At 70.7% G+C, this 114323-nt stretch carries 104 protein-coding genes, 4 tRNA genes and 1 other RNA gene (2 of these 109 cut by a window edge); 39 read left to right on the top strand and 70 right to left on the bottom strand.

Features of this window, described 5'->3' with window-relative positions:
* A protein-coding gene (locus QRO03_RS08900) for a glutamate--cysteine ligase (protein ID WP_285137155.1) crosses the window boundary here: on the top strand, positions 1–920 show its 3' portion. It extends 244 nt beyond the left edge of the window; 920 of the gene's 1164 nt are visible here — the last part of the coding sequence; the start codon falls outside the window, past its left edge; the stop codon is at positions 918–920.
* Positions 921–968: 48 nt separating this feature from the next.
* Positions 969–1715 carry an SGNH/GDSL hydrolase family protein gene (locus QRO03_RS08895; protein ID WP_285137154.1) on the top strand — a complete coding sequence of 249 codons (747 nt, stop codon included), beginning with the start codon at positions 969–971 and terminating at the stop codon, positions 1713–1715.
* A gap of 22 nt (positions 1716–1737) precedes the next feature.
* Here the strand turns inward: QRO03_RS08895 and ffh are convergent, their stop codons facing one another.
* Together ffh and QRO03_RS08885 are read right to left on the bottom strand one after the other, a co-directional pair.
* On the bottom strand, positions 1738–3282 hold the full coding sequence (gene ffh / locus QRO03_RS08890; RefSeq protein ID WP_285137153.1) for a signal recognition particle protein: 1545 nt from the start codon (positions 3280–3282) through the stop codon (positions 1738–1740).
* A gap of 145 nt (positions 3283–3427) precedes the next feature.
* Positions 3428–3982 (bottom strand): TetR/AcrR family transcriptional regulator, encoded by a 555-nt coding sequence (locus QRO03_RS08885; RefSeq protein ID WP_285137152.1) that lies wholly within the window; start codon positions 3980–3982, stop codon positions 3428–3430.
* Positions 3983–4047: 65 nt separating this feature from the next.
* Between QRO03_RS08885 and lipB the strand changes: the two genes are divergently transcribed.
* Complete coding sequence (gene lipB, locus QRO03_RS08880) at positions 4048–4686, top strand: lipoyl(octanoyl) transferase LipB (protein ID WP_285137151.1); 639 nt, start codon at positions 4048–4050, stop codon at positions 4684–4686.
* On the top strand, positions 4683–5717 hold the full coding sequence (gene lipA / locus QRO03_RS08875) for a lipoyl synthase (protein WP_285137150.1): 1035 nt from the start codon (positions 4683–4685) through the stop codon (positions 5715–5717). The genes lipB and lipA overlap by 4 nt, the downstream gene beginning before the upstream one ends.
* 16 nt (positions 5718–5733) lie before the next feature.
* On the opposite strand, the gene QRO03_RS08870 is transcribed toward lipA, so the two are convergent.
* From QRO03_RS08870 to smc, 4 genes are all read right to left on the bottom strand, one after another.
* Entirely contained in the window at positions 5734–6162 is a 429-nt protein-coding gene (locus tag QRO03_RS08870; RefSeq protein ID WP_285137149.1) for an MSMEG_6728 family protein, read from the bottom strand.
* A 4-nt stretch (positions 6163–6166) separates the two neighbouring features.
* Positions 6167–6667 carry a DUF2004 domain-containing protein gene (locus QRO03_RS08865; protein ID WP_285137148.1) on the bottom strand — a complete coding sequence of 167 codons (501 nt, stop codon included), beginning with the start codon at positions 6665–6667 and terminating at the stop codon, positions 6167–6169.
* Positions 6668–6781: 114 nt separating this feature from the next.
* Positions 6782–7654, bottom strand: a complete 873-nt coding sequence (gene ftsY, locus QRO03_RS08860; protein WP_055954091.1) for a signal recognition particle-docking protein FtsY — start codon at positions 7652–7654, stop codon at positions 6782–6784.
* A 4-nt stretch (positions 7655–7658) separates the two neighbouring features.
* A complete protein-coding gene (gene smc / locus QRO03_RS08855; protein ID WP_285137147.1) occupies positions 7659–11219 on the bottom strand; it encodes a chromosome segregation protein SMC in 3561 nt (1186 codons plus the stop codon).
* A 436-nt stretch (positions 11220–11655) separates the two neighbouring features.
* Between smc and QRO03_RS08850 the strand changes: the two genes are divergently transcribed.
* Together QRO03_RS08850 and QRO03_RS08845 are read left to right on the top strand one after the other, a co-directional pair.
* On the top strand, positions 11656–11937 hold the full coding sequence (locus QRO03_RS08850; RefSeq protein WP_285137146.1) for a hypothetical protein: 282 nt from the start codon (positions 11656–11658) through the stop codon (positions 11935–11937).
* Between the two features lie 68 nt (positions 11938–12005).
* The gene (locus QRO03_RS08845; protein WP_285137145.1) at positions 12006–13088 is read left to right on the top strand and encodes a GNAT family N-acetyltransferase; all 1083 of its coding nucleotides are present in this window, start codon (positions 12006–12008) and stop codon (positions 13086–13088) included.
* A gap of 94 nt (positions 13089–13182) precedes the next feature.
* Here the strand turns inward: QRO03_RS08845 and mutM are convergent, their stop codons facing one another.
* The 6 genes from mutM to QRO03_RS08815 form a co-directional block, all read right to left on the bottom strand.
* Entirely contained in the window at positions 13183–14073 is an 891-nt protein-coding gene (gene mutM, locus QRO03_RS08840) for a bifunctional DNA-formamidopyrimidine glycosylase/DNA-(apurinic or apyrimidinic site) lyase (RefSeq protein ID WP_285137144.1), read from the bottom strand.
* Entirely contained in the window at positions 14066–14758 is a 693-nt protein-coding gene (gene rnc, locus QRO03_RS08835) for a ribonuclease III (RefSeq protein ID WP_285137143.1), read from the bottom strand. The genes mutM and rnc overlap by 8 nt, the downstream gene beginning before the upstream one ends.
* Before the next feature lie 10 nt (positions 14759–14768).
* Positions 14769–14978, bottom strand: coding sequence for a 50S ribosomal protein L32 (gene rpmF, locus QRO03_RS08830; RefSeq protein ID WP_019179169.1), 210 nt, complete (start codon positions 14976–14978; stop codon positions 14769–14771).
* A gap of 2 nt (positions 14979–14980) precedes the next feature.
* On the bottom strand, positions 14981–15475 hold the full coding sequence (locus QRO03_RS08825) for a YceD family protein (protein WP_285137324.1): 495 nt from the start codon (positions 15473–15475) through the stop codon (positions 14981–14983).
* 375 nt (positions 15476–15850) lie between these two features.
* Positions 15851–16348, bottom strand: a complete 498-nt coding sequence (coaD, locus tag QRO03_RS08820; RefSeq protein WP_285137142.1) for a pantetheine-phosphate adenylyltransferase — start codon at positions 16346–16348, stop codon at positions 15851–15853.
* A gap of 40 nt (positions 16349–16388) precedes the next feature.
* The gene (locus QRO03_RS08815) at positions 16389–18575 is read right to left on the bottom strand and encodes an ATP-dependent DNA helicase RecG (RefSeq protein WP_285137141.1); all 2187 of its coding nucleotides are present in this window, start codon (positions 18573–18575) and stop codon (positions 16389–16391) included.
* 262 nt (positions 18576–18837) lie between these two features.
* Here QRO03_RS08815 and rsmD point away from each other — a divergent pair, with 262 nt between their 5' ends.
* Positions 18838–19401 carry a 16S rRNA (guanine(966)-N(2))-methyltransferase RsmD gene (gene rsmD, locus QRO03_RS08810; protein WP_285137140.1) on the top strand — a complete coding sequence of 188 codons (564 nt, stop codon included), beginning with the start codon at positions 18838–18840 and terminating at the stop codon, positions 19399–19401.
* A 22-nt stretch (positions 19402–19423) separates the two neighbouring features.
* Here rsmD and thiL read toward each other — a convergent pair whose 3' ends face one another.
* A complete protein-coding gene (thiL, locus tag QRO03_RS08805; protein ID WP_285137139.1) occupies positions 19424–20428 on the bottom strand; it encodes a thiamine-phosphate kinase in 1005 nt (334 codons plus the stop codon).
* Between the two features lie 25 nt (positions 20429–20453).
* On the opposite strand from thiL, the gene QRO03_RS08800 reads away from it, so the two are divergent.
* Positions 20454–20963: a DUF3515 family protein gene (locus QRO03_RS08800; protein ID WP_285137138.1), complete on the top strand. Its 510-nt coding sequence runs from the start codon at positions 20454–20456 to the stop codon at positions 20961–20963.
* Between the two features lie 10 nt (positions 20964–20973).
* Here the strand turns inward: QRO03_RS08800 and QRO03_RS08795 are convergent, their stop codons facing one another.
* The 6 genes from QRO03_RS08795 to leuC all read right to left on the bottom strand — a co-directional run bounded on the left by QRO03_RS08795 (position 20974) and on the right by leuC (position 27389).
* A complete protein-coding gene (locus QRO03_RS08795; protein ID WP_285137137.1) occupies positions 20974–22059 on the bottom strand; it encodes a D-alanine--D-alanine ligase family protein in 1086 nt (361 codons plus the stop codon).
* Positions 21959–23101, bottom strand: coding sequence for an NAD(P)H-dependent glycerol-3-phosphate dehydrogenase (locus QRO03_RS08790; RefSeq protein ID WP_285137136.1), 1143 nt, complete (start codon positions 23099–23101; stop codon positions 21959–21961). The genes QRO03_RS08795 and QRO03_RS08790 overlap by 101 nt, the downstream gene beginning before the upstream one ends.
* Positions 23091–23840, bottom strand: a complete 750-nt coding sequence (locus tag QRO03_RS08785; RefSeq protein WP_285137135.1) for a lysophospholipid acyltransferase family protein — start codon at positions 23838–23840, stop codon at positions 23091–23093. The genes QRO03_RS08790 and QRO03_RS08785 overlap by 11 nt, the downstream gene beginning before the upstream one ends.
* Positions 23837–25210: a UDP-N-acetylglucosamine 1-carboxyvinyltransferase gene (gene murA / locus QRO03_RS08780; RefSeq protein WP_285137134.1), complete on the bottom strand. Its 1374-nt coding sequence runs from the start codon at positions 25208–25210 to the stop codon at positions 23837–23839. Before murA ends, QRO03_RS08785 begins: the two co-directional genes overlap by 4 nt.
* Before the next feature lie 63 nt (positions 25211–25273).
* Positions 25274–25870, bottom strand: coding sequence for a 3-isopropylmalate dehydratase small subunit (gene leuD, locus QRO03_RS08775; RefSeq protein WP_285137133.1), 597 nt, complete (start codon positions 25868–25870; stop codon positions 25274–25276).
* A 1-nt stretch (position 25871) separates the two neighbouring features.
* Complete coding sequence (leuC, locus tag QRO03_RS08770; protein ID WP_285137132.1) at positions 25872–27389, bottom strand: 3-isopropylmalate dehydratase large subunit; 1518 nt, start codon at positions 27387–27389, stop codon at positions 25872–25874.
* 228 nt (positions 27390–27617) lie between these two features.
* On the opposite strand from leuC, the gene QRO03_RS08765 reads away from it, so the two are divergent.
* Positions 27618–28928, top strand: coding sequence for an O-acetylhomoserine aminocarboxypropyltransferase/cysteine synthase family protein (locus QRO03_RS08765; protein ID WP_285137131.1), 1311 nt, complete (start codon positions 27618–27620; stop codon positions 28926–28928).
* A complete protein-coding gene (locus QRO03_RS08760; RefSeq protein WP_285137130.1) occupies positions 28925–30238 on the top strand; it encodes an LLM class flavin-dependent oxidoreductase in 1314 nt (437 codons plus the stop codon). The genes QRO03_RS08765 and QRO03_RS08760 overlap by 4 nt, the downstream gene beginning before the upstream one ends.
* A gap of 478 nt (positions 30239–30716) precedes the next feature.
* On the opposite strand, the gene QRO03_RS08755 is transcribed toward QRO03_RS08760, so the two are convergent.
* Positions 30717–31781, bottom strand: a complete 1065-nt coding sequence (locus QRO03_RS08755; protein WP_285137129.1) for a TerC family protein — start codon at positions 31779–31781, stop codon at positions 30717–30719.
* Between the two features lie 239 nt (positions 31782–32020).
* Here QRO03_RS08755 and QRO03_RS08750 point away from each other — a divergent pair, with 239 nt between their 5' ends.
* On the top strand, positions 32021–32575 hold the full coding sequence (locus QRO03_RS08750; protein ID WP_285137128.1) for an RNA polymerase sigma factor: 555 nt from the start codon (positions 32021–32023) through the stop codon (positions 32573–32575).
* On the top strand, positions 32572–33627 hold the full coding sequence (locus tag QRO03_RS08745) for a DUF4349 domain-containing protein (protein WP_285137127.1): 1056 nt from the start codon (positions 32572–32574) through the stop codon (positions 33625–33627). The genes QRO03_RS08750 and QRO03_RS08745 overlap by 4 nt, the downstream gene beginning before the upstream one ends.
* A gap of 349 nt (positions 33628–33976) precedes the next feature.
* On the opposite strand, the gene QRO03_RS08740 is transcribed toward QRO03_RS08745, so the two are convergent.
* Positions 33977–34052 (bottom strand) — tRNA-Glu (locus QRO03_RS08740).
* Positions 34053–34238: 186 nt separating this feature from the next.
* Between QRO03_RS08740 and QRO03_RS08735 the strand changes: the two genes are divergently transcribed.
* Positions 34239–34877 carry an MBL fold metallo-hydrolase gene (locus QRO03_RS08735; RefSeq protein ID WP_285137126.1) on the top strand — a complete coding sequence of 213 codons (639 nt, stop codon included), beginning with the start codon at positions 34239–34241 and terminating at the stop codon, positions 34875–34877.
* 93 nt (positions 34878–34970) lie between these two features.
* On the opposite strand, the gene QRO03_RS08730 is transcribed toward QRO03_RS08735, so the two are convergent.
* The 9 genes from QRO03_RS08730 to QRO03_RS08690 form a co-directional block, all read right to left on the bottom strand.
* Entirely contained in the window at positions 34971–35240 is a 270-nt protein-coding gene (locus QRO03_RS08730; RefSeq protein WP_055954014.1) for an HPr family phosphocarrier protein, read from the bottom strand.
* 28 nt (positions 35241–35268) lie between these two features.
* Positions 35269–37326 (bottom strand): PTS fructose transporter subunit IIABC, encoded by a 2058-nt coding sequence (locus QRO03_RS08725; protein ID WP_285137125.1) that lies wholly within the window; start codon positions 37324–37326, stop codon positions 35269–35271.
* A gap of 19 nt (positions 37327–37345) precedes the next feature.
* The gene (locus QRO03_RS08720; RefSeq protein WP_285137124.1) at positions 37346–38311 is read right to left on the bottom strand and encodes a 1-phosphofructokinase family hexose kinase; all 966 of its coding nucleotides are present in this window, start codon (positions 38309–38311) and stop codon (positions 37346–37348) included.
* A complete protein-coding gene (locus QRO03_RS08715) occupies positions 38308–39090 on the bottom strand; it encodes a DeoR/GlpR family DNA-binding transcription regulator (RefSeq protein ID WP_285137123.1) in 783 nt (260 codons plus the stop codon). The genes QRO03_RS08720 and QRO03_RS08715 overlap by 4 nt, the downstream gene beginning before the upstream one ends.
* Before the next feature lie 332 nt (positions 39091–39422).
* Positions 39423–39842: a hypothetical protein gene (locus tag QRO03_RS08710; protein ID WP_285137122.1), complete on the bottom strand. Its 420-nt coding sequence runs from the start codon at positions 39840–39842 to the stop codon at positions 39423–39425.
* 78 nt (positions 39843–39920) lie between these two features.
* Positions 39921–40130: a hypothetical protein gene (locus QRO03_RS08705; protein ID WP_285137121.1), complete on the bottom strand. Its 210-nt coding sequence runs from the start codon at positions 40128–40130 to the stop codon at positions 39921–39923.
* A 73-nt stretch (positions 40131–40203) separates the two neighbouring features.
* A complete protein-coding gene (locus QRO03_RS08700; protein ID WP_285137120.1) occupies positions 40204–41169 on the bottom strand; it encodes an ABC transporter ATP-binding protein in 966 nt (321 codons plus the stop codon).
* Entirely contained in the window at positions 41166–42671 is a 1506-nt protein-coding gene (locus QRO03_RS08695) for an ABC transporter permease (protein ID WP_285137119.1), read from the bottom strand. Before QRO03_RS08695 ends, QRO03_RS08700 begins: the two co-directional genes overlap by 4 nt.
* A gap of 56 nt (positions 42672–42727) precedes the next feature.
* Positions 42728–43768, bottom strand: coding sequence for an iron ABC transporter substrate-binding protein (locus tag QRO03_RS08690; protein ID WP_285137118.1), 1041 nt, complete (start codon positions 43766–43768; stop codon positions 42728–42730).
* A 91-nt stretch (positions 43769–43859) separates the two neighbouring features.
* Between QRO03_RS08690 and QRO03_RS08685 the strand changes: the two genes are divergently transcribed.
* The 4 genes from QRO03_RS08685 to QRO03_RS08670 all read left to right on the top strand — a co-directional run bounded on the left by QRO03_RS08685 (position 43860) and on the right by QRO03_RS08670 (position 49326).
* Positions 43860–44495 (top strand): response regulator, encoded by a 636-nt coding sequence (locus QRO03_RS08685; protein ID WP_285137117.1) that lies wholly within the window; start codon positions 43860–43862, stop codon positions 44493–44495.
* Positions 44492–45796, top strand: coding sequence for a sensor histidine kinase (locus QRO03_RS08680; protein ID WP_285137116.1), 1305 nt, complete (start codon positions 44492–44494; stop codon positions 45794–45796). The genes QRO03_RS08685 and QRO03_RS08680 overlap by 4 nt, the downstream gene beginning before the upstream one ends.
* Positions 45797–45976: 180 nt before the next feature.
* Positions 45977–47821, top strand: coding sequence for a hypothetical protein (locus QRO03_RS08675; protein WP_285137115.1), 1845 nt, complete (start codon positions 45977–45979; stop codon positions 47819–47821).
* A gap of 161 nt (positions 47822–47982) precedes the next feature.
* The gene (locus QRO03_RS08670) at positions 47983–49326 is read left to right on the top strand and encodes an APC family permease (protein ID WP_285137114.1); all 1344 of its coding nucleotides are present in this window, start codon (positions 47983–47985) and stop codon (positions 49324–49326) included.
* 291 nt (positions 49327–49617) lie between these two features.
* Here the strand turns inward: QRO03_RS08670 and QRO03_RS08665 are convergent, their stop codons facing one another.
* The 4 genes from QRO03_RS08665 to QRO03_RS08650 all read right to left on the bottom strand — a co-directional run bounded on the left by QRO03_RS08665 (position 49618) and on the right by QRO03_RS08650 (position 53536).
* Positions 49618–50304: a hypothetical protein gene (locus QRO03_RS08665; RefSeq protein WP_285137113.1), complete on the bottom strand. Its 687-nt coding sequence runs from the start codon at positions 50302–50304 to the stop codon at positions 49618–49620.
* A gap of 200 nt (positions 50305–50504) precedes the next feature.
* Positions 50505–50579, bottom strand: a tRNA-Gln gene (locus QRO03_RS08660).
* A gap of 481 nt (positions 50580–51060) precedes the next feature.
* Positions 51061–52569 carry a glutamate--tRNA ligase gene (gltX, locus tag QRO03_RS08655; protein ID WP_285137112.1) on the bottom strand — a complete coding sequence of 503 codons (1509 nt, stop codon included), beginning with the start codon at positions 52567–52569 and terminating at the stop codon, positions 51061–51063.
* A 10-nt stretch (positions 52570–52579) separates the two neighbouring features.
* On the bottom strand, positions 52580–53536 hold the full coding sequence (locus QRO03_RS08650) for a LysR family transcriptional regulator (RefSeq protein WP_285137323.1): 957 nt from the start codon (positions 53534–53536) through the stop codon (positions 52580–52582).
* Between the two features lie 80 nt (positions 53537–53616).
* On the opposite strand from QRO03_RS08650, the gene QRO03_RS08645 reads away from it, so the two are divergent.
* Positions 53617–54708, top strand: a complete 1092-nt coding sequence (locus QRO03_RS08645; protein ID WP_285137111.1) for an aminotransferase class V-fold PLP-dependent enzyme — start codon at positions 53617–53619, stop codon at positions 54706–54708.
* Positions 54709–54908: 200 nt separating this feature from the next.
* On the opposite strand, the gene QRO03_RS08640 is transcribed toward QRO03_RS08645, so the two are convergent.
* The 5 genes from QRO03_RS08640 to QRO03_RS08620 form a co-directional block, all read right to left on the bottom strand.
* Positions 54909–56156, bottom strand: coding sequence for an MFS transporter (locus QRO03_RS08640; RefSeq protein WP_285137110.1), 1248 nt, complete (start codon positions 56154–56156; stop codon positions 54909–54911).
* Positions 56149–56916: a fumarylacetoacetate hydrolase family protein gene (locus QRO03_RS08635; RefSeq protein ID WP_285137109.1), complete on the bottom strand. Its 768-nt coding sequence runs from the start codon at positions 56914–56916 to the stop codon at positions 56149–56151. The genes QRO03_RS08640 and QRO03_RS08635 overlap by 8 nt, the downstream gene beginning before the upstream one ends.
* Positions 56917–57567: 651 nt before the next feature.
* Positions 57568–58674 carry a branched-chain amino acid aminotransferase gene (locus tag QRO03_RS08630; RefSeq protein WP_285137108.1) on the bottom strand — a complete coding sequence of 369 codons (1107 nt, stop codon included), beginning with the start codon at positions 58672–58674 and terminating at the stop codon, positions 57568–57570.
* Positions 58675–58729: 55 nt separating this feature from the next.
* On the bottom strand, positions 58730–59779 hold the full coding sequence (locus QRO03_RS08625) for a 3-isopropylmalate dehydrogenase (protein ID WP_285137107.1): 1050 nt from the start codon (positions 59777–59779) through the stop codon (positions 58730–58732).
* A gap of 24 nt (positions 59780–59803) precedes the next feature.
* Entirely contained in the window at positions 59804–61342 is a 1539-nt protein-coding gene (locus QRO03_RS08620) for an MFS transporter (protein ID WP_285137106.1), read from the bottom strand.
* Positions 61343–61421: 79 nt separating this feature from the next.
* Here QRO03_RS08620 and QRO03_RS08615 point away from each other — a divergent pair, with 79 nt between their 5' ends.
* On the top strand, positions 61422–61964 hold the full coding sequence (locus tag QRO03_RS08615) for a TetR/AcrR family transcriptional regulator (RefSeq protein WP_285137105.1): 543 nt from the start codon (positions 61422–61424) through the stop codon (positions 61962–61964).
* A gap of 315 nt (positions 61965–62279) precedes the next feature.
* On the opposite strand, the gene serA is transcribed toward QRO03_RS08615, so the two are convergent.
* The 9 genes from serA to QRO03_RS08570 form a co-directional block, all read right to left on the bottom strand.
* A complete protein-coding gene (gene serA, locus QRO03_RS08610) occupies positions 62280–63884 on the bottom strand; it encodes a phosphoglycerate dehydrogenase (protein ID WP_285137104.1) in 1605 nt (534 codons plus the stop codon).
* A 239-nt stretch (positions 63885–64123) separates the two neighbouring features.
* A complete protein-coding gene (locus QRO03_RS08605) occupies positions 64124–64462 on the bottom strand; it encodes a bacitracin resistance protein (protein ID WP_285137103.1) in 339 nt (112 codons plus the stop codon).
* Positions 64459–65019 carry an ABC-2 family transporter permease gene (locus QRO03_RS08600; RefSeq protein ID WP_285137102.1) on the bottom strand — a complete coding sequence of 187 codons (561 nt, stop codon included), beginning with the start codon at positions 65017–65019 and terminating at the stop codon, positions 64459–64461. The genes QRO03_RS08605 and QRO03_RS08600 overlap by 4 nt, the downstream gene beginning before the upstream one ends.
* A 145-nt stretch (positions 65020–65164) precedes the next feature.
* A complete protein-coding gene (gene ilvC / locus QRO03_RS08595) occupies positions 65165–66190 on the bottom strand; it encodes a ketol-acid reductoisomerase (RefSeq protein WP_285137101.1) in 1026 nt (341 codons plus the stop codon).
* 171 nt (positions 66191–66361) lie between these two features.
* Positions 66362–66871: an acetolactate synthase small subunit gene (gene ilvN, locus QRO03_RS08590; protein WP_055953948.1), complete on the bottom strand. Its 510-nt coding sequence runs from the start codon at positions 66869–66871 to the stop codon at positions 66362–66364.
* Between the two features lies 1 nt (position 66872).
* A complete protein-coding gene (locus tag QRO03_RS08585) occupies positions 66873–68681 on the bottom strand; it encodes an acetolactate synthase large subunit (RefSeq protein ID WP_285137100.1) in 1809 nt (602 codons plus the stop codon).
* 44 nt (positions 68682–68725) lie between these two features.
* On the bottom strand, positions 68726–70444 hold the full coding sequence (ilvD, locus tag QRO03_RS08580; protein WP_285137099.1) for a dihydroxy-acid dehydratase: 1719 nt from the start codon (positions 70442–70444) through the stop codon (positions 68726–68728).
* A 111-nt stretch (positions 70445–70555) separates the two neighbouring features.
* A complete protein-coding gene (gene otsB / locus QRO03_RS08575) occupies positions 70556–71335 on the bottom strand; it encodes a trehalose-phosphatase (RefSeq protein WP_285137098.1) in 780 nt (259 codons plus the stop codon).
* Entirely contained in the window at positions 71332–72795 is a 1464-nt protein-coding gene (locus QRO03_RS08570; protein ID WP_285137097.1) for an alpha,alpha-trehalose-phosphate synthase (UDP-forming), read from the bottom strand. Before QRO03_RS08570 ends, otsB begins: the two co-directional genes overlap by 4 nt.
* A 201-nt stretch (positions 72796–72996) precedes the next feature.
* Between QRO03_RS08570 and QRO03_RS08565 the strand changes: the two genes are divergently transcribed.
* On the top strand, positions 72997–73251 hold the full coding sequence (locus QRO03_RS08565) for a hypothetical protein (RefSeq protein WP_285137096.1): 255 nt from the start codon (positions 72997–72999) through the stop codon (positions 73249–73251).
* A gap of 72 nt (positions 73252–73323) precedes the next feature.
* Here QRO03_RS08565 and QRO03_RS08560 read toward each other — a convergent pair whose 3' ends face one another.
* The 3 genes from QRO03_RS08560 to QRO03_RS08550 are packed head-to-tail and all read right to left on the bottom strand — an operon-like array spanning position 73324 to position 75937.
* Positions 73324–74511, bottom strand: a complete 1188-nt coding sequence (locus QRO03_RS08560) for an acetyl-CoA C-acetyltransferase (RefSeq protein ID WP_285137095.1) — start codon at positions 74509–74511, stop codon at positions 73324–73326.
* Positions 74508–75164, bottom strand: a complete 657-nt coding sequence (locus QRO03_RS08555; RefSeq protein WP_285137094.1) for a 3-oxoacid CoA-transferase subunit B — start codon at positions 75162–75164, stop codon at positions 74508–74510. Before QRO03_RS08555 ends, QRO03_RS08560 begins: the two co-directional genes overlap by 4 nt.
* Positions 75164–75937 (bottom strand): CoA transferase subunit A, encoded by a 774-nt coding sequence (locus QRO03_RS08550; protein WP_285137093.1) that lies wholly within the window; start codon positions 75935–75937, stop codon positions 75164–75166. Before QRO03_RS08550 ends, QRO03_RS08555 begins: the two co-directional genes overlap by 1 nt.
* Before the next feature lie 103 nt (positions 75938–76040).
* On the opposite strand from QRO03_RS08550, the gene QRO03_RS08545 reads away from it, so the two are divergent.
* The 3 genes from QRO03_RS08545 to QRO03_RS08535 are packed head-to-tail and all read left to right on the top strand — an operon-like array spanning position 76041 to position 78593.
* Positions 76041–76841, top strand: a complete 801-nt coding sequence (locus QRO03_RS08545; protein ID WP_285137092.1) for an IclR family transcriptional regulator — start codon at positions 76041–76043, stop codon at positions 76839–76841.
* A gap of 49 nt (positions 76842–76890) precedes the next feature.
* Complete coding sequence (locus tag QRO03_RS08540) at positions 76891–77367, top strand: MarR family winged helix-turn-helix transcriptional regulator (RefSeq protein ID WP_285137091.1); 477 nt, start codon at positions 76891–76893, stop codon at positions 77365–77367.
* Positions 77364–78593 carry an MFS transporter gene (locus QRO03_RS08535; protein WP_285137090.1) on the top strand — a complete coding sequence of 410 codons (1230 nt, stop codon included), beginning with the start codon at positions 77364–77366 and terminating at the stop codon, positions 78591–78593. The genes QRO03_RS08540 and QRO03_RS08535 overlap by 4 nt, the downstream gene beginning before the upstream one ends.
* A gap of 94 nt (positions 78594–78687) precedes the next feature.
* Here the strand turns inward: QRO03_RS08535 and QRO03_RS08530 are convergent, their stop codons facing one another.
* Together QRO03_RS08530 and QRO03_RS08525 are read right to left on the bottom strand one after the other, a co-directional pair.
* Positions 78688–80433, bottom strand: coding sequence for a DUF4082 domain-containing protein (locus QRO03_RS08530; protein WP_285137089.1), 1746 nt, complete (start codon positions 80431–80433; stop codon positions 78688–78690).
* A 1188-nt stretch (positions 80434–81621) separates the two neighbouring features.
* A tRNA-Lys gene (locus tag QRO03_RS08525) sits at positions 81622–81697 on the bottom strand.
* 112 nt (positions 81698–81809) lie between these two features.
* Between QRO03_RS08525 and QRO03_RS08520 the strand changes: the two genes are divergently transcribed.
* Complete coding sequence (locus QRO03_RS08520) at positions 81810–82616, top strand: inositol monophosphatase family protein (protein ID WP_502883023.1); 807 nt, start codon at positions 81810–81812, stop codon at positions 82614–82616.
* Positions 82613–83185, top strand: a complete 573-nt coding sequence (locus tag QRO03_RS08515; RefSeq protein WP_285137087.1) for a hypothetical protein — start codon at positions 82613–82615, stop codon at positions 83183–83185. Before QRO03_RS08520 ends, QRO03_RS08515 begins: the two co-directional genes overlap by 4 nt.
* A gap of 38 nt (positions 83186–83223) precedes the next feature.
* Here QRO03_RS08515 and QRO03_RS08510 read toward each other — a convergent pair whose 3' ends face one another.
* Entirely contained in the window at positions 83224–83490 is a 267-nt protein-coding gene (locus QRO03_RS08510; protein WP_285137086.1) for a hypothetical protein, read from the bottom strand.
* An 85-nt stretch (positions 83491–83575) separates the two neighbouring features.
* Between QRO03_RS08510 and QRO03_RS08505 the strand changes: the two genes are divergently transcribed.
* Positions 83576–84115 (top strand): YaeQ family protein, encoded by a 540-nt coding sequence (locus QRO03_RS08505; RefSeq protein WP_285137085.1) that lies wholly within the window; start codon positions 83576–83578, stop codon positions 84113–84115.
* Positions 84116–84292: 177 nt separating this feature from the next.
* Here QRO03_RS08505 and ssrA read toward each other — a convergent pair.
* Positions 84293–84662: a transfer-messenger RNA gene (ssrA, locus tag QRO03_RS08500) on the bottom strand.
* A gap of 149 nt (positions 84663–84811) precedes the next feature.
* On the opposite strand from ssrA, the gene QRO03_RS08495 reads away from it, so the two are divergent.
* Entirely contained in the window at positions 84812–85468 is a 657-nt protein-coding gene (locus QRO03_RS08495) for an SIMPL domain-containing protein (RefSeq protein WP_285137084.1), read from the top strand.
* A 42-nt stretch (positions 85469–85510) separates the two neighbouring features.
* On the opposite strand, the gene smpB is transcribed toward QRO03_RS08495, so the two are convergent.
* The 4 genes from smpB to prfB all read right to left on the bottom strand — a co-directional run bounded on the left by smpB (position 85511) and on the right by prfB (position 89269).
* Complete coding sequence (smpB, locus tag QRO03_RS08490) at positions 85511–85987, bottom strand: SsrA-binding protein SmpB (RefSeq protein WP_055953901.1); 477 nt, start codon at positions 85985–85987, stop codon at positions 85511–85513.
* 54 nt (positions 85988–86041) lie between these two features.
* Positions 86042–86959: a permease-like cell division protein FtsX gene (ftsX, locus tag QRO03_RS08485; RefSeq protein WP_285137083.1), complete on the bottom strand. Its 918-nt coding sequence runs from the start codon at positions 86957–86959 to the stop codon at positions 86042–86044.
* A complete protein-coding gene (gene ftsE / locus QRO03_RS08480; RefSeq protein ID WP_285137082.1) occupies positions 86956–88038 on the bottom strand; it encodes a cell division ATP-binding protein FtsE in 1083 nt (360 codons plus the stop codon). The genes ftsX and ftsE overlap by 4 nt, the downstream gene beginning before the upstream one ends.
* A 121-nt stretch (positions 88039–88159) precedes the next feature.
* The gene (gene prfB / locus QRO03_RS08475) at positions 88160–89269 is read right to left on the bottom strand and encodes a peptide chain release factor 2 (RefSeq protein WP_285137081.1); all 1110 of its coding nucleotides are present in this window, start codon (positions 89267–89269) and stop codon (positions 88160–88162) included.
* A gap of 71 nt (positions 89270–89340) precedes the next feature.
* Here prfB and QRO03_RS08470 point away from each other — a divergent pair, with 71 nt between their 5' ends.
* Both QRO03_RS08470 and QRO03_RS08465 read left to right on the top strand, forming a co-directional pair.
* A complete protein-coding gene (locus QRO03_RS08470) occupies positions 89341–90576 on the top strand; it encodes an MFS transporter (protein ID WP_285137322.1) in 1236 nt (411 codons plus the stop codon).
* 203 nt (positions 90577–90779) lie between these two features.
* Positions 90780–92558 carry a M20/M25/M40 family metallo-hydrolase gene (locus QRO03_RS08465; protein ID WP_285137080.1) on the top strand — a complete coding sequence of 593 codons (1779 nt, stop codon included), beginning with the start codon at positions 90780–90782 and terminating at the stop codon, positions 92556–92558.
* An 80-nt stretch (positions 92559–92638) separates the two neighbouring features.
* On the opposite strand, the gene QRO03_RS08460 is transcribed toward QRO03_RS08465, so the two are convergent.
* On the bottom strand, positions 92639–93661 hold the full coding sequence (locus tag QRO03_RS08460) for an NADPH:quinone reductase (RefSeq protein WP_285137079.1): 1023 nt from the start codon (positions 93659–93661) through the stop codon (positions 92639–92641).
* A gap of 73 nt (positions 93662–93734) precedes the next feature.
* Here QRO03_RS08460 and QRO03_RS08455 point away from each other — a divergent pair, with 73 nt between their 5' ends.
* The 3 genes from QRO03_RS08455 to QRO03_RS08445 all read left to right on the top strand — a co-directional run bounded on the left by QRO03_RS08455 (position 93735) and on the right by QRO03_RS08445 (position 96334).
* Positions 93735–95345: an amidohydrolase gene (locus QRO03_RS08455; protein WP_285137078.1), complete on the top strand. Its 1611-nt coding sequence runs from the start codon at positions 93735–93737 to the stop codon at positions 95343–95345.
* 51 nt (positions 95346–95396) lie between these two features.
* A tRNA-Leu gene (locus tag QRO03_RS08450) sits at positions 95397–95478 on the top strand.
* Positions 95479–95569: 91 nt separating this feature from the next.
* Positions 95570–96334 (top strand): DedA family protein, encoded by a 765-nt coding sequence (locus QRO03_RS08445; RefSeq protein ID WP_285137077.1) that lies wholly within the window; start codon positions 95570–95572, stop codon positions 96332–96334.
* Positions 96335–96353: 19 nt separating this feature from the next.
* Here QRO03_RS08445 and ku read toward each other — a convergent pair whose 3' ends face one another.
* On the bottom strand, positions 96354–97205 hold the full coding sequence (ku, locus tag QRO03_RS08440) for a non-homologous end joining protein Ku (RefSeq protein WP_285137076.1): 852 nt from the start codon (positions 97203–97205) through the stop codon (positions 96354–96356).
* A gap of 246 nt (positions 97206–97451) precedes the next feature.
* Positions 97452–97925, bottom strand: coding sequence for a nucleoside deaminase (locus QRO03_RS08435; protein WP_285137075.1), 474 nt, complete (start codon positions 97923–97925; stop codon positions 97452–97454).
* A 210-nt stretch (positions 97926–98135) separates the two neighbouring features.
* Here QRO03_RS08435 and QRO03_RS08430 point away from each other — a divergent pair, with 210 nt between their 5' ends.
* Positions 98136–98621 (top strand): deaminase, encoded by a 486-nt coding sequence (locus QRO03_RS08430; RefSeq protein ID WP_285137074.1) that lies wholly within the window; start codon positions 98136–98138, stop codon positions 98619–98621.
* Between the two features lie 103 nt (positions 98622–98724).
* Positions 98725–101133: an ATP-dependent DNA ligase gene (locus tag QRO03_RS08425; protein ID WP_285137073.1), complete on the top strand. Its 2409-nt coding sequence runs from the start codon at positions 98725–98727 to the stop codon at positions 101131–101133.
* Between the two features lie 90 nt (positions 101134–101223).
* On the opposite strand, the gene QRO03_RS08420 is transcribed toward QRO03_RS08425, so the two are convergent.
* Complete coding sequence (locus QRO03_RS08420; RefSeq protein ID WP_285137072.1) at positions 101224–102141, bottom strand: cation diffusion facilitator family transporter; 918 nt, start codon at positions 102139–102141, stop codon at positions 101224–101226.
* Between the two features lie 196 nt (positions 102142–102337).
* On the opposite strand from QRO03_RS08420, the gene QRO03_RS08415 reads away from it, so the two are divergent.
* Positions 102338–103777 carry an APC family permease gene (locus tag QRO03_RS08415; protein ID WP_285137071.1) on the top strand — a complete coding sequence of 480 codons (1440 nt, stop codon included), beginning with the start codon at positions 102338–102340 and terminating at the stop codon, positions 103775–103777.
* An 84-nt stretch (positions 103778–103861) separates the two neighbouring features.
* Here the strand turns inward: QRO03_RS08415 and QRO03_RS08410 are convergent, their stop codons facing one another.
* From QRO03_RS08410 to murI, 4 genes are read right to left on the bottom strand one after another with little or no spacing between them, the layout of a single operon-like run.
* A complete protein-coding gene (locus tag QRO03_RS08410; RefSeq protein WP_285137321.1) occupies positions 103862–104671 on the bottom strand; it encodes a glycosyltransferase family 2 protein in 810 nt (269 codons plus the stop codon).
* A gap of 26 nt (positions 104672–104697) precedes the next feature.
* Positions 104698–105294, bottom strand: a complete 597-nt coding sequence (rdgB, locus tag QRO03_RS08405) for an RdgB/HAM1 family non-canonical purine NTP pyrophosphatase (protein WP_285137070.1) — start codon at positions 105292–105294, stop codon at positions 104698–104700.
* A gap of 1 nt (position 105295) precedes the next feature.
* The gene (rph, locus tag QRO03_RS08400) at positions 105296–106021 is read right to left on the bottom strand and encodes a ribonuclease PH (RefSeq protein ID WP_285137069.1); all 726 of its coding nucleotides are present in this window, start codon (positions 106019–106021) and stop codon (positions 105296–105298) included.
* Between the two features lie 36 nt (positions 106022–106057).
* Positions 106058–106876, bottom strand: a complete 819-nt coding sequence (gene murI / locus QRO03_RS08395; protein ID WP_285137068.1) for a glutamate racemase — start codon at positions 106874–106876, stop codon at positions 106058–106060.
* A 134-nt stretch (positions 106877–107010) separates the two neighbouring features.
* Here murI and QRO03_RS08390 point away from each other — a divergent pair, with 134 nt between their 5' ends.
* Entirely contained in the window at positions 107011–108336 is a 1326-nt protein-coding gene (locus QRO03_RS08390) for a nicotinate phosphoribosyltransferase (protein WP_285137067.1), read from the top strand.
* 30 nt (positions 108337–108366) lie between these two features.
* Here QRO03_RS08390 and QRO03_RS08385 read toward each other — a convergent pair whose 3' ends face one another.
* The 3 genes from QRO03_RS08385 to QRO03_RS08375 are packed head-to-tail and all read right to left on the bottom strand — an operon-like array spanning position 108367 to position 112120.
* The gene (locus QRO03_RS08385; protein ID WP_055953839.1) at positions 108367–108633 is read right to left on the bottom strand and encodes a DUF3039 domain-containing protein; all 267 of its coding nucleotides are present in this window, start codon (positions 108631–108633) and stop codon (positions 108367–108369) included.
* A 50-nt stretch (positions 108634–108683) separates the two neighbouring features.
* Positions 108684–110246, bottom strand: a complete 1563-nt coding sequence (locus QRO03_RS08380; protein WP_285137066.1) for a hypothetical protein — start codon at positions 110244–110246, stop codon at positions 108684–108686.
* Positions 110222–112120, bottom strand: a complete 1899-nt coding sequence (locus QRO03_RS08375; protein WP_285137065.1) for an ABC transporter ATP-binding protein — start codon at positions 112118–112120, stop codon at positions 110222–110224. Before QRO03_RS08375 ends, QRO03_RS08380 begins: the two co-directional genes overlap by 25 nt.
* Between QRO03_RS08375 and QRO03_RS08370 the strand changes: the two genes are divergently transcribed.
* The 3 genes from QRO03_RS08370 to QRO03_RS08360 form a co-directional block, all read left to right on the top strand.
* Entirely contained in the window at positions 112107–112457 is a 351-nt protein-coding gene (locus tag QRO03_RS08370) for a hypothetical protein (RefSeq protein WP_285137064.1), read from the top strand. The genes QRO03_RS08375 and QRO03_RS08370 overlap by 14 nt on opposite strands.
* A gap of 278 nt (positions 112458–112735) precedes the next feature.
* Entirely contained in the window at positions 112736–113656 is a 921-nt protein-coding gene (locus QRO03_RS08365) for a hypothetical protein (RefSeq protein WP_285137063.1), read from the top strand.
* A 71-nt stretch (positions 113657–113727) separates the two neighbouring features.
* Positions 113728–114323, top strand: the 5' portion of a protein-coding gene (locus QRO03_RS08360; RefSeq protein ID WP_285137062.1) for a maltokinase N-terminal cap-like domain-containing protein. It continues 745 nt past the right edge of the window; only the first 596 of its 1341 coding nucleotides appear in the window; the start codon lies at positions 113728–113730; its stop codon lies off the right edge, out of view.

Raw genomic sequence — 114323 nt, 5'->3', positions numbered from 1 at the left:
GCGCCCTGCGCGAGCAGACCGAGCCGCGCGGGGTCGAGATCCTCTGCGCCGGCAGCCACCCGTTCGCGCAGTGGTTCGATCAGCAGGTCACCGACAAGACGCGCTATCACACGCTCATCGAGCGCACCCAGTGGTGGGGGCGCAACATGATGATCTGGGGCATCCACGTGCACATCGGCGTCGACGACGTCGAGAAGGTGATGCCCATCGTCAACGCCCTGAACGTGTTCCTCCCGCACCTGCAGGCGCTCTCGGCCTCGAGCCCCTTCTGGGCCGGCGAACGCACGGGTTACGCGTCGAACCGCGCGCTCGTGTTCCAGCAGCTCCCCACCGCGGGCCTGCCCTGGCAGCTCGCGACGTGGGGTGAGTTCGAGGACTACCTCGACGACATGGTGCGAACGGGCGTGATGGCGGATGCCAGCGAGGTGCGCTGGGACATCCGTCCGGCACCGAAGTGGGGCACGGTCGAGATCCGGGCCTGCGACGGCATGTCGACGCTTCCGGAGCTCGCGGCCGTCGCCGCTCTCGCGCAGACACTCGTCGAGCACTTCTCACGCCTCCTCGACGAGGGGCGCGAGCTTCCCGGCATCCCCCCGTGGTACGCCCGCGAGAACAAGTGGCGGGCCGCCCGGTACGGCCTGGACGCCCGCGTGATCGTCGATCGTGCCGGAACGCAGCGCCCCGTCGTGGAGCACCTCCGCGAGACGATGGAGGAACTCGCCGACATCGCCCTCGAGCTGAAGTGCGCCAAGGAGTTCGCCAGCCTCGAGACCATCCTCGCCACCGGCGGGAGCTCGGCGCGTCAGATCGCGGTGGCCGAGGCAGCCGACGGCGACCTGCGCGAGGTCGTGCAGCACCTGATCCGCGAGTTCCGCGGCGGCCCGACCCTGCGCGAGCACCTGGCCGCTCTGCGGGTCTGAGACGGCATTCAACGCTCGCTCATAGGCGCCCGCTCCTAGGATCGCGTCATGATCTCCGGACGCGGCGCTCCGGCTGTCCTGCTGACGGCCCTCTCCGCTGCAGCCATCGTCCTGCTCGCGGGATGCGCGGCCGAGCCCGTCACCGCCGAGCCCGCCACCGCCACCGCCACGCCGCAGTTCGCTCCGGCGCAGCTCGCGGCATCCCCCTCCCCCGCACCGTCGTCGAGCGCCACCCCGTCGGAGAGAGTGGTCACCCTCGGTGACTCGGTGATGTCGGGCTTCGGGCTCACCGCGCGCGAAGCGTGGCCGCGACTGCTCGCTCAGCGGACGCACGATTCGCTCGTCAACCTCGCGTGCCCCGGTATGGGCTTCGTCGTGGAGGGCGATTGCGGCACGCCGTACGCCGGACTCGTGCCCGCGGTGGCCGCGCTGCAGCCCGACCTGGTGATCGTGGAGTCGTCCAGCAACGATTTCTGGCAGGACGGCGACGAGATCCGTTTCGAGACCGCCGACACCGTCGAGCGCCTGCACGAGGCGGCGCCGGATGCGCTCATCGTCGGCCTGAGCACCATCTGGAACGACGATCCCGACGTGCCCGACGACACCACGGTCACCTCGGAAGCGCTGCGCGACGCCGTTCAGGCGGTCGGTGGCACCTACATCGACATCGGCCAGCCGCTCGTCGGCCACCCCGAATGGTTGCAGAGCGACGACGTGCACCCGACCGCCGGTGGGCAGCGGGCCATCGAGGAGGCCGTGGCGTCGGCTCTGCAGGGCGCCGCGGTGCTGCCGTGAATCCGGACGCCGAGGGGCGGACTCAGCCCTTGCCGAGCATCTTCTGCAGCTCGGCGAGGTCGGCCTCGCTCGGCGCCGCCTGACCGCCCAGGCCGAAGCCGGAACCCGTCGCGGGTGCCGCCGCAGCAATACCGGCGTTCTCGGCGGCGCGCTTGGCCGGGTTACCGGACCGAGAGCCCTTCGCCTTCTGCTGCTTGCCGCGCTTGGACGACGCGCCGGGCTTGCCGCCGACCGGACCCATGCCCGGGATGTTGGGCACCCCGCCGCGCGCGACGGTCTTCATCATCTTGGAGGCCTGGTCGAAGCGCTGGACGAGCTGGTTGACGTCGGTGACGGTCATCCCGGAACCGCGTGCGATGCGCAGGCGCCGCGAGCCGTTGAGGATCTTGGGGTTGCGTCGCTCGACGAGGGTCATCGAACGGATGATGGCCTCGGTGCGATCGATCTCGCGCTCGTCGAAGTCTTCGAGCTGCTGCTTCATGTTGCCCATGCCCGGGAGCATCCCGAGCATCTTCTTCATGGAGCCCATCTTCTTCATCTGCTGCATCTGCTGCAGGAAGTCCTCGAGCGTGAACGTCTCGGTGGCGAGCTTCTCGGCGACGGCCATCGCCTCGGCCTCGTCGAACGCCGACTGCGCCTGCTCGATCAGGGTGAGGATGTCACCGAGATCCAGGATGCGGGATGCCATGCGGTCGGGGTGGAACGGCTCGACGTCGTCGAGACCCTCACCGGTCGAGGCGAAGATGATCGGGCGCCCCGTGACCGAGGCGACCGAGAGCGCCGCACCACCGCGGGCATCGCCGTCGAGCTTCGACAGCACGACACCGGTGAAATCGACGCCGTCCTGGAAGGCCTTGGCCGTGTTCACCGCGTCCTGACCGATCATCGCGTCGATGACGAACAGCACCTCGTCGGGCTGCGTCGCCTTGCGGATGTCGGAGGCCTGCTTCATCAGCTCGGCATCGACGCCGAGGCGGCCGGCGGTGTCGATGATGACGATGTCGTGCTGCTGGCGCGTGGCGTGGGCGACGCCGTCGCGCGCGACCTTGACCGGGTCGCCGACGCCGTTGCCGGGCTCGGGGGCGTAGATCGCCGCTCCCGCACGCTCGGCGACGACCTGCAGCTGGTTCACGGCGTTGGGACGCTGGAGGTCGCACGCGACGAGAAGGGGCGTGTGCCCGTCCTTCTCGAGCATCTTCGCGAGCTTGCCGGCGAACGTCGTCTTACCCGATCCCTGGAGACCGGCGAGCATGATGACCGTCGGGGGGTTCTTCGCGAACTGCAGGCGTCGCTGTTGACCACCCAGGATGCCGATGAGCTCGTCGTTGACGATCTGCACGACCTGCTGCGCCGGGTTCAGGGCGCGGTTGACCTCGTCGCCGAGCGCGCGCTCGCGGATCGCGGCGGTGAACTCCTTGACGACGGGCAGCGCGACGTCGGCGTCGAGGAGGGCCCGGCGGATCTCGCGCACCGTCCCGTCGACGTCGGCGGGCGTGAGCTGGCCCTTCTTCCGGAGGTTGCGGAAGGTCTCTGTGAGCCGGTCGGAGAGGGTGCCGAAAGTCGCCATGATGTGATGAGTTTACGCGGGGGACGCCGAACGTGCCGCCGACCGCCCGCGTCGCGCGCACATCCTCCGCGATGCGCACGGCGCCAGCGGTTCGCGCACGGATGCCCCTGGCTTCCCGCACCTCACCGAGGTCGTGCCGCAGCTCTCAGCCCCCGGCGAGGGCGATCGTCGCCGCCAGCACCTCGGCGAGGGGACGACCCGCCGCCGTGCGGTCCGCCCACGCCCAGACGGCCGCCAGCACGGCCGCCGACAGGGCGCCCGCGCGCACCTCCGCCGGAAGCGTCGGCATCCCGTCGCGCACGAATCGCGCCGCCAGCTCCCGCTGCAGACGGAACTGGCGGATGGCCCGGTCGCGATCCAGCTCGCCCGCGATCCCCATCGCGTCGGCGTTGGTGATCGCCAGGGCGAGCGCGTCGGGTGCGAGTCCGTCTCCGATGCCCGTCAGCGCCCCCTCGACCGCCTCGCCTGCGCGAAGGCGTCGCCCCGCGGCATCCACCTGTTCGTCGAAGCCCGACCAGAGCACGTCGCTCTTCGCCGCGAAATAGTTGAAGAAGCTCGAGCGGCTCACCCCTGCGCGGCGCGTGATGTCGGAGACGCTGGTCGCGTCGTAACCCTGCTCGAGGAACAGCTCGCACGCCGCCTCGGAGAGCACCTCGCGCGAGGAGGCGCGCGGGCGGCCGCTGCGCGGTTCGGGGGTCACCGATACAGACTAGACGGGTCACCTCGCGTGTATTGTTGGACGCAATCCAACATCGGAGGCGGTCGATGATCGACATCCACCTGGCGGGCCTCGCTCCGCTGTACGTCCCCTACCTCGATGGGTGGGCCCACCAGCGCCGCATCCACGCCGACGTCGTCGCCGACGAGCGCCCGGACACCCTGCTCCTGCTCGAACACGAGGCCGTCTACACCGCGGGCAAGCGCACCGAGGCGCACGAGCGACCCGACGACGGCACCCCCGTCATCGACGTGGACCGCGGCGGGAAGATCACGTGGCACGGCCCGGGCCAGCTCGTCGGCTACCCCATCGTGAGACTGCCCGAACCGATCGACGTCGTCGCCCACGTGCGCCGGCTCGAGGCGCTGCTCATCGACGCGCTGCGCGAGCACGGCGTCGACGGCTTCCGCGTCGAGGGTCGCAGCGGCGTCTGGGTGAAGCGTCCCCTGAGTGTCGACAAGGTCGCGGCCATCGGCGTCCGCGTCGAGAAGGGCGTCACGATGCACGGCTTCGCGGTCAACTGCGACAACTCGCTCGGCGGCTTCCGGCACATCGTCCCCTGCGGTATCACGGATGCCGGGGTCACGACCGTCAGCGAGGTGGTCGGCGCCGACGTCTGCCCCGCCGACCTCGTCCCCTCGATCGAGCGCGTGTTCCGCGCCGAGTACGCGGCGGTGGCCGCGTGAGCGCCTGCGGGACCGGGAACGCCCAGGCGGCGGCATCCACTGCTCCGAACGGGCGGAAGCTGCTGCGCCTCGAGGTGCGCAACGCCGAGACGCCCATCGAGCGAAAGCCCGAGTGGATCAAGACCAAGGCCAGGATGGGCCCCGAGTACACGGCCTTGCAGAACCTCGTGAAGACCGAGGAGTTGCACACGGTCTGCCAGGAGGCGGGCTGCCCGAACATCTTCGAATGCTGGGAGGACCGCGAGGCGACCTTCCTCATCGGCGGCTCCCAGTGCACGCGCCGTTGCGACTTCTGCCAGATCGACACCGGTAAGCCGGCGGACTACGACCGCGACGAACCGCGCCGCGTCGCCGAGAGCGTGACCCGGATGCAGTTGCGCTACGCGACCGTCACCGGCGTCGCCCGCGACGACCTGCCCGACGAGGGTGCGTGGCTGCACGCCGAGACGGTGCGCCGCATCCACGCCGAGAACCCCGGGACGGGCGTGGAGATCCTGGCGACCGACTTCTCGGGCAACCCGGCCCACCTCGAGGAAGTGTTCTCGTCGCGGCCCGAGGTGTTCGCGCACAACGTCGAGACGGTGCCGCGCATCTTCAAGCGCATCCGTCCGGCCTTCCGATACGACCGCTCCCTCGGCGTGCTGAGCGCCGCCCGCGACGCCGGCCTGATCACCAAGTCGAACCTCATCCTCGGTATGGGCGAGGAGCCCGAAGAGGTCGTCCAGGCCCTCGAAGACCTGCGCTCCGCGGGCACCGACATCATCACGATCACGCAGTACCTGCGTCCGACGCCCCGTCACCTGCCCGTGCAGCGCTGGGTGAAGCCGGCGGAGTTCGTCGAGTTCAAAGAGGAGGCGGAGCGCATCGGTTTCCTCGGCGTGCTCGCCGGTCCCCTCGTGCGCTCGTCGTACCGCGCGGGGCGCCTGTGGGCGCAGTCGATGGTGTCGAAGGGGCAGCCGATCCCGCCTCACCTCGCACACCTCGCGAAGGACATCGTGGACGCCGACGCGGGCTTCGCCCAGGCGGTGTGAGGGGCGCGGCCGCCGGTTAAACCGGCCAGATGTACGGCAGGTCGTCGGGCACGTCGCCGAACCGCGGGACGTAGAACTCGGCATCCTTGCGGATGAGATTCGACCGGTGGGCGCGATGGAAGGCCTCGTCGCCGATCCACGCGGGAAGCTCCAGGTCATCCTGGGCGACCCCGTCGACCTCGGGCGCGAAGACGAGGATCTTCTCTCGCACGGTGTCGTTGCGCCCCTGGCCGATCCACTCGTCGGTGATCACGAGTCCGTACGAGACGAGCGCGGGAAGGTGTCCGTCCCACATCTTCGCCGCCGGATGGTTCCGCCACCCGTGACCGGGCACCGTCAGCGCCCGGAGGAGCTGGAAGGTCTCGACACGCTGCTTGCCGAGCCGCTTCCCATCGAGAGCGCGGGCGGAGTCGACGAAAGAGGGATACGGCAGAAAGGTCTGCACGCGCTCAGTCGGCGCTCGTGACCGACTGCACGTGACCGTCGGAGGCGAGGTTGACCAGCAGCACGTCGTCGGTGGCATCGGGATCGAGGGCGTACTCGAGCACCGCGAACGGGTCGGCGCCGCCGTGCTCGTCGGCGAGGATCGTCATGCTCATCAACTGCAGCGCCTTGATGACGTCGATGTGGGTGTCGCCGCTCACGTCGGTGAGCAGGTCGTCGAGCTCCTCACCGAGCGTCGCCTGCTGCTGCAGGATGTACTCGGTCACCTCGCTGGTGCGGGAGTCCAGCTCGTTCACCATCGCGTTGCGGGCGGCCAGGTCGATCGACTCGAGCGACGAGACCATGGATGCCGCGACGTCGAGCGCCTCCACCGACACGTCGTCCTGGTCGGGGGCCGTCAGATCGACGGTGACGCTCTGGTCGCCGAACTCCACGTTCTCACTCCAGAAGATCGACCCGTCGGGGCCGGATTCGAGGAGTCCGAAGAAGTCGTGCTCGATGGCCATATGTCCATGTAAGCAGTCCGTCCGGCCTTCGGGAAGACGACCCGCCCGCAGCTCGCGGTGCGGTATGGGCACCGATTCGCGGGGCGGCGCGAGCGGCCCGACGTCGAGCGGAACTCAGTCGACCAGCGAGGCCGCGAACACGTGCGGGGTGAATCCCGTCAGGTCGCCGATGCCCTCGCCCTGCCCGAGGAGTTTGACCGGGATGCCGGTGAGCTCCTGCACGGCGAGCACGAAACCGCCCTTGGCCGACCCGTCGAGCTTGGTGAGGACGAGACCCGTGACCCCCGCGCTGTCGAGGAAGGCCTGCGCCTGCATGAGACCGTTCTGGCCGGTCGTCGCATCGAGCACGAGCAGCACCTCGCTGATGGGCGCCTGCTTCTCGATCACGCGCTTGATCTTGCCGAGCTCGTCCATCAGACCGCCCTTGGTGTGCAGACGCCCGGCGGTGTCGATCAGCACGATCTCGGTCGCGGTCTCTTTGGCGTGGGCGACGGTCTGGAAGGCGACGGATGCCGGGTCCTGACCCTCGTGCTGCGGACGCACGATTGTCGCTCCCCCGCGCTCGGCCCACGTCGCGAGCTGGTCGACGGCCGCGGCGCGGAAGGTGTCGGCCGCGCCGACGACGACCGTGCGGCCGTAGCGCTGGAGGAACTTGGCGAACTTGCCGATCGTCGTCGTCTTCCCCACACCGTTCACGCCGACGACGAGCACGACCGCGGGACGCTCGGTGAGACGCAGCGTGGTGTCGAACTTCGCGAAGTGCTCCTCGAGCGTCTCGCGGAGCATCCGCTGCAGGTCGCGCGGATCGGTGGTGCGGAAGCGCTCCACCTTCTCGCGCAGCTCGTCGATCAGGCGCTCGGTGACGTCGGGACCGAAGTCGGCGGTGAGCAGCGCCGTCTCGAGGTCGTCCCACGTCGTCTCGTCGATCGTGGGCTTGACGAACAACCCGCGCAGCGCGCGGCCCAGCGACCAGGAGTTCTCAGCCATTGCTTCAGCTTACGGGCGCGGCTTCGTCGGCGGCGGCGGCCGGGGCGGCGGCGCGGACGGCCGCGCGATCGCCCACGCGCTGCCCGACCACGGCTGACACGCCGTCCTGACGCATCGAGACGCCGTACAGCGCGTCGGCGATCTCCATCGTGCGCTTCTGGTGGGTGATCACGATGAGTTGACTGCTTGCACGCAGCTTCTCGAACACGCCCAGCAGCCGCCCGAGGTTGGCGTCGTCGAGGGCGGCTTCGACCTCGTCGAGGATGTAGAACGGGCTCGGCCGCGCGGTGAAGATCGACGTGAGGAAAGCCACCGCCGCGAGGGAGCGCTCACCGCCGGAGAGGAGTGACAATCGCTCGATCTTCTTCCCCACGGGGCGTACCGCGACCTCGATGCCGGTGGTCAACGGCGACTCGGGGTCGGTGAGCGAGATGCTGCCCGAGCCCCCGGGGAAGAGGATCGGGAAGATCTCGGTGAAGGCGACGCGCGTGTCCTCGAACGCGGCGACGAAGATCGTCTGCATCCGTTCGTCGAGGTCGGCGATGATCGTCTGCAGGTCGGCGCGGGTCTGCTGCAGGTCGGCGAGCTGTTCGGTGAGGAAGGCGTGCCGCTGCTCGAGGGCCGCGAACTCCTCCAGCGCGAGCGGGTTGACCCGCCCGAGCTGCGACAGCTTACGCTCGGCGTCCTGGAGTCGGCGCTTCTGAGCCGCGCGATCGAACGGGGCGCCCTCGCCCTCCCGGTCGACCGGAACGAGCTGATCGGGGCCGTATTCCGCGACGAGGACGTCCTCGTCGAGCGCGAGCTCGGACTGCACGCGCTCGAGCAGGCTCGTGGCGTGGAGCTTCTTCTCGTGCATCTGCAGCTCGAGGCCGTGGACGCTCTCGGTGAGGCGCGCCAGACGTTCCCGGACGGCGGCTTCGTCGGCGCGTGCGCGAGCCAGTTCCTCGGCGATCGCCGTGCGCGCGGACTCCGCCGCCGCCAGCTCGACCCGTGCCTGACTCACCGAACGATCGACGGAGTCCAGCAGCGCGGGGAGGTGACCGGCGACCTCGGCGGCGACCTCGCGCTGCGCGCGCCGGACCACCGCCCGACGCGCGGCCTCCGCCGCGGCCGCGCGTTCGCGCTCGCGCTGCTGCTCGAGCTGGACGATGCGGGCCTCCCCCGCCCGCACGCGCTCCTTCAGCGACTCGATGTCCAGACGCGCCCGCATCTCCCTCTCGCGCGCGACGTCGACCTCGGCCGCCACGCCCTCGCGCGCCGAGGCGTCGAGCAGAGGGCGCGGCGCTTCCTGCGCGCGCTCGAGCGCGTCGTCGGCGCGACGGGCGGCATCCTCGGCCTCGGCGACCGCCGTCTCGGTCTGCGCGAGACCTGCGGCGAGACGATCGCATTCCGCCACCGCCGCCTCGTGCCGCACCGTGACCCGATTCACCCTCTCGGCGTGGGCGGCCAGCGCGGCATCGTGGGCGCGCAGGGTCGACAGCGATTCTTTCGTGCGGTGCCGCGCGGCGGTGAGCGCACGCTGCTCCTCGGCGAGGGCCTCGCGCAGCGAATCGGCGATGACGATGATCTCGTCGAGCCGCTCGGCGGCCGCATCGCGCTCGGCGGCGAGCTCCAGCCGCGACCGTCCCGACCCCGAGCCCGCCCGGAGCGTCCGGGACGTCGCGACCTCCCCGGCCCGGGTGACGACGGTGACCTCGGGAGGCAACGACTCCTGCACCTCGCGCAGAACGGCGAGGTCGTCGACGATCACCGTGCGCGCCAGGATGCCGAGCACCCCCGGTGACCCGATGACCACCGCGGTCGCGGGAACGGCGCCCGCCACCGGGGTCGCCGCGTCCTCCGGGGCGGCGCCGTCGGGCGCGGCGGTGCCGGCGATGACGATCTCGACCACGCCGAGGTCTCCTTCACGCGCCTCGCGCGCCGCGGTGAAGGCGGCCGCGGCGTCGTCGACGAGCAATCCCTCCGCCAACGAGCCCAGTGCGGCGGCGATCGCGGCTTCGTACCCCGCGGTGACCTTGACGTGGTCGCCCACGAGGCCGCGCACGCCCCGCCCGCCGGCGGCGAGCAGGTCGGCCGCGGCGTTGCGCAGGTCGAGGGCGCGGCCGAGCGCTGTCGTCTGCGCGCCGAGGGCGTCGCGCTCCCGCTCGGCGGCATGGAGGCGTTCGCGCAGGCCGGCGACCGTGGACTCGACGTCGTTCGCCTCGCGCTGTGCCCGGTCGTAGGCCGCGGCGTGCTCGGCGGTGGATGCCTCGGGCACCACGTCGGGGTCGAGTTCGGCGCGCGCCCTCTCGGCTTCCGCCCGACGCGCGAGGGCGGCGTCCAGCGCCCGCTGCTGCCGGTCCACACCGGCCCGCACCGCCGCGAGGGCGGAGTTCGCGGCGTTCGCCGTGCCGCGGAGCGCCTGGATCTTCAGGTCGTGTTCGGAGACGAGCGCGCTCTGCGCGGCGATGTCGACGTCGAGGGCGTCGAGGTCGGCGCGGGCGCGCGTGACCTCCCGGGCGGCCTCGGCCGCGGCATCCTGCGCATCACCCAGACCGGCGGCGATGTCGTCTATCTCGGCTCGGACGTCGTCGATCGTGCTCTGCGACACGGTCGGAGCGAAGGTCGCGGCGTCGGAGCCGTCGTCCGCCAGCAGGGTGAGGCGCTGACCGGCGAGGGAGTAAAGGCCCCGCAGGCGCTCCTGCACCTGTTCGAGACCGAACGAGACGCTGCGCGCGCGGTCGACGGCCTCTGAACGCTGATCGTTCTCGAGCCGTTCGACGCGCCGGCGCAGACCGTCGGCCTGTTCCTGCAGCCCGAGACGCTCGGTGTGCCGCTCACTCTCGGCGCGGGCGGCGTCGGCGAGCTGCGTGCGCAACCGCACGAGGTCGTCGGCGTACAGCCGCGCCTTCGCATCGCGGACCACGGCGGCGATGGTCGCGGCCTCCCGCGCGATCTCGGCCTGCTTGCCGAGGGGCTTGAGCTGGCGACGCAGCTCGCCCGCGAGATCGCTGAGGCGGGTGAGGTTGGTCTCCATCGCCTCGAGCTTGCGCACGGTCTTCTCTTTGCGGCGCCGATGCTTCAGGATGCCGGCGGCTTCTTCGATGAAGCCGCGGCGGTCTTCCGCGGTCGCCTGCAGCACCGTGTCGAGCCGGCCCTGCCCGATGATGACGTGCATCTCGCGACCGAGTCCGGAGTCGCTCAGCAGCTCCTGCACGTCGAGCAGGCGGCACGTCTGACCGTTGATGGCGTACTCGCTGGCGCCCGTGCGGAACAGCGTCCGACTGATGGTGACTTCGCTGTAGTCGATCGGCAGGGCACCGTCGCCGTTGTCGATCGTGAGCTGAACCTCGGCACGCCCGAGCGGACCGCGGGTCGACGTCCCGGCGAAGATGACGTCCTCCATCTTCCCGCCGCGCAGGGTCTTGGCGCCCTGCTCCCCCATGACCCACGCGAGAGCGTCGACGACGTTCGACTTGCCCGATCCGTTCGGTCCGACGATGCAGGTCACACCGGGTTCGAGGGCGAAGGTCGTCGATTGGGCGAAGGACTTGAAGCCTTTGAGCGTCACGCTTTTCAGATGCATGCCACCCGCCTTCCCGCCCTGTCGAACCTTCGCCTCACGCTAGCCGAGGATCCGCGGAAAACCGCGGCGGCGAGCCGCGTCCGCGCTCACGACGCGCCCGGATGTCAGCCGATTCTGGGAAATCGCTTGACCTCCGGCGACCACCTCCGCTAGCGTCGGGGGTCGCAACCGACGTCGAAAGGAGGTCACCCCATGATTCGCACCACGACCGGCTTCACCGCCACCGGCTTCGTCGCCGCCCCCGTGCTGTCCGCACCCGTCACCGGAGTGACCACCGCCGTCGGCATGCCCGTCTTCCAGGGCTGACCCCGTCGCGTCGAGACGCCCCGCGTCTCCGCTTCTCGCGAGTTCCGTTTCGCTGCTCGCCCGGATCTCTCCGATCCCGCCACGCGCACGTCGCGTCCCTCTCTCGTTCTCTCTCCCACGGAGCCTCCGCATGAACGCCCTGTTCGCGCGCGCGCCGCAGCATGCCTCGGCCGCGCTCTCCTCCACCTCGTCCACCATCACGATCGACACCGCCACCGACCGGCCGTTGGGTCTGCTCGACCGGCTGTCGTTGCGCCTCGGTCTGTGGCTGCTGACGCGTCACGCCTCCCGCGGCCGTTCGCTCGAACATCGGGCCGACCGCGCGCACCGTCGTCGCGCCGCCGACGCCGAGCGCACTGCGCGCGAACGCGCCTGGCACCGCACGGCCGCACTCACGCGGCCGCCGCTGTGATCCCGTGGGGCCGGCCTCGTCCGGCCGGCCCCACCCCGCGACATCTCCTCCGAACCGAAAGCACTCTCATGACCTCCCTTCCCGTCGGCCTCGAGCTGCGGCCCCTGCACATCCCGGCATCCATCGACGACGACGATGCCGCCGACTTCCGCGAGATGGTGCGCCTGCGCAACCTCGTCTACAAGGAGGGCTCCGGCCACGACGACGAGTCGATGCCCGCCGACGAACTGCTCCCCCTGTTCCAGCCCCGGCCGGAGGTGAAGCGGTTCTCGTGGATCGCCGTGTTCCACGGCGAGGTCGTCGGTCGCGCGGGCCTCGACCTCCCCCAGGAGGAGGGCGCCCGCACGGGCTCGTTCCTCATCGAACTGCGCCGGTCCGCGTGGGGACACGGCATCGGTCGCGCCGCCTTCGCCATGATCGAGACCCTCGCCCGCGCCCACGGACGCACGGTCCTGCAGTCGTGGGCCGCGCACCCCGCCGCCGAGGGACCGCAGCTGGCGGCGCCCACGGGTTTCGGCGCGGTGCCGAAGGACCACGCCGCGCGGTTCCTCCTGGCATCCGGGTGCACGCTCGAGCAGATCGTGCGCGTGAGCACGCTCGATCTCGCCGATGCCCGCCCTCACCTCGGTGCCCTCCTCGCCGAGGCCGAGGCCGCCTCGGCGGGCTATCGCGTGGTGCAGTGGACGCTGCCCACGCCCGACGAGTTCGTCGACTCCTTCGCCTGGATGAAGTCCCGCATGGCGACCGACGCGCCGTCCGCCGATCTCGACGTCGACGAAGAGGTGTGGGATGCCGCGCGGCTCCGCCGACACGAGGCCACGTACCTCGACGCGGGTCGCCACATGCTGGTGACCGCGGCGCAGCACGTGGACTCGGGCGAGCTCGCCGCCTTCAACGAGCTCGTCATCGGCAAGGACCGCACGGCGGTGACGGGACAGGAGGACACCCTCGTCGTCGCCTCCCATCGCGGGCATCGGCTGGGCCTGCTGGTCAAGTGCGCCGGCCTCCTCGCGTGGCGGGACGTGGCCCCCGACTCACCCCGCGTGATCACCTACAACGCGGAGGAGAACCGCCCGATGCTCTCGATCAACGAGCGGATCGGCTTCGCCCCGATCTCCTACGAAGGCGTGTGGCAGAAGGTGCTCGCCTGACACCGACGGCGCGAGTCGCCGGGAACCGTCGCCCGGGAGCGCTGTGGCCACGCTTTTCGGCGCCTCGTGCGGTCGGTCCGGGCGCGGCCGAGGATCAGCGCCGCTTCTGGCAGTGCGGGCAGTAATGGCTCGAGCGGTTCATGAACGACACGCGCACGATGGGGCGGTCGCACCGGGGGCATGGCTGACCGGTGCGGCCATAGGCGTTGAGCGAGTGTGCGAAGTAGCCCGCCTGGCCGTTGACGTTCACGTACTGCGCGTCGAAGCTCGTCCCGCCCTCGGCCAGCGCCTTCTCGAGCACCGCACGCACCTCGCCGAGCAGGCGGTTCACCGAACGGGTCGGCAGATCGGAGCCGGCAGTCTCGGGGTGGATCCGCGACGCCCACAGCGACTCGTCGGCGTAGATGTTGCCGATGCCGCTGGCGACCGTCTGATCGAGGAGCACGCGCTTGATCCCCGACGCCGTGCGGCCCAGCCTCGCGCGGAACCGCGCCGCGTCGAAGGCGGGATCGAGAGGATCGCGGCCGATGTGCGCCACCTGCGTGGGCACGCGCGAGAGGTCCGATCCCCGTCCGCCCGCGGCGCCGTCGGGGGTGTCGACGAGCTCGTCGAGCGCGAGCGAGCCGAACGTGCGCTGGTCGGCGAAGACGACCGACACCGGCCCGTGAACGGGATGCTCGATCTCGATGCGGATGCGCTCGTGACGTTCCTCCGGAGCGCCGGGCACGCGCAGGAGCATCTGCCCACTCATCCCGAGGTGCGTGACGATCGCTTCGTCGCCGGCCACCGGCATCCACAGGAACTTCCCCCGGCGCACGGCGGCGGTGATGCGCCGGCCCGTCAGTTCGGTCTCGAAGTGGGCCGCACCTCCGGTATGCCGCGTCAACGCGCGCTCGTCGCGCACGTCGACGGATGTGATCAGCGCACCGGCGACGGCCGGCTCGAGGCCGGCGCGCACGACCTCGACCTCGGGGAGCTCAGGCACGGGTGTCGAGCTCGCGCCACGCGGTGAGGGCCGCGGCCATCTCGGCCTGCTTCTTGCTCGACCCGTTGCCCGTGGTGGCGAGGTCGCCGACGGTCACCGTGGCGGTGAACCGACGGTCGTGATCGGGACCGGTCGCCTGCACGGTGTAGACCGGCGCGAGCAGACCCTGGCGCGCCGCGATCTCCTGCAGGCTCGTCTTCGGGTCCATCGCGGCGCCGTAGCGTTCGGGGTCGGCCAGGAGCGGTTCGACCAACCGCAGCACCATGGCCGTCGAAGCCTCGGGTCCCGCCGAAAGGAAGGCCGCCCCGATCAGGGCCTCCATCGTGTCGGCGAGGATCGAGTCCTTGTCGCGCCCGCCGGTGAGGATCTCGCCGCGACCGAGGCGCACGTGAGCCCCCAGACCGATCCTGCGGGCCACCTCGGCGAGGGCGACGGTCGATACGACGCTGGCGCGGCGCTTGGCGAGGCCGCCCTCTTCGAGCTCCGGATGCCGTGTGAACAGGCGCACCGTGACGGCCTGGCCGAGCACCGAGTCGCCGAGGAACTCCAGGCGCTCGTTGTGCGGGATGCCGCCGTTCTCGTACGCGTACGAGCGGTGGGTGAGGGCAAGAGAAAGAAGCTCGGGGTCTATGTCGACCCCGAGCTTCTCGGTGAGCGCAGCGCGCTCGACGTTGTTACGCGTCACGAATCGCCGATCAGACGTCGGCGACCTTGCGGCCCTTGTACTCGAGGAAGAGCTCGGTGCCCTGCGAGTCGGTGACGACCTTCGCCTGGTGCGGACGGCTGTAGACGACCTTGCCGTTCTCGATGGTCTTGACCAGCGTGGGGGCCTCGGCCTTCCACTGCGCGCGACGCGAGCGGGTGTTCGAGCGGGAGACCTTCCGCTTCGGGGGGTTACCTGCCATGACTAGCTCTTCTCTGTCTTGGGGGCGGCGCGGAGCGCATCGCCGTCGTCTGGGGTGTACTGCTGGAGCGCGGCCCATCGAGAATCGACGGGCGTCTGCTCCGTGTCGCCGGTGCTTTGCGTCAGCCTCTCGCCCGTGATCGGGTCGAGCCCGGGGCAGTCCGGCTGACACACCGGCTGGAACGGAAGCGACAGGACAATGGCATCCCGGACCAGATTTTCAAGATCCACGTGGTCGTCTTGAACGTCGAAGTCACTCGCTTCGTCCCCAGGATACGCGAAAAGTTCCTGGAACTCGACTTCGACAGGCTCCTCGATGTCGATGAGGCAGCGTCCGCACACGCCCGTGGCGGTGGTGTCGACGGTGCCCGAGACGAGAATGCCCTCGTGCACCGACTCCAGACGCACCTCGAGTGCGAGGATCTCGCCCTCGGGGATCGAGAGCAGGCCCTCGCCCCATTTCTCGGGAGTGGGGAGGTCGAGGCTGTGCTCGCGCATCTCACCGGGATGGTGCTCGATGTCGCGGACGGGGAGTTGGAAGGGGCCGGGTCGACGGGTTCTCACGGTCGTCCATGCTACCCGCGCCCCCCTGAGCGGGGGCCGGGCGGGGCCCGCGACGGTGCGGCGCGGGCTGTCGGCGCTGGCACCTGAAGTGCCCAGCGGGGCGGCGTGACGTCAGACGGAGCCGGGCCGCGGCCCGACGTCGCGTGCGCGGTCACGCATAAACGCTATCCGTGCGCATAAACACGACGAGCACGCGTTTATGCGCACGGATCGTGTTTATGCGTGAGGACGGAGCCGCGGCGCAGTGCCGCGCGTGCCGCCACGCAGCACGCCGCGGACCACCTCGCACCCCACGAGGCGCGCAGGCACTTAGATGCCGCGGGCGCCGGTGTCGAGGTAGCGCGCGACGGCGGGCGGGACGTACGGCGACACGTCTCCGCCGAGGCCGGCCACCTGGCGGACGAGGGAGCTCGACACGAGCGCGTGCGAGGGGTCGGGCAGCAGGAACACCGTCTCGACGTGCGCGAGGTCGCGGTTGACGATCGCCATCGGGGTCTCGTACGCCACGTCGACCTGCGAACGGATGCCCTTGACCAGCACCTTCGCTCCCACATCGGTGGCGTAATCGACGAGGAGGCCCATGCTCCAGGCCGCGATGATCACATCGCCCTCGACCCCCGCCTCCGAGATCGACTGCTCGAGCAGACGCTGGCGCTCGGCGAGGGGCAGCATCGCCTCTTTGCCGGGGTTGTGCACGACCAGCACGTGAAGCTGGTCGAACAGGCCGGCGGCACGACGGATGACGTCGAGATGACCGAGCGTGGGCGGGTCGAACGAGCCGGGGACGACGGCGATCCGGGGATCCATGCCGTCAGCCTATCGACGCGACCCGCGGAGAGCCCGGCGTTCAGGACTTCGCCAGCGCGGCGCGCTCCTCCACCCCCACGCGACGCTCCAGGGCGGCGGCGAGCCCGGGATGCCGGACGAGCGCCGGGTCGTCGGCGAGCAGCCGCTCCCCCTCGGCGCGGGCCTCGGTGATGAGGTCGGCGTCGGTCACCACCCGCAGCAGACGCAGCGACGATCGCGCGCCCGATTGAGCCCCGCCGAGCACGTCTCCCTCGCCGCGGAGTTCGAGGTCGACCTCGGCGAGGGCGAAGCCGTCGAGGGTGGATGCCACGGCTTCGACGCGCGCCCGAGACGACGTGCCGGGGGCGGCCTCGGTCACGAGCAGGCAGAGGCCCGGGACACCGCCACGACCGACGCGACCGCGCAGCTGGTGCAACTGGGAGACGCCGAACCGGTCGGCCTCGAGGATGACCATGGTCGAGGCGTTGGGCACGTCGACGCCGACCTCGATCACCGTCGTCGCCACGAGCACGTCGATGTCGCCGCGGGCGAAGGCCTGCATGACGGCATCCTTCTCGTCGGACGGCATCTTGCCGTGCAGGATCTGCACGCGGACGTCGGCGAAGCCCGGCAGCCGGGAGATCAGCGCCTCGACCTGCACGACGCCCCACCGCGTCCGGTTGCTCTCTCCCGCGGCGGGAGCAGCCCCGTCCGGCGCGTCGGCGGGTTCGTCGGTCTTGTCGTCGGCGGCGAGCTGTTCGGCGTCGATCGCCGCGCACACGACGAACGCCTGGCGGCCCTGCGCCACCTCTTCCGCCACGCGGTCCCACACACGTGCGAACCAGCTCGGCTTCTCGGCCAGTGGGGCGACGAACGACTGGATGCCGGCGCGCCCGGCCGGCATGGTGCGGATCGTCGAGACGTCGAGGTCGCCGAACACCGTCATGGCGACGGTGCGCGGAATGGGCGTCGCCGTCAGGACGAGGGTGTGCGGGGATTCGCCCTTCGAGCGCAGCGCTTCGCGCTGGTCGACGCCGAAGCGGTGCTGTTCGTCGACGACCACGAACCCCAGGTCGGCGAAGGTCGTGGTGGCGCTCAGCAGTGCGTGCGTGCCGACGACGATCCGCGCCTGACCCGATGCCACGCGCAGCGCCGCGCGGCGACGCTCGGCCGCGGGCATCTGCCCCGTCAGCAGCGTGGGCATGAGCTCGGGTGCGAGCTCGGGCCCGAGCATGCGCGCGATCGAGCGCAGGTGCTGGCCGGCGAGCACCTCGGTAGGGGCGATGAGGGCGGACTGCCCGCCCGACTCGGCCACCTGCATCATCGCCCGCAGCGCCACGAGGGTCTTACCGGAGCCCACCTCGCCCTGCACGAGCCGGTTCATCGGCCAGTCGCCCGTGAGGTCGGCTGCCAGTTGCGCTCCGACGTCGCGCTGGTCGGGGGTGAGTTCGAACGGGAGGATCGCGTCGAACCGCTCGAGAAGGCCGCCCGCCGCCGCAGGGCGTTTCGTCGCCGACAGTGCTCGGACGAACTGGCGCTGCTGCAGCAGCGCCGTCTGCAGCACGAAGGCCTCGTGCATGCGCAGCGTCGCGACGGCCGGGGGGATGTCGTCGTCGTTCTCGGGGCGGTGGATCCGCTCGAGCGCCTCGCGCGCGGGGAGGAGTCCCCGCCGGGTACGGAGGTCGGCGGGGAGCGGGTCGTCGACGTCGCCGAGCGCGTCGAGGACGACGGCGATCGTCTTCTGCACGAGCGTGCTGGGAACGGAGCTGGTGGCGGGATAGATCGGGATGGGTCTCTTCGCCGTGACCTCGGCCTCGGCGCGGGCTTCGGCGATGTCGTCGAACAGCTCGTAATCGGGATTCGTCAGCTGCGTCTGCCGCCGGTACTCGCCGACCTTGCCCGAGAAGATGCCGCGCCGCCCGGGAGTGAGGTCTTTGAGTCGCCACGGCTGGTTGAAGAACGTCAGCGACATGCGCCCGTCGCCGTCGCTGATCACGACCTCCAGCAGGGAGCCGCGGCGGTTCTGCATGCGGCGCTCCGAGGCGCTGACCACCTCGGCCACGATCGTGACGGGTTCGCCCAATGGCAGCGAGGCGATCGGGGTGAGTTCGCCGCGTCGGGCGTAGCGGCGCGGGTAGTGCTCGAGCAGTTCGCCCACGGTCTTCATGCCGAACGCACGCTCGAACGCCGACGCCGTCTTGCCGCCCACGGCGCCGTCGAGCCGGGAGGCGAGCGAGAGACCGGGCATGCTGACGAGTCTAGGCAGGGGGCCCGACATCGTCCTGCCGCACGCTCGGCTCGACAGAGGACCTCGCGCTCGACGCCAGGACCGGGCACCCGCGGGCCCCCGGAGGCTTGGACACGCTCAGCCTCCTCCATCGCCCCTCCCGCCAGGTCGCTGCGCCTGTCGAAGGGACCCGGCACCCGCGGGACCGGGGGCCTCGGCACGCTCAGCCTCCCCACCGCCCCGCCGCGTGTCTCCGCGGCATCCGCGACCCTAGGCTGGACGAGTGACGCGCATCATCTCCGGCCGAGCGGGCGGCACCGTCCTCGACGTTCCGCCGAAGGGCACCCGCCCGACGAGCGACCGCGTGCGCGAGTCGCTGTTCGGCGCGCTCGAGTCGGCCGGCGTCCTCGACGACGCCCGCGTCGCCGACCTCTTCGCCGGCTCCGGGGCGCTGGGGTTGGAGAGCCTGAGCCGCGGGGCCGCCTCCGCCGATCTCGTCGAGCTGTCGGCTCCGGCCGCCGCACTGATCCGCAAGAACGCCGACCGTGTGCGCGCCGCGGGCGTGGCCGCTCCGGCGCGGGTTCACCGAGCGAACGTCACCACCTATCTGACGGCATCCGCCGACGAGTGGGACCTTGTGTTCCTCGACCCGCCCTACGACATCGCCGACCACGACCTCACGAGGGCCCTCGTCGCCCTCACCCCCCGCCTGAGCCCGGATGCCATCGTGATCGTCGAGCGCGCGAAGCGCTCCGCGGCGCCCGACTGGGCCGCAGCCGGCCTGGAGCCCGAGCGCGACCGCGCCTACGGCGACACCACGATGTGGTGGGGCCGGCCGTCCCCGTGACCCGCGCTCGACGGCACCGACCTCAGCCCCGGCCGGCGTCCCAGTCCCGGTAGGGGTCCCACCCGAAGCGGCCCGTCCACGCCGCGCCGTCGACCTCGATCGCGGCAGCCCCACGTCGTTGCACGGTGCCGATGCGTCGACCGATGGTCGCGGCATCCGGGGGGAAGGTCACCAGGAAGCCGTGATCCTCTCCCCCGCCCAGAGCGCGCTCGGGGTCGTCGCCGAGGGCGCTCGAGTCGATGGCGAGGGTCACCCCCGATGCGTCGGCGAGGCGCGTGGCGTCGAGCGCGAGGCCGTCCGAGACGTCCATCATGGCGGTGGCCCCGGATGCCGCCGCCCGCAACGCCTCCGCCAGCGGCGGGCGCGGGGCGAGCTGGCGCGACAGCGCCTTCGCATCGGCGGGGTCGAGAGCGGCGCGCGCCTCGTCGGTGAGGGCGACGGGGGCACCGTCTTCGTCCACGAACCGTCGGAACAGCACGTCAAGACCTCGGGCCGCCTCGCCCAACTCCCCGATGATGTAGACGCCGTCGCCGACCCGGGCACCCGAACGGCGCACGGGGTCGCGACCGTCGAGGCTTCCGAGGGCGGTCACGGCGATCGTGAGCGTGTCGGAGACCGTGAGGTCGCCGCCCTCCACCGCGCAGTCGGGGGCGAGCTCGGCGCAGGCGGCGGCGAGACCGTCGGCGAAACCGCGCACGAACGCGAGCGGTGTCGAATCGGGCATGGCCAACGCCACGAGAAGGGCGATCGGTCGGGCACCCATCGCGGCGACGTCGGCGAGGTTGACCGCCGCCGCCTTGAAGCCGAGGTCGGACGGCGACGACCACGCCAGCCGGAAGTCGGGGCCGTGCACGAGCGTGTCGGTCGTGGCGACGACCCGCCCGTCGGGCACGGCCAGCACGGCGGCGTCGTCGCCCGGGCCGACGGATGCACGGGAGGGCGGGAGGCGGTCGAGGATTCCCCGCAGGATCTGCCCCTCGGACAGCTCCCCCACGGTGGTTTCACGGTCGGGCTCGGCGTCGGTCACCCTCCCACGCTATTAGCCTGGACGGGTGCCCCGCTCCTCCCGTACCCTCGCGCTCCTCGCCGTCCTCGCCCTGGTCCCGGGGCTTGCGGCGTGCAGCACGACGGTGGCGATGGAGCCCGCGAAGCTCTCCAACGACCCCGCGTGCGCGTCCGTGATCACTCGCCTGCCGAGCAGCATCTCGGGCCAGGAACGTCGCTGGACCGACGCGCAGGCGACCGGGGCCTGGGGTAACCCGGCATCCATCCTCATGACCTGCGGCCTCGAGCCCCCGGCGCCGTCGACCCTGCCGTGCCGCTCGTTCGACGGCGTCGACTGGCTCGTCGACGAGTCGCAGGCCGCCAACAACCGGTACACGCTGACGACGTTCGGACGCAGCCCCGCCCTGCAGGTCTACCTCGACTTCGACACCGCCAGCAGCGGCGACGTCGCCCAGGCGCTGGGGCCCCTCATCCGCGAGTACCTGCAGCCGACCGGATCGGTCTGCACCGCGGCATCCGACACGGCAGCCTCACCGACGCCGACCCCCGCGCCCTGAGTCGCGGCTCTCAGGCCTTCTCGAGCGCGGCGTCGAGCAGGTCGCTGATGAGATCGGGGTACGACAGTCCCGAGGCGATCCAGCAGGTGGGGAACATGGAGATCGGCGTGAACCCGGGCATGGTGTTCACCTCGTTCACGAAGAACTCGGTGCCGGTGTAGAAGAAGTCGACGCGCGCGAGCCCCTGTCCCCCGATCGCCTCGAACGCCTGGGCGGCGATGCGCTGCATCTGGGTGAGTTCGCCCTCGCCGAGCTCGGCGGGGCACACGAGGTCGACACCGGGCGCGTTGAGGTACTTCGCCTCGAAGTCGTAGAACTCCCGCCCCGTCACGACGATCTCGCCCGCGACGCTCACGCGCACCGGTCCCCCGTCGCGTCCGGGCAGCACGCCGCACTCGAGCTCGCGACCGACGATGGCCTGCTCGATGAGCGCCAAGCGGTCTTCGGCGAAGGCGGTGTCGAGAGCGGCATCGAGGTCTTCCCACCGCGAGACCTTCGTCACGCCCACGCTCGAACCCGCTTCGTTGGGCTTGACGAACACCGGCAGGTCGAGGGCGCGCATGCGTCGCTCCCACAGCGCGCGGTCGCGCGCGAGGTCGGCCCGGGTCACGGCCACCCACGGCACCACCGGCACGTTCGCCGCGCGCAGCACCTGCTTGGTGACGTGTTTGCTCATGCCGATCGCCGACATGAGCACGCCGCCGCCGGCGTAGGGGATGCCGAGCAGCTCGAGCAGGCCCTGCACCGTGCCGTCTTCGCCGAAGCGGCCGTGCAGGATCGGCAGCACGACGTCGACCTCGCCGAGCGACCGGGTACCGTCGGCATCCGTCACCGTCCACTCGCGCGACAGCGTCGAGTCGGGGAGCCGCACGCGGGAGCCGTTGTCGACCACCTCGGGGAGGGCCTCGGGACGCAGGGCGAACTTGTCGGGGGCGTCGTCTTCGAGCACGAAGGCGCCCTCGCGCGTGATGCCGACCGGGATCACCCGGAAGCGGTCACGGTCGATCGCCCGCAGCACCCCGCCCGCCGTGGCGGAACTGATCGAATGCTCGCTGGAGCGCCCGCCGAAGAGCACCACCACCACCGGTTTGGTCATTCTGCGTCCTCTCGCCCTGCGGCTGGTCGTCGTCTGTCGTCAGGTGCGGCGCGATGTCGCGCGGGTCCATGGTGCCGTCGAGCACCATCTTCACCTGCTGCACGATGGGCATGTCGACGCCGACCTGCTTCGCGAGCTGGAGCACGGGGGCCACGGATGCCAAGCCCTCGGCGGTCTGCTGCATCTGGGCCACGACTTCTTTGTAGCCGTATCCCTGGCCGAGCAGTCGCCCGGCGGTGTTGTTGCGACTGAGCGGCGACTGGCACGTCGCGATCAGGTCGCCGAGTCCGGCGAGGCCCTGCAGCGTCTCGGGCTTCGCGCCCTGTGCCACGGCGAAGTCGGTCATCTCGACGAGCCCCCGCGTGATGATCGAGGCCTTGGTGTTCTCGCCGTAGCCGACGCCGTCGACGATGCCGATCGCCACCGCGATGAGGTTCTTCAGCACGCCACCGAACTCGGTGCCGATCACATCGGTGTTGACGAACGAGCGGAAGTACCGGTTGCGCGCGCGACGGGCCACCGCCTCGGCCGTCTCGGGGCTCAGAGAGCTGATGACGGCCGCCGTGGGCTGCTCGCGCGCGATCTCGAGGGCGAGGTTGGGACCGGACGCCACCGCGATGCGCGCCGGGTCGCACTGCAGCACCTGCTCGATGACCTGGCTCATGCGAAGGCCCGTCGACTTCTCGACGCCCTTCATGAGCGAGACGATCGGCACGTCGGTGTGCTCCACGAACGGCTTGATGGCGGCGAGGTTCTCGCGCAGCGACTGGCTCGGCACCGACAGGTAGATCTGCTCGGCGCCGCGCAGGGCTTCGGCGAGGTCGGTCGTGGCCGTCATCGTCCGCGGCAGGTTGATGCCCGACAGGTATCGGCTGTTGCGCTTGGACTCGGTGATCTCGGCGGCCAGCTCCGGCCGGCGGGCCCACATGACGACCGAGGCTCCGCCGTCGGCGAGGATCTTGCCGAACGTCGTGCCCCAGCTGCCGGCGCCGATGACGGCGACCTTCGGTCCCGCCGCGGGAGCGACGTTCTTACGGCTCAAGGCGCCCCGTCTCGTTCTGCCCGTGCTTCGTCGGGTCCCAGCGTACGGTCGGCGCGGGAAGACCCCGGATGCCGGAGAGCATGCCCGCCACGCGGTTCATCATCGTGTCGGTCGCAGCGATCAGCGTCGAGGGCTGCGTCGGCGTCGCCGCGTACGCCGAGAGGTCCATCGCCGGTCCGAACTCCACGATGACGTGCGAGCGCCGGGGGAAGCGGAGCTTGCCGTAGCGCGGCAGGATCTGCTGCACGCCCCACTGCGCCATCGGGATGAGCGGGAGACCGCCCGCCAGGGCCAGGCGTACGGCTCCGGTCTTGCCGCGCATCGGCCACAGGTCGGGGTCGCGGGTCAGCGTGCCCTCGGCGTAGACGATCACGCCTCGACCGTCGCGAGCGATCTGCTCGGCGGCCTTCATCGACTGGTTGGCTCCCGACGACGCACGCGGGACGGGCACCATGCCGGTCGCCTTGAGCGCCGCACCCAGCACGGGAACGCGGAAGAGGCTCTCTTTCGCCATGAACCGGGGGGCGCGGCCGAGCCGCCACACGGCGACCGCCACGACGAGCGGGTCGAACTCCGAGTTGTGGTTCGGCGCCAGCACGTACGCGCCGTCGCGGGGCAGGTGCTCCGCACCGCGGATCTCGATGCGGGCGAAGAGCCCCACCGCGGGCACGATGATCGCCGCGAGCGGCCAGAAGACGCTCGGGCGACTCTTCTCGGGGGTCGCGGTCACCGACCTCATCCCGCGACGTCGAAATCGGCGTCGAGGGCGGTGAGCTTCTCGAGGAACTTCTCGTAGCCGCGGCGGATGATGCCGATGTTGCGCACCGTCGACTCGCCTTGAGCGGCCAGAGCGGCGATGACGTAGCTGTACCCGCCCCGGAGGTCCGGCACTTCGACGTCGGCCGCGTGCAGGGGCGTGGGTCCGTTGATGACGGCCGCCTGCTCGAGATCCCGACGGGGAACGCGACGGTCGGCGCTGTCGAGCCCCTTCGGGTGCACGACGATGTCGGCGCCCATCTTGTTCAGGGCCTCGGTGAAGCCCAGGCGGTTCTCGTACACCGTCTCGTGCACGACGGAGGTGCCCGACGCCTGGGTGAGGGCGACGATGAGCGGCTGCTGCCAGTCGGTCATGAAGCCGGGGTGCACGTCGGTTTCGACCATGACGGGCTTGAGCGCGTCGCCGCGACGGAACAGGATGCCGTCCTCGCGGACGTCGAACCAGCCGCCGGCCTTGCGGAAGACGTTGAGGAAGGTCAGCATGTCCTGCTGACGGGCGCCCTTGGCGAAGATCTCACCGTCGGTGGCGAGGGCGGCGCACGCCCACGAGGCGGCCTCGTTGCGGTCGAAGATCGCGCGGTGGTCGTAGCCGTCGAGACGCTCCACGCCCTCGATGAAGATGACGCGGTTGGGCTCGTACGAGATGATCGCGCCCATCTTCTGCAGCACCGCGATGAGGTCCATGATCTCGGGCTCGATCGCGGCGTTGCGCAGCTCCGTCACGCCCTTGGCGCGCACGGCCGTCAGCAGCACCTGCTCGGTCGCACCGACGCTGGGGTAGGGCAGCGTGATGTTCGCACCGTGCAGCCCATTGGGGGCGGTGATGCGGATGCCCTCGTAGCTCTTGTCGACGACCGCGCCGAAGGCGCGGAGGGCATCCATGTGGAAGTTGATCGGCCGGTCGCCGATGCGGCATCCGCCGAGGTCGGGGATGAGCGCCTCGCCGAGCAGGTGCAGAAGCGGTCCGCAGAAGAGGATCGGAATGCGCGAAGCGCCCGCGTGCGCGTCGATCTCCTCGAAGTGCGCGGCGACCGCGCCCGAGGGGTCGAGGTGCAGCGTGCCCTCTTCGTCGCCCTCGGTCACGGTCACGCCGTGGACCTCGAGCAGCGAACGCACGACCTTGACGTCGCTGATCATCGGGACGTCGCGAAGCGTGCTCGTGGTGTCGCCGAGGAGCGCCGCCACCATCGCCTTCGTGACGAGGTTCTTCGCCCCCTTGACCTCGACGGTGCCGCGCAACGGACGACCGCCGCGGATCGTGAGGGTCTCGGCCTCTTCCCAATCCGGCTGCCCGGGGATGCGGTCTCCGGAGTCGGTGACGAGTGTGCTCATAGGGGGGTGGACCTCACTTCGTTGACGAGGGGCGGCGAATCGACCCGATCGGGTCGACCGGGCTCAGCGGACCGGGAGGGTCCGCGGCCGCCATGCCTCGCGGCGCGCCTCGAACTGCGTGATCTTGTCTTCGTCACGCAGCGTGAGCCCGATGTCGTCGAGCCCTTCGAGAAGCCGCCACCTAGTGTAATCGTCGATGTCGAACGAGACCTGGAGATCGCCGACGGTCGCCGTCTTGGCCTGCAGATCGACGGTCATCTCGATGCCGGGCTGCTCCTCGAGCACCGCCCAGATGCGCTCGAGGTCTTCCTCGCTGATCACGCCCGTGACGAGACCCTGCTTGCCGGAGTTGCCGCGGAAGATGTCGGCGAACTTCGGGCTCAGCACCACCTGGAAGCCGTAGTCGCGCAGCGCCCAGACGGCGTGCTCGCGGCTGGAACCGGTGCCGAAGTCGGGACCGGCGACGAGGACGGATGCCGAGCGGTAGGCGTCTTGATTGAGGATGAAGTCGGGGTCCTGGCGCCAGTTGGCGAAGAGGGCGTCGTCGAAGCCGGTCTTGGTGACGCGCTTGAGGAAGACCGCGGGGATGATCTGGTCGGTGTCGACGGCCGACCGCTTCAGCGGGGCGGCGATGCCGGTGTGCGTGCGGAACTTCTCCATGTCAGGCCTCCGCCCCGGTCGAAACGGTCTCATCGGTGCGGGAGGCACCGCCGGTGATCAGTGTGCCGTCCGAGGCGGGGGTACCCGAGTCTGTCGAAGGGTCGAGATCGGCGGGGCTCGAGAGCGTCCCGCGGACGGCCGTGGCCGCCGCGACGAGCGGCGACACGAGGTGGGTGCGCCCGCCCTTACCCTGTCGTCCCTCGAAGTTGCGGTTCGAGGTGGAGGCGCAGCGCTCCCCCGGTGCGAGCTGGTCGGGGTTCATCCCCAGGCACATCGAGCAGCCCGCGAAGCGCCACTCGGCGCCGAAGTCCACGAACACCTTGTCGAGGCCCTCGGCCTCGGCCTCCAGACGGACACGGGCCGAACCCGGCACGACCATGACGCGGACGTTCTCGGCCTTCGTGCGGCCCTGGATGACGGAGGCGAAGGCGCGGAGGTCTTCGATGCGGCTGTTGGTGCACGAGCCCATGAACACGGCATCCACGGGGATGTCCTTCATCGGGGTGCCGGCGGCGAGGTCCATGTATTCCAGCGCCCGCTCGGCGGCGGCGCGCTCGTTGGGGTCGGCGAAGTCGGCCGGTGTGGGGACGACGTCCGACAGCGAGACGCCCTGACCGGGGTTGGTCCCCCAGGTGACGAACGGCTCGAGTTCGGCGGCGTCGAGGAAGACCTCGGCGTCATAGACCGCGCCCTCGTCGCTCGGCAGGGTGCGCCAGTAGGCGACCGCGTCGTCCCAGTCCTGACCCTGCGGGGCGTGCGGCTTGTCCTTCACGTAGGCGAAGGTCGTGTCGTCGGGGGCGATCATGCCCGCGCGGGCGCCGGCCTCGATCGACATGTTGCACATCGTCATGCGCCCCTCCATCGAGAGGGAGCGGATCGCGCTGCCGCGGAACTCGAGCACGTAGCCCTGGCCGCCGTTGGCGCCGATCTTGGCGATGATCGCCAGGATGATGTCCTTCGCGGTCACGCCGGGCTTGAGATCGCCCTCGACCGTGATGGCCATCGTCTTGAAAGGCTTCAACGGCAGGGTCTGCGTGGCGAGCACGTGCTCGACCTCGCTCGTTCCGATGCCGAAAGCCATCGCGCCGAACGCGCCGTGGGTGGAGGTGTGCGAGTCGCCGCAGACGACCGTGATGCCCGGCATGGTGAGCCCGAGCTGGGGCCCCACGACGTGGACGATGCCCTGCTCCTTGTCGCCGAGCGAGTGGATGCGCACGTCGAACTCGGCGGCGTTGCGGCGCAGCGTCTCGATCTGCGTGCGGCTGGTGAGGTCGGCGATCGGCTTGTCGATGTCGAGCGTGGGGGTGTTGTGGTCTTCGGTGGCGATCGTCAGATCGAGCCGGCGCACGGGGCGCCCCTCGGCGCGCAGACCGTCGAACGCCTGGGGGCTCGTGACCTCGTGCACGAGGTGCAGGTCGATGTAGATGAGATCGGGCTGACCGTTCTCGCCCTTGACGACGAGGTGGTCGTCCCAGACCTTCTCGGCCAGGGTTCGAGGGTTCTCGGGAATGGTGCTCATGTTTGCGTTTCTCCTCGGGAGGGGTGTGAGGCCCGCGACGAACTCCGCGACGAGAAAGGCCTAGAACAAGGTCTCGTCGCGGCCGCTAAGGAGGAGGCCGGCGATCCGCACCTCGTCACGATACCACCGGGCCGGTCGCGCACCCCTGCGTAACACGACGCCGCATGTTTGGGCGTTGAGCGCACTCGCGTGCGAGCCTGGGCCGACCCGAAGGAAGGAGCGCGCCCCATGGCCGCAGACGCCGAATCCGGATTCTCGACGCGACAGGTTCACGCGGGCTCCGCCACCGCGCCCGCCACCCCGCGGGCGATGCCGATCTACCTGACCGCCGGGTTCACGTTCCGCGACCTCGACGAGTCGGCCGCGCACTTCGGCTCGGGCACCGGCTTCGGCTACACCCGTACCGGCAACCCCACCGTGCACGCGGTCGAGGAGCGTCTCGCCTCGATCGAAGGCGGCGATCAGGCCGTCCTCGTCTCCAGCGGCCAGGCCGCGGTGACGGTGGCGCTGCTGGCCCTGGCCGGTGCCGGCGATCACATCGTCGTCTCGGAGCACATCTACGAGGGAACGCGCGGACTGCTCCTCGACAACCTCGTGCGACTGGGCATCGAGACGACGTTCGTCGACACGTCCGACCTCGACGCGTGGCGGAATGCCATCACCCCGCGTACCCGGGCGTTCTTCGCCGAGACGCTCTCCAATGCCCGCAACGACGTGCTCGACGTGGCCGCGATCTCCGCGATCGGTCGGGAGCACGGCATCCCTCTCGTGGTCGACAGCACGTTCACGACGCCCTACCTGCTGCGGCCGATCGAGCACGGTGCCGCCGTCGTCGTGCACTCGGCGAGCAAGTTCCTCGCGGGCCAGGGGGCGGTCCTCGGCGGAGTCATCGTCGACGACGGGCGGTTCGACGCCGCGGCATCCGGCCATCGTTTCCCCCATCTCGTGCAGACCGACCGCCTGGGCGGCGCCAGCTACGCCGAGAAGCACGGCGCCCGCGCGCGCGGCGCGTACATCCGCGAGAGCGTCGCCCCGCGCTTCGGCCCCGCCCCCTCGCCGCTGAACGCCTTCCTCATCGGTCAGGGCATCGAGACGCTGAGCCTGCGGGTGGAGCGCCAGTCGCAGAATGCGCTCACCGTGGCGCACTGGCTCGAGGCGCGGCCCGAGGTGGAGCGCGTCGACTACGTCGGCCTGGAGTCGCACCCCCACCACGAACTGGGGCGGCGGTACCTGACGCGCGGCAGCGGTTCGGTGTTCACCGTGACCCTGCGCGGCGGGCTCGAGGCCGCACGACACGTCGTGCAATCCGTGGAGCTCATCACTCACATGACCCACCTCGGCGACGTGCGGTCGCTCGTGCTGCACCCGCAGAGCACCTCGCACTCCGCCCGCACGGTCGCCGAGCGCGAGCGCGCAGGAGTCTTCCCCGGCACCATCCGCCTCTCGATCGGCATCGAGGACATCGACGACATCCTCGCCGACCTCGACCAGGCGCTCGCGGGAGTGCCGGCGACCGAGCGAGAGACGGTGGTGCTGTGACCCGCCTCCAGCACTTCGGGTGGTTCCTCGCCCGAGGCTTCGGCCCCCACGGATGGGGACACCCGTACTTGCGGTGGAATCACCGCTGGACCGAGCCGAACCTTTACCAGGATTCCGCCCGCACGCTCGAGCAGGCCGGCTTCGATCTGCTCATCATCGAGGATGCGCCCTCGCTCGGCAGTGCCGAGACCATCGATCTGCGGGTGCGTCACGCGTTCGGCGGCCCCAAGCACGACCCCCTCCTGCTGGCGCCGTACCTCTTCGCCGCCACACAGCACCTCGGCGTCGTGCCGACGGTGAACCCCGCGGCGTATCTGCCGTACACGGCCGCCCGCCAGTTCGCGACGCTGCAGCACCTCAGCGGGCACCGCCTGGGCCTGAACGTCGTGACCGACACGGGGAGCGCGCGGCACTTCTCGTCCGCGCCGCAGCTCGGGCACGACGCGGCGTACGACCGGGCCGAGGAGTGGCTCGGCGGCATCCGGGATCTCTGGCGCAGCTGGGGCGAGGGCGCCCTCGTCGTCGACGAGGAGTCCGGCGTCTACGCCGACGGGACGAGATTGGATGCCACCCGCCACCGCGGCGAGTACTACGGCTTCGACGGCCCGCTGAACGCCATCCCGTTCACCGACGGCGAGCCGGCCATCGTGTCTCCCGGCGGATCGGGCCGCGGGCTGTCGTTCGCCGGGCACAACTCCGACGTGCAGCTGGCGCTGGCCCCGCTCGACGAGGCGAGCATCCGCGCCTACAGGCAACGGATCCACGCCGCAGCCGTCGCCGCCGGGCGCAACGCCTCCGACATCAAGATCCTCTTCGCGATCCAGCCGGTGCTGGTCTCGTCGCCCGAGGAGGCCGACCGTCTCGTCGCGGCATCCGCCGACCCGTCCGAGGAGGCATTGGTCGCCATCGCCCGCAAGCAGTCGAGCGATCTCGAGACCGACCTGACCGGCCTCGACCTCGACAAGCCTCTCGACCGATCGATCTTCGGCGAGCACGTGTCGGAGGGCAGCATCAGACGCCTCGTCGGAAAGCACGACCCGGACGCACCGCTGCGCACGATCCTCGCCGCGCACGCGCGGCTGGGGCGCCTCGACGACGGAAGCGGATTCGTCGGAACGGCCGACGAGTTCGCCGACCGCATCGAGGAGCTCGGCACCTGGGGCAACGACGGCGTGCTGCTGTGGGGCGACCTGCACCCGGTCACCGTTCACCGCCTGCTCGACGACCTGGTGCCGATCCTGCGTCGCCGCGGCATCCTCCGCGAGGAGTACGTCAACGGCGGCCTGCAGGCGAACCTGCGCGCGTTCTAAATTCCGGATGCGGCGATCCCGGCGTCCCACGCAGTGGCGCCGCGCGCACTCGCCCGCCGTTGGGTGAGGTGATGTCCCCCCTCGTGCAACCAAACCGGCCACCTCCTGCACGAACGGGGACACGCTCCACCCGCCCCGCCGGCAAGCGATGTGATGTCCCCCCTCGTGCAACCAAACCGGCCACTCCTCGCACGAAATGGGACACGCCCCCGCCCGCCCCGCGTTGAGTGAGGTGATGTCCCACTTCGTGCGACGAAACCGGCGCCTCCCCGCACAAACTGGGACACACCCCCACCGGCCCCGTGAGTGAGGTGATGTCCACCGCTGCGGGATACCCCCTGCACCAACGGGGACATGTCATGCTGCGACCCGGGAGCGAGCAGCAGCGATGTCCCACTTCGTGCGGGAACAGCGGCGTCCATCTGCACGAAAGGGGACATGCCCGCCGGCGACCGATGCCCGGCGGGGTGGGAAGCCGTCAGTCGCGCTCGGGGTGATCCACCGTCGAGGGGGTGCCCTTCTCGTCGGCGACATCGGCCGCGGCATCGTGCGCTCCGACGGCAGCGGGCTCGCGACGGGCGGCGATCAGGCTGGCGATCGTGGCGACGGCCATCGACAGGATGATCACCGCGAGCGAGACCCACGTCGAGATCTCCGGCGCCCATTCGATGTGCTCGCCACCGTTGAGGAACGGCAGTTCGTTCACGTGCATCGCGTGCAGGATGAGCTTCACGCCGATGAAGGCGAGGATGAAGGCGATGCCGTAGTGCAGGTACTTCAGGCGATCGAGCAGGTCGCCGAGCAGGAAGTACAGCTGACGCAGGCCCATCAGGGCGAAGAGGTTGGCAGTGAAGACGATGAACGGGCTCTGGGTGATGCCGAAGATCGCGGGGATCGAGTCGATCGCGAACAACAGGTCGGTCACGCCGATGGCGACGAACACGATGATCATCGGCGTGAATAGCTTCTTGCCGTCGACGCGCGTGATGACCTTCTTGCCGTCGTAGGAGTCGCTCATGGGCAGCACGCGTCGCAGCGTCCGCACGATGAGGTTCTCTTTCTGCGTGTCGTCGTCGTGATCGCCGCCGGGGAACGCCTGGCGGATCGCGGTGTAGATCAGGAACAGCCCAAACAGGTAGAAGATCGGGCTGAAGTTCTCGATGATGGTCGCGCCGACCAGGATGAACGCCCCGCGCAGCACGAGCGCGATGATGATGCCCACCATCAGCACCTCCTGCTGATAGCGGCGAGGCACGGCGAACTGCCCCATGATCAGCACGAACACGAAGAGGTTGTCGATGGACAGGCTGTACTCCGTCAGCCAGCCGGCGACGAACTGGCCGGCGACCTCTCCCCCGGTGACGATCCAGAGGATTCCGGCGAAGATGAGCGCGAGGGTGACGTAGAACACGACCCAGAGGGTGGATTCCTTCGGCGACGGGATGTGCGGCCGCTTCAGGATGATCAGCAGGTCCGCGACCAGGATCAGTACGAGCACCACCAGAGTGATCGTCTGGAAGAGCGGGTCGAGCTGCAGCTCCATCGCGGGGCCTTTCGTCGGGGGAAACGCTCGAGTTTATCGGCCCGGCGCAGCCGTCCGAGAGCTTATGAAAGTAGTTCGCCTCGCGCGGACGCCTCCGGTCGTGTTCTCACCTCCGTCCGCGATCTCCGTTCATCCGTCAGACGGCGTCGGCGAACCGCCCTGAGACGATCCGCCGCGGCGAGACACCTCTCAGTGAGAGAGTGCTCACGACAGCCCGCCCGAGGAGTGGAACGGATGCCATGACCGACGACGTGATCGACGACAGGGCGCTGGTCGCGCGCGCGGCCGGCGGCTCGGAGGGGGCGTTCCGCGAGCTGTACCGCGCGTACGTCCGCCCGGTGTACTGGGTGGCGTTCGGGCTCGTCGGCGACGCCACCGACGCGGAGGACGTCGTGCAGGACACCTTCGTCGTCGCCTGGAAGAAGATCCCCTCCCTGCGCCTCGAGGGCGCGTCGCTCCTGCCGTGGCTGGCGACGGTGTGCCGGTTCCAGGCGCAGAACCGTCTGCGCGCACGGCGCCGTCACGGCTCGCACGCCCAGCTCGACGAGCGGATACCCGCCGCGGTCGACGTCGAGGCGCAGGTCGTCGAGGCCGAGACGGTGGCGGCCATCCTCGCCGCGGTGGAGCGGCTGAGCGAGCTGGATCGAGAGATCTTCCGGCTGTGCGCTGGCGAGGGCTACGGCTACGAGGCCGCCGCGGCATCGCTGGGTGTGTCGCACGGCGCGGTGCGCAACCGCCTCTCCCGCATCCGTTCCCGGGTGCGTGCCGGCGCGATGGAGACGGAGACACCATGACCACCCCCGCACTGCCTTCCCTGTCCGCCGAGCGGGTGGATGCCATGGAGTTCGCCGTCCTCGGCCGCATCGCCGATGAACGCCATCGCGTGCGCCGACGCCGCCGCAACATCTGGACGGGTGTCGGTGCCGCCGCCGCCATGGTCGTGGTCGCCGCCATCGTGGGGCCGTCGCTTTCGTCCACGCAGGGCGCGGGCGGATCGATGGTCGCCGGTGCGAGCGGGGCCGAGAGCGCCGAGGGCCTGCAGGACCAGTACGACCCGGGTGATGTCGACGTCGTCCCGGGTCAGGGTCTCGCGGAGTCCGGCGCCCTCGGAGACGAGTCGGCCACGAGGGACGCCTCAACGCGCGACATCGTCGCCACCGGTTCCAGCACGGTCGAGGTCGACGACGTGCCGACGGCGATCGACGCGGTCACGTCCGCGGCGACCGCGGCCGGCGGTTACGTCGAATCCTCGCAGCTCGGCGGCGGGACGGTCGGGATCCCCATCGAGGGCTCCGCGTCGACCGCGACGGCCTCTTCCGGGTGGATCACCGTGCGCGTACCCGCCGAGTCGCTCACCTCCGTCATGAACGGGCTCCGCGACATCGGCGACGTGACAGCGACGAGCGTCAACCGCTCCGACGTGACCGAGCAGACCGTCGACCTCCGGGCGCGGGTCGCCGCGGGCGAGGCGTCCGTCGCGCGCCTGACCGAGCTCATGGGTCAGGCGGCGTCCGTCGCCGACCTCATCACCGCCGAGTCGGCGCTGGCTGAGCGGCAGGCGCAGCTCGACAGCGATCGCCAGGTTCTGCAGTCCATCGAATCGCAGGTCGCCCTGTCGTCGCTGAGCGTGCAGATGACCGAACGCACCGCATCCGTCACCGCGGACCCCGCCGGCTTCGGCGACGGCCTCGGCGCCGGCTGGAACGGCCTCGTCGCGACCCTGAACGGCGTCGTCATCGGCATCGGGTTCCTGCTGCCGTGGATCGTCGTGGCCGGGCTCGCGTGGGCCGTGGTGTGGGGCGTACGGCGTGCGGTGCGGCGGCGTCGCGCGGCGCGAAAGGGCTGATCGCGGGACGCGATCGCACGCGCCGGATTCGCAAGAGGCGTGACGGAATCGGATGCCGAGGGCCGTGGCATCCGATTTCGTTCGCCGCCGCCGAATGCGGTGCACCCGCGTCCGTGCACGGCAGCTGTAGCCGCAGACGACCGCACGCAGAAATGCCCCGACCATTCGGTCGAGGCATTCGGCGTTCGGTGACCCCAGCGGGATTCTGCCTTCGCACCCTCCACACGCCGCTGCGCGGCGCGCGGAGCCTCCGGGCGAGGGACCCAACCCGCGCATGCGGCTCCTCGTCCTGCCGCGTTCTCCAACACGAGAAAGAGCCCCGACCATCCGGTCGGAGCTCTTTTCGTGTTGGTGACCCCAGCGGGATTCGAACCCGCGTTACCGCCGTGAGAGGGCAGCGTACTAGGCCGCTATACGATGGGGCCGCGTCACAACCGTTCAAGTATGCATCACGATTGGCGCGCACGCAAAATCGAGGCGGAACCGTCGAGATCTCGGGCGTGTCCCAGCACGGTACCGCGAACCCGGTGCCGACGGAAGAGGCGATAGACGCTGTTCACCCGCAGCGCCAGCGGTTGCCGCGCCTCGCCCCCGGGGAGTTGACTCGCTGCATGCGCCTTACGAAGCACGAACACGCCGCCCTCGTCCTCGTCGAATCCGGCCACTCGCTGGTCATCGACCCCGGCAGCTTCACCTCGCCGATCGAGGACCTCGTCGGCCTCGTCGGTGTCGTCCTCACCCACGAGCACCCCGATCACTGGACGGCCGAGCACCTCACCCGCCTGCTCAAGGCGCACCCCGGCGTCCCGATCTACGGACCCGAGGGGGTCGTTCACGCCGCCGCAGGATTCGAGGTGACCGCCGTGCACCCCGGTGACCGGCTCGACCTCGGCCCGTTCCACCTCGAGTTCTCGGGCGGCGAGCACGCCGTGATCCACGAGTCGATCCCCGTGATCGACAACGTCGGGGTGCTGGTGAACGACGCGTTCTACTACCCGGGCGACTCCTACACCGTCCCGAAGCACGCCAAAGTGGCGCTGTTGGCGGCCCCGGTCGGCGCCCCCTGGCTGAAGATCGGCGACGCGATCGACTATGTGCTCGCGGTCAAGCCCGAGCGCGTCTTCGCCACGCACGACATGACGCTGTCGGTCGCCGGCAAGCAGATGGGCGACGCGCGCTTGACCTGGGCGGTGGAGCAGAACGGCGGCTCGTTCGTCGACCTCAAGCCCGGCGACACCGTCGACGTCTGATCCGGGGCACGCACACCGTCACACGCCCACGCAGAAACACCGGATGCCACGAGCCCTGGGGCCCGTGGCATCCGGTGTTCTCGGACGACGTGCTTACTGCGCGTCGAGGTCGGTCTCGAGAAGGGCGACGAGCTCGTCGAGCGCCTGCTCGGCACCCTCACCCTCGGCCTTGAGCGTCACGACCGTGCCGTGGCCGGCGCCGAGACCCATGAGCGACAGGATGCTGCCGGCGTTGAGGTCGGCACCGCCGTCGGCCGAGATCGTGACGGGGATCTTCTTCTCCTGCACGGCCTGCACGAAGAGCTTCGCGGGGCGGGCGTGGAGTCCCGAGCTGCTGGCGATGGTGGCCTGACGTTCTGCCATGGTGAATCCTCTCGATTCGACGGGGGTCTTAGGCTGCGACCGTGGCCGCGGGAGCGGTCTCGGCGACGGCGGCGTCCTTCGGCGTGCGACCGATGCCCTTGAGGGCGACGACGATGAGCGCCGTCACGACCGTACCCACAATGATCGCCAGCGGGAAACCCCACACCGGGTTGATGGCGAACAGCACGAAGATGCCGCCGTGAGGTGCGTAGGACTGCACGCCGATCAGCATGCTCAATCCACCGGTGATCGCACCGCCCACCATCGAGGCGGGGATGACGCGCAGCGGGTCGGCCGCGGCGAACGGGATCGCACCCTCGGAGATGAACGAGGCACCCAGCAGCCAGGCGGCCGCACCGTTCTCACGCTCGACCGGGGTGAACCGACCGCGCGAGAGGACCGTGGAGGCGAGGGCCATCGCGAGCGGGGGCACCATACCGGCGGCCATGACCGCGGCCATGATCAGGTACGGCGCGGTGTTGGTCGTCGTCGCGGCGGCCAGACCGGTCGTGGCGAAGACGTAGGCGACCTTGTTGACGGGGCCACCGAGGTCGAAGCACATCATGAGGCCCAGGATCACTCCGAGCAGGACGGCGCCGGCGCCGCTGGCGGCGAGCGAGGTCAAGCCGTCGGTGAGAACCGTCATCAGGGCGGCGATGGGTCGACCGAGGAACAGGATCATCAGGCCGGAAGCGAAGATCGAGCCGAGGAAGGGAACGATGACGACCGGCATGAGGCCACGGAGCCAGCGGGGAGCGTTGAAGCGACCGAGCCACCAGGCGATGAATCCGGCGAGCAGACCGCCGATGATGCCGCCGATGAAGCCGGCGTTCATGAGCACGGCGACGGCACCGGCGACGAAACCGGGCGCGATGCCGGGGCGGTCGGCGATCGCGTAGGCGATGAAGCCCGCGAGAACGGCGACGAGGAAGCCCATCGACGTCGCACCGATCATGAACGCGACCGAGCCGAGGTACTGCCCGAGCCCACCCTCCGGCAGATCCCAGAGGGAGTTCTGGATGATCACATTGGCCGCGTCGGCGGTCACCTGGTAACCGGCGAGGAGGAACCCGAGGGCGATGAGGAGGCCGCCACCGGCAACGAACGGGATCATGTAGCTGACACCGGTCAGCAGCCAACGCTGGATGCGGCGACCCACCGACTGCTGGGCGACCGGCACGTCGGACGCGGATGCCGCGGCGCCGCTGCCCGGAACGCGCGCGGCGTTCGGGTTCTCGCTGGCCGCGAGGGCCTCGGCGATGAGCTGCTTCGGCTGCTCGATGCCGCGCTTGACGCCGGAGCGGACGACCGGCTTGCCGGCGAAGCGCTGCGGTTCGCGCACGTCGACGTCGACCGCGAAGATGACGGCGTCGGCGTCATCGATGACGCTCTGGGGAAGGGCCTTGTAGCCGCTCGAGCCCTGGGGCTCCACGATCAGCTCGACGCCGTCGGCTTCGGCACCGGCGGCGGTGAGCGCGTCGGCGGCCATGAAGGTGTGGGCGATGCCGGTGGCGCAGGCCGTGACGGCGACGATCTTCTTCGTCTTGGTGGCGGTGCGCGCGTCGGCGCGGGTGGCGGCGGGCGCGGCGGCGGCAGCAGCCGCGGGGGCGGCGGCAGCCGGGGCGGACTCGGACGCCGGAGTGACGGCATCCGTGATGATGCGCACCGCGTCTTCGGGCGCCTGCGCGGCACGTAGGCCCGACATGAAGTCGTTCTTCATGAGGCTGCGCGCGAGCTGCGACAGGACCGACAGGTGGGCCTCGTCGGCACCCGAGGGGGCCGCGATGAGGAACACGATGTCGGCGGGTCCGTCCGGAGCGCCGAAGTCGACGCCCGGGGTCAGGCGCGCGAAGGCGAGGGTGGGCTCGGTGACCGAGGCGCTGCGCGCGTGGGGGATGCCGATGCCGCCGGGCAGGCCGGTCTCGTCTTTCTGCTCGCGGGCCCAGGCGTCGTCGAACAGTTCTTGTGCGCTCGTCGCGCGGCCCTGCGCGACGACGCGCTCGGCGAGGGCACGGATCACCGACTGCTTGTCGGTGCCCAGGGGCGCGTCGAGTGAGACGAGCTCCGGCGTGATGATGTCGGACATGTGTCGATGACCTCCGTGGTCAGGATGTAGCGATGGGGGTGGCGAAGTCGGTGACGACGATGGGTGCCGTAGGCAGGTCGTCGGGTGTCGGGGCCTGCGTCCCCGGCAGGGTCGCGGCAGCGGCGCCGTAGGCGATGCTGCGCGCGAGGCGGTCGGGGGCCGTGGCCCCCTCGAGGTCGGCCAGTAGGTAGCCGGCGAGCGAGCTGTCGCCCGCGCCGACGGTGCTGGCGACCTGGATCCGTGGGGCGCGTCCGCGCCAGTCGCCGTCGGCCGTGAACAACAGGGCGCCGTCGGCTCCGAGGGTGACGAGAGCGGATGCCACACGGCCCGGCACCAGGGCACGGGCGCGCCGAGCGGCTTCGGCGAGCACGTCGGTGTCGGACGCGGCATCCTCGCCCACGAGTTCGGCGAGTTCTTCGTGGTTGGGCTTGATGAGGTCGGGACGAGCGGTCTCGACGACCGCGGCGAGGGCGGCGCCCGACGCATCGACAGCGATACGGGGCGCATCGGCCCCCCAGCGCGCGCGGACCGCGCCGACGAGATCGGCGTAGAACGTCGCCGGAACCCCGGGAGGCAGCGAACCGGCGAGCACGAGCCAGGTGGCTCCCTCGGCGGCGGCCACCACTCCGGCGACGAGCGCTTCGGCCTCGACGGCCGTCAGCTCGGCGCCGGGCAGATTCAGCTTGGTGGTTTCACCCGTCGGATCGGTGATGGTGAGGTTGGCGCGCGCACGGCCGGCGACCTCGACGGTCTCGAGGGCGATGCCGGTGTCTTCCAGCAGCATCCGGTACGGATCGTGCGCGTTCACGGGTACGACGGCACGCGCCGGAGCGCCCGCGGCGGACACGACACGGGCGACGTTGACTCCCTTGCCGCCCGCGTCCTCGCGAGACGACAGGGCGCGCTGCACCTCGCCGGGGGCGAGGGCGTCGGAGAGCACGACGGCGCGATCGGCCGACGGGTTGGCGGTGACGGTGACGATCATGCGACACGCACCTCGACGTCGGCGTCGGCGAGGGCCTCCGCGAGCGGTGCGGGCGGGGCCGCGTCGGTGACGAGCACGTCTATCTCGTCGAGTCGGGCGAAGCGCACGAGCAGTTCCTCTCCGAATTTGGCCGCGTCGGCGACGAGCACGACGCGACGTGCCGACTGGATGATCGCGGCCTTCACGGCCGCCTCCTCCGGGTCGGGCGTGCTGAGGCCGAAGCCGGCACTGAGTCCGTTGGTTCCGACGAAGGCGATGTCGGGGCGCAGCTGAGAGATCGCGCGAACGGTGTGCGCACCGACCGCGGCCGCGGTGACGCCGCGCACGCGCCCGCCGATGGTGGTGAGCGAGAACTGCTCCTCCCCCGCCAGCAGGTGAGCCGCCTCGAGGGAGTGCGTCACGACCTCGACGCCACCGCCCGTCCCGAGTGTCTCGGGGAGCATGGCCGCCACGGCGGCGGGAGTGGTGCCGCCGTCGACGAAGATCGAGCCGCGGAAAGACGAGCCGAGCAGGCTCGCGGCTTCGGCGGCGATCGCGCGCTTGGCTTCGCCCTGACGGTCGCGACGCTCGGTGAGGGTGGACTCGGCGGTGCTCGCCCGATCGGTGCTCACCGCACCGCCGTGGACGCGGCGCAACGAGCCGGTCCCCTCGAGGCGGTCGAGGTCGCGACGAACGGTCTCGGTCGTGACGTCGAAGCGACGGGCGAGGTCGACGACGCTGACGCGTCCGACGTCTCGCAGTTCGCGCTCGATGAGCTGCTGGCGCTCCATTGCGTACACGGGATCCCCTTCGAAGATTCCCACACGATACAACACGAAACCACACAGAGCAACAGTTTCTCGAAGATCGTGTACGGCTGCCGAAAGGCGCTCCTCGCTTCGCTCAAGCGGCGCGGTCGACCGTCCGACGACGCGACCGCGGCGGCCACCTCAGCGTTCGGCGGGTCACCGGGTGCACCGACGCCGTGTACGCCGGCGGAGGACCCGGCATCCGCGAATCGAGTCCGCATTCCCGCCGACGGCAACGCACGCCAAGGACGCGCGCAGTGAAAGTCATCACCTCACCGCCCCGAGGGATGACCGCGCCGTCCTTCGGGACGCCGCGGCGGCGATCAGTACTCGGAGACCGTGATCGTGAACGAGACCGTGGCGCCGTCGGGACCCGTGACGGTGGCCGCGGTACTCCCCACCTCGCGCACGATGAAGCCGGGGCGGAAGACGGCACCCTCCGACGGCCCCCCGGCGGAGAACTCCGCGACGGCGACATCGGCGGTGGTCCCGCTCCACTCCGCCTCGGTGCCCTCGGGGACGGCGAGCACGAGCGATGTGCCCCGGATCACGCGGACGTCGGTTCCCTCGAGATCGGCGGGTGCGACGGTGGTCGGCGGCAGCATCTGGTCCATCCCGGAGGGCGACGGAGCGATCGACGCCGCGGGATCGGACGTCGATGCGTCCTCGGGTGCCGTCGGCGTGCAGCCGGCGATCAGCAGCGGCAGGGCCGCGGCCAGGACGACGATGCTGATGCGCTTCACGAGGACCTCCTTCCGGGATGCTATCCCGGCGCGTGTCGACCGCGCGGAGGTGGAGCCGTGTCGTCCGCTCCCCCGTGCTCAGTCGCCGCTGGACGCCCCCGCGGAGTCGCCCAGCGGAATCGCGATCGAGGTCGTCGAGTCTTCGGAGAGCCCGAGCAGACCGGTCGGTGACGCGACCGGACGATCGTCGTCGGGCAGCAGCTCGGCTTTCGTCTGCGGCCGCGCAGGCTCACCCGGCAGGCCCGCCCACTCACTCGGTTCCTCCGGTCGCTGTACGAAGAGTCCCATGAGTCCATTGTCGCCCCGTCGCGACCCCGGGATGGGCCGACGGTGTCGGCGACCCGAGACTGCGCGCGACGGATCAGCCGACCGGCGTTCGGAGGGTGCTCCCCCGTAGCGCGACCCCGACCTCCATGCCGACATCGGGCACCGGCGCGTGGCCCGGCACGTCGACGACCGCGGATCCACCGTCGGCGAAGGCGACGGAGATCACGGCTCGCGCCCCCTCGTCGCGCACGGCCGTGACACGGGCTCGCACACCCGCCGCGGGATCGAGGATCAGCTGTTCCGGACGCGCCCGCTCGCCGGTGCGTCCGCCCAGCGCCGACGGCACCGCGACGACATCACCCGTCAGCGCGGCGACCCGGGAAGTGAACGGGGCGCGATAGAGACCGGAGGGGGTGTCCACCTGCGCCACCCGGCCGTCGTCGAAGACGGCGACGCGGTCGCCGGAGGCGAAGGCCTCCGCACGGTCGTGCGTGATCAACAGTCCCGCGACGCCCGCGTCGCGCAGCAGAGCCAGGACCCCCTTGCGGACGCCCGCGCGGAGGCCGGCATCCAGGGCGTTGAACGGTTCGTCCAGCAGCACCACCGTCGGCTGCGGCGCGAGCGCGCGGGCCACCGCCACGCGCTGACGCTGACCGCCCGACAGCTCGTACGGCATCCGATGCGCGAGGTCGCCCAGATGCACGAGTTCGAGCAGCCGGCGCACGACGGGGTGATCCGCCGCCCGCCGGGAACGCACGCCGCGGAGGCCGTACGCGACGTTCGCCGCGACGCTGAGCCCGGGGAACAGCGCCCCCTCCTGGGCGACCAACCCGACGCGTCGACGGTGAGCCGGTACGTCGGTCAGGTCGCGACCACCCGAGACGACGCGACCCGACGCGATGGGGTGCAGGCCCGCGATCAGCCGGAGCAGTGTCGTCTTTCCGCTCCCCGACGGGCCGAGAACCGAGACGATCTCACCCTGTCCCACGTGCAGGTCGACCCCGCGTACGACGAGGTCCGAACCGTATCCCCCGGACACGGACTGCAGGTCGAGCGTCATCGTCGGTCCTCCCCGATCGAACGGATGCCGCGAGCCACGGCGAGCGCCGGTATGAGTCCCACCGCGATGAGCAGCAGCGCGGGGAGCGCCGCCGCGCCGAACGCCCCCACGCTCGTGGCCCGCCAGAGCTCGGTCGCCAGGGTGTCGACGCCGATGGGGCGGAGCAGCAGGGTGGCCGGGAGCTCCTTCATGACCGCGGCCATCACGAGAACTCCCCCGGCCAGGATGCCGGGTGCCGCCCCCGGGAGCGTCACGCGGGCGAAGACCCGGGCGGGTGCGTCGCCGAGGCTCCGCGCGGCGTCTTCGAGCTCGAGGCGCACCCCCGCGACCGCAGCACGGGCCGATCCCACCGCCTTGGGAACGAACAGCACCACGTACGCCGCGATGAGGGCGAAGGGCCCCTGGTACGCCGCGGGGGCGATGGCCACGGTCAGCGACACGAGCGCAAGGGCGACCACGAGCCCCGGGAGGGCGTGGCCGACGTAGGTGATCGACTCCAGCACCGAGACGACCGGTCGCGGTCGTCTCGCAGCCAGCCACGAGACGGGGAGGGCGGCGACGACGGTGATCAGTGCGGCGCAGATCCCCAGAGCCAGGGTGGTCATCGTGGCACGGGCCAGGTCGTCTCCCCCGGAGAGGTAACGGTCGGCCGAGGGGAGGCGTGCGAGGAGCGCGGCCGGGGGCACGATCACCGACGCGGTCGCCACCGCTGCGAGCGCCGCGATCAGCAGAGCGGTGGCGGCGGGGCGGAGGGCGCGCCGCCGCGGTGGAACGGTCCGGCCGGGTGCAGGTCGCACGGACCGGCGACGGCAGGCGCCCTCGGCGACGACGCACACCACGGCGAGGGCCGCGAGCACGAGCGCCAGCGCCGCCGACAGCGCGCGATCGATCCCTCCCGTGAACTGCGCGTAGATCCCGGTCGTCAGCGTGTCCACGCGGAGCAGCGCGGGGGCGCCGAAGTCCGACAGCGCGTACAGGGCGACGAGCAGGGTGCCCGCGAGCGCCGCCGGCAGGACTTGGGGAAGGGTCACCGTGAGGAAGGCGCGCCGGGGAGGGCGACACAGCGAGACCGCGGCATCCGTCACCGCCCGATCGGCACGCACGAATGCGGCCATCGTCGGCACCGTGACGTACGGCGCGGTCGCGAGCACCAGCACGCCCACGAGGGGGCCGATGCCCGACAGGCCCGGGAACACCCCCATCCATCCGAATGCGGCGACGAAACTCGGCACGGCCAGAGGCAGGCATGCGGCGATCCGCCAGACGCCGCCCCACGGCAGCGCGACGCGCGTGAGCACCCACGCCATCGCCACCCCCAGAGCCAACGCCCCGGCGCTGGTGGCCACGGTGACCACGACGCTCGTCGACAACAGCTCGAGGGTGCGAGGGCGGAACAGAACAGGTGCCAGGCGCTCGGGATCGGCGGTCAGCACGCGCACCACCAGGTGGATGAGCGGCGCCGCCGCGGCGATGGCCACCGCGGCGGCGATGCACAGAAGCACCGGAGTGCCCGCGCGAGCAGTGCGGACACCCCGGTGCGCGGGGCTGGTCGGAAGGATCAGAGCAGACCCGTCGCCGTGAGCAGATCGACCGTCTGCTGCACCGACGACAGCTGGGCGAGGTCGATGTCGGCACCGCCGAGCTCCGATAACGGCGGGACGCCCGCGGGCGAGGCGACTCCGTCGACGAGGGGGTACTCGAACGTCTCCTCGGCGAAGTACTCCTGCGCGGGCGTCGAGACGAGGAAGGCGATGAACTCCTGCGCCTCGGTCGACTCGGCACTCCCGGCGAGCACACCCGCGCCCGTGACGTTCACCAGCGCCGAGACCGACCCGGGCTCACCAAATTTCAGCTGCGCCCGCAGAGTGGTGGGGTCCTGCTCGGAGCGCGCCCAGTAGTAGTGGTTGAGCAGGCCGACGGGCACGACTCCGGTGTTGACGGCCTCGAGGATCTCACCGTTCTTGGCGTACCGCTGCACCCCGTTGGCCACCATCGCCTCGACCCATTCGCGCGCCCGGTCCTCACCCTCGTCGACGCGCAGGGCGGTCACGAAGGCCTGGAACGACGCGTTGGAGGGAGCGATGGCGACCTTGCCGTTCCATTCCGGCTTCGTCAGCTCCCACACGTCGGCCGGGATCTGGTCGGCGGTGTAGGTCTCGCTGTCGTACGCGATGACGCGGGCACGACCGGTCAGGCCCACCCACGATCCGTCCGTCGAGGTGTACTCCGCGGGCACCGTGGAGGTGATGTCCGCCGGAAGCGTCGCGAGCAGACCCTCGGCATCCAGCGCCCCGAGCGACCCGGAGTCCTGCGACAGGAAGACCTGCGCGGGCGTCCGGTCGCCCTCCTCGAGGATCTGCGCGGCGAGCTCGGTGGAACCGGCGTACCGCACCTCGACGTCGATGCCGGAGGCCTCCTCGAACTGCTCGATGAGGGGCGCGACGAGCTCCTCGTCGCGGCCCGAGTACACCGTGAGAGTGCGCTCGGGAGCGGCGTCCGCCCCGGAAGGTGCGGGTGCGGCGCCCGAGGAGGACGAGAGGGCGAGAGCACCGGCGAGCGCGAGCGCGAGCGCGCCGGTGACGGATGTGATGCGGGGCATGGGGACTCCTGGGATCGACGGTTCGGGTCGTCGCGACGTACTGAGGCTAGCCTTACCTTCACGGCTGTCCTCCCCCTAAACTGAGGGGGTCATGACCCCACCCGCCGCTGTCGAAGCCCCCCTGCGGGTGCTTGTCATCGACGACCACCGCGTCTTCACCGACCTGCTGGCCTTCGCTCTGGATGCCACGCCCGACACCGTCTGCGTGGGCACCGCCGCGAGCGTCGGCGAAGGGCTGCGCAAGGCCGAGGCGATGTCGCTCGATGCGATCGTGCTCGACGTCGGCATCGGAGACGACGACGGCGTGCAGGCCATTCCGGAGCTGCGGGCGCGGTGCCCGCGCGCACGCATCGTCGTGCTGACCGCCCACCCGACCGCGGCCGGCGCCGATGCCGCGCGCGCCGCCGGAGCGAGCGGCTACCTCGCCAAGGACACGCGCCTCGACGATCTGGTGACCGCGCTGCACACCGCGACCGCTTCGCGCCCCGCGATCGCGCCGGGTCTCGCCCGTACGCCGTTGGACGCCCTCACTCCGCGGGAACGCGAGGTGCTGACCCTGCTGTGCGAGGGACGCCGCCCGACCGACATCGCGCGTGAGCTCTCGCTGTCTCCCCACACCGTCCGCGACCACGTCAAGACCCTCCGCCGCTCGCTGGGCGCACGGTCTCAGCTCGAGGTGGTCGCGAAGGCCCGCGATCTCGGCGCGAACGTCCGAGGCGGCCGGTGACGCTCCCGGTGCCGCGCGCTGCGGCGATCGTGCGTCGCCACCTGATCGCCGCCGTGGCCGTGACCCTCGCGATCGTCGGCGCGTTGGTGGGGGTGGAGTTCTCGCTCGCGAGCGCCGAAGCCGACCGGGTGACCCGAGCCGCCGCCGCACGCGTCGCGAAGCGGGTGTCGACCGCGCTCGCCGCAGCCGACTTCGCCCGTGACGACATCGACCCGGCCGCACTCGACGCGCGGCTCGAGGGCTTCTTCGCCGCCGGGTCGGTCGCGCGCGTCAAGGTCTGGCACATCGAAGGCGACACGGCACGCGTCGTCTACTCGGATGAACGCCGTCTGATCGGCGACCGGCGGCCGTTCTCCTCCGCGTTGGCCGATCGTCTCGATGACGACGGCGTCGTGGTGCTCGACGTCCCCGACGACGCGGAGCACCGCTTCGAAGCGGGTGGCGGCGAGTTGCGCGAGGCCCTCATCGCCTTCGAGGACGCCGGTGGCGCGCCGCTGCGCCTCGAGGTCTACGTGCCGGTCTTCCGCGACGCGTGGGTGGCCTCGACCCTCTCCGTCTACGTCCCGGTGCTCGTCGGGGGCATCGCCGTGCTGGTGGCCGTGCTCGTACCGATGTCGGTGCGGCTCGCCCGTACGCTCTCGGCCGCCGACGTCGACCGGCGCCTCGCCATCGAGTTCGGTCTGCGATCGCGCGAGCGCGAGCGGCTGCGACTGGGGCGCCGCCTTCACGACGACGTCCTGCAGGATCTCGCCGGGTCGGCGCTCGCGCTCGAGGCCCTGGCATCCGCGCCCGATCCCGCGCGGCTCCGCGCGATCGCGATCACCCTCGCGAACGACGCCCGCACGCTTCGCGGAATCGTCGACGGCTCGGCATCCGCACCCGCTCCGCGCATCGGCGACGCCCTGTCCGACGCGGTCGCCCCCGCGCGCGAGGCCGGGGTGCGGGTGGACCTCGACGTCGTCGTCGATCGCGAACCGGATGCCACGACCTCCCGCCTCCTGGTCGAGGCGGTGCGCGAGCTGCTGCGCAACGTCATCGAGCACGCCGACGCGACGCGCATCGAGGTGTCGCTTCACGGACGTCCGGATGCCGTCGCGCTCACCGTCACGGATGACGGCCGCGGGTTCGCGCCGGGACGCAGTGCGACGTCCGGCCACGGCCTCCGCCTTCTGCAACGGGCCTTCGCCGACGTCGACGGAGACCTCACGGTGGCCTCCAACGCCGACGGCACCCGCGTCGAAGCGCGCCTCCCCGCGGAGACGGCGGATATCTGTTGCCCCGCCCCGGCCACCATGCTTTGATGAGCGCAGTCCTGGGGGATCGGGGAGCGCCGCGCCTGATCGTTCTGTCGCGGCGCCGGATCCGGTCGTCGTAGACGGTGTCGTGTGTCGCCGCTCCATGGGGGCTTGGGGTGGCGCCGCGCGGGCCGGGCACTGACGACGATCCGCGCGGGAGCGCATCCACTTGGGGGTTTCATCATCGTGTCCATTCATCGCGCCCTGCGTTCGCTCGCCTGGTCCCTGTCACTCGTCGTGGCGGTAGGTCTGACCGGAGGGGCCGCCGCACACGCGACCGCAGCCCCGACCGACGAGGGCTCATCCACCACCGCCGGACGCTGGCACACACCGGAGGAGCGGGAGCAATCGCCGGCAGAGCGGTCGGCGCCGGTCTCACCGAATCGACTGTTCTCGGCCGCTGCGGCGCCCGTCAACGACATGCTCGCGAATGCGACGAAGGTGCCGTCGCTGCCCTTCCAGGTCAGCGGGCAGCCGTACGCGGGTGCCACGCTGGAGGCGGATGAGCCGGCGACGTGCCGGACGACGGACCCTGACCAGTCCGAGTACTTCACGGACGGTGACCGCTCGGTCTGGTACACCTATACGTCCCCCGTCGCCCAGACGTTGACGTTCGGCGGCGGTGTCAGCGGGGCCGACAGCATGGTCATCGCCTACACCGCTGCGGCGATGAGCGACCTCGCTCGCATCAGCTGCACGGAAACGAGCTTCCGCGACGAGAACCACTTGCAGGCACGCGCCGGAGGCACCTACCTCTTCCAGGTCACCGATGATTCGTATGGAGCCGCGCCGCCCGACACGGCATCCCTCTGGATCCGCGCGAGCGCGCCTCTCCCGAACCTCTCCCCCGCCACCTCGACGGCGCTCTCGGTCCCGAGCACGGTCACCGGGTCGATCTCGAAGGTCGACAACAACTGGTACGCCCCATATGACCGGACGTGCAGCCAGGACTTCGAGACCATGCTGGGATCGCGCTGGTACAAGTACGTCGCAACGGCCACGACGGGCGTGCGGCTCGACCTTCGCGACAGCTTCTACGATGCGGACGCCGTCGTGTGGGCGTCAGACGGATCGATGCCGACGTCGCCCCTGGCCTGCCCGAGGGCGAACGCGAACGACCCCAGCACGTACTCCAAAGCGGATGCCTACGCGGACTTCGCGGTGGAACCCGGCCGCACCTACTTCATTCAGGTCGGTGGTTATCACTTCAGCGTCGGCGACTACGTGATGAAGCTCAGCACCTATCAACTCCCCCTCCTCACCCTCATGCCGACCCCGAAGATCACCGGCACGGCCCAGGTGGGCTCGACGCTCACGGCCAACCCGGGGACATGGGACGAGGGCACGACCCTCACCTACCAGTGGATGCGCAACGGGGGCAGTTACATCTCCGGGGCGAAACAGCCGACGTACACGCTCAGCGCCGCCGACGCGGGCGCGCAGATCTCCGTCGCGGTCACCGCGAGCAAGCCCGGCTACTCCGGAGCGCGAAAGACCAGCGCGCCGACCGCCGTCGTCGCCAAGGGCGTCCTCACCTCGGCCACCCCGACCATCAGCGGCACGCCGGCCGTCGGAAAGACGGTGACTTCCGCACCGGGTGCGTGGGGGCCGTCTCCCGTCACGTTCACGTATCAGTGGCTCCGGGGCGGCGCGTCGATCTCGGGCGCCACGTCTGCGACGTACACGCCCGTCGCCGCAGACGCCGGGACCCGACTGTCGGTCACGGTCACGGGCACGAAGAGCGGGTACACCACGAAGACAGCCACGAGCACGTCGGCCGTGGTCGCGAACGGCGCCCTGAGCGGGCCCGTACCCACCGTCACGGGAACGACCAAGGTGGGGTCGACCCTGACCGCGCGGGCCGGCACGTGGGCGCCGGCGCCGGTGACGCTCACCCATCAGTGGCTGCGGAACGGCGTCGCCATCTCCGGGGCCACCGCCGCCACGTACAAGCTCACGTCCGCGGACAAGGGCAAGCGCATCAGCGTCCGCGTCACGGGCACGAAGACGGGGTACGCCCCTCTGTCTTAGACGAGCACCTCCACCGCCGCCATCGGGTGACCGGCCGCACGTCCGCGGCCCCCGTCGATCACGCGGGGGCGGCGGAGGCGGGACCTACCTCATGGGGTGCGCGGACGCCGGCGGGAAGCCCGGGCTTGCGTCACCACCGCCGGTGCCTGTGAACTTGGCGGATGTCCACGGAAATCACCGCGTCTTCCCCGGCCGACTCCGGCAAGCTCAAGCGCGTCGTCACGGGACCCCTGCTCTTCGCCTTCATCGTCGGCGACACGCTCGGCGCCGGCATCTACACGCTCGTCGGCTCGATGGCCACCGACGTCGGCGGGGTGATCTGGCTCCCGCTGCTCATCGCGCTCGTCGTGGCGCTGCTGACGGCCGGCACCTACGCCGAACTCATCACGAAGTACCCCCACGCCGGGGGTGCCGCCCGCTACGCCGAGCGCGCCTTCGGCATCCCGTACGTCTCGTTCCTGGTCGGCTTCCTCATGATGGCCTCCGGGATCACGACGGCGGCGTCGCTGGCCAACGCGTTCGCCGGCGATTACCTCGCGGCCCTCGTGGACCTCCCGCCCATCCCCACCGCGATCGCCTTCATCACGATCCTCACGCTCATCAACCTGCGGGGCGTTCGCGAGTCGCTCGGGGCGAACCTCGTGGCATCCGTGATCGAGGTCACCGGTCTCGTCATCGTCATCGTCGTGGCCGCGATGGTCTTCGGCAGCGGAGGCGGCGAGCCGGCGCGCATCTTCGAGTTCGCACCCGACGTGCCACCGCTCCAGGGTGCGTTCGCCGCCTCGGTGATCGCGTTCTTCTCGTTCCTCGGCTTCGAGGCCGCGGCGAACATGGCGGAAGAGGTCAAGAACCCCTCACGCACGTACCCGCGCGCCCTGTTCGGCGCGATCGCGACGGCGGCGGTGGTCTACCTGCTGATCGCCCTCGGCGCGGCGATCGTCCTGCCGCCCGCCCAGCTCGCCGAGTCGACCGGACCGTTGCTCGACGTCGTCGCGGCCAGCGGCGTCGCGATCCCCGCGTGGTTGTTCAGCACGATCGCGCTCGTGGCGATCGCCAACGGTGCGCTGCTGTTCATGGTCATGGCCAGCCGCGTCGGCTTCGGGCTCGCCGAGTCGGGTCTGCTCCCCCAGGCGTTCTCGCGCGTGCTGCCGCGGCGCCGCACGCCGTGGGTCTCGATCGTGGTGGTGGGTGCCGCGACGATCGCCCTCTCGTTCGTCGGCGACGTCGCGACCCTGGCAGAGACGACCGTTCTCCTGCTGCTGCTGGTGTTCCTGGCGGCGAACGTGAGCGTGCTGGTGCTGAAGAAGGACGAGGTGGCGCACGAGCACTTCCGCGTTCCCCGCGTCGTCCCGGTACTGGCGATCATCGCCAGCATCGTGCTGCTCACGCAGCAGACGGGAATCGTCTGGCTCGGCGCGCTCGGCTACATCGCGGTCGGATCCGTGCTGTTCCTCGTCGCGCGGGCCGGCCGTCGGCGGGCCGAGCGCCGGGCGGCGTCGCACTGAGCGCGGTTGCGTCCCACGTCGAAGGGACGCACGTCGACCGGATGCCGTGAGCTTCGACGCCCAACGGCATCCGGAGTCGCACGGAGCGAGGTCGAGTGCGCCGCGGAAGCGGAGGCGCGTGAACGAGCCGCCGGCGGCGGCGAGCCGGTTGCACGCAGCGAACGAGCGTGAGCCACCGCGGCGGAAGCGCGTCGACGGGATGCCACGGGCGTCCCGGGCGGCGTCCCCGGTCGCGGAGGCGGAGCGCCGCACGGAACCCGACGGCCGTGAAGCCGCCGCCGGCAGCCACGGTCAGCGCGAGAGGACGTAGACCAGCTCGAGCGAACCCACCTCGGACACAGTGACCTCGGCGCCGATGTCGACGCCCATGAACGCCACCGTGGGGAGGGTCATCGACGTCGCGACGCCCTCGTTCCGTGCCGCCGCACCGACCTGCTCCGCGAGGGTGGCGATATCGGCATCCGACCATCCCCATTGACCCGCACGCGCGCGGAGATCGGCCTCCATCGCCGTCCACGCTCCCGACGACGCCGACACGACGGCCACCTGTGCGAGCGCACCGCCCACCGTGACGAGCGAGAACCGCGTCACCCCGCTGAAGCGGAGGTCGTCTCCGTTCGTTCGCACCTCGATGGGGAGGGGAACGAGCGTGTCGACGATGGTGGAGCCGTCGCCGGGGAGCCCGAGATCGGCGGCGGACGCCGGCGCTCCCAGATCGACGGTCACCAGACGCTGTCGGTTGAAGAAGTCCTGGCCGGCCCGGTCGAAGCGCGACTGACCGTCGGAGAGCTGCTGGTCGGCCGAGGCCACGGGGTCGTCCTCGGTCCACCAGGAGTTCGTCATGGCGTACGCGCCGAGGCCGACCACCGCGCAGATGATCACGGCGATTCCGAGCGTGATCGCCGTCAGCAGGCGGTTCTTGCGCTTCGCGCGCGCGCTCGGCGACTCACGCCGGGGAGGCGAAGCGGTGGACGTCATGCATCCTGCCTAACACGATGCGGCGCGCGCTACCACCCTGACGGTGCTCGTCAGCCGTCCGGAACGACGTGTCCGGGGGCGTCCGGGAGGGGACTCCCCGGCTGGGTGCGCGGCCCCGCAAGAGCCACCGGAAACCAAAACCTCCCCCGGCGGACTGCCGAAGGAGGGAATGATTCTCGTGCACTTAATGCTTCTGAAAGTGGCTGGGGTACCTGGACTCGAACCAAGAACAACGGAACCAGAAACCGCCGTGTTGCCAATTACACCATACCCCAAGGCGCTGAGCCGGAACTCGTGCCGAGGGACAAGCTTACGTGAGATGCCGGGGTGAGCAAAATCGGGGCCGTCCGCGCGCGTCGCGCGACGCGGGATCTCGCAGGAACGCGCGATGCTCGCAGCTTCTCAAACGAAGTCTGCGAGCATCGCGCACCTCTGCGAGGATCGCGTATCTCGGGTGAGATCGTGCTCGCGGCGAGAACCACTGCCCCCGCGACGTTCGCGGCCCCGCGCGAACCGCGCACCCCTACGAGCACGACGCGTGCCCGGTCAAACGGCGCGTGCCCGGCCGAACGGCGCGAGCCCGTCCGAACGGCGCGAGCCCGGCCGAACGGCGCGAGCCCGGTCGAACGGCGCGTGCCCGGTTGAGCCGCGCGCCCGGCAACCGTCCCACCCGCTCCCCCACGCACGAACGCCGCGATCCTCGCGGGCTCCCGTCGGAGTCCTGCGGGGATCGCGGCGCTCTGCGCGGAATGCGCGTCAGCCCAGGTGGGCCGCCAGAGCGGAGAGGCGTCGCAGGCTCTCGTCTTTGCCCAGCAGCTCCATGGACTCGAACAGCGGCGGCGACACGCGGCGACCGGTCAGCGCGACGCGGGGCGGGCCGTAGGCGACGCGGGGCTTGAGGCCCAGCTCGTCGACGAGGGCCGTCGACAGGGCCTGCTGCACGCCTGCGGCAGTGAAGTCGTCCACACCCTCCAGGGCACGGACGGACGCCGTGAGCACCTCGGCCGCGTTCGCGGGGAGCCCCTTCATCGCGTCATCGGCGTACTCGACCTCTGCGACGAAGAGGAACCCGAGCATGCCCGGCACCTCGCCCAGCAGTTGCACGCGCTCCTGCACGAGGGGCGCCGCCTGGGCGATGAGCGCGCGGTGCTCGGCCGACGGTTCTTCGGCGATGAACCCCGCACCGGCGAGGTAGGGGACGATCCGGGCCGCGAAATCGTCGGCATCCAGCAGGCGTATGTGGTCGCCGTTGATCGCCTCGGCCTTCTTCTGGTCGAAGCGCGCGGGGTTGGGGTTGACGTCGGCGATGTCGAACGCGGCGATCATCTCGTCGAGCGAGAAGACGTCGCGGTCGCTCGCCAGCGACCAGCCGAGGAGCGAGAGGTAGTTGAGCAGCCCCTCGTGGATGAAGCCCTTCTCGCGCTGCAGGAACAGGTCGGCCTGCGGGTCGCGCTTGGACAGCTTCTTGTTCCCCGTCTCGCCCAGCACCAGCGGCATGTGACCGAAGCGGGGGATGAACGTCGTGACCCCGGCATCCACCAGGGCCGAGTACAGCGCGAGCTGACGGGCCGTCGAGGGCATGAGGTCCTCGCCGCGGATGACGTGGGTGATGCCCATGAGCGCGTCGTCGACCGGGTTCACGAACGGGTAGAGGGGCACTCCCCCGGCGCGCACGAGCACGAAGTCGGGGAAGGATCCGGCCGGGAAGGTGACCTCACCGCGGATCAGGTCGTCGTAGCTCAGGTCGTGGTCGGGCACGCGCAGGCGCCAGGCGGGCTGGCGCCCCTCGGCACGGAACGCGGCCTTCTGCTCATCGGTCAGCCCGCGGTCGAAGTTGTCGTAGCCCAGCTGCTTCGCGCGACCGTTCGCCTCATTGCGGGCGTCGATCTCTTCGGCGGTCGAGTAGCTCTCGTACACCGCTCCCGCCGCGACGAGCTTGTCGAGCACCTCGCGGTACAGCTCGTGACGCTGCGACTGGCGGTAGGGCGCGTGGGGGCCGCCGACCTCGACGCCCTCGTCCCAGTCGATGTTCATCCACCGCAGCGCGTCGAGCAGCTGCTGGTAGCTCTCTTCGCTGTCGCGGGCGGCGTCGGTGTCTTCGATGCGGAAGACGAGTTTGCCGCCGTTGTGCCGGGCGTAGGCCCAGTTGAACAGGACGGTGCGGATGAGACCTACGTGCGGCAGACCCGTCGGAGACGGGCAGAAGCGGACGCGAACGTCGGCGCCGGAGGCGGTCGTGGTGCGGGGATCGGGCGTGGCAGACATCCCCTCGATCCTACCGGCGGCGCGTCGCGCGACCCGAGGGGTGGGGATAGTCCGCGAGCACCTCGGTCACGGCATCGAGGGCCACTCCCACCGCGGGCACCTTCTCGGCCCCGCGGGCGGTGACGACGTGCAGGGTGCGCGCCTCGGCATCCGGAAGGCGGGGAACGGCGATGCCCGAGAGCAGGGGCATGGATGCCACGGCCATGCGCGGCAGGATCGCCACGCCCACGCCCTGGGCGACGAGGTTCTCGACGGCGATGTAGTTGTCGGTCTCGAACGCGATGTCGGGCACGAACCCGGCGCGTGCGCATGCCTCGAGCAGATGGCCGCGGCACTGCGGGCATCCGGCGATCCAGCGCTCCTCCGCCAGGCGCGACAGGTCGATCGGGCCCTCGGCGGCCGGGTGGTCGACCGGGAGCACGAGCACCGTGTCGTCGCCGCCGACCGTGCGGACGGCGAGTCCCGTGGCCGCGAGGTCGAGTTCGCGGCGGTCGCCGGGGTAGCTGTAGGTGAGGGCGATGTCGGCGCGGTCCTCGCGCACCGCAACGATCGCCTCGGGAGGCTCGGCCTCGACGAAGCTGATCGACACGCCGGGCCGGCGGGCCGTCACCGCCGCGATCACGCGCGGCACGACCGTCGACGACGCGGAGGGGAAGGCCGCGATGCGCACCCGACCCGCGCGGAGCCCCCGGAGCTCTGCGAGGTCGCCCGCCGCGGCATCCAGCGCCGTCGTCACCGCCGCGGCGTGCCGGGCGAGGACGCGGCCGGCTTCGGTCAGGCGCACGCCGCGCCCGACGCGCTCGACGATGGGCATGCCCGCGCGGCGTTCGAGGCGACGCAGCTGCTGGCTCACCGCGGGTTGGCTGTAGCCGAGCTGACGCGCCGCGGCCGTGATCGACCCCGTGTCGGAGATCGCCTTCACGACCCGCAGGGAGTGGGCGTCGAGGTCGTCGTCGGCATCCGTCACACCGATACATAAGCAGACGCGATGGTTTTCATGCAACACCTGTCCTGGTGCAATGAACGCGCTCGCGGGACCCTGGACCCATGACCACCCTCGCATCGCACTTCACCGGCGGCCGCGATTACCTCGCCGCGTGCACGCTCGGCCTCCCCCCGCGCGCGACCGTTCACGCCGTCCGCGCCGACCTGGATGCCGCGGCATCCGGTCGCCCGGACATCGCCGCGGCGTCGCGCGCCGTCGAAGACGCCCGCTCGGCCTACGCGCGTCTGGTCCATTCCCCCGTCGGCGACGTCGCCATCGCGTCGCAGACCTCGGTGATGGTGTCCCTCATCGCCGCCTCCCTCCCCGATGGCGCCGAGGTGCTCTGCCCCGAGGGTGACTTCTCGTCGCTCGTCGCGCCGTTCGCACACGCCGGTCGTGGCATCCGCCTACGCACGGCACCGCTCGCTGAGCTCGCCGACGCCGTGACGAGCGGCACCGCGCTCGTGGCGTTCTCTCTCGTGCAGTCGGCGACGGGAGAGGTGGCGGATGCCGCCGGCATCGCCGCCGCGGCGACCCGCGCAGGCGCCCGCACGCTGTGCGACCTCACCCAGGCGGCGGGCTGGCTGCCGGTCGACGCCACACTGTTCGATGCGACCGTCTGCCACGCGTACAAGTGGCTGTGCTGCCCGCGCGGCGTCGGCTTCCTGACCGTGAACCCGTCCTTCGCCGCGACGCTGCGTCCCGTGCAGGCGGGGTGGTACGCGGGCGACGATCCCTGGTCGTCGTGCTACGGCACCGGGGGCACTCTCGCCCCGGACGCCCGCCGCTTCGACGTCTCACCGGCGTGGCAGGCCTTCGTCGGCGCCGCCCCCGCGCTCGGATTGTTCGCCGACGCCGACATCACCGACCTGCACGCCCATGCGACGGGCCTCGCAGCCCGCTTCCGTGCGGGGCTCGGCCTCGCTCAGCCCGCGCGAGCGTCGGCGATCGTCACGTGGCCGGATGCCACGGGTGAGGCGCTGGCACGGCTGACGGCCCGGGGCATCACGGCGTCGGGCCGAGCGGGTCGAGCGCGGGTGGCGTTCCACGTGTTCAACGACGACGGCGACGTGGATCGGGCGCTCGCCGCGCTCGGTGCCGCTTCCATCGCCGCGCCCGCGCCCGCCTCCGCCTCGCTGAGCTACTCCATCTGACCGTGCCGCGGCGGCCGCGCATCGCCGCCCTGCACGCTCGCCGGCGCCGGTAGCCGCGGTGCTTTCAGCCCCGCCGGCCAGCGCAGTGCCGAATCCCGGAAATCTCTCTCGCCGACACTTGACACGGCACTCTTGACCTCGGACGCGGGCTGACAATCCGGAGCTCGGCACGGCTCGCGCGCCCGACTCGGTGGGCCTGGTCAGACCCTGACGGGCCGCGCGCGCGTGGAAGCCACAGCCAGGCAGACCACCGCGATGGGGACGAACGCCCAGAACGCGAGACCCCCGTAGCCGACGAGACCCAGGATGAGACCCGCGAGCACCGACCCGACGGCGGCACAGCCGGTCATGAGCGTGTCGCTGCGTCCTTGCCGCCGAGGGCGTGCGGCGAGCGGCGTCGCCTCCGTGAGTAGGGCCGAACCCGCGACGGTGGCCGCGCTCCAGCCGAGGCCGAGGAGCAGCAGCGCGATGAGGACGCCCGCCTGCGAGTCCGCGGCGGTGGACGCGACGGTGAGGGCCGCCGCCAGGAGCACCTGCCCGAGGAAGATGACGGGGATGCGACCGACGCGGTCGGCGAGGATGCCGAAGACCGGAGACAACCCGTACATCCCGAACACGTGCAGCGAGATCGTCACTCCGACGGCGACGGTCACGGCATCCGGGGCCACGATGTGCGACAGGTGCACCGGGGTCATCGCCATCACGGCGGCCATCGTGACGTGCGAGGCTGCCACCGCGAGCATCGCGAAACGGGCGACGCGCGGCCGATCGATTTCTGACGAGGGCAGCGCCGTCGGCGCCCTCTCGCGGTCGATCCGTTGTGCGAGCAGCAGGGGGTCGGGGCGCAGGACCAGGACGTACAGCGCGAACGCGCACGCCTGGGCGAGGAGCGAGAAGAGGTAGGCGCCCGTGAGCCGGGGCATGCCGATGCTCGCGCCCAGAAGTTCGCCCGGTGCCAGGAGCAGCGGACCCACGACGCCGCCCACCGTGGTCGCCCAGACCACCGTCGCGAGGTCGCGGCCGCGTCGGGCCGTGGTGGAGAGATCCGTGGCGGCGAAACGCGACTGCAGGGTGGCGGCGTTGCCCGCACCGATGAGCGCGATGCCGACGAGGAGCAGGGGGAACGTGCGCGTCGCCGCCGCGAGGATGACGAGGGCGATACCGCTGAGGGCTGCGATGTTGCCGGTCGTGAGCGCGACCCGGCGCCCCCGACGCGCGGCGAGGCGCGCCAGCGGGATCGCCGTCAGGGCAGCACCGAGGGTCACCGACGCCGTGGCGAAACCCGAGAGCGATTCTTCGCCCGAGAGGTCGGCGGCGAGGAGCGCCCCCAGCGACAGCGTCGAACCGAAGGCGACACCGCTGAGCACCTGTCCGGCCGCCAGCACCCGCACCGTGCGGCGTTGCGCGGCGACGACATCGATCGCCGCGGACGCCGCGAGGTCAGGCATCGCGCGCGGTGTTGCGCAGGATCCCGATGCCCTCGATCTCGACCTCGATCGTGTCGCCCGCGTCGAACGACCCGATCCCCGCGGGGGTGCCCGTGAGGATCAGGTCTCCGGGCAGCAGCGTGAACACCGCCGACGCGTAGGCGATGAGTGCCGGGATGCCGTGGATCATGTCGGACACGGGGCCGTTCTGGCGCACCTCGCCGTTGACCCGCGTGGTGATGACCGCCGCGTCGAGATCGAGGTCGGTCTCGATGACCGGTCCGACCGGGCAGAACGTGTCGAAGCCCTTCGCGCGCGACCACTGGCCGTCGCTGCGCTGCAGATCGCGCGCGGTGACGTCGTTGGCGACGGTGTAGCCGAGGATGTAGTCGCTCGCGCGCTCGGCGGGGACGTTCTTCGCGACGCGACCGATGACGACGGCGAGCTCGCCCTCGTAATCGGTGTGGGAGCTCAGTGCCGTGGGACGCACGATGGCGTCGCCCGGGCCGATGACCGACGTGTTCGGCTTGAGGAACATGAGCGGTTCGGCGGGGGCTTCGCTGCCCATCTCGGCGGCGTGATCGCGGTAGTTCTTCCCGATGCACACGACCTTGGAGCGTGGGATGACCGGGGCGAGCAGGGCGACCTCGGTGAGGGGCACGCGTTCTCCCGTGGTGTCGAACCCGGCGAACATCGGGTCGCCGGCGAGCACGACGAGTTCGCCGACGTCGACGATCCCGTAGCGAATGGCATCCTGGTGGCTGAATCGTGCGATCTTCACCGGATCAGCCTATCCGCGAGGTCCGACACCTGCCGGGGACTGTCCACAGCCCGCAGCGTCGCCCGCTTCAGCGCCGCCTCGCGCTCCGCCCGCCCCCGGGTCGCGGGACGCGCGTGCCTGCCCCGGGCAGCGGGATGCGCGCGCCCTCCCCGGGCAGCGGGACGCGCGCGCCCGCCTCGGGCAGCGGGACGCGCGCACCCGCCCGGGTCGCGGGGCGCCTACGCCGGCCGGGGGCAGCGGGACGCGCGTGCCGGACCCGGGCAGCGGGACGCGCGCGCCCGCCCGTGCAACAGAACGCGCACGCCCGCCCCGGGTCGCGGGACGCATGCGCCGGCCCCGGGCAGCGGGACGCCCACGCCGGCCGGGGCAGCGAGGGGCGCGTGCCGGCCCCGCAACTGGCGTACGCGCCCCGGGGGCACGCATAAACACGATCCGTGTCGATAAACAGGCCCTGACCGTGTTTATCGGCACGCTTCGTGTTTATGAGCGAGGGGCGCGTTCGTGGGCTCGACTCGAGGACGTGGGCGCGAAGCGCGTCCATGCCGCCGGAGCTCTGGAAGATCGGGCTTGACCCGCCCCGAAGCCCTGCAGGGTGCCGCACGAACGACGAAGGGACCCCCGGCATCCGGGAGCCCCTCCGTGTGCGACGCGTCAGGCGTCGAGCCGGTACAACCAGCCGTGCTTGTCTTCTGCGCGGCCGTACTGGATGTTCGTCAGCTCCTCGCGCAACTCGAGGGCGAGCGTGCCGCTGGGCTGCTCGTCGATGAAGTCGCGCCCCTTGAGCGTGCCGATGGGGGTGACGACGGCGGCGGTGCCGCAGGCGAACACCTCGACGATGTCTCCGGATGCCACTCCCTCGCGCCACTCCGTCAGCGAGACGTTGCGTCCCTCGACGTGGTGTCCGCGGTCACGGGCCAGCTGCAGGAGCGAGTCGCGCGTGATGCCCTCGAGGATCGAGTCGGACTGCGGGGTGACGATGGTGCCGTCCTTGTAGACGAAGACGACGTTCATGCCGCCGAGTTCTTCGACGTTGCGGTCCTGGTCGAGGAACACGACCTGGTCGCACTCGTTCTCGTAGGCCTCGGACTGCGGCAGCAGGCTGGCGGCGTAGTTTCCCCCGGTCTTGGCCGCTCCCGTGCCGCCCTTGCCGGCGCGCGAGTAGTCCTCGCTGAGCCAGATCGACACCGGCTTCACGCCGCCCTTGAAGTAGGCGCCCGCGGGGCTGGCGATCAGGTAGTACGCGACCTTGTGCGCGGGGCGGACGCCGAGGAACGCCTCTTTGGCGAACATGAACGGGCGCAGGTACAGGCTCTGGTCGGCACCCGAGGGGACCCACGCGCCGTCGACGGCGATGAGCTCGCGCAGCGACTGCAGGAAGTACGGCACCGGCAGCTCGGGAAGCGCCAGGCGGCGGGCCGAACGCTGCAGACGGCGCCCGTTCTGGTCGGGGCGGAAGGTGTGCACCGAGCCGTCGGCGTGACGGTAGGCCTTGATGCCCTCGAAGATCTCCTGACCGTAATGCAGGACGGCCGCGGCCGGGTCGAGCGAGATCGGGCCGTAAGGCGAGACCCGCGGCCGGTGCCAGCCGCCGCGGACCGACCAGCAGATGTCGACCATGTGGTCGGTGAAGCTCTGTCCGAAGCCGGGGCTGGCCAGGATCGCGTCGCGGTCGGCGTTGCTCTTGGCCGTGAGGTTACGGGTGACGGCGAACTCGAGCGGGTCGAGTCCGGTGTCGGGGTCGGTGTCGATGGTGGTCATCTGTGAGTCCAAAACTGTTCGATGCGCGGGGGCGATACAGGCCGATCCGTCCAGGTTACGCCTGGACTCCCCCGACGATGGCGTCGCCGATCTCGGCGGTGGTGCGCGCGCCGTCGCGGCTCGCGATGTCGTTCTCAACCGCGCGGGTGACGCGGGCGGCTTCGTCGGTGAGCCCGAGGTGATCGAGCAGGAGGGCGACGGAGAGGATCGCGGCCGTGGGGTCGGCCTTCTGGGTACCCGCGATGTCGGGCGCCGATCCGTGGACGGGCTCGAACATCGAGGGGAACGCGCCGTCGGGGTTGATGTTGCCCGATGCGGCGAGGCCGATGCCTCCGGTGACGGCGCCGGCCAGGTCGGTCAAGATGTCGCCGAAGAGGTTGTCGGTGACGATCACGTCGAATCGGCCCGGGTTCGTGACCAGGAAGATGGTTGCCGCGTCGACGTGGAGGTAGTCTACGTCGACCCCCGGGAACTCGGATGCCACGGCATCCACGATCCGCTTCCACATGCTGCCTGAGTGCACGAGCACGTTCGTCTTGTGCACGAGCGTGAGCTTGTGGCGGCGACGCTCCGCCAGGGCGAAGGCGTAGCGGACGACGCGCTCGACGCCGTAGGCGGTGTTGACCGATGTCTCGTTCGCGATCTCGTGCGGCGTGCCCCGGCGGATGGCGCCGCCGTTGCCGACGTACGGGCCCTCGGTGCCCTCGCGAACGACCACGAAGTCGATGTCGCCCGGGTCGGCGAGGGGCCCCGCCGCGCCCGGGTACAGCTTCGACGGGCGCAGGTTGACGTAGTGGTCGAGTTCGAAGCGGAGTTTGAGCAGCAGGCCGCGTTCGATGTTGGCGTCGGCCAGACGGGGGTCGCCGGGGACTCCCCCGACAGCGCCGAGCAGGATGGCGTCGTGCGAGGCGATCGCGGCCAGGTCGTCGTCGGTGAGGGTGTCGCCGGTGTCGAGGTATCGACCGGCCCCCAGGGAGAACGACGTCTTCTCGAACGCGACCTCCGAGCCAGCGGTGACCGCGTCGAGGACCTTCACCGCCTCGGCGACGACCTCGGGACCGATTCCGTCACCGGGGATGACGGCCAACTTCACGACACGCGACATCGCTCTCCTCCGAGCTCGGGCACGTCACTTCGTCGACGTGCTGCGGGTTCCTCCCAGGGTAGCGGCAGCGATCACCGCGGCCACGACGATCAGCGCCGCGCCGATCAGGGCCGTCACCACCACACCGGAGTCGAAGGCGTGCGCCGCCGCCGTGCGCAACGACTCGGCCAGCGCGGCGTCGTCGAGCGTGTTCGACACGGCCACCGCCCCGGCGAGCGTTTCGCGTGACGCGTCGGCCGCGGCCGCCGAGAGCCCCTCGGGCAGCACGAGCTGCGTGCGATAGAAGGCCGCGAGGATGCCTCCGAGCACCGCCGTGCCGAGCACCGCGCCCACCTCGTACGCGGTCTCGGAGACGGCGCTGGCCGCGCCCGCCTTGGCCGAGGGGGCGCTGGAGAGGATGAGCTCGTTCGACACGGTCTCGGCCGCCCCGATGCCGATGCCCAGCAACGAGAAGGCGACGATGAGCTGCACGAGGTCGGCGGTCGAGAGGGCGACCATGACGTAGGCCACCACGGAGAACGCGAGAGCCACCGGAACCACGACGCGCGGCGCGAAACGCTTGGCGACGGGAACCACCGCGAGCCCCGACACGATCATCAACGCGAGGCCCGGCACGAGGGCGAACCCGGCGGTCATCGGAGAGAGGCCGACGACGAGCTGCAGGTGCTGTGCGACGAAGTAGAGGAAGCCGACCAGCCCGACGACGCTCAACAAGTTGACCAGGATGGCCCCCGAGAACGTGCCGCGGCGGAACAGCGACATGTCGAGCATCGGCGCGGCCGCGCGGTTCTGCCGGCGCACGAACAACCAGCCGAAGACGACACCCACGACGAACAGGACGGGAGCGAGCGACACCGGACCCTCGACCGCGAGCTTCTTGATGCCGTAGACGATGGGCACCATCGTCGCCAGCGACAGCACGACACTCACGGCGTCGAAACGGCCGGGGGCCGGGTCGCGACTCTCAGGGACGAAGAACGGTGCGAGCACGAGCAGCGGCACGAGAACGGGCACTGCCATGAGGAAAACCGACCCCCACGAGAAATGCTCGAGCAGGAAACCGCCGACGATGGGCCCGAGCGCGGCACCCGCCGAGAAGCCCGACGCCCAGATCGCGATGGCGAAACGTCGCTCGTCACGGTCGCGGAAGATGCTGCGCAGCAGCGACAGGGTCGACGGCATCAGCATGGCCCCGAAGACACCCATCAGGGCGCGACCCGCGATGAGCAGCACCGCGGTCGGAGCGAACGCCGAAAGTGCCGACACCGCGGCGAACCCCGTGGCGCCGATCAGCAGCATGCGCTTACGACCGAACCGGTCGCCCAGCGTTCCCATCGTCACCAGCAGACCCGCCAGGACGAGCGGGTAGACGTCGATGATCCACAGCTGCTCGATGCTCGAGGGCTGCAGGTCGAGGGCGATCTCGGGCAGCGCGAAGCTCAGCACCGTGTTGTCGACCGAGACGAGCAGCACGGGCAGCATGAGCACCGCCAACGCGAACCAACCGCGCCAGCCGGCGCGGGTCACGGTGATCTCTTGGGTGGGCAACGACGAGATGAGCATTCTTCCGATCCGTTTCTTAACCGTCCAGCCGGTATAGTATCAGAGTCAGCCCGATGACCACCAGTACGATCGAGAAGCCATGAGCCGCCCCCCACTCGCCCGCGACGCCGTCCTCGACGCGTTCACGCGCATCCTCGTCGACGAGGGCGAGCGCGCCGCGACGATGGATGCCACCGCCCGCACCGCGGGTGTGTCCAAGGGCGGGCTGCTCTACCACTTCAATTCGAAGAGCGCCCTGGAGGCCGCCCTCGTCGAGCGCCTCGAACGGCTGGCGCAGGAAGACGTCGACGAGATCGAGAAGTCCGACGAAGGGGTCGTTGCGGCGCATCTCCGCTCGTCGCAGAACACCGGCTCCCCGCTCGATGTGACGATCCTCGCGGTGTCACGTCTCGCGCAGAACGGTAGCGACGCCGCCTCGGCATCGCTGCGCCGGGTACGGGAGCTGTGGGAAGAGAGCCTGCGCTCCCACACGCGCGACGAGACCGCGCTGCAGATGGTGCTGCTCGTCAGCGACGGACTGTACTTCAACGCGGTGCTCGACCTGAACGCCGTCGCCGGCCCGCAGCTCGAGGGCGCGGAGCTCGACAAGCTCATCTCCGCGGTCGTCGCGGCCACGACCTGACGCGGGCGCACCGCGCGGCCTCTCCGGCCCTGACGGGCCCACGCTGCGGCCGACCGACGGCCCCCCGCGCATCCGCCCCGCGGCATCCCGCGCCTATGCGCCCATCCCCGGACGCGCCGATCGCGCGCGCGAGTTCGGGACGGGGGGAATCGGCGGCGGGAGGACGCCCCACTCTCCAGGGATCCTCCGCTCCCCGAATCTCCTCCGCTCCGCGAAAACAGACAGGCGGTAAGGCCTCGCGCGAACCGTCGAGCGCTCGAGAAACGGAAGGAGGGGGCCGCCGCAGCGACCCCCTCCCCCGACGATCTTGCGGCGTCAGTCCTCGACGATGTCGATCTGGCGGAACAGGTCGGCGCCGACGGCCTCGCGCATGGCGCCGAGGATGTCGTCGGGCACCGGCGAGTCGACGGTGAGCACCGAGAGCGCCCGGCCCGTGGCATCCGGAGCCGCCACCTGGAGACCTGCGATGTTGATGCCCGCCTCGCCCAGCTTCTGGCCGTAGATGGCGACGATGCCGGGGCGGTCGGCGTAGCGCATGACGAGGTGGTGCTTCTCGATGGGCACCTCGATGTCGTAGCCGTTGATCGCGACGACCTTGGGCACCATACGCGTTCCGGCGAGAGTGCCGGCGACGGTGAGGGTCGAGCCGTCGGCCAGGGTGCCGCGCAGGATGGTGATGTTGCGGTACAGGGGGCTCTCGGCCTCGACGACCAGACGAGCCTCGACGCCGCGCTGCTCGGCGAACAGCGGCGCGTTCACGTACGAGACGCTCTCGCTCACGATGCGGCTGAAGTAGCCCTTGAGCGCCGCGAGACGGTAGACGCTGACGTCGTACTGGGCGAGTTCGCCGCGCACCTCGATGTCGAGGCTGGTGAGGGCGCTGTCGGCCAGGCCGCTGAAGAACTGACCGAGCATCTCGACGAGCGCGATGCCGGGACGCACGAACGGGTCGATGGCGCCACCGGCGACGTTCACGGCATCCGGAACGAGGTCGCCCTCGAGCGCGAGCTTGACCGAGCGGGCGACCGAGACGCCCGCCTTCTCCTGCGCCTCTTCGGTGCTGGCGCCCAGGTGGGGCGTGACGACGACGTTGGGCAGGTCGAGGAGCCTGCGGGCCGGTCCCCCCTCGACGGGGGGCTCGGACGAGAACACGTCGAGTCCGGCGCCGGCGATCTCACCGGTGGTGAGGGCGTCGAACAGCGCCTCCTCGTCGATGAGCCCACCGCGGGCGACGTTGATCACGTAGGCCGACTTCTTCATGCGGCGCAGCTGCTCGGCGCCGATCATGCCCGTGGTCTCGGGGGTCTTCGGCATGTGGATCGTCACGAAGTCGCTCTGCTCGAGCAACTCGTCGAGCGAGACGAGCTGCACCCCCAGCTGCTGCGCGCGGGTGGCGGTGACGTAGGGGTCGTACGCGATGACGCGCATGTCGAAGCCCTGCAGGCGGGCGGCGATGAGGGCGCCGATCCGGCCGAGGCCGATGATGCCGATCGTCTTCTCGAACAGCTCGGTGCCGGTGAACGAGCTGCGCTTCCACAGCCCCTGCGCCAGCGAGGCGTGGGCGGCGGGGATACGGCGGGCGAGGCTGAGGACGTGCCCGACGGTGAGCTCGGCGGCGGAGATGATGTTCGACGTCGGCGCGTTGACGACCATCACGCCGGCCGCGGTGGCCGACTTGATGTCGACGTTGTCGAGGCCGACACCGGCGCGGGCGACCACCTTCAGCGACGGCGCGGCGGCGAGGGCCTCGGCGTCGATCTGGGTGGCCGAGCGCACCAGCACCGCGTGCGCGTCGGCCAGAGCCGAGAGCAGCGCGGGGCGGTCGGTCCCGTCGACGTTACGCACGTCGAAGTCGGGGCCGAGCGCGTCGATCGTGGCGGGAGAGAGTTCTTCGGCGATGAGCACGACGGGCTTCGTCACGGATGCGTCCTTCGAAACGGTGCTGGGGACTGGCGCGCACCGCCGCGCATCACCGGCGCGAGCCGGGCGCGCGACCCGTGCGGGCCGTCTGCCAGCCTAGCGCGGAGGCGAGGACGCCCCCGACCGTGTGACGGCGGGCGGCGGGTGCCGGGGCCTCGGGGCCGTTGGCAGCGGTGCGCCGCGGCACAAGCGTGGCGACCCGCCATCGGCCCACGACCGGGGAGCACCGGCTCGGTGAGTCAGCCCCCGTACAGCCCGTACGACGTCGTTCCGTAGCCGACGATCGCCAGCCAGAACGCCGCCGACACCGTCAATCCGGCGAGCAGAACGATCGCGAACTCCCCCGCTCGACGTCTCGCGCCGATCGCGAAGGCCACGCCGAACGCGATGAGGGGGAACGCGATGGGCAGGATGTAGACGAACCATCCCAGGCCGTTCAGCCCGAGGGGCCCGTTCACCTGCTGGATCAGCAACGCGACCGAGCTCCACACGACGTAGGCGTAGAAGAGTCCGAACACCCCGGCGATGGTCACGACCAGCCAGGTGGGCAGATGGCGGGTGCGCACGGTCTCGCTCATGCGAAGGCTCCCAACGACAGGAAGGGCCAGGGAACGAGCAGCACGATTCCGAGGATGAGCAGCAGGAAGCGCTGCCAGGTGCGCCACGACCGCGTCAGCGCCAACACCGCGACGAACCACACGAGGGGGGCGAGGGCGGCGCCGATGGTCAGAGCGATCAGGGTGACGGAGGGGATGGGCAACCCCAGACCCTGCAGTCGGAACCCGGCGACGAGCCAGCCGACGGCGAACAGCAGGAAGGTCGCGGCGACCATCCCGATCCCGATGAGCCCGGCGTTGCCCAGAGGCCTCTGGTGAGCGGCATCCGGCTCGTCGTCCTCGGACTCGATGTCGACGGCTTCGGGATGCCGGGACACCGGCTCCGCGGACGAGGAACGGGGCTGCAGGGGTGCGGGGGCAGGCTGCAGGGGCTCCGGGCTACGAGCCTCTCTCGGCGCCGGGTCGGGCGGGGACGCCCCGCGAGTGGCCCGCTCGGGGGCGGCCTTCTCGCCGACGTCGAGCGTCGGGTCGTCGTCACCGCCCCAGGAGAGGGCGTCGTCATCACGCGGAGTGCTCACGCGTCCACGGTAGCGGCGCTCCCCCGCCGCCGGCGCGCGCCCCGCCGCACGCAGACCCGCTCGCCTCGTCGCAACCCATCGATGGTCCGGACCGAAAACGACGAACGCCCCGCGGCCGGAGCCGCGGGGCGTTCGGAGAAGCTACTCAGCGTGCGGCCGAGCCCTCCACGTAGTCGGTGTCCTGCTGCTTCCAGGCGAACAGGCCGCGGAGCTCCTTGCCGGTCGCCTCGATGGGGTGACCCTGCTCCTTCTCGCGGAGCTCGAGGAACTCGGTCGCGCCGTTGTCCTGGTCGTCGATGAAGCGCTTCGCGAACGCGCCCGACTGGATGTCCGCGAGCACGGCCTGCATGCTCGTCTTGACCTCCGGCGAGATGACGCGGGGGCCGGAGACGTAGTCGCCGTACTCGGCGGTGTCCGAGATTGACCAGCGCTGCTTGGCGATGCCGCCCTCCCACATGAGGTCGACGATGAGCTTGAGCTCGTGCAGAACCTCGAAGTAGGCGATCTGGGGCTGGTAACCGGCCTCGACGAGGGTTTCGAAGCCGTACTGCACGAGGTGGCTCATGCCACCGCAGAGAACGGCCTGCTCGCCGAAGAGGTCGGTCTCGGTCTCTTCGGTGAAGGTCGTCTTGATGACGCCGGCGCGGGTGCCGCCGATGGCCTTCGCGTAGGAGAGGGCGGTGTCCCAGGCCGAGCCCGAGGCGTCGCTCTCGACGGCGATGATGTCGGGGATGCCGCGGCCGGCGACGTACTCGCGACGCACCGTGTGGCCGGGGGCCTTGGGGGCGACGAGGATCACGTCGACACCCTCGGGTGCGTCGATGTAGCCGAAGCGGATGTTGAAGCCGTGCGCGAAGGCGAGCGTCTTGCCCTCGGTGAGCTTGTCCTTGATCGAGTCGGCGAAGATCGACCGCTGGTGCTGGTCGGGCGCGAGGATCATGATGAGGTCGGCCCACTCGGCCGCGTCGGCGACGTTCTTGACCTCGAAGCCGTCTTCCTGCGCCTTGGCGGCCGACTTGGAGCCGTCCTTGAGGGCGATGACGACCTCGACGCCGGAGTCGCGCAGGTTCTGCGCGTGGGCGTGACCCTGCGAGCCGTAGCCGACGATCGCGACCTTCTTGCTCTGGATGATCGAGAGGTCGGCGTCGTCGTCGTAGAAGATCTCTGCCATGAGGATGTTTCTCCTTGAGTCGGGTCCCGCGGCGAGTCGTGGGGACCGGGGGTTTGTGGGACGTGTGGGGTTCAGGGCGTCGGGCCCTTCGACAGGCTCAGGGACCGACGTTGTTCAGGGCGTCGGGCCCTTCGACAGGCTCAGGGACCGACGTTGTTCGGGGCGTCGGGGTCAGCCGCGCAGGACGCGTTCGGTGATGCTCTTGCCGCCGCGGCCGACGGCGAGCAGGCCCGACTGGGCGAGCTCCTTCACCCCGAACGGCTCGATGGCCTTGAGGAACGCGCCGACCTTGCCCGAGTCGCCCGTGATCTCGATGACCATGGCGTCGGGGGCGTAGTCGACGACCGAGGCGCGGAACAGGTTGACCACCTCGACCACGTTCGAGCGCGTGGCGTTGTCGGCGCGCACCTTGACGAGCACGTGCTCGCGCTGGACGGATGCCGCGGGGTCGAGCTCGACGATCTTGATGACGTTGATGAGCTTGTTCAGCTGCTTGGTCACCTGCTCGAGCGGCAGACCTTCGACGTCGACGACGACCGTGATGCGCGAGAGTCCGGGTACCTCGGTCACACCGACCGCGAGGGATTCGATGTTGAAGCCGCGCCGCGCGAACAGGCCCGCGACGCGGGTGAGCAGACCGGGTTTGTCCTCGACGAGGAGGCTCAGAACGTGACGAGACATCTCAGTCCTCCTGCTCGTTGAAGGTGGGCGAGTGGTCGCGCGCGTACTGGACGTAGCTGTTGCTGACGCCCTGCGGCACCATCGGCCACACCATCGCGTCGGCGCTCACGACGAAGTCGATCACGACCGGGCGGTCGTTGGTGTCGAGCGCGAGCTGGATGGCTGCGTCGATCTCTTCTTCCTTCTCGACGCGGATGCCCAGGCACCCGTACGCCTCCGCCAGCTTGACGAAGTCGGGGATGCGACGCGTTCCGTGGCCCGTGTTGAGGTCGGTGTTGGAGTGGCGGCCGTCGAAGAAGAGCGTCTGCCACTGGCGCACCATGCCGAGCGAGGAGTTGTTGATGATCGCGACCTTGATGGGGATGTCGTTGATGACGCAGGTCGCGAGCTCCTGGTTGGTCATCTGGAAGCATCCGTCGCCGTCGATCGCCCACACCGCGCGCTCGGGCTGGGCCACCTTCGCGCCCATGGCCGCGGGAACCGCGTAGCCCATGGTGCCGGCGCCGCCCGAGTTCAGCCAGGCGTTGGGGCGCTCGTACTTGATGAACTGCGCCGCCCACATCTGGTGCTGGCCGACTCCCGACGCGTAGACGCCCTCGGGTCCGGTCATCTCGCCGATGCGCTGGATGACGTGCTGCGGCGAGAGGAGACCGTCGGTGGTGGGCGTGTAGCCGAGGGGGAACTCCTCACGCAGTCCGTTCAGGTAGGTCCACCACTCGGTGTAGTCGTGCGTGTTCTCGGCGTCGGCGGTACGGAAGGCGGCCTCGAGGTCGATCAGGACCTCGCGCAGGTCGCCCACGATCGGCACGTCGGCGGTGCGGATCTTGGAGATCTCGGCGGGGTCGATGTCGACGTGCACCACCTGCGCGTTCGGGGCGAAGAGAGCCGCCTTGCCGGTGACGCGGTCGTCGAAGCGGGCGCCGAGCGAGACGATGAGGTCGCTCTCCTGCAGGGCGAGCACAGCCGGAACGGTGCCGTGCATGCCGGGCATGCCGAGGTGCTGTTCGTGCGAGTCGGGGAAGGCTCCCCGCGCCATCAGCGTCGTGACCACGGGAGCGCCCGTCGCCTCGGCGAGCACCTTGAGCTCGGCCGACGCGTTCGAGCGGATCGCGCCGCCACCGACGTAGAGGACCGGCTTCTTGGCCGTGGTCAGCAGCTGGGCCGCAGCCTGGATCTGCTTGCCGTGCGCCTTGGTCACCGGGCGGTACCCGGGCAGGTCGATCTTGGGCGGCCACACGAAGGGGGCCTCGGCCTGCTGCGCGTCCTTCGTGATGTCGACGAGGACGGGACCCGGGCGACCGGTCGAGGCGATCTCGAACGCCGCGGCGATGGCGCCGGGGATCTCGTCGGCCGACTTCACCAGGAACGAGTGCTTCGTGATCGGCATCGTGATGCCGACGATGTCGGCCTCCTGGAAGGCGTCGGTGCCCATGAGGGTGGAGAACACCTGGCCGGTGATGCACACCAGCGGCACGGAGTCCATGTAGGCGTCGGCGATCGCGGTGACGAGGTTGGTCGCACCGGGACCGGACGTGGCGATGGCCACGCCGACGCGTCCGGAGGCCGCGGCGTACCCCTCGGCCGCGTGGCCGGCACCCTGTTCGTGGCGCACGAGGATGTGGCGGACGTGCTCGTCGTCCATCAGCGGGTCGTAGACGGGCATGATCGCACCGCCCGGCAGACCGAACACGTCGGTCACACCCAGCAGGTCGAGCGAGCGGACGACCGCCTGAGCCCCCGTCATGACGGGCGCCGGTGCGGTGCGGGCGGGCGGCCGGGGAATGGCCGCGGTGGGGGAATCGATGGACATGGGAGTACCTCGAGAACCAGAGAAGGTGAGAAGGGGGACGGCCGTCAGCCCGTGACAGCGCCCTCCGCGGCGGAGTGCACGAGCTTGGAGTACTTGGCCAGAACGCCACGGGTATAGCGCGGGGGAAGCGGTTCCCAGCCTTCGCGGCGGGAACTCAGCTCGGCGTCATCGACGATCAAGTCGAGAGTGCGAGCGGCGATATCGACCCGTATCAGATCACCATCGCGCACGAAGGCGATAGGACCTGCGTCCACCGCTTCGGGAGCTATGTGGCCGATGCAGAGGCCGGTTGTGCCGCCTGAGAATCGACCGTCCGTCAAGAGTAGTACATCTTTTCCGAGCCCCGCGCCCTTGATGGCCGCCGTGATGGCGAGCATCTCGCGCATGCCCGGACCACCCTTGGGGCCCTCGTAACGGATGACGACGACGTCGCCGGCCTGGATCTGCCCCGCCTCAAGGGCGTCCATGGCGGCGCGCTCGCGCTCGAAGACGCGGGCCGGTCCTTGGAAGACGTTCCCGTCGAAGCCCGCCGACTTCACGACCGCACCCTCGGGGGCCATCGAGCCGTGCAGGATCGTGATGCCGCCGGTCGCGTGGATCGGGTTGTCGAAGGTGTGGATGACCGTGCCGTCGATGGGGTCGGGGTTCAGATCCGCGAGGTTCTCGGCGAGCGTCTTCCCCGTGACGGTGAGCGCGTCGCCGTGCAGGAGTCCCTCGTCGAGCATGGCCTTCATGATGACCGGGATGCCGCCCTGGCGGTCGACGTCGTTCATGACGTACTTGCCGAAGGGCTTCATGTCGGCGACGTGCGGCGTCTTGTCGCCGATGCGGTTGAAGTCGTGAAGCGACAGCTCCACCTCGGCCTCGCGTGCGATGGCGAGCAGGTGCAGCACGACGTTCGTCGAGCCGCCGAGTGCCATGGCGAGGGCGATGGCGTTCTCGAACGCCTCTTTGGTGAGGATGTCGCGGGTCGTGATCCCCTGGCGCAGCAGGTTGACGACGGCCTCGCCCGAGCGGTGTGCGAAGTAGTCGCGACGACGGTCGGCGGACGGCGGGGCGGCGGAGCCGGGGAGGCTGAGACCGAGCGCCTCGGCCACCGACGCCATCGTGTTGGCCGTGTACATGCCACCGCACGCGCCCTCGCCCGGGGCGAAGGAGCACTCGATGCGCTTGAGGTCGGCCTCGCTCATGCGACCCGCGAGGCACGCACCGACGCCCTCGAAGGAGTCGATGATCGTGATCTCCTTCTCGGTACCGTCGGAGAGCTTGACCCACCCGGGGGCGATGGAGCCGGCGTAGAGGAAGACGCTGGAGAGATCGAGTCGGGCGGATGCCATGAGCATGCCGGGGATCGACTTGTCGCAGCCGGCGAGCAGGACGGAGCCGTCGAGACGTTCGGCCATCATGACGGTCTCGACGCTGTCGGCGATGACCTCACGTGAGACGAGGGAGAAGTGCATGCCCTCGTGGCCCATCGAGATGCCGTCGGAGACGGAGATGGTGCCGAACTGCAGCGGGTAGCCGCCGCCGGAGTGCACACCCTCTTTCGCGCCCTGCGCGAGGCGGTCGAGGCTCAGGTTGCAGGGAGTGATCTCGTTCCAGCTCGACGCGATGCCGATCTGGGGCTTGTCCCAGTCGTCGTCACCCATGCCGACGCCGCGGAGCATGCCGCGCGAGGTCGTGGCTTCGATGCCATCGGTGATGACGCGACTGCGGGGCTTGATGTCGAACTCGCCGGTGTTCGGATTCTGCGGTGCGGGCATCCTCGAAGTCTATTGCGCACGCACGTCCCCCCGATGCGCCACAGGCGATGAACGGCGGATTAATCGCCGTGTGCAGGAGGGCTCGACACTGCGGCCGCAGGCCGAGGCCGATCAGGCGCCGTGCGCACGGCGCAGGCGCGCCACGTCTTCCAGCACGGCGACGAACGCGGCGATGTCGTCGACACGCAGGGTCGCCGCCGTCTCTCCCCCTCCGACCCGGACGCCCAGGTCCTGCGGCCCCAGGGAGCGCAGGGCGTCTTCATCGGTGACGTCGTCGCCGGCGAACAGGACGGCCGAGGCCCCGACGCGCTCCCGCAGGCGCGCGACAGCGGAGTCCTTGCCCTCGTGGCGGAACGCGAACTCGAGGATGTCGTGCCCCGTGCGACGCCGCCACGAGGGCGCCTCGGTACCGACCAGTGCGTCGACGAGGTCGCGGGCGGCCCGGGCGGTCGCGGCATCCGCGGTGCGCGTGTGCACGCCGAGCCCGTACTCCTTCGGCTCGATCCACACGCCGTCCATCTCACCGGTCCCGGCCGTCGCCTCCCGCTGCAGGTGATCCCGCAGCGCGAGATCGGCGGAGTCGTCGGGGGTCTCCTCGACGCCGACGCCGGGCACCCAGAACTGCGCGCCGTGCGAGCCCGCGAGCCACACCGGCGAGTCGTCGGCGTGCTCGGAGATCTCCCGCAGGTGGCCGAGCGAGCGGCCCGAGACCAGCGCGACGACGGTGCGCGGCAGCGCCGCGAGCTCATCGACGGCCGCGCGTGCCTCCGGCGTCATGCGCGCCGACATCGGCTCATCGACCAGCGGCGACAGTGTGCCGTCGAAGTCGAGGGCGATGAGAAGGGTGTCGGTGGTGGCGACGGCCTCGACCGTCGCGTCGGCCGCGGTCATTCGGCATCCGTCTCATCGTCGTCGGTGTCCGCCTCGACCTCGGCGGCCGCCGCACGGGAGGAGCGGTCGTGGAACGCCGACAGCGCCTCGAGGAAACCGCGCGACCAGTCCTCGACGTCGTGTTCGCGGACGCGCCGCCGCAGGGTGCGCATACGGCGGCCCTGCTCGGCCGCGGGCATGTCGACCGCGCGGATCACGGCATCCTTCAATCCGTCGATGTCGTGCGGGTTGATGAGCAGCGCGCTGCCCATCTCGTCGGCGGCCCCGGCGAACTCGCTCAGCACGAGGACGCCGCGGTTGTCGATACGGCTCGCGACGTATTCCTTGGCGACGAGGTTCATGCCGTCGCGCAGGGCCGTGACGAGCATGACGTCGGCGGCCAGGAAGAGCGCCACCATCTCTTCGCGCGGATACGACTGGTGGAGGTAGCGGATCGCGGTGTGCGTGGTGGTGTCGTAGTCGCCGTTGATGCGCCCGACCGTCATCTCGATCTCGTCGCGCAGCTGCATGTAGGCGTCGACGCGCTCGCGACTCGGGCTCGCGACCTGCACGAGAGTGGCGTCCTCGACTGTCGCGCGGCCGTCCTCGAGCAGCTCGCCCCACGCCTTCAGGCGGTGGCGGATGCCCTTGGTGTAGTCGAGTCGATCGACGCCGAGCAGGATCTTGCGGGGGTTGCCGAGGCCCTCGCGGATCTCCTTGGCGCGCTGCTGGATGTCGGGCCGCTGGGCCAGTTCGATGTACGACTCCGCGTCGATCGAGATGGGGAACGCCTTCGCCAGGGCGACGCGCGTGCCGCCCTCGGCGTCGGGCACCAGGATGCCGCTGGCCTTGGTCTCGTAGCGCAGCTGGCGACGGACGGCCCGGGCGAAGTTGCCCGCGTCGGCCACGCGCTGGAAGCCGATGACGTCGGCGCCGAGCAGCCCCTCGAGCACCTGCTTGCGCCACGGCAGCTGCGAGTAGAGGCCGTAGGCGGGGAACGGGATGTGGTGGAAGTACCCGATGGTGACGTCGGGGCGAAGCTCCCGCAGGAGTTTCGGCACGAGCTGCAGCTGGTAATCCTGCACCCAGACGATCCCACCCTCGGCCGCGACCGCCGCGGCCGCGTCGGCGAAGCGCTTGTTGACCTTGACGTAGGCGTCCCACCACGCGCGCTTGTAGGTGGGCGGCGAGATCACGTCGTGGTACAGCGGCCAGATGGTGTCGTTCGAGAAACCCTCGTAGTAGAGCTGCACGTCGGCGGCGGAGAGCGTGACGGGAACGAGGTGCATGTCGTCGAACTCGAACGGCTCGACGTCGACGTCGGCCTGGCCGGCCCACCCCACCCATGCGCCGTCGGCACTGCGCATGACCGGTTCGAGAGCGGTCACGAGTCCGCCCGGCGAACGCCGCCACCCTTCTCCATCGGGGGTGCGGTCGACGGGCAGTCGGTTCGCGACGACGACGAAATCGGCCTGGGTCACAGGTCCTCCTCGGGGATCGTCCTCAGGCTAACAGCGGGCCCGATCCGGGTTCGGGGGCTGGACTCCGGCGCGAGGAACGCTCGACCCCGGCCGACACGCCTCGATGAGCCGTGTCGCGTCGCCTGTCGCGTTCGTCGAGACGGCAGCGGGCAGGTGTCAAGGAGGCGGCGACGATCGACCGCGCATCGGTAGGTTGGGCGCATGCGGCAGTACATCTTCGGAACCGGTCTCCTCAGCGCCATCACCGGCGGCGTCACGCTCCTGCGCGGACTCAAGAACGACGAGCCGTTCACCTGGCGGACCGCCCTGGCGTGGCTGAGCTGGGGGATCACCCTCGCTCTCGCCGTCGGCGCCGTCGTCGACACGCGTCGCGCCCGCCGCGGACGGGTGATCGCGGGCGACTCCCCCGTCCAGAAGAAGCAGGGCAAGCTGCTGAAGAAGCGCCTCGGGCGCTGAGCCCCTCCCCCACCGGACGTCATCGGATGCCGCGACCCCGAGGTCGCGGCATCCGTCTTTCCGGGGCCGGCTCTAGCGGGTGAGGATCAGCGCGTCGCCCTGACCGCCTCCGCCGCACAGCGCCACCGCCGCCGTGCCGCCGCCCCGGCGGACGAGTTCGTGAACCGCATGCACGACGAGCCGGTTGCCGGAAGCTCCGATGGGGTGGCCGATAGCGATGCCGCCGCCGTGCGGGTTGACGACGGCGTCGGAGAGGCCGAGCTCGGACTGCGACCGCGCGACCACCGCGCCGAAGGCCTCGTTGATCTCGACGATGTCGAGGTCGGATGCGGCGATCCCCTGCTTCTCGAGCGCCTTCTCGATCGCACGCGCAGGCTGGGCGTGCAGGGAGTTGTCGGGTCCGGCGACCTGACCCGAGGCTCCGACCACAGCGAGCACGTCCCAGCCGTGCTCCTGTGCGACGGCACGGGTCGTGACGACCACGGCGGAGGCACCGTCGGAGATCTGCGAGGCGTTCCCCGCGGTGATCGAACCGTCCGCGGCGAAGGCCGGGCGGAGCTTCGCGAGTGTCTCCACCGTGGTGTCGGGACGAATGCCCTCGTCAGCGGTGACGGAGACGGGATCACCCTTGCGTTGCGGGATCGACACCGGCACGATCTCGGCGTCGAACACCCCGGCGGCCTGCGCCGCCGCGGCACGCTGGTGCGAGCGGGCGGCGACGGCATCCTGGGCTTCCCGGGTGACCTCGTACCGGGCGTTCGCGCGCTCGGTCGAGGCGCCCATGCTCTCGCGGTCGTAGGCGTCGGTCAATCCGTCGAAGGCCATGTGGTCGATGACCTCGATGGAGCCGTAGGCGTAACCCTCGCGCGAATTCATGAGCAGGTGCGGGGCGCGGGTCATGGATTCCATGCCGGCTGCGACGACCACCGTCGCATCGCCGAGGCGCAGCATGCGCGCCGCATCGATGACGGCGGTGAGTCCCGACAGGCAGACCTTGTTGATGGTGGCGCTGTGCACCTCCCAGCCGATGCCCGCCTCGATCGCGGCCTGGCGCGCGGCGTTTTGCCCGGCTCCCGCCTGAAGCACCTGACCCACGAGTACGGCGTCGACGGCATCGGCGGGGATGCCGCCACGCTCGAGTGCCCCGCGGATGGCGACCGCGCCGAGCTGCACCGCGGTGAGCGGGGCGAGCTGCCCCTTGAGCCGGCCCTGCGGTGTGCGGGCGGCGGCCACGATGACGATGTCTTTCTCGGCGCTCATGCGTTCTCGATCTCCTCGGTGAGTCTCACGGTCAGCGGGGGCTCGGTGGCATCCCGCACCTCGTCGACGCCGACGCCCGGGGCGAGCTCGACGAGCACGAGTCCATCCTCCGTCACGTCGATGACGGCGAGGTCGGTGATGATGCGATCGACCACTCCGCGTCCGGTGAGCGGCAGCGAGCACCGGTCGACGATCTTGGGCGAGCCGTCTCTGGCGACGTGCTCCATGAGCACGACCACGCGGGCGGCGCCGTGCACGAGGTCCATCGCGCCGCCGGGACCTTTGACCATCTTCCCCGGGATCATCCAGTTGGCCAGGTCTCCGGATGCCGACACCTGCATCGCCCCGAGGATGGCGGCGTCGATCTTGCCGCCGCGGATCATCCCGAAGCTCAGCGCCGAATCGAAGAAGGCGGCCCCGGGAAGGGTCGTCACGGTCTCTTTGCCGGCGTTGATGAGATCGGCGTCCACCGCGTCGTCGGACGGGTAGGGACCGACGCCGAGGATGCCGTTCTCGGACTGGAGGACGACGGTCACGCCGTCCGGCACGTGGTTCGGGACGAGGGTGGGCAGGCCGATGCCGAGGTTGACGTAGGAGCCGTCGGCGAGCTCACGTGCGGCGCGGGCGGCCATCTCGGTGCGGGACAGAACCATCAGCGGGTCTCCTCACTCACGGTGCGCTTCTCGATGCGCTTGGGGATGTCGGGGCCGACCTCGACCATGCGGTGCACGAAGACTCCCGGCAGGTGAACGGCATCCGGATCGATATCACCCGGCTCGACGAGGTGCTCGACCTGCACGATGCAGGTGCGACCCGCCATCGCCGCGAGCGGATTGAAGCTGCGGGCGGCCTTGCGGAAGACGAGATTGCCGTGGCGGTCGCCCTTCCAGGCGTGCACGAGGGCGAAGTCCGTGGTGATCGCCTCTTCCAAGACGAACTCGCGGGGCTCACCCCGTACGTCGAAGCTCCGGACGTCTTTCGCGGGCGACGCCACGGCGACACCTCCATTGCCGTCGTATCGGCGGGGCAGTCCCCCCTCGGCGACCTGCGTGCCCACGCCGGTCTGCGTGTAGAACGCGGCGATGCCCGCGCCGCCCGCGCGCAGCTTCTCGGCCAGCGTGCCCTGCGGGGTGAGCTCGAGCTCGAGTTCGCCCGAGAGGAACTGTCGCTCGAACTCCTTGTTCTCGCCGACGTACGAGGAGGTCATCTTGCGGATGCGGCCGGCCCCGAGAAGGATCCCGAGCCCCCAGTCGTCGACCCCGCAGTTGTTGGACACGACGGAGAGATCGCGCGTGCCCTGTGCGAGCAGCGCCTCGATGAGGGCGATGGGATTTCCGGAGAGGCCGAAGCCTCCCACGGCGAGCGAGGCTCCGTCGGGGATGTCGGCGACGGCGTCGGCCGCCGACGGCCAGGTCTTGTCGATCACGCGCACTCCTTCGAACAGCGGTGATCCCATGCTGCGGCGTCTCGTGCGAGCGCACGCAGCCTCGTCTTGCGATGTGGATGTCACGGCTTGTAGCGTCCACATCGTGGACAGCTCATCCGGATCGACCCCGCGTGCCGGCGTCCCCGGCGCCCAGGTCATCGCCCGAGCGGCTCACCTGCTGCGCTTGGTCACCGCCGCGGGCGACGCCGGCGCGAGCGTGGGCGATCTCGCGCGCGACGCCGATCTGACCCGCCCCACGGTTCACCGCCTGCTCACCGCGCTGCGCGCGGAGGGACTCGTCGACCGCGACGATGCCTCCGGACGGTGGCTGCCGGGTCCGGAGCTGTATCTCATGGGGAGCGTCGCGGCATCCCGATTCGACGTCACCGCCACCGCGCGCGACATCGTGCGCTCGCTCGCCGTGCGGACGGAGGAGAGCGCCTTCCTCTCGGTGCGGCGCGGCGACGAGACCGTCTGCCTGGTGCGCGAGGACGGGAGCTTCCCCATCCGCTCCTTCGTCCTGTCGGAGGGGGTGCGGTTCCCGCTCGGCGTCGCATCGGCGGGGTTGGCGATCCTCGCGTTCCTCCCGCCCCAGGATGTGGACGCGTATCTGGAACGGCATCCGGAATTGGCGGAGCGATGGGGGGCGTCGCACTCCCCCGGACGCCTGCGCACGCGCATCGCCGATACGAAGGCCCGCGGGTATGCGGTCAATCCGGGGCTCATCGTCGAAGGCAGCTGGGGCCTGGGCGCGGCGGTGTTCACGCGCTCCGGCGATCCGCAGTGGGCGTTGAGTCTGACGGGAGTCGAGTTCCGTTTCGGCGGCGAGCGGCTCGCCGAGCTGGGGCGCGTCCTCCTCGCGCACGCGCATCAGTTGTCGATGCGGATCGCCGCGCGGCCGTGACATCGCCTGTTTCGATACCTTAGGTATATACCTGCGGTATGCTTTTCTCATGACCCGCGACGACGACCTGCAGAGACTCCTGCTCGCGGTGCACGCCCTCACGCGCATCGCGGCCCTCGACACCCAGAACGACGCCTCGGCGGCGCAGTGGCGCACGCTGACGCTCCTGCGCGATCACGGCCCGCAGCGCCTCGGCGACCTCGCCACGCTGAGCCGGGTGACCCAGCCCGGCATGACGCGGCTCGTACGCCAGATGGAGGCCGCGGGCCTCGTCGAGCGCGCCGCCGACCCCACCGACTCCCGGGTCAGCGTGATCCGCGCGACCGGGCGGGGCCTGGACGCCCTCGCCGGATGGTTCGAGCAGTTCCGCGCCGCACTCGCGCCGCACGTCGCCGACCTGTCGAAGGCGGAATGGGATGCCGTCGGCGCGGCCGCCTCGGCCCTCTCACTGCGCGTGGGCCTCGCGCCCGCCGCACCCCTCACCCGCGAACACGAGACCCACGAACTGAAGGAGGTCGTCCGGTGACCGCCGACACCGCAGCACCCCGCATCTGGAAGCAGCCCGCACAGGTGTGGGCCGTCGCGTTCGCCTGCGTGGTGGCGTTCATGGGCATCGGGCTCGTCGACCCCATCCTCCCCGCGATCGCCGAATCACTGCAGGCGACCCCTGTCGAGACCGAGCTGCTGTTCACGAGCTACCTCGTGGTCACGGGTCTCGCGATGCTCGTGACGAGCTGGATCTCGAGCCGGATCGGGGCGAAGGCCACGCTCCTGGTGGGGCTCGCTCTCATCGTGGTGTTCGCGCTCCTGTGCGCCCTCAGCGGCAGCGTCGACGCCATCATCGGCTTCCGCGCCGGGTGGGGACTCGGCAATGCGCTGTTCATCTCCACGGCGCTCGCGACGATCGTCGGGGCGGCGTCGGGGGGCAGCTCCGCGGCGATCATCCTGTACGAAGCGGCTCTCGGTCTCGGCATCGCGGTGGGACCCCTGCTGGGCGGCATCCTGGGCGAGATCAGCTGGCGAGGACCGTTCTTCGGTGTCGTCGCACTCATGGCCATCGCGTTCGTCGCCGTCATGCTGTTGCTGCGCGGGCCCACTCCCGAGCGCACGCCACTGGCGTTCAGCGCACCGTTCCACGCCCTGGGTCGGCCCGCGCTGGCGATCCTCGCCGCGACGGCGCTGTTCTACAACATCGGCTTCTTCACGCTGCTGGCCTTCTCGCCCTTCCCGCTCGGCTTCGGGGCGATGGGCATCGGGCTGACGTTCTTCGGGTGGGGTCTGGGCCTGGCGATCACCAGCGTCTGGGTCGCGCCGTTGCTGCTACGGCGTCTGCGCTTGACGACGGTCCTGCTGATCGCCCTGCCGCTGCTCGCGGTCGATCTCGTCGTCGCCGCGTTCGTCGTGTCGTCGGCCGCCGCGCTGGTCGCCTGCATCGTGGTCGGCGGGCTCGTGCTCGGCGTGATCAACACCGCACTCACCGAGGCGGTCATGGAGGCGACCGACCTGCCGCGTTCGGTGGCATCGTCGGCGTACTCCGCCGTGCGGTTCCTCGGCGGCGCCGTCGCTCCCCCGCTCGCAGCCCTCCTGTGGCACGCCTTCAACGCGGGCGTTCCGTACATCATGGCGGCCGCATCGGTCGTGATCGCGAGCCTGTGCATCCTGTTCGGACGCCGTCTGCTCGCCCACATCGACGGAGCGCACCCGGATGCCGCCGACGAGGGCGCCGCGGTGCTGGTGGGCGACGCCGCATGACGCGGTAGTCACGGAGCCGCTGGTGAGGCGCCGGATGTCGACACGCGATCGGAGACCGATCGGGCGCGGCATCCGGCGCCTCATCGTCGGAGCGTCAGCCCCAGATCGCGGCCAGTCGCTCGGCCGTGGGGACCGGGGCGATCTCGTCGAGGTCGTCGAGCGTCATGGGCTCGAGCTTGCTGAACCCACGATCGCCCTTCGTGCTCTCCGAGGCCTCGACCTCGGAGAACGAGTACGACGGAGAGACACTGCCGGCGACGGTGGAGGTGTCCATCGCGAGGTCGGACCAGGTTCCGTGCAGGGAGTTCGCCGCGAGCACGGGCTGACCGCCCTCGTAGACGGGGTAGCGCTGCTGGCTGGTCTTGCCGCCGACCACGAGGGTGTTGCGGATCTCGCCGCCGTTGTTGCTCCCCGCGATGATGCCCTGGTTGGACGATGCGAAGACGGCGGAGTCCTCGATGACGATGTCGGTCATCGTGCCCTTGCCCGAAGTCGTCACGAACTGGATCGTGTCCGTGTGGGCGTTCGAGCCGCGAGCCTTGTAGTGCGGCGCGGCGTACAGGCCCGAGAACGTCAGACCGTCGATGTTGTAGCCGTCGGCCGACTTCACCTCCATGCGGTCGTACCCGGCGCCGGCCACCGCTTCGGTGCCCGCCACGACCTCGACCACGTCTGCATCACGCACGCCGCGGCCGCCGTTGGCGGTCACGAGGAGCGTGCCGACCGTGGTGTACCCGAAGCCGAACGACTCGACGTTGCGCAGCATGACCGACGTGTCACCCATGTCGATGCCGACGATCGACACACCGCGCACTCCGACGAAGGCGATGCCCTTGTCTCCGGCCGTCTTGACCGTGCCGATGCCGTCGCAGGCGTCCACGAGGATGCGCGAGGCGCGGTTGGCGTTTCCGACGTCCTGGAGGACGCCCTTGGCGCTGGAACCCGAGCCGTTACCGCCCGTGAGGGTGCCCGGCGAGACGCAGATCACCACGTCGTCCGAGGTCTTGGCCTCGGCGGCGATCGCCGCGGAGATCGCGGCCCAGGTGGGGTTCACCTTCACCACGCGCGCCTCACCGGCACGGGGGGTGTTCTCGGGCCAGTGGGTGCCGTCGGGGCCGACGGCGCTGACGGGTCCGGCGGGGTCGGGCTCCGGCGCGGCCGGCTCGACCGGGGTCGGCGTCGGTGCGGGCTCGGTCGGCTCCGGCTCGGTCGGCTCGACCGGCGACTCGGAACCGGACTCGAGGTCGGGCTCGGCGGTGAAGGCGATGTCGACGAGGCCGCTCGAGGTCTGCCCGTTGGTGGGGAACCCGGCGGCGGCCTTGTACACGCCGGCCTTCGCGGGCGTGACGATGCCGTTGGTCGTCTTCGCCTCGGCGAAGTAGTTCTCGATGGCCGGGATGCGGCCGTCGTTGTCGAGCACGCTGACGGTGTACGAGACGTCCGCGTCGAGATCCAGCGCGATCGGGACGGTTCGCCAACCGACCGCGGCGACCGGATTGACCGGCGCCTGGGCCAGGAGCACCCCCGTCGACGACCAGACCGAGGCACTGACCACGCCCGAGTTGGGGGCGTTCTGGTAGAAGCGGACGGCCGACAGGGCGCCCGACTCCGCCGGCGAGAAGGTGAATCCGACCTCGAGCGGACCGGGGACGGGCATTGCGGCGATCTGCGGTCGCGCGCTATCGGGGAGGAGTCCGACGGGCCCGGCGACGGCGGCGACGCTGGGCGTCGCATTTCCGGTGACGAGCGCGGCAGCGACGACGGCGGTGGTGAGGATCAGTGTGCGTCGGTGGCGGGCGGACGAACGGGACGGAACACCGGAGGCGGCGTTGAGTTCCATGGGCGCATTGTGCTTTCGGCTCGAGCTCAGGGTGCGCATTGTTTCTTTAACGCCCCGCGGCGGGTGCAAATGTGAGTACCGCTGCGGCGCAGCAAAACCGACCTTATACCCGCACCATTACGGGTGGATTAAGAATGGACCGCACGGAGGTCCTCATTCGAGCCGTCGAAGGTGTCGCGCGAACCTACCGAGGGTGAATACCGTCGAAACGACCCCGCCGTTCTGGGGGCGCCCAGTAAGTGTGGTGGAGAGGTGCCACCCCGCGATCGGTGCTCTTCCCGCGGCAGGACGCCCGAGACGCTATTGACACCACCTTCTCGCAGGCCACAAGATAGCGGTAACCGGGTCAATGCGTCGTGAAAGCGAGTGCATTAGCGACACCCGGCGATCCGTCTGCGACTTCCGCAGAACGTTCTTGGGGAATCGACCGAGCGTTCGGCCCGACGGGTGCGCCGACTGCGCCAACGTATCGAAAACTCCTCCGGTGCGCGTGCGTCGCTGAAGCAATTCACCCGCCCTGTCTGCTGAATTCAACCCCTCGGCAAACCAGGTTGTTTCCCCGCGGCGCGTGCCGAGGTTCCCGGTCGTGAGGGAATTCCCTCCCGGTTCCTCACCGATGCCGCTCCGCCGCCGAGGCGACTACCGGGTAACGGAACCAGTAGTCGCGCACTGCGGATCATCGTCGCCACAGCGGGATCGCCGGCGCAGCGCGCGCTAGACATGGTTGTCGGGTGCCCGCGCCCCACGGGGGGAGACGCCGTCGAGGAAGACGGAGTCCGTGGTCGGGGCGGGGGCACCCACCATCAGCGAAGCGAGGGGACGACGATGCTCATCGGAGAGCCATCGATAGGACGCGTACTGCGGTGGGCGCAAGCGCGCCTCGACCGCCCCACGCTGTGCGCCTACGGGACTCGTGGCGAGATGTCGGAACCCCGGTGCGAGATGATCGTCACCGCGCGGGTCTCGGGGGACGCCGGTCATCCGGGTTACTGCTCTCACGCGCACGACGCTCTGGCGCAACAGGCTCAGGTTCTGTAGGCGACCCCGGACGACCCCGCCCGAGGCCCTCGCGAGGCGGGCTCGTGGACAACGGCAGCCCGCGCGGCGCGTTGATCGACCGGTCGGTCGCACCCGTGAACGACGGAAGCCCGGCGTCTCATCTCACGATGAGAGACCGGGCTTCTCGAGTGGTGCACCCCCTGGGACTTGAACCCAGAACCCACTGATTAAGAGTCAGTTGCTCTGCCGATTGAGCTAGAGGTGCATTCCGTTTCGGACCGAAACTCACGTTCCGAACCGAGGGATTACGTTACCAGGCGTGACGCGGGCGCGCCAAATCGGCCGCCGGTCGACCGTATCCTTGAGCCGTGTCCCCGATCGAAGCGACGCCTCCGACCCTCACCGACGACCTCGCCCTCGCCCTGCGCCTGGCCGACGCCGCCGACGCCGTATCGATGCGCCGCTTCGACGCGGCAGACCTCCGCATCGACACCAAACCCGACCGCACGCACGTGACCGAGGCCGACCTCGAGACCGAGCGCGCGATCCGCGCGATCCTCGATGCCGAGAGGCCCGACGACGCCGTTCTGGGCGAGGAGTACGGCTCGTCCGGCGACACGTCCCGCCGGTGGGTCATCGACCCCATCGACGGCACGCACAACTACATGCGCGGGATCCCGGTGTGGGCGACGCTGATCGCCCTCTCCGTCGACGGCGTGCCCCAGGTCGGCGTCGTGAGCCAGCCCGCCATCGGACGCCGCTGGTGGGCCGCAGTCGGTCACGGCGCCTGGACGACCACGGCATCGGGTGAAACGCGCGGCATCCGGGTGTCCGGCGTGGGTGAGGTCGGTGCTTCGAGCATCAGCTTCCAGAGCATCCAGCAGTGGGACGGAGTCGAGCTCGTGCCCGCGCTCGAACGTCTGGCGCGCGCGGTCTGGCGCGATCGTGCCTACGGCGACGCGCTGCCGTACATGTGGCTCGCCGAGGGCCGGCTGGAACTCGTCGCCGAGTTCGACGTGAAGGAGTACGACATCGCCGCGATCGCCCCGATCGTGCGCGAAGCCGGCGGCCGGTTCACCGCCTTCGACGGCTCCGACCGTCTCGACGCGGGATCGTCGTTCGCGACCAACGGCGTCCTGCACGACGATTTCTTCGCCCTCCTGCACGGCGAGGACCCGCGGTGACGGGCGGGCGTCGGCGCGCCGCGTGGGCGGCGGCTGGAGGGCTCCTGGCCGCCGTGCTGCTCACCGCCTGTACGGGCCCCGCCCCCGAGACCGCACCCAGTGTCGCCGAGTCGGCGGCGGGCCCGACGATCGCGGCCCCGGAGACGACGGCGACAGCCGCATCCGAGACGCCCGACCCCACATGCGAGAACATCATCCCGCAGGCGACCGCCGACGACTTCACGAGCATCGGGTGGGTCACGCAGCAGGAGCCCTTCCGCATCGGAGCGATCGCGCTCGAGGACGGCATCCAGTGCAAGTGGGGCGATCAGAAGATCGCTTCCGACCGCGTACAGATCTTCGGATGGGCGCCGATCGACGCCGCGACCGCAGCCACGGCCCAGAAGGAGCTCGTCGCCTCCGGCTGGAAGGTCGAGGTCGACGACGACGGCACCTACGTCACCGAGAACCCCGAGTGGCTCGGTGGCCGCGGGGTCGATGGATACGGCCTGACATACCTGTTCGGTGACGGGTTCGTGAAGCTCGCGGACACCCGGCAGAGCCTGATCCTCGTCGACACCCCGCGCTGACCCGCGACGCGACCGCTCCCCCGCTGCAGCCGTGCGGGTCAGCGGTACGGATTCACCGCCGCAGCATTCCGGGCCGCGGCGAATCCCTCGTCCCACGCGTCGCCGCGCGCCTCGACGGCGCGCCACAGTTCGTCGGCGCGCAGCACGCGCGCCGCGAAAGCGACCCACTCGCTCCAGCCCGCCGTGATTCCGGATGCCGCGTCCACGGCGTCTCCTCGGGGAACCGCGGTCCACGTGGAGGCGTCGGGCGTGGGCGCGAGGTGGAAGGGGCCGACGTCGATGCGGAGCGCGCGAGGGTCAGGCATCCTCCGACGCTAGACGCCGCCCACGGGGCCGGACAAGCGCTGCACGGACACGAAGGCAGCGCCCGCTCGCGTAGGCTCGGTCGTCGTGGCTATCGGCTCGACCATTCACACCTTCACGGTGCAGCTCTCCGACGTCGATCGCGGCGTCTACGACGAGCTGCAGCTGCGGGTCGCACGGCATCCGTCCGAGACCGCGCCCTACATGCTCACCCGGGTGCTCGCCTACTGCCTCGAGTACGAGGAGGGCATCGCCTTCAGCGAGGGCGTCGCAGCCACCGACGAGCCGGCCGTCATGGTGAAGGACCTCACCGGGGCGCTCGTGGCGTGGATCGAGGTCGGTGCACCGGATGCCGCACGCCTGCACACCGGGAGCATGAAAGCCGAACGCGTCGCCGTCTACACCCACCGCGACCCCGACAAGGTGTCGGCGGCCTGGGCGGGCAAGCGCATCCACCGCGCCGACGAGGTGCTCCTGCACAGCTTCGACCCCGGCTTCATCGAGCGTGTCGCCGGGGGTCTCGAGCGCCGCAGCACCGCCACGCTGACCCGCACCGAGAATCGCGTCTACCTCGAACTCAACGACATCTCGGGCGAGAGCGACATACACACCCGCAGCGCGGGCTGAGGGACCCGGCCGCCGGTGCGGTCGACGACGAGGCCGCTCGGCTTCGCCACCGATCCCTCGACGCGCCGTTCCAGGCTCCGCCCGCGAGAACGGACCGCGGTCACGCGAAGAAGCCCCCGCCCCCGCCGAAACGGGCGGGAGCGGGGGCTTCTTCGTGCAACTCTTCGTGACAACGGCTCGTGGAGCTGGGGGGAATCGAACCCCCGTCCAACGCTGGGTCTCCGCGTTTTCTCCGGGCGCAGTCTGTGCAGACGTTCTGCTCGGCTCCGACCTTTGTCACAGACACCTAAGTCGACGAGCCCAGCCTGGGAAAAGTCCCGCGTGACGTCCAGACGCCGTCACACAGCAAGACCCCTAAATGACGCCAGATTCCGTGGCGGGGTCACACACGGTCTGACGGACTATCGGGCTCGCTTACGCAGCGAGGGCGAAGTCAGTGCGCTTAGCATCGGCACTTATTGTTTTGCAGGGAGCGTTTACGAGATAACCCCACATCCTCGGCCCGCTTCTCGCGGGTTCGCAGGCGCTGTCGAAACCGATCAGCCCCGGGAACTCCGTGAAGGAGCGGCCGTTGTCACGCTGTTGAGTTGCCAACTCGGATGCCGGAACACCCGAGCCTCCTACTCTACAACGGTTCGCGGAGTGCCATGATTCCCATCCCTGGCTCCCGGACGCCCGTCCCGTAGGCTCCCTTGCATGAGCGACGTCGTCATCACCGTCCGAGGCGAGAGCAACTCGCGCGTCCGCGCCGAAGAGGCGGCGGTGCGCGTCACCGTCTCCACCGACGGCCCCACGCGCGGCCCCGTCGTCGAGCGGGCGCAGGAGCGTGCATCGACCGTGCAGGACGGCCTGGTCGCACACCTCCGCTCCGGAGAGGTGTCGGAGTGGTCGAGCGCCCGCGTCTCGGTGTGGTCTGACCGCCCGTGGAACAACGACGGTGCGCAGCTCCCCCTCGTGCACCACGCCAGCGTCGAACTGTCGGCGACCTTCACCGACGCCGGCGCCCTGTCGTGGTGGCTCGGCGACGTCGCCGAGTCCGACGACGTGCAGGTCACGGCGGTCGAGTGGCGCCTCTCCCCCGACACCCGCGCCCGGGTGGAGCGAGAGGTCGCGGCAGAAGCCGTTCACGTGGCCGTCGAGCGCGCCACGGCCTACGCCGACGCCCTGGGCCTCGCATCGGTCGCCGCCGTCGAGATCGCCGACGTCGGACTGCTCGGCGGTCGCCCCGACTCGCCGTCGCCGATGGGCGCACGTCTGATGGCCGCCCGCGCCGACGCCGGCCCGTCGTTCAGCCTGCAGCCGCCCGAGATCGAGGTGACGTCGGTGGTGGAGGGACGCTTCCGCGCGGAGTGACCCGCCCGGCCTGAGACCCCGATGGCGCCCCTCGAAGGACCGTCAGTCGCCCAGCCGGTTCTTCGTCCGCATGGCACGCTCCGCCTCGCGCTTGTCTTCGCGCTCACGGATCGTCTGACGCTTCTCGAACTCGCGCTTACCCTTCGCCACGGCGATCTCGACCTTGGCGCGACCGTCGAGGAAGTACAGCCGCAACGGCACGAGGGTGTACCCGCCCGCTGAGACGGCGTGGGAGAGCTTGATGATCTCCTCTTTGTGGAGCAGCAGCTTGCGGGTGCGCTTGGCGGAGTGATTCGTCCAGTGCCCCTGCGAGTACTCGGGGATGTGCACCGCGTCGAGGAATGCCTGTCCGCCGTCGATGTAGGCGTAGCCGTCGGTGAGGTTCGCGCGACCCTGCCGCAGCGACTTCACCTCGGTACCGGTCAGGATCAGACCGGCCTCGTAGGTCTTCTCGATGGCGTAGTCGTGACGCGCCTTCTTGTTGGACGCGATGAGCTTTTCACCCTGCTCACGAGGCATGGTGCCACCTCCTCATGATCATGGGCACACAGAGCCTTACAGTTTACCCCACGCTCAGGTGCGCAGCCACCGCCGGATGGCGAAGCTGGCGCTGAGGGCGGCGAGGATCACGCCGACGACGACGATGACGGGGATGACGACGGCGACGTCGCCGACATCGACCCACGATGTGATGAACCCGATGCGATCGCGCAGGTACTGGTTCACTCCCACGCCGACGATCGCCCAGACCGCGACGCTCGCGAGTGCCGAACCGACCAGGGCGGCGAGCACGCCCTCGACGACGAACGGTGTCTGGATGAAGCGGTTGGACGCCCCCACGAGCCGCATGATGCCCAGCTCTCGTCGACGCGCGAACGCCGACAGGCGGATGGTGGTGGCGATCAGCAGCACCGCGGCGATCAGCATGAGACCGGCGATGCCGACGGCGACGTAGGTCGCGACCGTCAGTGCCTGGAACAACGGCTCGAGGTACTGCAGCTGGTCTTGGACGTCCTCGACACCCGCCTGGCCGCTGAACGCCTCGGTGATCACATCCGACTGACGCTGATCCACCAGGTTGATGCTGAAGGTCGCGTTGAACTGGTCGGCTGTGACGACTCCGAGGATGTCCTCCGGCAACTGCTGCTGGGCGTCGGCGAACACCTCGTCGCTCGTCTGGAACGTGTAGTCGCGGATGAGCGGCGCGAGCGCCTGCCCATCGAGCGTCGCCTTGACGTCGTCGATCTGCTGCTGCGTCGCCGGCTCCCCCGCATTGCAGGTCGGCACGTTCGACGAGGACGCGCACATGAACACCGCCACCTGGGCGCGGTCGGCCCAGTACGACTGCATCTTGCCGATCTGCATCTGCATGAGCATCGCCGCACCGACGAAGGTCAGCGAGACGAAGGTGACGAGGATGACCGAGATCACCATCGACGCGTTGCGGCGGAGACCCGTGAAGGCCTCCGACAGGATGAGCCCCAACCTCATGACGTGGGCCCCACTTCGTCGTTGCTGTCCGTCTTCTTGCCGAGGCCCAGACGGTCGGCGAGGCCGAGCTCGTCGACCTGGGGGGTCGTGACCGGGATGAACCCCGTGTTCGTCCCCGGCTCGCGCGGCTGCCGGGTGGGCTCGTCGGCGGCGTCAGCCGTCGCCGTCGCTGCCGCCGCATCGGGGGCGGCTCCCGCCACCCGTTCCGCACGCGGTGCGGGCTCGGCATCCGGAGTCTGTTCCGCACGCGGTGCCGGTGCGGGATCCGTCGTCGGGAGCGGCTGCAGGGGGCCCGTGCGGCCCGTGACCTCGCGCTGCACCTCGAGCACCGCCGAGAGGGCGGCGACGGCGGCCGCGCCCTTCTCGACCTCGGGGGTCAGACGCGGGATGCTGGCGGTGTCGCCGTAGCCGCCTCCGCGCTCATCGCGCACCATCTCGCCACCGCTGAGCTCGATCACCCGCCGTTGCATCTGGTCGACGAAGCCGGCCTCGTGCGTGGCCATGACGACGGTCGTGCCGCCGGCGTTGATGCGCGCGAGCAGGCGCATGATGTCGGTGGAGGTGCCGGGGTCGAGGTTTCCGGTCGGCTCGTCGGCGAGCAGTACCTGGGGGCGGTTGACCAGGGCGCGCGCGATGGCGACACGCTGCTGCTCCCCACCCGACAACTCGTGCGGCAGACGCTTCTCTTTGCCGTCGAGGCCGACGAGGGCGAGCACCTCGGGAACGGCCTGCTGGATGAACCCGCGCGACGACCCGGTCACCTGCAGCGTGAACGCCACGTTCTGGAACACGGTCTTGTTCGGCAGCAACCGGAAGTCCTGGAAGACCGAGCCGATCTCGCGGCGGAAGTAGGGCACCTTGCGGTTGGACAGGGTGCGGAGGTCCCGACCGAGCACGACCACGCGCCCCTCGCTGGGCGTCTCGGCGCGCAGGATCAGCTGCAGGCACGACGACTTACCCGACCCCGAAGCGCCCACGAGGAAGACGAACTCCCCGCGCTGCACTTCGAAGTCGACGGCGCTGAGGGCGGGCTTCGCGGTGCCGCGATACCGCTTGGTGACGTTTTCGAACCGGATCATGGCTCGATGAGCCTAAGCGCGGGTCGGGGGCACGCCGTCAGGACGCGCCGTGTCACGAAACGAGAGAACCCTGTGGATGCCGGTCTCCTCGGCATCCACAGGGCTCGTCGTCACCGGCGTGTCAGTCGTCTTCTTTGCGCTTGCGCCAGCGGATGCCGGCGGCGATGAGCCCATCGAGGTCGCCGTCGAAGACGACCGCGGGGTTGCCGACCTCGTAGCCGGTGCGCAGGTCTTTCACCAGCTGCTGGCCGTACAGGAAGTAGGAGCGCATCTGGTCGCCCCAGCTCGCCGTGATCGTGCCGGCGAGCTCCTTCTTCTTGGCGGCTTCTTCTTCGCGCTTGAGCAGGAGCAGGCGCGTCTGCAGCACGCGCATGGCGGCGGCGCGGTTCTGGATCTGCGACTTCTCGTTCTGCATCGACACGACCAGGCCCGTGGGGAGGTGCGTGATGCGCACGGCCGAGTCGGTCGTGTTGACCGACTGTCCGCCCGGTCCGGATGAGCGGAACACGTCGACGCGGATGTCGCCCTCGGGTACATCGACCTCGACGGCCTCCTCCATCACCGGGATGACCTCGACCGCGGCGAAGCTGGTCTGGCGCTTGTCGGCACCACCGAAGGGGCTGATGCGCGCGAGGCGGTGAGTACCCGCCTCGACGGAGAGTGTGCCGTAGGCGTAGGGCACGTCGACCTCGAAGGTCGCGGACTTGATGCCCGCACCCTCGGCGAACGAGGTGTCCATGACCTTCACGGGGTACTTGTGACGCTCGCACCAGCGCAGGTACATGCGTAGAAGCATCTCGGCGAAGTCGGTGGCGTCGTCGCCGCCGGCGCCGGAACGGATCGTGACGACGGCGGAGCGCGGGTCGTACTCGCCGTCGAGCAGGGTCTGCACCTCGAGCTGACCGATCACGTCCTTCAGCGCGGCCAGCTCGCGACGGGCCTCGTCGGCGGACTCGTCGTCGTCCATCTCGATGGCGAGCTCGACGAGCACCTCGAGGTCGTCGAGACGCTGCGCGATCTCGGAGACGCGCTTGAGCTCGGCCTGCTTGTGGCTGAGGCGGCTGGTCACCTTCTGGGCGTTGTCGACGTCGTCCCAGAGGTTGGGGGCGCCGGCCTCTTCGCTGAGACGTGCGATGTCTGCGGTGAGTGCGTCGACGTCGACCACGGCCTGGATATCGGCGAAGGTCGAGCGCAGCGCCTGGATGTCGGCGGTCAAATCGAGTTCAAGCATTTGGCATCCAGCCTATCGTGGAGTCGGTGACAGCCGACTCTCCCCGGAACGTGCTGGTGCGCTTCGCACCGATGATCTACGGCCCCACCCTGCTCTTCGCGATCGGCGAGGGCGCGGTCATCCCCCTCATCCCCGTGATCGCCGACCGGCTCGGCGCCGACGTCGCCCTCGCAGCCCTCGTCGCGTCCGCCCTCGTCGTCGGCCAGCTGTGCGGCAACATCCCCGCCGGGTGGGCCGTCGCCCGTTTCGGCGAGCGCGTGACCATGGGCGTCGCGGGCATCATCGTCCTGGCCGGCCTCGTCGGCGTCGTCTTCGCCTCATCGCTCGCCGTGTTCGCGGCGGCGGTGTTCCTCATCGGCTTCTGCGCGGCGGCGTTCGCGTTGGCGCGCCACTCGTTCATGACCACGCGCGTGCCGCTGCACTTCCGCGCTCGGGCACTGTCTCTGCTGGGAGGCACGTTCCGCGCGGGCATGTTCGTCGGTCCGTTCATCTCGGCGGCGCTGCTGGGCATCTTCGGCGACGAGACGGCGTCCGTGATCTTCTTCGCCGTGTGCCAGGTCGCGACGATCCTCCTGGTGTTCTTCGGCCCCGACCCCGAGCGGGCCGTGCCCGTCGGGGCGGGATCGACGCAGCGGCCAGCCGCCGCCACCGGTGAGGCGGAGGACAGCGGCGAGCCCGTGACCGGTGCCATCCCCACGGTCGAACGCGCGGGCGTCTTCCGCACGATGTGGCGCTTCCGCGGCGTGCTCGCCCGACTCGGGCTCGCCGCGGCCTCCCTGTCGGCGGTACGTTCGGCCCGCCAGGTGGTCCTTCCGCTGTGGGGTGTCTCGCTGGGGTTGGATGCCGGCACGATCGCGGTGGTGGTCGGGGTGTCGGGTGCGATCGACTTCGCCCTGTTCTACGCCAGCGGGCAGGTGATGGACCGCTTCGGGCGACTGTGGGCGGCGCTGCCGGCGATGATCCTCATGGGCGCCGGGTTCATCGCGCTGTCGTTCACCCACGATCTGGGCTCCGCGGCCATGTGGTACGCCATGTTCGCCGCCGTGCTCGGGGTGGGCAACGGTCTCTCCAGCGGCATCCTGCTCACCCTCGGCGCCGACATCGCCCCACCCACCGAGCCCGCCGCCTTCCTCGGATCGTGGCGGACGCTGACGGATGCCGGTGGGGCGGTGGCACCCTTGCTGGTATCGGCACTCACCGCGGTGGCGTCGATATCGGTCGGCGTGGGGGCGGTGGGAGCGATCGCGGTGTTCGGCGCCGTCGGCTTCATCCGGTGGGTACCGCGGTACGTGCCGCGCACGCGCTGAGGCGGCGGAAACAGTTCAGGTGCACCGGGCGCAGACGCCCCCGAAACGGCGGCTCACACGTTTCCACGCCGTAAACATTCCGGGAATCGATGGCGAATCCTCAGCTATCCGATAAGAATCGAAGCGTGTTCGCCTCCTCGGGCGGACGCATCGTTCCCCCTGGATGATGCGGGCGTCGCCGCCCGCAGAGAGGTGCCTTCACCGTGCCCCGAAACACCACCCACTCCCCGCCCTCGCGCGGCCGCCGGTTCTCCGCCGCGGTCGCCACGACCGCCCTCGTCGGCGGGTCGCTGCTGCTCGCGCCGGCGGCGACCGCCGCGGTCGCCCCGGGCGAGACCCCGAACGACCTCGGCCTGACCGGCGCAGACGTCATGACCCACCTCACCGAGTTGTCCGAGATCAGCGAGTCGTTCGCCGGCGAGGGCTACCGCGCTTGGGACTCGCCCGGATACGAGGCCGCCGCCGAGTACGCCGAAGAGGTGCTCGAAGCGACGGGGGCGTTCACCGTCACCCGTGACGAGTTCGACGTGCCGTACTCGGAGTTCGGCGAAGCCTCCCTCACCGTCGAGGGCACCACCTACGAGGGGTCGCACTTCGACACCAGCGAAGGGATCGACGGCGACTACATCGACGTGCTCGCCCTGCCGGCCGCCGACGCCGCGGGCCTGCGCCTCGGGTGCGCGACCACCGACTACGCCGCCGTTCCCGCCGGTGCGATCGTGCTCGTGCAGCGCGGCGAATGCACCTTCCAGGCGAAGATCGAGAACGCCACGGCGGCCGGCGCCGGCGCGGTGTTCGTCTACAACAACGCCCGCCCCGAGGCCGAGGGCACCACGCCCCAGGATCAGCTCACGAACGTCTCGGCCGGGCCGCGCAACGAGGACAACTCTCCCGCGGCCACCCTGCCGCAGGCGAGCGGTGACGCGCTGGTCGCGCTGATCACGGCGGCCCCCGCCGACGAGCCCGTCGAGGGCACCGCCGTCATCGAGAAGGAGTTCCTCGTCGGGAAGTCCTTCAACATCATCGCCGACAGCATCGCGGGCGACCCCGACGACACCCTCGTCGTCGGCGCGCACCTCGACGGCGTCGCCGAGGGACCCGGTGTGAACGACAACGGCTCCGGCTCCGCGGCGATCCTCGCCCTGGCCGAGAAGGTCGCGGCATCCGAGGTTCCCAATGACAAGCGGATCCGCCTGGCCCTGTGGGGTGCGGAGGAGATCGGTCTGCTCGGTTCGACGGCCTACGTCGACGAACTCGTCGCGGAGGACCCGGCCGAGCTCGCCCGCATCTCGGCGTACCTCAACTACGACATGATCGGTTCGGAGAACTTCACCGTGGGCGTCTACGACGCGAACGAGTCGTCGTCCGAGGCGCCCGTCGACATCCCCGACGGATCCATCGAGATCGAGAAGGTCTACACCGACTACTTCGACGCCATCGAGCAGCCGTGGATCGACACCGAGTACTCGGGCCGCAGCGACTACCAGGCGTTCATCGAGAACGGCATCCCCTCGGGCGGACTGTTCTCGGGTGCGGACGACATCAAGACCGCTGAGCAGGTTGCGCAGTTCGGCGGAACGGCCGGGGTCTTCATGGACCGGAACTACCACACGGCCGACGACACCCTCGCGAACATCAACCGCACCTCGATCGACATCTTCTCGCCCGCGATCGGCCACGCGGCCTACGTGCTGGCCTGGGATGCCGTCGTCCCGACGCCGACGCCCACCCCGACGGCCGAGCCCACCGCGACGCCCAGCCCCACCGCGGAGCCGACGGCCACCGCCGCCCCCACGGCTGCGCCGTCTCCCACGGCTACAGCCGTTCCCGCCCCGGGCAAGAAGGGTTCGAGCGGGAACCTCGCGCAGACCGGTTCCGACGTGGAGGGCTCGCCCCTGCCGCTGATCGGTGCGGGCATGCTCGCGTTCGGTCTGATCGTCGCGGCCGGAACGGCGATCGCCCGCCGCCGCACGCAGCAGTAACCGTCGACGGTCTCCCCCCGGACCGACGAACCGCCGGGGTCGCGCATCACGCGCGGCCCCGGCGGTTTCGTGTGCAGCGGTTACTCGGCGTCGCTCACGCGGATGAGCACCTTGCCCGTCGCACCGTTCGCAACGGCGTCGTGCGCGGCGGCGGTGTCGGCCAGGGGGAACCACGTCAGCGGCAGCCCGGCGTCGTCTCCGACCGGCAGTGCTCCGTCGGCGACGGCAGCCGATACGTCTTCCGCGGCGGCGGCGAGCGCGTCTTCGCCCACGGTGTACAGCAGCAGTCCCTGCCAGCGGACGTTCTTGGCGAAGCTGGCCCGCACCGCGGCGCTGAATCGGTCACCGCCGTTGTCGGCGTAGTAGCCGATCGAGCCGTGGTTGGCGATCACCTCGACGTCGAGGGCGGCGTTGTGGGCGATGGCGACCTCGACGATGTGGTCGACACCGTCCGGTGCGAGCTCGCGGATGCCGTCGGCCAGCGCGTCGCTCGGGTACTGCAGCACGTGGTGGGCGCCGGCCGCTCGGGCCAGGGCCTCCTTCTCGTCGCTGCTGACGGTCGCGATCACCGTCGCGCCGGCCCATACGGCGAGCTGGATGGCGGCGTGGCCGACCGCCCCGGCGCCACCTTGCACGAGGACCGTGCGTCCATCGAGCGCGCCGGGGGCGAGTCGCGCGGGACCGTTCTCGTGCACGGTAAGGGCGCGGTGGGCGGTCATGGCCGGGACGCCGAGGCTCGCCCCGAGGGCGAAGGAGGCCCCGTCGGCGAGCGGGACCGCGCGTGCGGCGGGGATGACGGCGTACTCGGCGGCGGTGCCGGTGGGACGCTCGTGCTGGGCGAGGTAGACCCACACCCGCTGACCGGTGGACGGGCTGTCGACGCCGTCGCCGACGGCATCCACGATCCCCGCTCCGTCCTGGTCGGGCGTCACCTCGTCCCAGGAGAAGGGCCGGCCGCCCTGTCGTGCCTTCCAGTCGGTCGGGTTCACCCCCGACACGGCGATGCGCACCCGCACCTCGCCGGGGCCCGGCTCGGGCAGAGGACGCTCGACGAGCGAGAGGACGGAGGAGTCACCGGTCTGGGAGTACGTGATCGCCTGCATACGGGAGGAAGCGCCGGGGGCCGCGCGTGAATTCCCTTCGGCGTGTCGCGAGGGCCCCCGCCACACTGAAGCCGTGAGCAGCCTCCTCGTCGCCGACGGCGTCTTCTTCTCGTCCGGAACCCTTCTCGGCGCCGACGCCCTGGGCATACGCGACGGCAGAATCGTCGCCGTCGGTTCGCACCGCGAGGTGCGCGACGCGCTGGGTCGGGTCGACGAGGAGCTCGACGCGCGCGGCGGGCTGGTGACCCCCGGATTCGTCGACGCGCACCTCCACCTGGGCGGAGGTGCGGTGGATTCCCTCCGCTGCGATCTGGCGGGAGCTGCGACCCTCGATGAGATCGACGAACGTATCCGCACCTTCGCTTCCGGCTCCGCCGCCGCCTGGGTGGTGGGCGGAGGATGGGACCCCACGCTCTTCCCGCCCACCGGCCCCACCGCCGCCCACCTGGACGCGCTGGTTCCCGACCGGCCGGCATTCCTGCTCGACGCCGACCACCACGGCGGGTGGGCGAACTCGGCGGCCCTCGCCGCCGCGGGCATCGATCGCGCCACCCCCGATCCTTCCGACGGGCGGGTCGAGCGGGCGGTGGACGGCGCACCGAGCGGCGCGTTGCGCGAGGGCGCCATGCAGCTGGTCTCCCCGCACGTCCCCCCGCACGACACCGCCGACATCGCGCGGGCTCTGCTGAGCGTCTCGCGGTCGGCACTGGCCGCCGGCATCACCGGCTGGCAGGAGGCGGCGCTGGGAGAGTACGCCGGCTACCCCGATTTCTCGCACGCCTACCTCTCGCTGCTGCGCGACGGATCGCTGACCGGGCGGGCGACCGGCGCCATCTGGGTGCCGCGGAACCTCACGGCGGACACGGTCGACGCCTTCGTCGCCGAATGCCTCGAGCGAGCCCGCGCGAACACGGCGGCCGGTTTCCCCACGCGCACGGCGAAGCTCATGCTGGACGGAATCGTGGAGACGCGGACCGCTCATCTGTGTCACCCCTATCCCGACGGGTCGCACGGTCTGTCGTACTTCGCGCCCGAGCTCGTGCAGCACCTGGTGCCCGCGCTGAACGCGGCCGGTGTCGCCGTCCACGTGCACGCCCTCGGAGATGCGGCGGTGCACGACGCCCTCGACGGCTTCGCCGCGGTACCGGCCGAGCACCGCTCCGGCGTGCGCAACCACATCGCCCACCTCGAGCTCATCGGCCCCGACGACATCCCTCGCTTCGCCGCGCTGGGGGTCACCGCCAACTGCCAGCCGTACTGGGCGTGCACCAACGCCCTCGTGCGCAAGGTCACCCTGCCCCTGCTCGGCGAAGAGCGCGCCGACGATCTCTACCCGTTCGCGGCCCTGCGTGCCGCCGGCGCCGCACTGGCCATGGGGTCGGACTGGCCCGTCTCCACCTTCGACCCGTGGCTCGGCATCCACGTCGCGGTGACGCGCCGCCCGCCCGGAGAGGCGGATGCCGCACCCCTCGGCGCCGCGCAGACGCTCGAGCTCGGGACCGCGCTGGACGCGTACACGCGCGGCTCCGCCGAGCTTCTCGGCGTCGGCCCCGGCACCCTCGCGCCGGGGGCGCCGGCCGACCTCGCGATCGCCGACCGCGATCCGTTCGCCGGTCCGGCCACCGACGTCCACGAGACCCGGACGAAGGCGACGGTGGTGGCGGGTGAGGTGCTCGCTCTTTGACGGCTCGTTCACATCGAGCGCGCGTGCGGCCCGTTTAGACTGAATCCACTCGCGGGAGTGGTGAAATCGGCAGACACGCAGGATTTAGGTTCCTGTGCCTTCGGGCGTGGGGGTTCAAGTCCCCCCTTCCGCACGGTCTGCCGCTTCCACCGGCGACGTCCCGCAGCACCGCGTAGCCCTCGCCGTTCCCCCCAGCACCGCTTCTCCGATCCGACGGGACCGATGTGATCCACACCACCGCCGCTCTGCTCCCGTGGCTCGACCCCGCGACGATCATCACGAACTCGCAGCCCTGGGCTCTGCTGGTGGTGTGCTTCATCATCTTCGCCGAGACCGGGCTGCTCATCGGCTTCCTGCTCCCAGGCGACACGCTGCTGATCATGGCGGGCCTGCTTTCGCACGCCACGCCCGCGGCCCCCAACGGCGTCTTCGGACTCAACGCCTGGTGGGTCGCCCTCGCGATCGGCTTCGCCGCGTTCATCGGCGGTGAGGTGGGCTACTTCATCGGTCACAAAGCCGGGCCGTCGATCTTCGAGCGCAAGGAGTCGGGCATCTTCAGCAGGAAGAACGTCGAGCGCACGAACGCGTTCTTCGAGCGCTTCGGCGGGCTCACCGTGATCCTGGCCCGCTTCGTCCCGGTCGTGCGCACCTTCGCCCCCATCGCGGCGGGCGTGGGTCACATGCCGTGGCGCAAGTACACGCTCTACAACTTCATCGGCGCCGTCATCTGGGGTATCGGTCTGACGATGCTCGGGTACGCGGTCGGCTACATCCCCTTCGTCCGCGACATCGTCACGGAGTACATCGACGTCATCCTGCTCGCCGCCGTCGCGGGGACCGCGATCTTCATCGCCATCCACTACTTCCGCGAGCGTGCCGCCGCCAAGCGCGACGCCGCCGCCGGTCAGGGCGCCATCAACCACGCCGAGGCCCAGGCCCTCACGCTCGACCCGAAGACGCTCGAAGACGGCGACCACCCCGCGCGCTGAACGCGGGTCTCCCCGACGGCTACGACGCCTTCGAGGTCTTCTTCTTCGCCGGGGACTTCTTCGCGGATGCGTCCTTCTCGGCCCGCGCCGCGCGGCTGCGCTCGACGCTCGCGCGGAGCGCTTCCATCAGGTCGATGACCTCGCCGCCGTCGTCCTCCTCCTGCGTGCCGAAGGTGGCATCCGTGTCGATCGCGTCGCCCTGCTCGAGCTTGGCGTCGATGAGGGTGCGCAGCTCCGCCTGATAGGCATCGGTGAACTCCTCGGGATCGAAGTCCTTCGAGAAGCTCTCGACGAGGGATGCCGACATCTCCAGCTCCTTCGCCGAGATCCGCACGCTCTCATCGAGCGCCGGGAACGCCGCCTCGCGCACCTCGTCGGCCCACAGCAACGTCTGCAGGACGAGCACGTCCCCGCGCACGCGGAGGGCGGCGAGCCGGGTCTTCTGCCGCAGCGAGAAGCGGACGATCGCGGTGCGGTCGGTCTGCTCGAGCGTCTTGCGCAGCAGCACGTAGGCCTTCGGCGACGAGGAGTCGGGCTCGAGGTAGTACGCCTTGTCGAGGGTGAGCAGGTCGACCTGCTCACTGGGGACGAACTCGACGACCTCGATCTCACGGCTGCGCTCGCTGGGCAGCGACGCGAGGTCGTCCTTGGTCAGCACCACCGTCTGCTCGCCGTCGTCGTAGGCGCGATCGATGTCGCCGTAGGGCACGACCTCGCCGTCGACCTCGCAGATGCGCTGGTAGCGGATACGTCCGCCGTCCTTGTTGTGCACCTGGTGCAGGGAGACGTCGTGATCCTCGGTGGCCGAGTACACCTTCACGGGCACGTTGACGAGGCCGAACGTCAGGGCACCCTTCCAGATCGATCGCATGGGTCCAGTGAACACCGAAACGACGGTGGATGCCGAGACCCTTGCGTGGGCGAACGGACGCCGTCACGCGGGGGTCGAGCCGATCGATGCCCGAGGAACCCGGCGCCCCCCCCACGCATAAACACGATCCGTGCGCGGAAACACGCCTACAGCGCGTTTATACGCACGGATGGCGTTTATGCGTGATCGGGGCGGGTTGCGGTCGAGAGGGACGGTGCACCGGGCCGCCGCCGCGGTGTCGACGCGTCAGTCGCCGTGGATCGCGGTCCACTCGCGGAACGGTGCCGTCGGATCGTCGGCCTGCCCCTGCTCGGTGGGGAGAGCGCGCTCCGCCACCGGCTTGGCGTACTCGTCGTAGAAGGTCGCAAGCGTCATGAGGCGATTGCCGTCCTCGTAGTGCTCGCCCTCCTGCTCCCGCGTCGCCGCGTAGACGAGGCGATCGGGCTGCGCGTAGTAGACCGCGCCGAGACACATCGGACAGGGATAGGCGGTGACGAACATGTCGTACCCGCCGAGGTCGCTGACGCCCGTCGCGGCGGCGGCGCGGATCGCCCGGATCTCGGCGTGGGCCGTCGGGTCGCCGTCCTGACTGACGTGGTTGACGGCTTGGGCGATGATCTCGCCGTCTTTCACGATGAGACAGGCGAACGGCTTGCCGCCGTTGCGGACGTTCTCGCTCGCGAGAGAGATGGTGAGGGCGGTGAGCTCCTGATCGTTCATCGCTTCACCGTAATCACGACGGTCCGATCGACGCGAAAACCCCTCGGGGCGCGCGGATGTGCTAACCGCCGGCGGATCGCGCCCGTCGCGTCTGCGCCGATGCCGTCGCAGTCACGAGCCCCCGGGGTGGGCTCTATGACGACAGGATGGACTCAGCACGCAGGAGCGGCCGACCCGCCCGCAGCGGCACGATTCGGAGAAGAGGAACCCGTGGACGACATCGACGCACTGAAGCGCTGCGTGGAACTGGCGGCGGAGGCGGTGGACGCCGGTGACGACGCGTTCGGATCGATCCTGGTCGACGGTGACGGGCGGGTCCTCCGAGAAGAACGCAACACCGTCGGCGGCGGCGATCCCACCGCGCACCCGGAGATCGCCCTCGTGCGGTGGGCTGTCGCGCATCACCCGGCAGCCGAGCGGTCGTCGATGACCGTGTACACCTCGGGCGAGCACTGCGCCATGTGCGCCGCGGCTCACGCGTGGGCGGGACTCGGTCCCATCGTCTTCGCCGGCTCGACCGCGCAGCTGACGCGATGGCGGTCCTCGTGGGGCGCGGCCCCCTCGCCGATCCGCCCCCTCGCCATCTCCGACGTCGCTCCGGGGGTCGTCACACGCGGGCCGTTCGACGCGTTCGCCGGCGAGCTCGAGCGACTTCACCTCGCGGCCGAACGACGCCGGTCCGGCGCGGCGGGATGACCTCGCCCGCTCCCTGACCACCCGGTGCGGCCCGGGCGCCGACCGGAGGGCGGCTGCGCGAGCCCCTCGGCATCCGGAGCCGTTCCCGCCCTACGCTGGGGCGATGGCGGAGCAGACGGTGCGCATCGGCGGGCGCCGGCTGCGCCTGTCGAACCTCGACAAGGTGCTGTACCCCGAGACGGGGACCACCAAGGGCGAGGTGATCGACTACTACTCCCGTATCGCTCCGCGCCTGCTCCCCCACGTCGCCGAACGCCCCGTCACCCGAAAGCGGTGGCCCGACGGGGTCGGCACCGACTCCGACCCGGGCGAGCCGTTCTTCGCGAAGGCCCTCGAACCCGGAGCGCCCGCGTGGGTGCGCCGCTTCCCGATCGACCACTCGTCCGGCGCCAAGGACTACCCGCTCATCGACGACCTGCCGACCCTCGTCTACCTGGCGCAGGTGGCCAGTCTCGAGCTGCACGTACCGCAGTGGCGGTTCTCCCCCGACGGCGAGCGCGAGAACCCCGACCGTCTGGTGCTCGACCTCGACCCCGGTCCCGGTGTCGGTCTCGCCGAGTGCGCCGAGGTCGCACGCTGGGCCCGGGTGATCCTGCAGGACATCGGGCTCGACCCCCTGCCGGTCACGAGCGGGAGCAAGGGGATCCACCTGTACGCCCACCTCGACGGTCGCCAGTCCAGCGAGGCGGCCAGCGCGATCGCGAAAGAGCTCGCCCGGGCGATCGAGGCCGACCACCCCGACCTGGTGGTCAGTCAGATGTCGAAATCCGCACGCCCCGGCAAGGTCTTCATCGACTGGAGCCAGAACAACGGCTCCAAGACGACCATCGCGCCGTACTCGCTGCGGGGACGCTCACGTCCGACGGTCGCGGCGCCCCGCACGTGGGACGAGCTGGACGACCCGGGTCTCGCGCATCTCCTGTTCGACGAGGTGCTGGCTCGCACCGGCGATCCCCTGGCCCCCCTCGAGCGCGACGCCGGGCCGCTGCGCGCCTACCTCTCCAAACGCACCGCGGGCAAGACGCCCGAGCCGGTGCCCGACGCGCCGCACGGCGACGCGGCCCCCGAGGGTCTGCCGCGATTCGTCATCCAGGAGCACCACGCGAGCCGTCTGCACTGGGATTTGCGCCTCGAACACGGCGGTGTGCTCGTGAGCTGGGCGGTTCCCCGGGGCGTGCCGCCGAGCTCGGCGAAGAACAGCCTCGCCGTCATGACAGAGGATCACCCGATGACCTACCTCGACTTCGCCGGAGAGATCCCGCGCGGCGAGTACGGCGCGGGCATCATGACCGTCTGGGACACCGGCACGTACGAGCTCGAGAAGTGGCGCGACGACGAGGTCATCGCCACCCTCACCGGGCGGGACGAGGGTCCGCTCGGACGCGTACGACTCGCCCTCATCCGCACCGAGGGGCGGGGCGAGAAGTCGCAGTGGCTGCTGCACCGCATGAAGACGGATGCCGAGGGCCGCCCTCAGAGCGACGGGGCGCCGGTGGTGGCTCTCGATCACGGCACGTCGGGTGATGCGGCGGAACCGACCGTGGCGGAGCTCCGGCCCATGCTCGCCACGGCAGCGACCCCCGGCCTCGCCCGCGCCGCCGCCGCGCGCTGGGGTGCGCCGTGGGTGGAGATGAAGTGGGACGGCATCCGGGGACTGGGGATCTGGGACGGCGAGCGCCTCCGCCTGCGCTCGCGCAACGGCAACGACCTGACCGCGACCTACCCCGAGCTCACCGGAGTGGACCTCGGTCTCGGGGCGGGGCACGCGGTCGTCGACGGGGAGATCGTGGCGCTCGACTCTCAGGGGCGTCCGAGCTTCCCCCTCCTGCAGAAGCGCATGAACCTCGCCCAGCCGCGCGAGATCGCGCACGAGGCCCGTCGCACGCCGGTGCAGCTCTACCTGTTCGACGTGCTGTCGCTGGAGGGACGCGACGTGGCATCCCTCCCCCTCCGCGAGCGACGCGAACTCCTCGAGCGGCTCGCCGCCGATGCCGGCGCGCCGGTGGTGGTGCCGCCCGTCTTCGACGACGTGGATGCCGCGGTCGCCACCAGCGGCCGGTTCGGGCTCGAGGGGGTCGTCGTCAAAGACCCCGCGTCGGCGTACCGGCGCGGAATCCGTTCGGAGCAGTGGGTGAAGGTGAAGCACTCGCGCACGCAGGAGGTCGTGATCGGCGGCATCCGTCCCGGTAAGGGCAACCGCGCCGGAACGATCGGGTCGCTGCTGGTCGGGGTGCCGTCGGCCGATGGCCTGCAGTACGCCGGCCGCGTCGGTTCGGGCTTCGGCGAGCAGACCCTCGCGCGCCTCACCACCCTGCTGGAACCCCTTCGCTCCGACGTCGACCCGTTCGTCGGGGTGCCTGCCGCCGACGCCCGCGACGCGCTGTGGGTGCGGCCCGACCTCGTGGCGGAGGTGGAGTTCGCGGAGTTCACCCCCGGCGGCATCCTGCGTCAGGCGCGGTGGCGGGGGCTTCGCCCTGACAAGGCCCCGGACGAGGTGGTGCGGGAGGACTGATCCGCTCCCGCGCCCTCCGACGGGCTCAGGGTCGCCCCGCAGTCGAGGTGGCTGAGCCTGTCGAAGCCGCCGGAAGCGGCAGCGGGAGGGCTAGGCGTGCCGCGAGTCGTGCTCGACGTGGCCGGCGGGTTCGAGCTGGAAGGTCGAGTGCTCGACGTCGAAGTGGTCGGCCAGACACGTCTGCAGCGACGCGAGGATCGCCGCCGCACGACCGTCGCTCAGCGCGGCATCGTCGACGATGACGTGTGCGCTGAACACGGGGGCTCCGCGCGTGAGCTGCCACACGTGCACATCGTGCACGTCGACCACGCCATCGGCGCCGCGCAGATGGTCGCGGATCTCGGCGACGTGGACTCCCACGGGCGCCGATTCGGTCAGCACCACCACGACCTCGCGCAGCAGGCCGATCGCCCGCGGCACGATGAGGACCGCGATGAACAGCGAGGCGATCGCATCGGCCTGAACGAACCCGGTCGTCAGGATGACGATCGCGGCCACGATGACCGCCACCGATCCGATGAGGTCGCCCAGCACCTCGATATAGGCGCCGCGCACGTTGATGCTGCGCTTCTGCGCACGCCCGAGCAGCCACATCGACACGGCGTTCGCGATCATGCCGACGGCGGCGACGACGAGCATGAGCCCGCCTTGCACCTCTGCCTCGGCCGGTGCCAGAAGCCGCTGCACCGCCTCGACCCCCACCCACGTGCACAGCACGATCAGGATGACGCCGTTGACGAGGGCCCCGAGCACCTCGGCGCGCTGATAGCCGTACGTGCGGCGGTCGTCGGCGGGGCGCGCGGCGATGCGGGTGGCGACGAGGGCGACCACGAGGGCCGCGGCGTCGGTGAACATGTGCGCGGCGTCGGCGAGGAGCGCGAGCGACCCCGACAGGACCGCCCCGACGATCTGCACGACCATCACCGTTGCCGTCAGGGCGAGGGCGGTCGCGAGCAGGCGCGTGTTGCCGGCATCGCGGATGCCGCCGGCGGGCGCGTGATCGTGCATGGGACCAGGCTAGGCGCGACCCCCGACATCGCGCGTGTTTCCGCGGCAGTCGGGAATGAGAACCGCCCTCACCCCGCCGGGATCGCGGATGCGCGGGCGTCCGCTTGCGGACACGACCTCAAGCGGACCTTGTGGGGACGCAGCGTCCCTGCCACCTTCTTTGCAGGACTGCCGACGGTCCGACCGAGGGGTTCCGATGACTGAGACCACCGCCACGCGCCCGCCGCTGACACGCACCCTGGGTGGGTTCCAGGTCTTCGCGATCTCGTTCGCGTTCATCTCCGTCGTCGTCGGAGTGTTCGCGACCTACGGCGAGATGCTGCAGAGCTCGGGGCCCCTGGGTGTGTGGCTGTGGATCGTGGCCGGCGCCGGCCAGACGCTCGTCGCCCTCGTCGTCGCGCAGTTCGCGGCGCGCATCGCCCTGAGCGGTTCGTCGTACCAGTGGGCCTCCCGGCTCGCGTCGCCCCGGGTGGGGTGGTTCTTCGGCTGGCTGTCGTTCTGGTTCCTCGCCATCGCGGTCGTCGCCATCGCCAACGCGCTCGCCAGTCAGGCGATCATGCCGCTTCTCGGAATGGGCGCCGACGAAGACGTCGCGCGGTGGCTGACACTCGTCATCCTGCTCGTGCAGGCGATCCTCGTCATCGCCTCCACGCGACTGCTCGGCATGGTCACGTCGGCGGCGGTCGGGGTCGAGCTGGCGATCGTCGCGGTGCTCGTGGTCGTGCTCCTCGTCGTCGCCTTCGCCACCGGCACCGTGCAGCCGCAGAACCTCGTCGCCCGCGGCGTCGCCGACGCGGATCCGCAGTACTTCGCCCTGGGCGGCGGGCTGATGGCGGGCATGCTGATGGGACTGACCACCCTCGTCGGGTTCGATTCCGCCGCCAATCTCGCCGAAGAGGCGAGGGATCCGTATCGGACGGTTCCGCGCGCGATCGTCGGCTCGGTCATCGCTGCGGCGGTCGCCGGTTTCGCGTTCCTGTTGACCTTGACGGTGTCGATCCAAGATGTGGAGGCGGTCACGAACGACCCCTCCCCCGTGGCGGCGATCATCCGCGGACAGCTCGGACCCGTCTGGGAGCAGCTCCTGCTCGCGGGCATCGCGTTCTCGATGTTCGGGGCGGGGACCGTCGTGCTGGCCGCCGCCGCCCGACAGGCCTTCGCGATGGCCCGGGACGGCCGCTTCCCCGCCTCCCGCCTCATCGGCCGGGTCGACCGGCGTACGCGCACGCCGGTGTTCGCCACCCTGCTCATCGTCGCCATCGGGTGCGTGCTGATGCTCGCCCTGCCCGGAGAGGCGCTCCTGCAGCTCATCATCGGGAGCACCATCCTCCCCGCCCTCATCTACGGGGGCGTCGTCGTGCTCTACCTGGTCGTCCGCCGTCGGCTCGAGCGCCGCACCGGCGGCTTCAGCCTCGGGCGCGCCGAGGTCCCGGTCGCGGTCGCGGCGCTGGTGTGGATCGTCCTGGCCCTCCTCGCCCTCGTCACGCCGGGCGACGCCCTCGTTCCCGCGCTCATCATCCTCGGGCTCGTCGCCGCGGGCGGCGTGTACTTCGTGCTGCTGCTCCGGCTGCGGCCGGGTGTGATGGACGAGCAGCCCGCGGCCGACGTCGAGGTCTCGAGCGCCGACACGCCCTGAGCGTGCCGGCGCGACCCGCGTGAGCGCTCGGCGCCACGCACCGCCCGCCCGCGCCGCCCGCACCACCCGCCGGTGGGAGCCGCCTCAGTTGCGCAGAGCCCGCAGCTGCGCCTGCATCCGTCGGTGCACGTGCAGGGCGGGGTAGACGCCCAAGAAGACCGCCATCGGTGCCCGCAGCCGTACGTCGCGGATATCGTGCGCCGAGTAGGTGTTCTCGAAGCGGTCGACGTAACGACGGAAGTCGCGCGGGCGGTCGTCGAGACGCCGCGCCGACATCCCCGCGACCATGTCGGAGCAGTAGGCGATGCGGCGGCCGCCGAGAGCCAGATGGATGGCGATGTCGAGGTCCTCGTGCATGACGTCGGCCTCGTCGTCGCACAGGAACTCCCGCACATCCCGCCACGCGTCGGCGCGCACGGCCATGTTGCTGCCGAACAGGAAGACGAAGTCCCCCGCCAGGCGCACCTGGAGCCGACGCAGCCGGTCGTCGATCTGCTGGCCGATCGCGCGCAGCGGCAGGTCGTAGTACTCGACCGGTCCCGACACGGCATCCATCACGCCCGCGGCGAAGACGCGCGACACCTGCGCTACCCAGTCGGGCTTCAGGACGGTGTCGGCGTCGATGCGTCCGAGGACGTCGCCCGTGGCGGCATCCATTCCGACATTGCGGGTCGGCACGAGCCCCTGCCTGCCGTCTTGGCGCAGAAGACGGATGCCGGCACGCGGGTGCTCGTCGATGACACGCTGCACCACCTCGCGCGTGCCGTCGGTCGAGCGGTTGTCGACGACGAGCACCTCTGCCGGCGGAACGCTCTGGCGCACGATCGCACGCAGGCACCGCTCGATGACCACCTCCTCGTTGTAGGCGGGGACGACGATCGACACCGTGGGCATTGCGGTCACCTCACGGGTCTACACGCTCAGAGTGACGTGAGAAGGGGCGAGAGCTGAACGAACGCCCGGGCGCGATGCGATTCGGCGTTCTTCTCGGCGGCCGTCCACTCGCCGACGGTGCGTTCGGCGCCTGCGGGCTGGCCGTCGGGCACGAAGATCGGGTCATACCCGAAACCACCCGGCCCGGCGGGTCTTATCGCCAGGCGTCCGGGCCAGCGGCCCTCGACGGTCTGCTCGCCGCCGTCGGGTCGCACCAGGGCGATCACCGACACGAACTGCGCCGTACGGTGCGGGTCGGCGACGTCGGACAGCTGGTCGAGCAGCAGCTCGAGGTTGGCGGTGGCGTCCTTCTTGTGCCCCGCCCAGTACGCCGAGAACACCCCCGGCGAACCGCCCAGCACGTCGACCGCGACGCCGGAATCGTCGGCGAGGGCCGGGAGTCCCGTGTGCGCCGCCGCCGCCCGCGCTTTGATGAGGGCGTTCTCGGCGAAAGTCACACCGTCTTCGACCGGCTCGGGTCCGTCGTAGCCGACGACCTCGAGGTCGGGGCGCACCTCGGCCACGATCGCCTGGAACTCCTCGACCTTGTGCGGATTGTGGGTCGCGAGGACGACGCGCGCCATCTCAGCCCTCGAGAGCCGCGGTCTGGATGCCGCGCAGCTCGGCGCACCCGTTCACGCCCAGTTCGAGCAGGCGGTCGAGCTCCGCCTTGTCGAACGGTGCGCCCTCGGCGGTGCCCTGCACCTCGACGAAGAGGCCCCGGCCGGTGACGACGATGTTCATATCGGTCTCGGCGCGCACGTCCTCGACGTAGGCCAGGTCGAGCAGCGGCTCGCCGTCGACGATGCCGACCGACACCGCGGCGACCGAGTCGCGCAGCACCTCGGCGCGCTGGCCGATGAACTTCTTCTCGCGTCCCCAGGCGATGGCATCCGCGAGGGCGACGTAGGCACCGGTGATCGCCGCGGTGCGCGTGCCGCCGTCGGCCTGCAGCACGTCGCAGTCGATCACGATGGTGTTCTCGCCCAGCGCCTTGGTGTCGACCACTGCGCGCAGCGCCCGCCCGATGAGGCGTGAGATCTCGTGCGTGCGTCCGCCGACCTTGCCCTTGATGCTCTCGCGGTCGTTGCGGCTGTTCGTCGCGCGCGGCAGCATCGCGTACTCCGCCGTGACCCAGCCCTTGCCCTTGCCGCTCAGCCAGCGGGGCACGCCATTGGTGAACGACGCGGTGCAGAGCACCTTCGTGCCGCCGAACGTGATGAGCGCCGAGCCCTCGGCGTGCGCCGACCACCCGCGCTCGATCGTCACGGGGCGGAGCTGATCGGGGGTGCGGCCGTCTTTGCGGGTCATGGATCCTCCAGAGGAACGGGAAAGGGATGCCACGCCTCAGCGCGGCAGGTCGATGGCGCCGGTCTGCACGAGCTGCACCTCGCGCACCTCACGGCCCATGAGGCGGTGCGCCAGGCGCAGGAAGTCGTCGGCCGACGAGCCGGTGGCCTCGTAGCGGTGGCGGGGGGCGGCATCCGGACTCGCCAGAAGATCACGCGAGACGAGCTGGCGGAAGACGTCCTTCGCGGTCTCGCTGTCGCTGGACACGAGGCTGACGTCGGGCCCCATCACGTAGCTGATGACCCCCTCGAGGAAGGGGTAATGCGTGCAGCCGAGCACGAGAGTGTCGACCCCGGCGTGGCGGAGAGGGGCGAGGTATTGCTCGGCGGTGGCCAGCACCTCGGGCGAGTCGGTCACGCCGGCCTCGACGAACTCGACGAAGCGGGGGCACGCCTCGGCGAACACCGTGAGCCGCTCGTTGACCTCGAGCATGTCCTGGTAGGCGCGCGAGCCGATGGTGCCGGCGGTGCCGATCACGCCGATGCGGCCGTTGCGGGTGGTCGACATGGCCGTCCGCACAGCGGGGCCGATGACCTCGACCACGGGGACGTCGTAGCGCTCCCGCGCGTCGCGGAGCATCGCCGCCGAGGCGGTGTTGCAGGCGATCACCAGCATCTTCACGCCCTGCTCCACGAGCGTGTCGAGCACCTCGAGCGCGTAGCGACGGACGTCGGCGATGGGCTTGGGGCCGTAGGGCGAGCGCGCGGTGTCGCCGATGTAGAGGATCGACTCGCGCGGCAGCTGCGCCGACACGGCCCGGGCGACGGTGAGACCGCCGACTCCCGAGTCGAAGATCCCGATCGGTGCGTCGTCCATAGGGGTCCAGCCTATCGGGCGGGGGTGTGGTGGCGCGGGGAGCGGGGCGGCGGCGTGGTCTCCTGCGTCGTGTCGCGCGTCAAGGGGCCGCGGGTGACCAGACGCCGGGGAATCGGCCGCAATAGGCTGGCGCGATGACTCGGAGTACGGCTCTGCACACCGACCGCTACGAACTCACGATGCTCGACGCGGCCCTCCGCGACGGCACGGCCTCACGCCGCTGCGTGTTCGAGGTGTTCGGGCGCCGGCTCTCGGGCGGACGCCGCTTCGGCGTCGTCGCGGGCACCGGCCGGCTGCTCGAAGCCATCCGCGACTTCCGCTTCGGCGACGACGAGCTGCGCTACCTGCGTGATGCGGGAGTGGTGGATGCCGCGACGCTCGACTTCCTCGCCGACTACCGCTTCACGGGATCGGTGACCGGCTACCGCGAGGGCGAGGTGTACTTCCCGGGCTCCCCGTTGCTGACCGTGGAGGGGACGTTCGCCGAGGCGGTGCTGTTGGAGACGCTGGCGCTCAGCATCTTGAACTACGACTCCGCCGTGGCCACCGCCGCCGCCCGCATGAGCGTCGCCGCCGGCGACCGACCGCTCGCCGAGATGGGCTCGCGTCGCGCGAGCGAGGAGGCGGCCGTGGCCGCTGCCCGAGCCGCCTACATCGTGGGCTTCTCGGCCACCAGCAACCTCGAGGCGGGTCGCCGGTGGGGCGTTCCGACGATGGGCACCGCCGCCCACGCGTGGACGCTGCTGCACGACAGCGAAGAGGACGCGTTCCGTTCGCAGGTCGACGCGCTCGGCAGCGGCACCACCCTGCTCGTTGACACGTACGACATCGCCGAGGGCGTGCGCACGGCCGTGCGCGTGGCCGGCACCCACCTGGGCGGCGTGCGCATCGACTCGGGCGACCTGCCGATCGTCGCGGGTGAGGTGCGGGCCCTGCTCGACGACCTCGGCGCCACCGGCACGCGCATCACCGTCACGAGCGACCTCGACGAGTACGCCCTCGCCGCCCTCGCGGCCTCCCCCGTCGACTCCTATGGTGTCGGCACCTCGGTCGCGACCGGCTCGGGCGTACCGACCGCAGGGCTGGTGTTCAAGCTCGTGGCGCGCGAAGCGGCCGACGGCTCGTGGGTGGGCGTCGCCAAGGCGTCGACGCAGAAAGCCTCGCACGGGGGCCGTAAGGCCGCGTTCCGCACCCTCGACGGGGGCACCGCGACCGGCGAACTCATCGTGGTCAGCGACGGGTTCGAAGAGCTGTCCACGGCCGCCGAGCACCCCGACGCCCGTGCCCTGCAGACGACGCTCATGCGCGACGGCGAGGCGGACGCCGCGGCCCTCGGCCCGGAGGGTGTCGAGGCCGCGCGAGCCCACCATGCCCGCGTGCGCGAGGAACTGCCCGTGCGGGCACTGGCGCTCAGCAAGTCGGAACCCGCCCTGCCGACCGAGTACCGCGAGGCGGACTGACGCTCGACGAAGACGGGCGAGGCGCCGGGGTTACTTGACCAGCGACTCGTAGATCTCTTTGCACTGCGGGCAGACGGGGAACTTCTCGGGATCGCGACCCGGAGTCCACTTCTTGCCGCAGAGCGCGCGCACCGGCTTGCCGGTGATCGCCGACTCGAGGATCTTGTCCTTCTTCACGTAATGCGAGAAGCGCTCATGGTCGCCGGGCTCGATGTTCTCTTCGCGGATGAGCTCTTCGAGCTCTCGATCCAGGGTCGCGAGACCCCCGCTGTCAGGACTGTCGAGAGGCGTGCTCATGGAGAGCCAGTGTAGCCGCGGACCGCGCTCAGCGGTCGGGCGGGTTCGACTCAGGTCGCTTCGGCGAACTCCATGAGGCGGGTCGCGCGGCGTTCGTAGACCACCGCGCCCACGACGATCCCGAGGATCAGCACGAGCGCGCCGGCGCCCGCCCCGACCCAGAGCGCGAACATCGCGTCGATGGCCGTGCCGTCGATCGCCTGCCACGTCAGCCAGCCCGCGGGCAGTGCGGTGAGCACCGCCCCGAGCATGACGAGGCCCTGCGCGATGACTCCGCCCGAGCCCGTGCGCTGCGGCTGTTGGAAGGGGCTGTCACCCGGCCGCGAGACCGCGTAGGGGGCCACCACCGACGAGACGCTCGACAGCCCCAGACCGCCGAGGAACAGCGCCGCGCACACGCCGACCATGGCCGGGAAGATCGCCCAGCGACCGTGCGCGACGATCGCGAGCGGGAGGCTCACGGCGAGGATCGGGACGGCGATGAGCAGGATGGGCACGAGGCGCCCCACGCGATCCGGGATGCCGCGCACGCCGCTGGCGATGTGCATCCACAGAGCCGTGGAGTCGTACGCGAGGTCGTTGTGCGGCAGCCACCCGAAGAACAGCGCCATGATCGGCACCGGCAGCAGGACCGCCAACTCGAACGGCACGCCCGCGACGAGCAGCGGCACCGTCGACACGACGGCCGCGATCGGCACGATCACGATGTTGACGATGTACCGCCGGTCGCGCAGCCAGTACGACAGGCTCCGCGCGGCGACGGCTCCTCCGGGGGTGCCCGGAAGGAGCGCGAACCACCCGAGCCCGCCGCGCTCGCGCACCGCGACCGGACGACGCGTCGTCGTGAGCAGCACCTCGACCAGGGCGAACCACGCCAGGGTGAGCAGCGCCACGGTCGCGAGGGCGACCACGAGGCTTCCGACGGCCGCACCTGTCGTCGGTGCGAGGCCGATGGCCCACGCGGCCCCGACCGGCGTCCACGACAGGATCTCGGCCGCCGACGCCAACTGCGACGGCACCGCACCGCGCCACTCGAGCGATCCGAGGAACACCCCGATCGGCACGACGACGACGAGCACGGCGATGAGGTAGACGCTCATCAGCTCGCGCGATTGCCGGGGACGCTGCACGAGCGCCCCGAGTGCCATGCTGACGCGGGCGAACAGCACGCACGTCGTGAGCCCCAGAACGACGGATGCCACGCCCGCCACCGCCGAGGCACCGTGCGCGCCCCACGCCACCGCGACGCTGACGCCGAGGACGAGGGTCACCAGGACCGGAACGCTGAAGAACCCGGCGAGCAGCAGAGCGCCGGCGAGCGGTCGCGGTTCCGGGCCGACGACGGCGAACCGCCGCGGGTCGAGGGGGTCGATCGAGGCCGTGACGGGCGGACCGACCGCGAACCCCAGGGTGACCGCGGAACCCGCCAGTACGGTGACCACCGCGGTCGTGAGGCGGTCGGCATCCGCGAGTCCGGCGGCGCTGACGGCCGCGAAGACGGTGGCAGCGATCAGGACGACCACACCGATCGCCCGCCGGATCACGTCGCGCCGGTCGCCCCGCAGGGCGCCGAGCATCATCGCCAGTCTCAGGCGGAGAACGTGTGCAACCACTCGAGGCCCTCCACGTCGCCCAGGCCACCCGAGAGTTCGCGGAAACGCTGCTCGAGCGTGCCTTCGCCGCGCACCTCGTCGACTGTGCCCTCGGCGAGCACCTGGCCCGACACGATGACCGCGACGCGGGAACACACCCGCTCGACGAGCTCCATGCCGTGGCTCGACAGGATCACGGTGCCGCCGTGGTCGACGTACGTGCGCAGGATGTCGAGGATGACGCCGCTGGAGACCGGGTCGACGGCCTCGAAGGGCTCGTCGAGCACGAGCAGGCGCGGGGAATGGATCATCGCCCCCGCCAGCATGACCTTCTTCGTCATTCCCGCCGAGTAGTCGGAGACGGGCCGCGCGAGCGCGTCGACGAGGTCGAAGGCGCGGGCGAGGTCTGCCATGCGGCTCTCGACGAGGCCGCTCGGGAGCCCCCGCAGCGCGCCGTAGTACGACAGCAGCTGGCGCCCCGTCAGACGGTCGAAGGTGCGCAGGCGATCGGGCAGGACGCCGATCATCTTCTTCGCTTCGCGCGCCCGCTTCTTGGCGTCGACGCCGTTGATCGTCACGGCGCCCCCGTCGGCGCGGAGGAGTCCCGCGATGATCGACAGGGTCGTGGTCTTGCCGGCGCCGTTGGGACCGACGAGGCCGTAGAACGAGCCCGCGGGCACGGTCAGGTCGATCGCGTCGACGGCGCGGAGCTCACCGAACGTCTTCGTGATGTGGCGGAGCGTGAGCGCGGGGACCGCGGCCTCGCCATCCGCATCGGTGGATGCCGCCGTGTCGGTCGCCGAATCCGTCGATGCCTCGTCGGTGGCCGCGAGCGCGGGGACCGCGGCGTCGGTGCTCGTGTCGCGCGATGCCTCGGCATCCCCGTCGGCGGTGGTCTCGTCGGCGGCGACGGCGGGCGTCTCAGCCGGAGCCTCGGCATCCGTGACGGCCGCCGGCTCGGCGTCAGGGGCCGGATGATCGGATGCCTCGGAGTCGGTGTCGACGCCGGGGGCGACGACGCCATCCGGGTCGGCGGATGCCTCTGCCTCCGCGACGTCGAGCACCGGGGCGTGGGAGGTCTCGTCGGCCGGGGCCTCGTCGTCCGCGCGGACGTCGGGCGGAGTGGGATCGTGCGCATCGTCGGCGTGCGTGTCGTCGAAGGTGCCCGCATCGGCGACCTCACGCGGTGCGACATCGGCGGCGCTCTCCCCGGTGTCGGAGACGTCGGACGCCACCCGCGGAGCGTCGGTGTGCTCGCGCGTGTCGAGCGGCGTGACGACGATCACCTCGGCCTCGGACGCGGCGGGCTCGAGGTCGTCGTCCGCGACGGGCTCGTCGACCGCGGTCGACGGTTCGCCGGCGGGTGACTGCACTGCGGGCGGATCGGAGACCGCCGGCTCCTCGACGGCGACGTCTGCCGGGGTGGGGTCGAGGGCGACGTGCTCGTTCGTCGCCTCTGCCGTCGGCGCCTCCGCCGCGCGGGCCACGGGAAGCGGCGGGCGCGGGGGGATGACGATGTCGTCGAACGCGACGGGGGCGGCCGCCTCGGGCGCGACGAGGTCGGCGTCGGCGGGTTCCGAGTTCGTGGGGGCGCCGTTCTCGACCGCCGGCGCATCGACGGCCGGGGCGGGCGCATCGCGGCCGACCGGTGCGGAACCGGCCGCTTCGGTCGACTCGGGCGTGTCGACGGCATCCCGCGCCGCAGACTGGTCCGGCTCGGCCGGCGCGTCGGCCACAACGGGCGACGCGGGCAGGACGGGCTTCGCCGGAGTGCTCACGGCATCCGGAATCGCCGACTGGTCGGACTCCACCGGCGTGCTCACGGCATCCGTCTCTGTAGACCGGTCCATCGCGACGCGCGCGTCGGCGGCCTCCGCCGGCATGGCGGAGGGCACGACGGCCGCATCGAGCATCGGCTCGTCGGCCGCGGCGGCCGACGCGGAGATCGCCGACGCCGTGGTGGTCGACGCGGCGGAGGCGCGCGGCGACGCCGGCTTCTTCGCGGCGGTCCGCGCGGCCGCAGGTTTCTTCGCCGCGGGGGTGCGCGCGGTCGTTCCGGACGCGCGGGCCGCCGCCGTCCGCGGGGCGCGGGGTGCGCGCGGCTTCGGGGCCGGTTTCGCCGCCGCGGCGCCGGTCGACGCGTCGGCGTCGGGCGCCCCGTCGGCCTGGGAGCGAGCCGGCGGACGCTTCGCGGGCGTGGCCCGCGGGGCGCGAACGGAGGGAGGAGTCTGACGGGCCGCGGGTTCGACGCTCGCCGCGACGCCCTCGGTGTCAGAGGGGGACGAGTCTCGGGGTTCCGGCAGCGACGCTGTCATCGCACCAAACTACCAATCCCCTCCGACACCGCCCTGACTCTTGCCGACACGGTGCGCGCATGCGTCGAAGCCCTGCGGGCCCCGCGCGGCGCGGCACGAGCTCGTCCGATCCCCTGCGCGACCGCCCGCACGACGGATCCGCGCACCGCCGTCAAGTCACGGCGCACGTCGAGCCGGCCGGGAGAGGATGATGTCATGGCTGAGAAGGTGCACCGCATCCACTCCCTCCCGCAGGACGCCCCGTGGACGGGCGGACTCCCACCCGTGGGATCGGACGAGCATCCCCGCACGATCCGCATGCTCGACCGCGTGCTGTCGGTGCAGCGGCCCGTGGTGCTCGCGCATCTGCGCAGCATCCGCCTCCGTCATCCGGATGCCACGGTCGAGCAGATCCTGAAGATCCTGGAGCGCCGTTACCTCGCTGCGGTCACCACGGGCGGCGCAGCCGTCGGCGCCACGGCCGTCGTGCCGGGCATCGGCACCGGCGTCACCCTCGCCCTCAGCGGCGTCGAGACCGTCGGCTTCCTCGAGGCGACCGCCCTCTACGCGCAGTCGGTCGCGGAGGTCCACGGCGTCGCCGTCGAAGACCCCGACCGCGGGCGGGCCCTCGTGCTCGCGCTGATGCTCGGAAAGGAAGGCGTCGACCTCGTCTCGCAGCTCGCCGCGCAAGCGGCCGGCCGTGGCACCACCCGCTCGGGGTACTGGGGGGAACTCATCACCAAGACCCTCCCGCGCGCGGCCGTCGGCCCCCTCGTCGACCGGCTGAAGACCTCGTTCGTGCGGCAGTTCGCCACGCGTGGCGGAGCGTCGTGGCTCGGCAAGGCCCTGCCCTTCGGCGTGGGTGCCGTGGTCGGCGGCACCGGCAACCACATCCTCGGCCGACGGGTGCTGGTCAACGCGCGTCGCGCCTTCGGGAGTCCTCCGCTCGAGCTGCCCGCCGACCTGGAGCCGCGCCCCGGCAGCGAGCGCTTCGAGCGCAGCGCCGTGGGCGGCGTCCGCCGCGCCAGATCCGCCATCGCCGACGCCGTCGGTTCGGCGGGGCGCCGCACCGGTTCGGTGGCGCGCAAGGCGCTCCCCCAGCGTCGTCGGCGCGAGACCGACGACGAAACCGACTGACCCCTTCTCATCGAGACCACCCCGCGCGCAAGTCCTGCGCGGGCCGCACGGCGGCGCGTTAGCCTCACCGCATGGGTGACCTTCTCGAGCTCCTCGCTGTCTGGATGCCGCGTCAGCGCTGGTACGGAACGAAAGGCCGCGACCCGCGACTCACCGTCGTCGCCGACTGGCCCCTCGACGACGACGTGCGGCTCCTGCTCGTGCGCGACGAGGCCGTGCACCCCGCCATCGTCTATCAGGTCCCGCTCGCGATCCGCGCGGAGGGGTCGGTTCCGCCCGGCAGCCTCATCGGCGCGTCCGGAGACGGACTGGTGTGGACGGATGCCACCACCGACCCCGGGTTCACCGATCAGCTCTACTCGTGGGTGACCGCCGGCGGCGAAGTCGGTGCCCCCGGAGACGGCTTCATCGGTTTCGCCCTCGCCCTGCCGGACGGCAAGGCGCCGGCCACGCACGCGACCGCGAGGGTCTTGAGCGGCGAGCAGTCAAACACGTCGCTGATCTTCCGCCCCGACGAGGGCGACGCCGGCGTTCCCGTCATCTGCAAGCTCTTCCGTCAGGTGAACCCCGGCATCAACCCCGACGTCGAGCTGCAGTCTGCTCTCGCGGCCGGGGGCGCCGCCTTCGTCCCGGCGGCGATCGGCGAGATCCGCGGATCGTGGATGAC

This window comes from Microbacterium sp. lyk4-40-TSB-66, from assembly GCF_030209475.1.
GTDB lineage: Bacteria > Actinomycetota > Actinomycetes > Actinomycetales > Microbacteriaceae > Microbacterium.
The sequence above is the reverse complement of the archived record's forward strand: the minus strand, read 5'-3'. Positions and strand labels throughout refer to the sequence as shown.

Excerpts from the sequence above, each read along its gene's own strand:
- QRO03_RS08495 (WP_285137084.1), top strand. The coding sequence starts at position 84,812 with ATGAGCGACGTCGTCATCACCGTCCGAGGCGAGAGCAACTCGCGCGTC.
- QRO03_RS08640 (WP_285137110.1), bottom strand. The coding sequence starts at position 56,156 with ATGCCTGACCTCGCGGCGTCCGCGGCGATCGATGTCGTCGCCGCGCAA.
- smc (WP_285137147.1), bottom strand. The coding sequence starts at position 11,219 with ATGCATCTGAAAAGCGTGACGCTCAAAGGCTTCAAGTCCTTCGCCCAA.
- QRO03_RS08435 (WP_285137075.1), bottom strand. The coding sequence starts at position 97,925 with ATGAACGATCAGGAGCTCACCGCCCTCACCATCTCTCTCGCGAGCGAG.
- QRO03_RS08665 (WP_285137113.1), bottom strand. The coding sequence starts at position 50,304 with ATGACGTCCACCGCTTCGCCTCCCCGGCGTGAGTCGCCGAGCGCGCGC.
- otsB (WP_285137098.1), bottom strand. The coding sequence starts at position 71,335 with ATGACCGCGGCCGACGCGACGGTCGAGGCCGTCGCCACCACCGACACC.
- QRO03_RS08585 (WP_285137100.1), bottom strand. The coding sequence starts at position 68,681 with ATGTCCATCGATTCCCCCACCGCGGCCATTCCCCGGCCGCCCGCCCGC.
- QRO03_RS08390 (WP_285137067.1), top strand. The coding sequence starts at position 107,011 with ATGACTCGGAGTACGGCTCTGCACACCGACCGCTACGAACTCACGATG.
- QRO03_RS08460 (WP_285137079.1), bottom strand. The coding sequence starts at position 93,661 with ATGCAGGCGATCACGTACTCCCAGACCGGTGACTCCTCCGTCCTCTCG.
- QRO03_RS08630 (WP_285137108.1), bottom strand. The coding sequence starts at position 58,674 with ATGACCACCATCGACACCGACCCCGACACCGGACTCGACCCGCTCGAG.
- QRO03_RS08670 (WP_285137114.1), top strand. The coding sequence starts at position 47,983 with ATGTCCACGGAAATCACCGCGTCTTCCCCGGCCGACTCCGGCAAGCTC.
- prfB (WP_285137081.1), bottom strand. The coding sequence starts at position 89,269 with ATGCTTGAACTCGATTTGACCGCCGACATCCAGGCGCTGCGCTCGACC.
- QRO03_RS08415 (WP_285137071.1), top strand. The coding sequence starts at position 102,338 with ATGACTGAGACCACCGCCACGCGCCCGCCGCTGACACGCACCCTGGGT.
- QRO03_RS08755 (WP_285137129.1), bottom strand. The coding sequence starts at position 31,781 with ATGGAGCTGCAGCTCGACCCGCTCTTCCAGACGATCACTCTGGTGGTG.
- QRO03_RS08385 (WP_055953839.1), bottom strand. The coding sequence starts at position 108,633 with ATGAGCACGCCTCTCGACAGTCCTGACAGCGGGGGTCTCGCGACCCTG.
- ilvC (WP_285137101.1), bottom strand. The coding sequence starts at position 66,190 with ATGGCAGAGATCTTCTACGACGACGACGCCGACCTCTCGATCATCCAG.
- rph (WP_285137069.1), bottom strand. The coding sequence starts at position 106,021 with ATGACCCGCAAAGACGGCCGCACCCCCGATCAGCTCCGCCCCGTGACG.
- ffh (WP_285137153.1), bottom strand. The coding sequence starts at position 3,282 with ATGGCGACTTTCGGCACCCTCTCCGACCGGCTCACAGAGACCTTCCGC.
- murA (WP_285137134.1), bottom strand. The coding sequence starts at position 25,210 with ATGAGCACACTCGTCACCGACTCCGGAGACCGCATCCCCGGGCAGCCG.
- QRO03_RS08365 (WP_285137063.1), top strand. The coding sequence starts at position 112,736 with ATGGCTGAGAAGGTGCACCGCATCCACTCCCTCCCGCAGGACGCCCCG.
- QRO03_RS08470 (WP_285137322.1), top strand. The coding sequence starts at position 89,341 with ATGATCTACGGCCCCACCCTGCTCTTCGCGATCGGCGAGGGCGCGGTC.
- leuC (WP_285137132.1), bottom strand. The coding sequence starts at position 27,389 with ATGAGCACCATTCCCGAGAACCCTCGAACCCTGGCCGAGAAGGTCTGG.
- ilvD (WP_285137099.1), bottom strand. The coding sequence starts at position 70,444 with ATGCCCGCACCGCAGAATCCGAACACCGGCGAGTTCGACATCAAGCCC.
- rpmF (WP_019179169.1), bottom strand. The coding sequence starts at position 14,978 with ATGGCAGGTAACCCCCCGAAGCGGAAGGTCTCCCGCTCGAACACCCGC.
- QRO03_RS08685 (WP_285137117.1), top strand. The coding sequence starts at position 43,860 with ATGACCCCACCCGCCGCTGTCGAAGCCCCCCTGCGGGTGCTTGTCATC.
- QRO03_RS08730 (WP_055954014.1), bottom strand. The coding sequence starts at position 35,240 with ATGGCAGAACGTCAGGCCACCATCGCCAGCAGCTCGGGACTCCACGCC.
- QRO03_RS08720 (WP_285137124.1), bottom strand. The coding sequence starts at position 38,311 with ATGATCGTCACCGTCACCGCCAACCCGTCGGCCGATCGCGCCGTCGTG.
- QRO03_RS08605 (WP_285137103.1), bottom strand. The coding sequence starts at position 64,462 with ATGAGCGAGACCGTGCGCACCCGCCATCTGCCCACCTGGCTGGTCGTG.
- QRO03_RS08725 (WP_285137125.1), bottom strand. The coding sequence starts at position 37,326 with ATGTCCGACATCATCACGCCGGAGCTCGTCTCACTCGACGCGCCCCTG.
- QRO03_RS08750 (WP_285137128.1), top strand. The coding sequence starts at position 32,021 with ATGACCGACGACGTGATCGACGACAGGGCGCTGGTCGCGCGCGCGGCC.
- QRO03_RS08850 (WP_285137146.1), top strand. The coding sequence starts at position 11,656 with ATGAACGCCCTGTTCGCGCGCGCGCCGCAGCATGCCTCGGCCGCGCTC.
- QRO03_RS08895 (WP_285137154.1), top strand. The coding sequence starts at position 969 with ATGATCTCCGGACGCGGCGCTCCGGCTGTCCTGCTGACGGCCCTCTCC.
- QRO03_RS08410 (WP_285137321.1), bottom strand. The coding sequence starts at position 104,671 with ATGCCCACGGTGTCGATCGTCGTCCCCGCCTACAACGAGGAGGTGGTC.
- QRO03_RS08745 (WP_285137127.1), top strand. The coding sequence starts at position 32,572 with ATGACCACCCCCGCACTGCCTTCCCTGTCCGCCGAGCGGGTGGATGCC.
- QRO03_RS08765 (WP_285137131.1), top strand. The coding sequence starts at position 27,618 with ATGGCCGCAGACGCCGAATCCGGATTCTCGACGCGACAGGTTCACGCG.
- QRO03_RS08560 (WP_285137095.1), bottom strand. The coding sequence starts at position 74,511 with ATGAGCGCCGAGAAAGACATCGTCATCGTGGCCGCCGCCCGCACACCG.
- coaD (WP_285137142.1), bottom strand. The coding sequence starts at position 16,348 with ATGGATCCCCGGATCGCCGTCGTCCCCGGCTCGTTCGACCCGCCCACG.
- QRO03_RS08625 (WP_285137107.1), bottom strand. The coding sequence starts at position 59,779 with ATGTCGCGTGTCGTGAAGTTGGCCGTCATCCCCGGTGACGGAATCGGT.
- QRO03_RS08420 (WP_285137072.1), bottom strand. The coding sequence starts at position 102,141 with ATGCACGATCACGCGCCCGCCGGCGGCATCCGCGATGCCGGCAACACG.
- QRO03_RS08565 (WP_285137096.1), top strand. The coding sequence starts at position 72,997 with ATGCGGCAGTACATCTTCGGAACCGGTCTCCTCAGCGCCATCACCGGC.
- ku (WP_285137076.1), bottom strand. The coding sequence starts at position 97,205 with ATGCGATCGATCTGGAAGGGTGCCCTGACGTTCGGCCTCGTCAACGTG.
- QRO03_RS08705 (WP_285137121.1), bottom strand. The coding sequence starts at position 40,130 with ATGGGACTCTTCGTACAGCGACCGGAGGAACCGAGTGAGTGGGCGGGC.
- QRO03_RS08700 (WP_285137120.1), bottom strand. The coding sequence starts at position 41,169 with ATGACGCTCGACCTGCAGTCCGTGTCCGGGGGATACGGTTCGGACCTC.
- QRO03_RS08825 (WP_285137324.1), bottom strand. The coding sequence starts at position 15,475 with ATGCGCGAGCACAGCCTCGACCTCCCCACTCCCGAGAAATGGGGCGAG.
- ftsY (WP_055954091.1), bottom strand. The coding sequence starts at position 7,654 with ATGGCTGAGAACTCCTGGTCGCTGGGCCGCGCGCTGCGCGGGTTGTTC.
- QRO03_RS08735 (WP_285137126.1), top strand. The coding sequence starts at position 34,239 with ATGCGCCTTACGAAGCACGAACACGCCGCCCTCGTCCTCGTCGAATCC.
- ftsE (WP_285137082.1), bottom strand. The coding sequence starts at position 88,038 with ATGATCCGGTTCGAAAACGTCACCAAGCGGTATCGCGGCACCGCGAAG.
- leuD (WP_285137133.1), bottom strand. The coding sequence starts at position 25,870 with ATGGAGAAGTTCCGCACGCACACCGGCATCGCCGCCCCGCTGAAGCGG.
- QRO03_RS08425 (WP_285137073.1), top strand. The coding sequence starts at position 98,725 with ATGGCGGAGCAGACGGTGCGCATCGGCGGGCGCCGGCTGCGCCTGTCG.
- QRO03_RS08690 (WP_285137118.1), bottom strand. The coding sequence starts at position 43,768 with ATGCCCCGCATCACATCCGTCACCGGCGCGCTCGCGCTCGCGCTCGCC.
- QRO03_RS08510 (WP_285137086.1), bottom strand. The coding sequence starts at position 83,490 with ATGCCTGACCCTCGCGCGCTCCGCATCGACGTCGGCCCCTTCCACCTC.
- gltX (WP_285137112.1), bottom strand. The coding sequence starts at position 52,569 with ATGTCTGCCACGCCCGATCCCCGCACCACGACCGCCTCCGGCGCCGAC.
- murI (WP_285137068.1), bottom strand. The coding sequence starts at position 106,876 with ATGGACGACGCACCGATCGGGATCTTCGACTCGGGAGTCGGCGGTCTC.
- QRO03_RS08615 (WP_285137105.1), top strand. The coding sequence starts at position 61,422 with ATGAGCCGCCCCCCACTCGCCCGCGACGCCGTCCTCGACGCGTTCACG.
- QRO03_RS08795 (WP_285137137.1), bottom strand. The coding sequence starts at position 22,059 with ATGACCAAACCGGTGGTGGTGGTGCTCTTCGGCGGGCGCTCCAGCGAG.
- QRO03_RS08785 (WP_285137135.1), bottom strand. The coding sequence starts at position 23,840 with ATGAGGTCGGTGACCGCGACCCCCGAGAAGAGTCGCCCGAGCGTCTTC.
- QRO03_RS08845 (WP_285137145.1), top strand. The coding sequence starts at position 12,006 with ATGACCTCCCTTCCCGTCGGCCTCGAGCTGCGGCCCCTGCACATCCCG.
- rdgB (WP_285137070.1), bottom strand. The coding sequence starts at position 105,294 with ATGGCGCGCGTCGTCCTCGCGACCCACAATCCGCACAAGGTCGAGGAG.
- QRO03_RS08815 (WP_285137141.1), bottom strand. The coding sequence starts at position 18,575 with ATGCCCGGTCTCTCGCTCGCCTCCCGGCTCGACGGCGCCGTGGGCGGC.
- QRO03_RS08555 (WP_285137094.1), bottom strand. The coding sequence starts at position 75,164 with ATGGTTCTGTCCCGCACCGAGATGGCCGCCCGCGCCGCACGTGAGCTC.
- lipB (WP_285137151.1), top strand. The coding sequence starts at position 4,048 with ATGATCGACATCCACCTGGCGGGCCTCGCTCCGCTGTACGTCCCCTAC.
- smpB (WP_055953901.1), bottom strand. The coding sequence starts at position 85,987 with ATGCCTCGTGAGCAGGGTGAAAAGCTCATCGCGTCCAACAAGAAGGCG.
- QRO03_RS08620 (WP_285137106.1), bottom strand. The coding sequence starts at position 61,342 with ATGCTCATCTCGTCGTTGCCCACCCAAGAGATCACCGTGACCCGCGCC.
- QRO03_RS08370 (WP_285137064.1), top strand. The coding sequence starts at position 112,107 with ATGGCGGAGGGCACGACGGCCGCATCGAGCATCGGCTCGTCGGCCGCG.
- QRO03_RS08645 (WP_285137111.1), top strand. The coding sequence starts at position 53,617 with ATGACCACCCTCGCATCGCACTTCACCGGCGGCCGCGATTACCTCGCC.
- ilvN (WP_055953948.1), bottom strand. The coding sequence starts at position 66,871 with ATGTCTCGTCACGTTCTGAGCCTCCTCGTCGAGGACAAACCCGGTCTG.
- QRO03_RS08540 (WP_285137091.1), top strand. The coding sequence starts at position 76,891 with ATGACCCGCGACGACGACCTGCAGAGACTCCTGCTCGCGGTGCACGCC.
- QRO03_RS08865 (WP_285137148.1), bottom strand. The coding sequence starts at position 6,667 with ATGGCCATCGAGCACGACTTCTTCGGACTCCTCGAATCCGGCCCCGAC.
- QRO03_RS08530 (WP_285137089.1), bottom strand. The coding sequence starts at position 80,433 with ATGGAACTCAACGCCGCCTCCGGTGTTCCGTCCCGTTCGTCCGCCCGC.
- ftsX (WP_285137083.1), bottom strand. The coding sequence starts at position 86,959 with ATGAGGTTGGGGCTCATCCTGTCGGAGGCCTTCACGGGTCTCCGCCGC.